At 45.7% G+C, this 115,343-nt stretch carries 103 protein-coding genes and 1 other RNA gene (2 of these 104 cut by a window edge); 92 read left to right on the top strand and 12 right to left on the bottom strand.

Translation table 11 applies throughout. The features are described 5' to 3' along the window. The 3 genes from ACFQ0C_RS38370 to ACFQ0C_RS38360 form a co-directional block, all read left to right on the top strand. Positions 1 to 66, top strand: the end of a protein-coding gene (locus ACFQ0C_RS38370) for a homocysteine synthase (RefSeq protein ID WP_379375118.1). 1,227 nt of this gene lie to the left of the window's left edge; the window shows 66 of its 1,293 coding nt (coding positions 1,228–1,293); the start codon falls outside the window, past its left edge; the stop codon is at positions 64 to 66. A 16-nt stretch (positions 67 to 82) separates the two neighbouring features. Beyond that, the gene (locus ACFQ0C_RS38365) at positions 83 to 595 is read left to right on the top strand and encodes a deoxycytidylate deaminase (protein ID WP_258213073.1); all 513 of its coding nucleotides are present in this window, start codon (positions 83 to 85) and stop codon (positions 593 to 595) included. 150 nt (positions 596 to 745) lie between these two features. Further along, complete coding sequence (locus ACFQ0C_RS38360) at positions 746 to 3,352, top strand: DNA internalization-related competence protein ComEC/Rec2 (RefSeq protein WP_379375116.1); 2,607 nt, start codon at positions 746 to 748, stop codon at positions 3,350 to 3,352. Positions 3,353 to 3,368: 16 nt separating this feature from the next. On the opposite strand, the gene ACFQ0C_RS38355 is transcribed toward ACFQ0C_RS38360, so the two are convergent. Further along, on the bottom strand, positions 3,369 to 3,812 hold the full coding sequence (locus ACFQ0C_RS38355) for a hypothetical protein (protein ID WP_379375114.1): 444 nt from the start codon (positions 3,810 to 3,812) through the stop codon (positions 3,369 to 3,371). Positions 3,813 to 4,049: 237 nt separating this feature from the next. On the opposite strand from ACFQ0C_RS38355, the gene ACFQ0C_RS38350 reads away from it, so the two are divergent. Genes ACFQ0C_RS38350 through ACFQ0C_RS38340 form a run of 3 tightly spaced genes read left to right on the top strand, consistent with a single transcriptional unit; the run spans position 4,050 to position 5,689 of the window. Next, entirely contained in the window at positions 4,050 to 4,967 is a 918-nt protein-coding gene (locus ACFQ0C_RS38350; protein ID WP_379375112.1) for an EamA family transporter, read from the top strand. Between the two features lie 27 nt (positions 4,968 to 4,994). Continuing rightward, the gene (locus ACFQ0C_RS38345; RefSeq protein WP_379375110.1) at positions 4,995 to 5,282 is read left to right on the top strand and encodes an S-layer homology domain-containing protein; all 288 of its coding nucleotides are present in this window, start codon (positions 4,995 to 4,997) and stop codon (positions 5,280 to 5,282) included. Next, positions 5,279 to 5,689: an S-layer homology domain-containing protein gene (locus tag ACFQ0C_RS38340; RefSeq protein ID WP_379375108.1), complete on the top strand. Its 411-nt coding sequence runs from the start codon at positions 5,279 to 5,281 to the stop codon at positions 5,687 to 5,689. Before ACFQ0C_RS38345 ends, ACFQ0C_RS38340 begins: the two co-directional genes overlap by 4 nt. An 899-nt stretch (positions 5,690 to 6,588) precedes the next feature. On the opposite strand, the gene ACFQ0C_RS38335 is transcribed toward ACFQ0C_RS38340, so the two are convergent. Beyond that, positions 6,589 to 7,731 (bottom strand): DUF2264 domain-containing protein, encoded by a 1,143-nt coding sequence (locus ACFQ0C_RS38335; protein ID WP_379375106.1) that lies wholly within the window; start codon positions 7,729 to 7,731, stop codon positions 6,589 to 6,591. Between the two features lie 293 nt (positions 7,732 to 8,024). On the opposite strand from ACFQ0C_RS38335, the gene ACFQ0C_RS38330 reads away from it, so the two are divergent. The 3 genes from ACFQ0C_RS38330 (at position 8,025) to holA (ending at position 11,594) form a co-directional block, all read left to right on the top strand. Then, positions 8,025 to 8,582: an RNA polymerase sigma factor gene (locus ACFQ0C_RS38330; RefSeq protein ID WP_258213067.1), complete on the top strand. Its 558-nt coding sequence runs from the start codon at positions 8,025 to 8,027 to the stop codon at positions 8,580 to 8,582. 112 nt (positions 8,583 to 8,694) lie between these two features. After that, positions 8,695 to 10,074 (top strand): anti-sigma factor family protein, encoded by a 1,380-nt coding sequence (locus tag ACFQ0C_RS38325; RefSeq protein WP_379375103.1) that lies wholly within the window; start codon positions 8,695 to 8,697, stop codon positions 10,072 to 10,074. A 500-nt stretch (positions 10,075 to 10,574) separates the two neighbouring features. Continuing rightward, positions 10,575 to 11,594, top strand: coding sequence for a DNA polymerase III subunit delta (holA, locus tag ACFQ0C_RS38320; protein ID WP_258213065.1), 1,020 nt, complete (start codon positions 10,575 to 10,577; stop codon positions 11,592 to 11,594). A gap of 71 nt (positions 11,595 to 11,665) precedes the next feature. On the opposite strand, the gene rpsT is transcribed toward holA, so the two are convergent. Next, positions 11,666 to 11,938, bottom strand: a complete 273-nt coding sequence (gene rpsT / locus ACFQ0C_RS38315; protein WP_258213064.1) for a 30S ribosomal protein S20 — start codon at positions 11,936 to 11,938, stop codon at positions 11,666 to 11,668. Between the two features lie 192 nt (positions 11,939 to 12,130). Here rpsT and gpr point away from each other — a divergent pair, with 192 nt between their 5' ends. Then, complete coding sequence (gene gpr, locus ACFQ0C_RS38310; RefSeq protein WP_379375100.1) at positions 12,131 to 13,123, top strand: GPR endopeptidase; 993 nt, start codon at positions 12,131 to 12,133, stop codon at positions 13,121 to 13,123. 77 nt (positions 13,124 to 13,200) lie between these two features. Here gpr and ACFQ0C_RS38305 read toward each other — a convergent pair whose 3' ends face one another. Beyond that, positions 13,201 to 14,907 (bottom strand): methyl-accepting chemotaxis protein, encoded by a 1,707-nt coding sequence (locus ACFQ0C_RS38305; protein WP_379375098.1) that lies wholly within the window; start codon positions 14,905 to 14,907, stop codon positions 13,201 to 13,203. 219 nt (positions 14,908 to 15,126) lie between these two features. Here ACFQ0C_RS38305 and ACFQ0C_RS38300 point away from each other — a divergent pair, with 219 nt between their 5' ends. From ACFQ0C_RS38300 to ACFQ0C_RS38245, 12 genes are all read left to right on the top strand, one after another. Continuing rightward, positions 15,127 to 16,377: a stage II sporulation protein P gene (locus tag ACFQ0C_RS38300; RefSeq protein WP_379375096.1), complete on the top strand. Its 1,251-nt coding sequence runs from the start codon at positions 15,127 to 15,129 to the stop codon at positions 16,375 to 16,377. Positions 16,378 to 16,428: 51 nt separating this feature from the next. Beyond that, the gene (locus ACFQ0C_RS38295) at positions 16,429 to 16,848 is read left to right on the top strand and encodes a hypothetical protein (RefSeq protein ID WP_379375094.1); all 420 of its coding nucleotides are present in this window, start codon (positions 16,429 to 16,431) and stop codon (positions 16,846 to 16,848) included. Between the two features lie 78 nt (positions 16,849 to 16,926). Next, the gene (gene lepA / locus ACFQ0C_RS38290) at positions 16,927 to 18,738 is read left to right on the top strand and encodes a translation elongation factor 4 (RefSeq protein WP_379375092.1); all 1,812 of its coding nucleotides are present in this window, start codon (positions 16,927 to 16,929) and stop codon (positions 18,736 to 18,738) included. Positions 18,739 to 18,823: 85 nt separating this feature from the next. Then, positions 18,824 to 19,987, top strand: coding sequence for a radical SAM family heme chaperone HemW (gene hemW / locus ACFQ0C_RS38285; protein WP_379375090.1), 1,164 nt, complete (start codon positions 18,824 to 18,826; stop codon positions 19,985 to 19,987). An 82-nt stretch (positions 19,988 to 20,069) separates the two neighbouring features. Beyond that, on the top strand, positions 20,070 to 20,558 hold the full coding sequence (locus tag ACFQ0C_RS38280) for an N-acetyltransferase (protein WP_379375088.1): 489 nt from the start codon (positions 20,070 to 20,072) through the stop codon (positions 20,556 to 20,558). A 255-nt stretch (positions 20,559 to 20,813) separates the two neighbouring features. After that, on the top strand, positions 20,814 to 21,839 hold the full coding sequence (gene hrcA, locus ACFQ0C_RS38275; RefSeq protein WP_258213056.1) for a heat-inducible transcriptional repressor HrcA: 1,026 nt from the start codon (positions 20,814 to 20,816) through the stop codon (positions 21,837 to 21,839). Beyond that, positions 21,836 to 23,377 (top strand): TCP-1/cpn60 chaperonin family protein, encoded by a 1,542-nt coding sequence (locus ACFQ0C_RS38270; RefSeq protein ID WP_258213055.1) that lies wholly within the window; start codon positions 21,836 to 21,838, stop codon positions 23,375 to 23,377. Before hrcA ends, ACFQ0C_RS38270 begins: the two co-directional genes overlap by 4 nt. Before the next feature lie 62 nt (positions 23,378 to 23,439). Beyond that, positions 23,440 to 24,027, top strand: a complete 588-nt coding sequence (gene grpE / locus ACFQ0C_RS38265) for a nucleotide exchange factor GrpE (protein WP_379375085.1) — start codon at positions 23,440 to 23,442, stop codon at positions 24,025 to 24,027. 108 nt (positions 24,028 to 24,135) lie between these two features. Then, the gene (gene dnaK / locus ACFQ0C_RS38260; protein WP_379375083.1) at positions 24,136 to 25,980 is read left to right on the top strand and encodes a molecular chaperone DnaK; all 1,845 of its coding nucleotides are present in this window, start codon (positions 24,136 to 24,138) and stop codon (positions 25,978 to 25,980) included. 146 nt (positions 25,981 to 26,126) lie between these two features. Beyond that, complete coding sequence (gene dnaJ / locus ACFQ0C_RS38255; protein WP_258213052.1) at positions 26,127 to 27,251, top strand: molecular chaperone DnaJ; 1,125 nt, start codon at positions 26,127 to 26,129, stop codon at positions 27,249 to 27,251. Positions 27,252 to 27,337: 86 nt separating this feature from the next. Beyond that, positions 27,338 to 27,532 (top strand): YfhD family protein, encoded by a 195-nt coding sequence (locus ACFQ0C_RS38250; protein WP_379375080.1) that lies wholly within the window; start codon positions 27,338 to 27,340, stop codon positions 27,530 to 27,532. A gap of 35 nt (positions 27,533 to 27,567) precedes the next feature. Further along, positions 27,568 to 27,963, top strand: coding sequence for a hypothetical protein (locus tag ACFQ0C_RS38245; protein WP_379375078.1), 396 nt, complete (start codon positions 27,568 to 27,570; stop codon positions 27,961 to 27,963). Positions 27,964 to 28,301: 338 nt separating this feature from the next. Here the strand turns inward: ACFQ0C_RS38245 and ACFQ0C_RS38240 are convergent, their stop codons facing one another. Further along, the gene (locus ACFQ0C_RS38240) at positions 28,302 to 28,436 is read right to left on the bottom strand and encodes a hypothetical protein (RefSeq protein ID WP_379375076.1); all 135 of its coding nucleotides are present in this window, start codon (positions 28,434 to 28,436) and stop codon (positions 28,302 to 28,304) included. Between the two features lie 405 nt (positions 28,437 to 28,841). Between ACFQ0C_RS38240 and ACFQ0C_RS38235 the strand changes: the two genes are divergently transcribed. The 14 genes from ACFQ0C_RS38235 to ACFQ0C_RS38170 all read left to right on the top strand — a co-directional run bounded on the left by ACFQ0C_RS38235 (position 28,842) and on the right by ACFQ0C_RS38170 (position 52,898). After that, the gene (locus tag ACFQ0C_RS38235; protein ID WP_379375074.1) at positions 28,842 to 29,888 is read left to right on the top strand and encodes a hypothetical protein; all 1,047 of its coding nucleotides are present in this window, start codon (positions 28,842 to 28,844) and stop codon (positions 29,886 to 29,888) included. 292 nt (positions 29,889 to 30,180) lie between these two features. Further along, positions 30,181 to 31,170 carry a 50S ribosomal protein L11 methyltransferase gene (prmA, locus tag ACFQ0C_RS38230; protein WP_379375072.1) on the top strand — a complete coding sequence of 330 codons (990 nt, stop codon included), beginning with the start codon at positions 30,181 to 30,183 and terminating at the stop codon, positions 31,168 to 31,170. 9 nt (positions 31,171 to 31,179) lie between these two features. Then, positions 31,180 to 31,863 carry a site-2 protease family protein gene (locus ACFQ0C_RS38225; RefSeq protein WP_258213047.1) on the top strand — a complete coding sequence of 228 codons (684 nt, stop codon included), beginning with the start codon at positions 31,180 to 31,182 and terminating at the stop codon, positions 31,861 to 31,863. Positions 31,864 to 31,994: 131 nt separating this feature from the next. Further along, positions 31,995 to 32,840: a 16S rRNA (uracil(1498)-N(3))-methyltransferase gene (locus tag ACFQ0C_RS38220; RefSeq protein WP_379375070.1), complete on the top strand. Its 846-nt coding sequence runs from the start codon at positions 31,995 to 31,997 to the stop codon at positions 32,838 to 32,840. Positions 32,841 to 32,845: 5 nt separating this feature from the next. Then, complete coding sequence (gene mtaB, locus ACFQ0C_RS38215; RefSeq protein ID WP_379375068.1) at positions 32,846 to 34,192, top strand: tRNA (N(6)-L-threonylcarbamoyladenosine(37)-C(2))-methylthiotransferase MtaB; 1,347 nt, start codon at positions 32,846 to 32,848, stop codon at positions 34,190 to 34,192. A 75-nt stretch (positions 34,193 to 34,267) separates the two neighbouring features. Further along, the gene (locus ACFQ0C_RS38210; protein ID WP_258213044.1) at positions 34,268 to 34,696 is read left to right on the top strand and encodes an NUDIX hydrolase; all 429 of its coding nucleotides are present in this window, start codon (positions 34,268 to 34,270) and stop codon (positions 34,694 to 34,696) included. Beyond that, positions 34,697 to 35,398 (top strand): deoxyribose-phosphate aldolase, encoded by a 702-nt coding sequence (deoC, locus tag ACFQ0C_RS38205; protein ID WP_379375065.1) that lies wholly within the window; start codon positions 34,697 to 34,699, stop codon positions 35,396 to 35,398. It abuts the gene before it with no gap. A gap of 211 nt (positions 35,399 to 35,609) precedes the next feature. Next, positions 35,610 to 36,983, top strand: coding sequence for a class I SAM-dependent rRNA methyltransferase (locus tag ACFQ0C_RS38200; RefSeq protein ID WP_379375063.1), 1,374 nt, complete (start codon positions 35,610 to 35,612; stop codon positions 36,981 to 36,983). 367 nt (positions 36,984 to 37,350) lie between these two features. Beyond that, positions 37,351 to 37,947 carry a nitroreductase family protein gene (locus tag ACFQ0C_RS38195; protein WP_379375061.1) on the top strand — a complete coding sequence of 199 codons (597 nt, stop codon included), beginning with the start codon at positions 37,351 to 37,353 and terminating at the stop codon, positions 37,945 to 37,947. A gap of 287 nt (positions 37,948 to 38,234) precedes the next feature. After that, a complete protein-coding gene (gene addB, locus ACFQ0C_RS38190; protein ID WP_379375059.1) occupies positions 38,235 to 41,960 on the top strand; it encodes a helicase-exonuclease AddAB subunit AddB in 3,726 nt (1,241 codons plus the stop codon). After that, a complete protein-coding gene (gene addA, locus ACFQ0C_RS38185; protein WP_379375057.1) occupies positions 41,941 to 45,828 on the top strand; it encodes a helicase-exonuclease AddAB subunit AddA in 3,888 nt (1,295 codons plus the stop codon). Before addB ends, addA begins: the two co-directional genes overlap by 20 nt. 99 nt (positions 45,829 to 45,927) lie before the next feature. Continuing rightward, positions 45,928 to 47,094, top strand: a complete 1,167-nt coding sequence (locus ACFQ0C_RS38180; protein ID WP_379375055.1) for a metallophosphoesterase family protein — start codon at positions 45,928 to 45,930, stop codon at positions 47,092 to 47,094. Between the two features lie 96 nt (positions 47,095 to 47,190). After that, positions 47,191 to 50,643: an AAA family ATPase gene (locus ACFQ0C_RS38175; RefSeq protein ID WP_379375377.1), complete on the top strand. Its 3,453-nt coding sequence runs from the start codon at positions 47,191 to 47,193 to the stop codon at positions 50,641 to 50,643. 32 nt (positions 50,644 to 50,675) lie between these two features. Further along, entirely contained in the window at positions 50,676 to 52,898 is a 2,223-nt protein-coding gene (locus ACFQ0C_RS38170; protein ID WP_379375053.1) for a stalk domain-containing protein, read from the top strand. On the opposite strand, the gene ACFQ0C_RS38165 is transcribed toward ACFQ0C_RS38170, so the two are convergent. Further along, positions 52,893 to 54,848: an FAD-dependent oxidoreductase gene (locus ACFQ0C_RS38165; protein WP_379375051.1), complete on the bottom strand. Its 1,956-nt coding sequence runs from the start codon at positions 54,846 to 54,848 to the stop codon at positions 52,893 to 52,895. The genes ACFQ0C_RS38170 and ACFQ0C_RS38165 overlap by 6 nt on opposite strands. Before the next feature lie 365 nt (positions 54,849 to 55,213). Between ACFQ0C_RS38165 and ACFQ0C_RS38160 the strand changes: the two genes are divergently transcribed. The 24 genes from ACFQ0C_RS38160 (at position 55,214) to rnpB (ending at position 76,135) form a co-directional block, all read left to right on the top strand. Further along, a complete protein-coding gene (locus ACFQ0C_RS38160; protein ID WP_258213034.1) occupies positions 55,214 to 55,558 on the top strand; it encodes a histidine triad nucleotide-binding protein in 345 nt (114 codons plus the stop codon). 113 nt (positions 55,559 to 55,671) lie between these two features. After that, entirely contained in the window at positions 55,672 to 55,845 is a 174-nt protein-coding gene (rpsU, locus tag ACFQ0C_RS38155; RefSeq protein ID WP_010491812.1) for a 30S ribosomal protein S21, read from the top strand. A gap of 12 nt (positions 55,846 to 55,857) precedes the next feature. After that, a complete protein-coding gene (locus ACFQ0C_RS38150; RefSeq protein ID WP_258213033.1) occupies positions 55,858 to 56,301 on the top strand; it encodes a GatB/YqeY domain-containing protein in 444 nt (147 codons plus the stop codon). A 194-nt stretch (positions 56,302 to 56,495) separates the two neighbouring features. After that, positions 56,496 to 57,893 (top strand): NfeD family protein, encoded by a 1,398-nt coding sequence (locus ACFQ0C_RS38145; protein WP_379375048.1) that lies wholly within the window; start codon positions 56,496 to 56,498, stop codon positions 57,891 to 57,893. A 36-nt stretch (positions 57,894 to 57,929) separates the two neighbouring features. Beyond that, positions 57,930 to 58,919, top strand: a complete 990-nt coding sequence (gene floA, locus ACFQ0C_RS38140; RefSeq protein ID WP_258213031.1) for a flotillin-like protein FloA — start codon at positions 57,930 to 57,932, stop codon at positions 58,917 to 58,919. Between the two features lie 20 nt (positions 58,920 to 58,939). Next, complete coding sequence (locus ACFQ0C_RS38135) at positions 58,940 to 59,431, top strand: hypothetical protein (protein ID WP_379375046.1); 492 nt, start codon at positions 58,940 to 58,942, stop codon at positions 59,429 to 59,431. Between the two features lie 156 nt (positions 59,432 to 59,587). Further along, positions 59,588 to 59,866: a sporulation protein YqfC gene (gene yqfC, locus ACFQ0C_RS38130; RefSeq protein WP_171653653.1), complete on the top strand. Its 279-nt coding sequence runs from the start codon at positions 59,588 to 59,590 to the stop codon at positions 59,864 to 59,866. 15 nt (positions 59,867 to 59,881) lie between these two features. Next, on the top strand, positions 59,882 to 61,069 hold the full coding sequence (gene yqfD, locus ACFQ0C_RS38125; protein ID WP_379375043.1) for a sporulation protein YqfD: 1,188 nt from the start codon (positions 59,882 to 59,884) through the stop codon (positions 61,067 to 61,069). 91 nt (positions 61,070 to 61,160) lie between these two features. Then, a complete protein-coding gene (locus ACFQ0C_RS38120) occupies positions 61,161 to 62,123 on the top strand; it encodes a PhoH family protein (RefSeq protein ID WP_379375375.1) in 963 nt (320 codons plus the stop codon). Between the two features lie 27 nt (positions 62,124 to 62,150). Further along, positions 62,151 to 64,397, top strand: coding sequence for an HD family phosphohydrolase (locus ACFQ0C_RS38115; RefSeq protein ID WP_379375041.1), 2,247 nt, complete (start codon positions 62,151 to 62,153; stop codon positions 64,395 to 64,397). A gap of 5 nt (positions 64,398 to 64,402) precedes the next feature. Continuing rightward, entirely contained in the window at positions 64,403 to 64,993 is a 591-nt protein-coding gene (ybeY, locus tag ACFQ0C_RS38110; RefSeq protein WP_379375039.1) for an rRNA maturation RNase YbeY, read from the top strand. After that, on the top strand, positions 64,990 to 65,691 hold the full coding sequence (locus ACFQ0C_RS38105; RefSeq protein ID WP_258213026.1) for a diacylglycerol kinase family protein: 702 nt from the start codon (positions 64,990 to 64,992) through the stop codon (positions 65,689 to 65,691). The genes ybeY and ACFQ0C_RS38105 overlap by 4 nt, the downstream gene beginning before the upstream one ends. 13 nt (positions 65,692 to 65,704) lie before the next feature. Then, positions 65,705 to 66,112: a cytidine deaminase gene (gene cdd, locus ACFQ0C_RS38100; protein WP_258213025.1), complete on the top strand. Its 408-nt coding sequence runs from the start codon at positions 65,705 to 65,707 to the stop codon at positions 66,110 to 66,112. 7 nt (positions 66,113 to 66,119) lie between these two features. Then, a complete protein-coding gene (gene era, locus ACFQ0C_RS38095) occupies positions 66,120 to 67,028 on the top strand; it encodes a GTPase Era (RefSeq protein ID WP_258213024.1) in 909 nt (302 codons plus the stop codon). Positions 67,029 to 67,218: 190 nt separating this feature from the next. Beyond that, complete coding sequence (locus ACFQ0C_RS38090) at positions 67,219 to 67,353, top strand: YqzL family protein (RefSeq protein ID WP_379375036.1); 135 nt, start codon at positions 67,219 to 67,221, stop codon at positions 67,351 to 67,353. A 27-nt stretch (positions 67,354 to 67,380) separates the two neighbouring features. Further along, positions 67,381 to 68,127, top strand: a complete 747-nt coding sequence (recO, locus tag ACFQ0C_RS38085) for a DNA repair protein RecO (protein WP_379375034.1) — start codon at positions 67,381 to 67,383, stop codon at positions 68,125 to 68,127. Between the two features lie 203 nt (positions 68,128 to 68,330). Then, the gene (locus tag ACFQ0C_RS38080) at positions 68,331 to 69,143 is read left to right on the top strand and encodes a pyruvate, water dikinase regulatory protein (RefSeq protein ID WP_258213021.1); all 813 of its coding nucleotides are present in this window, start codon (positions 68,331 to 68,333) and stop codon (positions 69,141 to 69,143) included. Between the two features lie 146 nt (positions 69,144 to 69,289). Beyond that, positions 69,290 to 69,745 carry a YaiI/YqxD family protein gene (locus ACFQ0C_RS38075; protein WP_258213020.1) on the top strand — a complete coding sequence of 152 codons (456 nt, stop codon included), beginning with the start codon at positions 69,290 to 69,292 and terminating at the stop codon, positions 69,743 to 69,745. Positions 69,746 to 69,791: 46 nt separating this feature from the next. Beyond that, the gene (dnaG, locus tag ACFQ0C_RS38070; RefSeq protein WP_379375031.1) at positions 69,792 to 71,624 is read left to right on the top strand and encodes a DNA primase; all 1,833 of its coding nucleotides are present in this window, start codon (positions 69,792 to 69,794) and stop codon (positions 71,622 to 71,624) included. Positions 71,625 to 71,672: 48 nt separating this feature from the next. Next, on the top strand, positions 71,673 to 72,791 hold the full coding sequence (rpoD, locus tag ACFQ0C_RS38065; protein WP_171653640.1) for an RNA polymerase sigma factor RpoD: 1,119 nt from the start codon (positions 71,673 to 71,675) through the stop codon (positions 72,789 to 72,791). Positions 72,792 to 72,928: 137 nt separating this feature from the next. Beyond that, a complete protein-coding gene (locus ACFQ0C_RS38060) occupies positions 72,929 to 73,765 on the top strand; it encodes a hypothetical protein (RefSeq protein WP_379375029.1) in 837 nt (278 codons plus the stop codon). 1 nt (position 73,766) lies between these two features. Next, on the top strand, positions 73,767 to 74,537 hold the full coding sequence (locus ACFQ0C_RS38055) for a tRNA (adenine(22)-N(1))-methyltransferase (protein ID WP_379375027.1): 771 nt from the start codon (positions 73,767 to 73,769) through the stop codon (positions 74,535 to 74,537). Continuing rightward, the gene (locus ACFQ0C_RS38050; RefSeq protein WP_379375025.1) at positions 74,504 to 75,619 is read left to right on the top strand and encodes a Nif3-like dinuclear metal center hexameric protein; all 1,116 of its coding nucleotides are present in this window, start codon (positions 74,504 to 74,506) and stop codon (positions 75,617 to 75,619) included. The genes ACFQ0C_RS38055 and ACFQ0C_RS38050 overlap by 34 nt, the downstream gene beginning before the upstream one ends. A gap of 107 nt (positions 75,620 to 75,726) precedes the next feature. Next, positions 75,727 to 76,135: RNase P RNA component class A (gene rnpB / locus ACFQ0C_RS38045), an RNA gene on the top strand. A 79-nt stretch (positions 76,136 to 76,214) separates the two neighbouring features. Here the strand turns inward: rnpB and ACFQ0C_RS38040 are convergent. After that, a complete protein-coding gene (locus ACFQ0C_RS38040) occupies positions 76,215 to 78,119 on the bottom strand; it encodes a S8 family peptidase (RefSeq protein WP_379375023.1) in 1,905 nt (634 codons plus the stop codon). Positions 78,120 to 78,321: 202 nt separating this feature from the next. On the opposite strand from ACFQ0C_RS38040, the gene ACFQ0C_RS38035 reads away from it, so the two are divergent. From ACFQ0C_RS38035 to ACFQ0C_RS37975, 13 genes are all read left to right on the top strand, one after another. Beyond that, positions 78,322 to 78,822, top strand: coding sequence for a YpuI family protein (locus tag ACFQ0C_RS38035; protein ID WP_258216551.1), 501 nt, complete (start codon positions 78,322 to 78,324; stop codon positions 78,820 to 78,822). Positions 78,823 to 78,926: 104 nt separating this feature from the next. Then, on the top strand, positions 78,927 to 80,063 hold the full coding sequence (locus ACFQ0C_RS38030) for a glycoside hydrolase family 15 protein (protein WP_379375020.1): 1,137 nt from the start codon (positions 78,927 to 78,929) through the stop codon (positions 80,061 to 80,063). Positions 80,064 to 80,109: 46 nt separating this feature from the next. Next, a complete protein-coding gene (locus ACFQ0C_RS38025) occupies positions 80,110 to 80,313 on the top strand; it encodes a DUF1540 domain-containing protein (RefSeq protein ID WP_258216549.1) in 204 nt (67 codons plus the stop codon). A 23-nt stretch (positions 80,314 to 80,336) separates the two neighbouring features. Next, positions 80,337 to 80,747: a hypothetical protein gene (locus ACFQ0C_RS38020; RefSeq protein WP_379375018.1), complete on the top strand. Its 411-nt coding sequence runs from the start codon at positions 80,337 to 80,339 to the stop codon at positions 80,745 to 80,747. Positions 80,748 to 80,879: 132 nt separating this feature from the next. Then, on the top strand, positions 80,880 to 81,581 hold the full coding sequence (locus tag ACFQ0C_RS38015) for a lytic transglycosylase domain-containing protein (protein WP_379375016.1): 702 nt from the start codon (positions 80,880 to 80,882) through the stop codon (positions 81,579 to 81,581). A gap of 81 nt (positions 81,582 to 81,662) precedes the next feature. Further along, positions 81,663 to 82,832, top strand: a complete 1,170-nt coding sequence (locus ACFQ0C_RS38010; RefSeq protein ID WP_379375014.1) for a cysteine desulfurase family protein — start codon at positions 81,663 to 81,665, stop codon at positions 82,830 to 82,832. A 3-nt stretch (positions 82,833 to 82,835) separates the two neighbouring features. Then, complete coding sequence (gene thiI, locus ACFQ0C_RS38005; protein WP_379375012.1) at positions 82,836 to 84,038, top strand: tRNA uracil 4-sulfurtransferase ThiI; 1,203 nt, start codon at positions 82,836 to 82,838, stop codon at positions 84,036 to 84,038. A gap of 71 nt (positions 84,039 to 84,109) precedes the next feature. After that, positions 84,110 to 84,778 (top strand): TerC family protein, encoded by a 669-nt coding sequence (locus ACFQ0C_RS38000; RefSeq protein WP_258216544.1) that lies wholly within the window; start codon positions 84,110 to 84,112, stop codon positions 84,776 to 84,778. A gap of 201 nt (positions 84,779 to 84,979) precedes the next feature. Beyond that, positions 84,980 to 86,827 (top strand): translational GTPase TypA, encoded by a 1,848-nt coding sequence (gene typA / locus ACFQ0C_RS37995; protein WP_258216543.1) that lies wholly within the window; start codon positions 84,980 to 84,982, stop codon positions 86,825 to 86,827. A 77-nt stretch (positions 86,828 to 86,904) separates the two neighbouring features. Beyond that, a complete protein-coding gene (locus ACFQ0C_RS37990; RefSeq protein WP_258216542.1) occupies positions 86,905 to 87,174 on the top strand; it encodes a YlaH-like family protein in 270 nt (89 codons plus the stop codon). Between the two features lie 19 nt (positions 87,175 to 87,193). Further along, positions 87,194 to 87,646, top strand: coding sequence for a hypothetical protein (locus ACFQ0C_RS37985; protein ID WP_379375008.1), 453 nt, complete (start codon positions 87,194 to 87,196; stop codon positions 87,644 to 87,646). A gap of 2 nt (positions 87,647 to 87,648) precedes the next feature. Then, positions 87,649 to 87,924: a hypothetical protein gene (locus tag ACFQ0C_RS37980; RefSeq protein ID WP_379375006.1), complete on the top strand. Its 276-nt coding sequence runs from the start codon at positions 87,649 to 87,651 to the stop codon at positions 87,922 to 87,924. Between the two features lie 186 nt (positions 87,925 to 88,110). Further along, a complete protein-coding gene (locus ACFQ0C_RS37975; protein WP_379375004.1) occupies positions 88,111 to 88,563 on the top strand; it encodes a pyridoxamine 5'-phosphate oxidase family protein in 453 nt (150 codons plus the stop codon). 49 nt (positions 88,564 to 88,612) lie between these two features. Here the strand turns inward: ACFQ0C_RS37975 and ACFQ0C_RS37970 are convergent, their stop codons facing one another. Next, entirely contained in the window at positions 88,613 to 89,152 is a 540-nt protein-coding gene (locus ACFQ0C_RS37970) for a YhcN/YlaJ family sporulation lipoprotein (protein ID WP_258216538.1), read from the bottom strand. Positions 89,153 to 89,257: 105 nt separating this feature from the next. Here ACFQ0C_RS37970 and ACFQ0C_RS37965 point away from each other — a divergent pair, with 105 nt between their 5' ends. Then, entirely contained in the window at positions 89,258 to 90,589 is a 1,332-nt protein-coding gene (locus ACFQ0C_RS37965; protein ID WP_258216537.1) for a PhoH family protein, read from the top strand. 128 nt (positions 90,590 to 90,717) lie between these two features. Here the strand turns inward: ACFQ0C_RS37965 and ACFQ0C_RS37960 are convergent, their stop codons facing one another. The 3 genes from ACFQ0C_RS37960 to ACFQ0C_RS37950 form a co-directional block, all read right to left on the bottom strand. After that, positions 90,718 to 91,218, bottom strand: coding sequence for a hypothetical protein (locus ACFQ0C_RS37960; RefSeq protein WP_379375001.1), 501 nt, complete (start codon positions 91,216 to 91,218; stop codon positions 90,718 to 90,720). Positions 91,219 to 91,269: 51 nt separating this feature from the next. Continuing rightward, entirely contained in the window at positions 91,270 to 92,367 is a 1,098-nt protein-coding gene (locus tag ACFQ0C_RS37955) for a hypothetical protein (protein ID WP_379374999.1), read from the bottom strand. Positions 92,368 to 92,510: 143 nt separating this feature from the next. Next, positions 92,511 to 93,491 carry a hypothetical protein gene (locus ACFQ0C_RS37950; protein ID WP_379374997.1) on the bottom strand — a complete coding sequence of 327 codons (981 nt, stop codon included), beginning with the start codon at positions 93,489 to 93,491 and terminating at the stop codon, positions 92,511 to 92,513. A gap of 179 nt (positions 93,492 to 93,670) precedes the next feature. Here ACFQ0C_RS37950 and ACFQ0C_RS37945 point away from each other — a divergent pair, with 179 nt between their 5' ends. After that, positions 93,671 to 94,789, top strand: a complete 1,119-nt coding sequence (locus ACFQ0C_RS37945) for a class I SAM-dependent methyltransferase (protein WP_379374995.1) — start codon at positions 93,671 to 93,673, stop codon at positions 94,787 to 94,789. A 33-nt stretch (positions 94,790 to 94,822) separates the two neighbouring features. Here the strand turns inward: ACFQ0C_RS37945 and ACFQ0C_RS37940 are convergent, their stop codons facing one another. Continuing rightward, positions 94,823 to 95,053, bottom strand: coding sequence for a DUF2626 domain-containing protein (locus tag ACFQ0C_RS37940; protein ID WP_171653617.1), 231 nt, complete (start codon positions 95,051 to 95,053; stop codon positions 94,823 to 94,825). A 353-nt stretch (positions 95,054 to 95,406) separates the two neighbouring features. Here ACFQ0C_RS37940 and ACFQ0C_RS37935 point away from each other — a divergent pair, with 353 nt between their 5' ends. The 17 genes from ACFQ0C_RS37935 to ACFQ0C_RS37855 form a co-directional block, all read left to right on the top strand. Then, positions 95,407 to 96,054 carry an RsfA family transcriptional regulator gene (locus ACFQ0C_RS37935; protein WP_258216532.1) on the top strand — a complete coding sequence of 216 codons (648 nt, stop codon included), beginning with the start codon at positions 95,407 to 95,409 and terminating at the stop codon, positions 96,052 to 96,054. 1,036 nt (positions 96,055 to 97,090) lie between these two features. Then, positions 97,091 to 98,110: a ketopantoate reductase family protein gene (locus tag ACFQ0C_RS37930; protein WP_379374993.1), complete on the top strand. Its 1,020-nt coding sequence runs from the start codon at positions 97,091 to 97,093 to the stop codon at positions 98,108 to 98,110. A gap of 19 nt (positions 98,111 to 98,129) precedes the next feature. Continuing rightward, positions 98,130 to 98,525: a DUF3397 domain-containing protein gene (locus tag ACFQ0C_RS37925; protein ID WP_258216530.1), complete on the top strand. Its 396-nt coding sequence runs from the start codon at positions 98,130 to 98,132 to the stop codon at positions 98,523 to 98,525. Positions 98,526 to 98,544: 19 nt separating this feature from the next. Further along, entirely contained in the window at positions 98,545 to 98,823 is a 279-nt protein-coding gene (locus ACFQ0C_RS37920) for a late competence development ComFB family protein (protein WP_379374991.1), read from the top strand. A 251-nt stretch (positions 98,824 to 99,074) separates the two neighbouring features. Next, on the top strand, positions 99,075 to 100,733 hold the full coding sequence (locus tag ACFQ0C_RS37915; protein WP_379374989.1) for a peptide ABC transporter substrate-binding protein: 1,659 nt from the start codon (positions 99,075 to 99,077) through the stop codon (positions 100,731 to 100,733). A 102-nt stretch (positions 100,734 to 100,835) separates the two neighbouring features. Further along, a complete protein-coding gene (locus ACFQ0C_RS37910; RefSeq protein WP_258216527.1) occupies positions 100,836 to 101,771 on the top strand; it encodes an ABC transporter permease in 936 nt (311 codons plus the stop codon). Then, the gene (locus tag ACFQ0C_RS37905) at positions 101,771 to 102,685 is read left to right on the top strand and encodes an ABC transporter permease (protein ID WP_258216526.1); all 915 of its coding nucleotides are present in this window, start codon (positions 101,771 to 101,773) and stop codon (positions 102,683 to 102,685) included. Before ACFQ0C_RS37910 ends, ACFQ0C_RS37905 begins: the two co-directional genes overlap by 1 nt. 116 nt (positions 102,686 to 102,801) lie before the next feature. Further along, entirely contained in the window at positions 102,802 to 103,827 is a 1,026-nt protein-coding gene (locus tag ACFQ0C_RS37900) for an ABC transporter ATP-binding protein (protein ID WP_379374986.1), read from the top strand. Beyond that, positions 103,824 to 104,783: an ABC transporter ATP-binding protein gene (locus tag ACFQ0C_RS37895; protein WP_258216524.1), complete on the top strand. Its 960-nt coding sequence runs from the start codon at positions 103,824 to 103,826 to the stop codon at positions 104,781 to 104,783. The genes ACFQ0C_RS37900 and ACFQ0C_RS37895 overlap by 4 nt, the downstream gene beginning before the upstream one ends. 146 nt (positions 104,784 to 104,929) lie before the next feature. Next, positions 104,930 to 106,570: a bacillithiol biosynthesis cysteine-adding enzyme BshC gene (gene bshC, locus ACFQ0C_RS37890; protein WP_379374984.1), complete on the top strand. Its 1,641-nt coding sequence runs from the start codon at positions 104,930 to 104,932 to the stop codon at positions 106,568 to 106,570. A gap of 56 nt (positions 106,571 to 106,626) precedes the next feature. After that, on the top strand, positions 106,627 to 107,889 hold the full coding sequence (locus ACFQ0C_RS37885; RefSeq protein WP_258216522.1) for an adenosylhomocysteinase: 1,263 nt from the start codon (positions 106,627 to 106,629) through the stop codon (positions 107,887 to 107,889). A 178-nt stretch (positions 107,890 to 108,067) separates the two neighbouring features. Then, positions 108,068 to 109,174 carry a DUF4349 domain-containing protein gene (locus ACFQ0C_RS37880; protein ID WP_379374982.1) on the top strand — a complete coding sequence of 369 codons (1,107 nt, stop codon included), beginning with the start codon at positions 108,068 to 108,070 and terminating at the stop codon, positions 109,172 to 109,174. Positions 109,175 to 109,285: 111 nt separating this feature from the next. Next, the gene (gene mraZ, locus ACFQ0C_RS37875) at positions 109,286 to 109,723 is read left to right on the top strand and encodes a division/cell wall cluster transcriptional repressor MraZ (protein WP_258216558.1); all 438 of its coding nucleotides are present in this window, start codon (positions 109,286 to 109,288) and stop codon (positions 109,721 to 109,723) included. A 35-nt stretch (positions 109,724 to 109,758) separates the two neighbouring features. Next, positions 109,759 to 110,709 carry a 16S rRNA (cytosine(1402)-N(4))-methyltransferase RsmH gene (gene rsmH / locus ACFQ0C_RS37870; RefSeq protein ID WP_379374980.1) on the top strand — a complete coding sequence of 317 codons (951 nt, stop codon included), beginning with the start codon at positions 109,759 to 109,761 and terminating at the stop codon, positions 110,707 to 110,709. Positions 110,710 to 110,758: 49 nt separating this feature from the next. Further along, on the top strand, positions 110,759 to 111,199 hold the full coding sequence (ftsL, locus tag ACFQ0C_RS37865) for a cell division protein FtsL (protein WP_258216519.1): 441 nt from the start codon (positions 110,759 to 110,761) through the stop codon (positions 111,197 to 111,199). Positions 111,200 to 111,226: 27 nt separating this feature from the next. After that, entirely contained in the window at positions 111,227 to 113,560 is a 2,334-nt protein-coding gene (locus tag ACFQ0C_RS37860) for a penicillin-binding transpeptidase domain-containing protein (protein WP_379374978.1), read from the top strand. Positions 113,561 to 113,736: 176 nt separating this feature from the next. Beyond that, positions 113,737 to 115,343, top strand: partial view of a stage V sporulation protein D gene (locus tag ACFQ0C_RS37855; RefSeq protein ID WP_379374976.1) — the 5' portion only. The gene runs 328 nt beyond the window's last position; only the first 1,607 of its 1,935 coding nucleotides appear in the window; its start codon is at positions 113,737 to 113,739; the stop codon falls past the right edge of the window.

Here is a 115,343-nt window from a genome sequence, read left to right as displayed (position 1 = left end):
GGTACAGAATCAATTGATGATATTATTCATGACTTGAACCAAGCTATTCAAGCAAGCCAGAACTAAACGGAGTGTATACCTGATGACAACACGCAAAGACTGGGATACGTATTTTCTGGATATGGCCTATATGGCTTCGACAAGATCGCGCTGTGGCCGCAGACATGTAGGGGCCGTACTCGTTCAAGGGAAGAAGCTGCTCGGTGCAGCCTATAACGGAGCGCCAATGGGTGTGCCGGATTGCTCCGAAGCTGGCTGCATGCTGGTAGAGGAGTACGAATTGGCCGATAAGGACGGAGCTGAACAGGTTGTAAAGAAGCAGCGCTGCATCCGTACGATTCATGCTGAACAGAATCTTCTGCTGTTCACGGACCCGAAGGATCGTGAGCGTTCGGTTGTTTATGTGACAGATCAGCCCTGCTGGACCTGCGCTAATATGCTGGCTAACAGCGGTATTAGCGAAATCGTGTACCATAGGCCTTACCCGAAGGACGGCGAAAAGGTTAAATCCTTAATGCAACAAAAAGGGATTACCTTCCGTCGGCTGGAAACGTACGAGCCCCCGGTTGGAACGGTGACGGATGTACAGCATTAAAGTATAATTGCAGCGTGCTGACTGCTCCATAATCCGCGAACCATTTGTTCTAAATATATGAAAATTTATCCTTGAGGAAGAACCTCTTCACGCAATCGTAACGACTTGCGGGAGAGGTTCTTTTTGTTGTAGCTGGAAAGGGGGACACTTGTGAACCGTCGGCCTGTGGTTGCAGCGGCGCTGCTATGGGCAGCGGGTTATGTGCTTGCATACAACGTTCAATTGGATTGGCTGTCCATGTACGTCAGTCTATTTACGGGAATTGCTGCAATTGGGATTTGGTTTATGCGTATGCCAGGCAGGACTGCTATGTGCAGCTTACTTATAATTGTGATTGCTGCGGGTTATTATGAAGATTATGACCGTCATAATAAGACTAAATTGTCTATTTTCGTACAGGCAGCTGAGGAGCAAAAAGAGATTCCTTATGAGGTAGAAGGTCTGATAACTACAAAGGTTGATGTGGATGGAGATAAAGCTTCCTTTACCGTTCGCTCGGATCGTGATGAGGGTGAGCTGATTGCAGTATCCGTAAAGCTGCTAAGCAAGAAAGAACAGGACATCGCTCTCACTTGGCAGCGGGGGGATCAGATTGGCTTGAAGGGGGCCTTACAACTGCCGGGAGAGGCACGAAATTTCGGGGGCTTTGATTATCGCAGCTTTTTGCGGTTCAAGCATATTCATTGGCAGCTACTTGTGAAAGGAGCGGATCAGGTTAAATTGGCCCAATCCAATCGATGGACCTGGGACACTGTAATGAGGTGGAATGATCAATTTAGAGAAATGCTTGGGGAGGGAATTGGCAGGATTTTTCCAGGGAATCAAACGGGATTTATGAAGAGCATGCTGATTGGAGTGACGGATGATATGGATCCGCTGCAATTTCAGCAGTTTTCACAGCTCGGTTTGACTCATATTTTAGCGGTATCTGGTTTAAACGTAGCTATATTTTTGGCATGTTTATTATGGCTGATGCGTAGACTGCGGTTCACTAGAGAGACCTATTTGCTTACGGCTATCAGTTTGATGCCTTTTTATATTGCAGTAACGGGTGCGTCTCCGTCTATTATACGGGCAGGTTTAATGGCGATGATAGCGTTGTATGCTGCATATAGGCATACTCTCAGGGATGGACTGCACACAGTGCTGCTGGTAGGACTCGGGATGTTGATATGGGAGCCTTATTTTATGTTGGATGTAAGCTTTCAACTGTCCTTTTTAGTAACCATTGGGCTAATCATAGGTGTGCCGCCTGTTAACAGTCTTTTACCAATCCGCTCTACGGTCTGGAAAAATGCTGTTTCAATCACGCTTGTAGCGCAATGCATTTCATTTCCGGTTTCTATTTATTATTTCAATCAGTTTTCGTTGCTGTCATTCCTCGCTAACTTCTTCCTTGTGCCTGTGTTCAGTATGGTGACCATGCCGGGCGGAACAGCAGCTCTAATCCTAGGTTTCGCCTATGTGCCTGCTGGTAAAGTCGTTGCATGGCTAATAGCCTGGATAAACAGCCGGATATTTGATCTGGTTGACATGTCGAGTCGGTGGGATTGGTTTCAGACTATTTGGCCTACACCTGACATCGGATGGATTATTTGCTACTATGCAAGCTGGACAGCCATAGTTTGGTTTTTGCTCCAAATAAAGCGCAAAAAGAACGTGAAGCAAGGTCCAATGCTGTCGCTTGATCAATCCAGAAAGAGCAGCCATGAAATGCGAATACCAAATGGCGCTTCAATAGTTGGTTTGCCTATCTGTATTCTTTCGCTCTTGCTGCTGCTTGCCATCGCCTATAAGCCTGAGCTGTGGAACCGTGAAGGGAAGGTTGATTTTATCGATGTTGGGCAGGGGGACAGCATCATTATTACACCTCCTCATAGCCGTGAGGTTATATTAGTGGATGGAGGGGGCACAATTTCATTTCGCAAACCGGGAGATGAGTGGAAGCAGCGGAAAGATCCCTATGAGGTTGGCCGGAAGCTGCTGGTCCCATTGCTGAAGAAACGGGGCATTCAACGGATTGATTATTTGATCGTCACTCACCAAGATGCGGATCACATTGGAGGATTGCAAGCAGTAATAGAGCAAATACCGGTAAACAAGCTTATTTTCAATGGAACTTTCAAGCCGGGGCCTGGGGCGGAGAAGCTGTTCCAAACTGCTCTGAACAAGCAGGTCAAGCTGGTTAAGGCTTATGCAGGAGATAGGCTTCAGGCAAATTCCGAAACGATTCTGCATGTGCTGGTCCCCGTGGCCCGAGAAGGTGCTGGAGAGCTGCGGCTGGAAAAGGAGCAGAACGCGGAATCGGTTGTTTTTATGATGGAAATGTCGGGGACCAGGTGGCTATTTACCGGAGATATGGATCAGGCTTCAGAAGCAGCCGTATTACGTATGTTTGAGACAAATCGGAATCAAATAACAATCCCAAATTTTACAGCGCAAGCATACAGCACCTCCACTGCCCCGATTTCGCGGACCGCCGCTGCTGCAACTGCAAACATAGATGTGTTAAAGATTGCTCATCACGGCAGTAAAACTTCAACAGGCACAGCCTGGCTTGATTTCTGGAAGCCTCGTATGGCGGTTATTAGCGTAGGCTTATACAACTCGTATGGTCATCCAAACCCCCAAGTTCTTGGACGTTTGGAGGAGCGGGATATGAGCATTTTGCGGACGGATAGGAACGGTGAGGTCCAGATGAAAGTCAAAGACGGTAAGATTCAAATTCGTACAAAGTTGAAAAGGAACGATGATTAAGTTCTTAATTTAAGTCTCACATTCTATTTTGCCGCTGAAGCGAAGGACGAAATAATAAATGCCATAAATCCGCCCATGACTTCTTTTTGGGAGCTGGATGTCGTTGGGAACGGGTGACTCGAATGGACGGCTCATTTGCGGGATAAGCAGCTGTTTCTATACTATTACTCTTCATTGTATCGATTGGATTCGCCAGTTCTGCTGCTGCGGCAGCTTCAACTTGAACATGAGCAAGCTCTTCCAACTGGCGCTCTAATTCGGTCACACGGTGATAGAGCTTGGCATTCTCTTGTCGAAGCTCCTTAATAAGCTCGTGCAGTAGCTTCATTGTGAGCTTCGGAAGTTTAGTTTGATCGGGATGTTCTGAAAGTGTGGCATCTTGTTTTACATACTTATTTTGATTATGGGAATCCGGCGAGATCTGAAGCATTAATTCCTCATTAAGAATCACTTTTTGCATCGCGGGACTGGCCTCCTTTAATAATGAATTTGACGGTGAGATGTGAGTTTCATAGTATAGTTTCATAGTAAGGCAATGGTTCCAAGGATACTGTCGAAGCTCGCTGTCAAAATTGGCTAATTTATTGTACACGTATATTCCTTGAATAATCATAGGACATCTGTTATATTTCCTGATGTGAGTCTCCTAGGAGAACTCATGGGTGGGTGAGGGTTATAATTAAGAAGGATATGTGTTATGACATCAATGAAACGTTGGAAAGCTGTCTGGCTTGTATTGCTAGGCGCAGCTTCATACGGCATTCTATCAACATTGGTTAAGCTTGGTTATCAGAACGGGTTTACGCCAGCAGAGATTACAGGAAGTCAGAATTTGTTTGGATTTATCATGTTATGGTTGATTTGTTTGCCCCAGCTTCGCAAAATGAAAGGAATTACATTCGGAACGGTTCTGAAACTAATGTTTAGCGGAGCCTTTACAGGCTTGACAGGGTATTTTTATTATCTATCTTTACAGGTTCTGGATGCTTCGTTTGCGGTGCTGCTGTTATTTCAATTTACATGGATGGGAATGCTGCTAGGGTGGCTATTGGATAAAAAAGCACCTAACCGCTTTCAATGGTTGGCCATGATTTTTGTTTTAATTGGCACACTGCTATCCTCTGGCGTTCTTTCCGGGTCATGGGAGGGCGTTCATCTGGGTGGCGTTGCTCTTGGGTTATTAGCCGCGGTTTGCTACACGTTGTTTATTTGCTTCAGTGGCCGGGTTGCTACTCAATTTCCTCCATTGGTGCGCAGCACCTGGGTCGTGTCTGGAGCCATGACGATTGTACTTATTTTGATGCCCCCACAATTTTTATGGAACGGTTCGTTGGATAAGGGACTATGGTTTTGGGCTTTCCTGATGAGTTTGTTCGGTTTGATTTTGCCATCGTATTTTTTAGCTAAAGGAGCACCTTTTATTGAAACCGGATTAGCCTCTGTGCTTGGGGCGGTCGAACTGCCTGTTGTAATTGTATGCTCAGCACTGCTTCTCCAAGAAAGACAAGGCCCCTTGCAATGGATGGGAATCATTATTATAATAATTGGCATTTTTGTTTCCGAAAAAAAGACAGGCGGATCGCTTGCAAAAGTATCTGTAAACCCAAAAGGATAAACAATAATCAAAAAAAGAAGTGGCGGTATGTGGAGGCAAGCTATACTGGTGTTCCTATGCCTGGTATTCCTTTGTACTACTGGTTATAAGGCGACGTATGCTGCCGAATCGCAACCGAAGCCCAAAACATCAGCTGACTTCAGTGACCTCAAGGATATGGATGCTGCAATCAAGGTGAAAATAGACAGCTGGTTAGCTAAAGGATATATTGAGGGAATTTCGGAGGATCAGTTCGGAGTAAATGAGCCGATAAGTCGGGCCGAGTTTGCAAAGATTATTGCTCTTTCACTGAGATTAAAGATAGATCCTACTTGAATACGTCGAGTTTTAATGATGTATCGGTTAAGGATTCGGTATACGTGTATGCTATTCCTTATATAGAAGCTGCCAGAAGAGCGAACATTACCGATGGAATAGGTAATAAACTGTTCAATCCTGACGGAATACTGACTAGGGAACAGTTAGCGATATTTGTGATTCGCGGCTTAAATAAAGATGCGGATGCAGGGGAAACTATGGGAGTGGCCGATGAAACGGTTTCTCCATATGCCAAACAATATGTCGCTTTATTTATGAATTTGCTTCCTTTTCTACGTTCTGATGGGCCTTTTAATGGTACGTTACCTGCCAATCGTCGAATGCTACTGCTAAGTCTGGATTATCTCACAATAACGATTTGTGGCTGCGGTCCTTCGACCAAGCAAGTGGAGAGCAGCATGTAACAGTTTTGATTTTAAAAAACGGAAGAGTTGTCCCAAAGGCCATCTTGGGACAGTCCAACCAACACTTTAACCTGTGGTCGACCGACGTCATGCACGTCAACAGCGCGAGGGAACTGCACGCGTGCCTTGAATATAGAGTTGCAAAAGAACCCTCAATTCCACTTTGATAGCTGGAGTGGATTTGAAGGTTCTTTTTGCACATTTATAGGACTCCATCACTAGGATGTACCCTTTTGAGGCAGCACCTACTTGAGTCTTCTCAGTGAAAGGCAGAGATGTGATCGCTTTCCAACACGTGCTAAGTTCGGGTTTGGGCGTTTGGAGTTTGGATTGGTTAGGTCATTGCATCGCTGCCTAGCGAACTTCACGGGAGCGTCGACCCGACGCAAATATCAGGAAAATGTCAGGTTAATTACTGCGAAAAATAACGTTCCTGGCCCTATAGCTGGAATTTCTCATGCTAATTCTAAGGATTTTGGCTGATATCATCAGAATCACCTATATTACATGGAGCTTTTCCAGTTAGATTGATTTCAAACGATATCCAGGCTGAATTAACATGAGGATTTCCATCTATCTCATTTCTTTCGTGACCCGGTTGATATCCTGTTCTCCTCTAGAATGAAAAAAGGATTGATCAAGTCCAATATTCTCCATAAAGAGAAAAAAGTGTGCTTGGAAAGAAGATATGAGTAAAATTTCGGACTTACGATGAAACGAGAGACTTGAACGTGCCCAAGGTACTGAAGCTGATTTTCCATCGAGATAGTAAAGGAATAATAGAAAGTGATATTAAAGTAAAGAGCTACCCTTAAGTTGCTTAGCAACTTAAGGGCAGCTCTTTCGTATAAACTCTAAATGATATCAAACATCCCGCTATAGTTAGCCGATTCACGGTACTAGTATAATGCTTTATCAATAGAGAAGCTTTGACCGCTCCATGCTTTCTGAGCTGTCCATGCAGCTTCTCCTTGCCAGAAAGGATCATCTGCAGGCAAGCCAAGAGGTAAAAATACCGCTGCGCACAAATATAAGCTGCCAGTCGATATATACGTTTCACCGACCTCAGGCTGGTGGCCGCAGAAGCCGATGGTCAGCCAGCCATTCTCATCGAAGGTGCCAGGCGCTTCAATCATTCGGCGTATGACCGCCGTCAAAGCACAGCGTACCTGAGCTGGCTCCAGGCTGGCTTCAAGCTGATGCTGAAGGGCTACCTGACTCAGCAGTTGAAAAGCTCCGAAGCGATAGGCTAGTGAACGGCCGACTGCCGGGAACGTGCCTTCAGGCGAGATCAGGCGTTCCTGCTGAGTCGCGTAGCGTTGTGCTCGCTTAGTTACATTCTCTTTCATTCCAGCCCAGAAGGAATCTTCATGGCCTAGTGTATTAATGATATCAACCAGCATAGGTTGAATTACGAAGCTGTTATAGTAATCCGCGTGGAAGTCAGGGCCATCGCCATATATGCCGTCGCCTTTATACCAAAGCTCATGCTGCCTGAGAGCATAATCAACACGCATACGGTCCCAGTCTGTTCCTGCGCGGTACAAAGCAGCCTCAATCATTGCTGAAAACAACAGCCAGTTATTGTACCCTGGCTTTCGTGTCCGCGTTGCCTTCAATGCGTTAACAACATTATGCTGAACCCGAGGGTCAAGCTTATCCCAAAGCTCTTGCGGAGCGCGTAGAATCGCATGGGCTAGAAAAGCCGCATCTACAATGGGCTGATACCCCTCTGAAAAATTCATAAAGTCCGGGGAGGATGGATCCGTTCCTGCATCGATAGACTGGCGCGCCCATTCCGCATAATGCTCGCGCAAACGGCCCTCTTCACCTTCACGGCTTCCTGTTTCAAGCCAAGGAGCCATTCCTGTCAGAAGTCTGCCCAGTGCTTCTAAATGAGTGAATAGGGGACGGTCATCCATTTTTCCCTCAATAGGCATGGAGTCTTTTAAATTGCGGTTTGATAAATGATGAAGTACAGGCTGGGCAATTCTGCTCAGTGTATCAATCCAATATATGCGGTCTTCATTAGCTTGCGGCATGCAAGTTCCCTCCCGAATGTTTCGACAATAAAAGCTTCTTTTGACCATTTTATAACAAAATCAGACAGGAATCACTAGTGAACTTAACAATTATATTTGTGTAAATCTCCTTAGTTCTACAACTAGCGACATTTAATAAGTATTTGCCAATATGCTCCGTATATGTACCTTCTACTAAAAATTTGATATTCTAATAGAATAGTTAATATTAAAATGATTATATGAGTTGAAAATAGAGTGCAACATTATTGAATGAAGCAACGTTTATAAGGTTGCAAGAGAGGGGGATCTCAGTGGTAGCGCCAGAACTGATAAAGGCTGCCCAGTCGGGCGATCGCGACGCTCTAATTACCCTACTGCGAGAAATTGAAAATCATGTGTACCGGACTGCTTATTACATTCTGGGAAATGAGCAGGACGCTATGGATGCGGCACAGGAAGCATTAATACGTATTTATTCCAAAATTAATTCCTACGAAGAGAAAGCTCAGTTTAAAACATGGGTACAGCGGATTGTTACCAATTTATGCATTGATAAGTTCCGACGGACTAAGCCCACCGTTTCTATAGAACAACATGAGCTGAATTTTACTGCAAATAAAACAGTTGAAGATGAGGTTATGTCTGCGTATATTGCCCAAGATATTAGAGAGGCAATTGATAAGCTGCCGGAACATCATCGATCGGTCGTTGTGCTGCGGTATTTGCAGGATTTTTCCTACAACGAAATTGCCGAATCATTAGATTTGCCCATCAACACAGTCAAGTCTTATTTATTTAGGGCAAGGCAGCAATTACAAACGTTATTGCAGGATTACAAAAAGACCCGAAGCGATGTCATTCGCGGCTGAGCGGGAAATACCATTTTTGAATAGCCGTTCATGAATAATGGGGATTCTTGTTACTATGCTTCGTTATTGTATATGTCAGTTGTTGAATCGATCAGAAAGGTAGTGTGCGGGGATGAAGTGTCAAGAGGTGATCGAACTCATGCAGAGATACCTCGATCAGGATCTCGATGAAATGGAATATAATCAGATGCTAGGACATATGCAGCAATGCTCGGAATGCACGGAGCTGTTCCAACGGCTGGTTGCATTGTCTCATGAATTAGAGCAGCTGCCTAAAGTCACTCCGGCTTATAGTTTAGTAGATGCGATTATGCCTAAGCTGCAGCTTATTGATATGGGGATGCCTGTAGATGACGTTCCGTTGTCGGGGCACGCAGCGGCTCCTATTGCAGCTGATGCGAAGCTCGAAGAGGATAACAAGTCGGGTACAGAACTAGTCAGTTGGCGTAAACGGATGCGTGGGCTGGTTTCCACACGAATTGTGGGCGGGGTAGTGGCCGCAGGTCTGGTTCTCGGATTTTTCGTCTTTGAACAGCAGCAGCAGAGCAGCAGTATGAAAAACGCTGATGGGCTACTCTCCACCTCTGGTACAGCGCAGCAAGATTCAGCGAATCAGCCTAAATCAGTGAATACAGATAAAAAGTCTGCAATCTCAGAATCCAAGTCCGATTCGCCGGCTGCAAGCTCGGCCAAGATTCCAGCGTCTCCAACTAACAAAGAAGTAAGCAAAGCGGATGATTCTGCTAAGAATGCCGCGAATACGGGATCAGATCCTAAGAAAGAAGCTTCTGTGCCGACGGAAGATAAGAGCAATAACGCGCAGCAGGGAATTCAGTCTCCGACCAAGGTTACGAGTGATGGAGGTAGTATTCAGAATAATACTGGAGCAGCTAAGGAGGTTCCGGTACAGTCAGGCAAGGCTGAACAGGAAGCAGCGGCTGCTCAGCCTCAAGAAAAACAAGTCACGGCCATTGATCAGTACTCCCGTGCTTCTGAGCCATTAGGTGGTGTTCCAGAAGCTAACAACTCGGCCCAACAGGCTGTGCCTCCAGTAGATGCAGCAGGTGGTTCAGACGCACACTCTTCAATGGCAATGGATTCGACTCCCAAGATATCACCAACTGTTCCTCCGGCGGCTTTAAAACAGGCTCCTGAGCAGCCTAAAGCAGGATTTGCCGGACCCAATCCACAGCCTAATGTAACGGGTCTAACGGATGATATGGGAACTTCCAACTTGAGAAGCTCCGTAGCCAATACATTCCCTTCTCCGGATGGGGTCTATACAGCTTTAGTTAATAGCGAACGACATGTTGTAATCGCAGATCAGCAGGGCAAAACAGTATTTACTACTAATCGTTCTGTTGCTGAGAAGGATGTTGTCACTTTAGTGAAGTGGGAATCAGGAAGTATGCTGACTTATCAGATTAGTAATGACTCAGGAAAGACAATTTATGTCGTTAATGTGACAGAAAAGACAGATGTGAAAAAATAACCTGCTGTTTTATCAAAAAGAATTCACGTTCGCAGTTATTACTGCGTATGATAAACTACATTTCTTAAACGAGCTTCGTCGTATGACCATGTGAAGGCAGGTTTCTAGAGCCTATCTTCATGTGTTTATATAGATGGGTACCGTGCAAAGAGGTTACGTTGAAACCGTACGGTTTTGACGTAATCTCTTTGTTGTTGTTATAATATCAGAAAGCTAAGAACCGAAGGTTCGTTTTCTGATATTGCAACAAAAATTACCGCTAAAACACGAATGTATCTACGTCGAATAATCTTCGATCATAAATTTTTGTTATAATGTCAGAAAGTAAGGTCGATTCGGAGAATCGCTTTCTGACATTGCAACAAAACCAACCTTTAAAGCGCGGTCGCACATCCTTGAATTGCATCGTTTGAGGTTTTGTTATAATGTCAGAAAGTAAGGTCGATTCGTAGAATCGCTTTTTTTGATGAAATCGCAGTTGGGAAGAGGCTGAGCCTAAAATGGATTACAAATCAACATTAAAGCAAATTCAAAAGGGTATATTTGCCCCTATCTACATATGTTACGGCGCTGAAAGCTATTTGATTCAAGAGCTGATCCATAAGCTGACGAACCAACTCATCGACCCAGAACACAGAGCTTTTGCAGTTTCCAAGTATGATTTGACGGAAACCTCCGTGGATACCGTTATAGAAGAAGCGGAGACGCTTCCATTTATGGTTCCCAGCAAGCTGGTTATAGCGTCGAATGCACTATTTCTGACGGGTGCCAAAGAGAGCACCAAGGTGGAGCATAGGCTGGAGAGGTTAACCGATTATATGAAGTCGCCAGCCGATTTTACGGTTCTGGTGTTAACGGTAAGCGCGGATAAGCTTGATGAACGTAAAAAACTGGTGAAGTCGCTCAAGGAATCCGATTATCTGGTACCGTGCGCAACGCTGTCTGCCGATGAGTTGACCCAATGGGTTAAGCAGGGGGCGGAGAAGGCGGGGTTTACCTTTGCGCCGGGAGTGGAAGAGCAGTTTATTTTGTACACTGGTACAAGCCTGAATGCATTGTCCAGTGAGCTGGAGAAATGCGCGCTGTTTGCAGGGCGGGGGGGCGTTATTACAGCAGACGCTTTGGATCAGCTGGTGACGCGAAGCATTGAGCAAAATATATTTATACTGATTGAGCATATCGTGCAGCTGCAGCTCGAAAAAGCCTTTACTATGCTATCGGAGCTGCTGAGACGGAAGGAAGAACCGATCAAGATTATGGCGCTGATTGCCAGACAATTCCGCATCATGTTTCAAGTGAAGGATTTGCAGCAGCAGGGTTATTCTCAGCAGCAAATGGCATCGCAGCTGGGACTGCATCCTTATGCTGTTAAGATTGCCTCGGGGCAATCGAATCGATTCGAGTTAAAGCGATTGGCTGATATTTTGGGACAGCTGGCTGACCTGGACTATCAGATGAAGAGCGGGAAGATCGATAAAGCGCTGGGTTTGGAAATGTTTTTGCTGCGGTTGATTGCTTAAACTTAGACAGGACAGCTGAACAACAAAAAAAGGACCGTTTCCCCAAGAGGAAATCGATCCTTTTTTTCGCATTACGCCTGAGCAGAAATCAGGTTCAGCTTTTTCGCTAAGCGAGATTTTTTGCGGGCAGCGGCATTTTTATGGATTAAACCTTTGGTCGCTGCTTTATCCAGCTTTTTGCTGGCAGTGACTAGGGCTGCTTTTGCAGTGTCCACATTGCTGCTGGCTGCAGCAGTTTCAAAACTTTTTACTGCAGTGCGAAGAGCGGATTTGTGAGATGCATTGATCATACGACGCTTTTCATTTACTTTTACTCTTTTAATTGCGGATTTAATGTTCGGCATTGACGTTCACCTCCTACTACAACTTACATTAAAGCATATAGTTTTCATTTTGTTGACAACTCTAGATATTCTAACACGCCATATATCAAAATGCAATAGAGTCGCTAAGACGGTTCTAACAATACTTTGCATAAGCCGCTTTGCTTTATCACACACTAAATAAGCATGCTTATGCTGAAAGGAGATGGCACGATGGATTTAAGCAATTATTCCGTTCGGACCGACCTGGCTTTAGAGGCTCATAATCTGGCCTCCCCAGCCGGTGAAGTAATTCCCGGCGTACTTACGTCATCGGAAAATATAGATGGCATTCGGATCAGTAAAACCGACATAACCTCCCAGGAGGGAGCCCTTGCTATAGGCAAGCTCCCTGGTCATTATATCACAATAGAGGTACCGGAATTACGGAAGAAGGACAGTAATCTGCAGGACAGGGTTGCTACGGTGTTTGCAAGGGAGTTCGAAGCTTTTTTAGCCAAGCTGAACATAAGCCCGATGGGGAAGGTACTTATAATAGGGTTAGGCAACTGGAATGTGACACCCGATGCATTAGGTCCGATAGTTGTAGAAAATGTAATGGTCACCCGTCATTATTTTGAACTGATGCCTGGTGAGGTGAGTCCTGGATATCGTCCGGTTAGTGCCGTTGCTCCCGGTGTATTGGGAACGACTGGAATCGAGACAGGAGAAATAGTACAAGGAATCGTGGAGAAGTCAAAACCGGATTTAGTTATTGCTATCGATGCGCTCGCTTCGAGATCACTTGAAAGGGTTAATACAACCATTCAAATTGCGGATACAGGAATTCATCCGGGATCCGGTATTGGAAACAAGCGGAAAGGCCTAACAGTTGATACATTAGGAGTACCTGTCATTGCAATTGGCGTACCGACGGTAGTGTATGCCTCTACTATCGTCAATAACACGATTGATATGATGCGGACGCACTTTCAACAGCAAACCGCCAATACGGCACAAATTCTTGGGCTTCTGGATGATATGGAGGAGCAGGAGAGGCTTGAGCTGGTAAGGGAAGTGCTAAGCCCCATTGGTCATGACCTGCTTGTTACACCAAAGGAAATTGACGAGTTCATCGAAGATGTCGCTAATATCATCGCGAGCGGTCTGAATGCAGCCTTACATGAGGCAGTGGATGTAGATAATGTATCGGCCTACACCCATTAATTACAGCTTGTACAAAAAAAGCATTAATCCGACTGTATGTGCAGCCGTGATTAATGCCTTTTTATTTGTATGCAGCTTCAGGTTTGAAAACGTCTAATCAATTGGGTCAAGTCCTCGGCCATGTGAGAAAGATGTGAAGAGGATGTAGCGACTTCCTCCATGGAGGCAAGCTGTTGTTGCGTTGCTGCGGAAACATTTTGCGCACCAGCTGCAGTGCCTTCTGTTATCGCTACGATTTCTCCGATTGCGGTTACTATCTGCTCGCTATTTTGCGAAATCAGCTGCAGTGACCCGTAAACGTTATTGATGCGCACATTTACTTCGCCAACCGCTGAAGAAATTTCCTCGAACGAACTTCCGGCAAATTGAACGGCTTCCAATCCTGCAGTTATTCCTGCAGCTACTTCGGTCATGCTTTTCGCCGCGGCTGCTGTTTCCTCCTGCACGGTTAAAATAATTTGCTCAACCTGTTGAGAAGAATGTGAGCTCTGTTCAGCCAGCTTACGGACCTCAGTAGCAACTACAGCGAAGCCTTTGCCGTTTTCACCGGCTCTTGCAGCTTCTATGCCAGCATTTAGCGCCAAAAGGTTGGTCTGGACGGCTATCGTAGTTATGACCTTGTTCATTTCTCCGATTTCATTGGATCGCTGAACTAAACGTTGAATGACCGCACTCATTTTATCGATCGTTTTATGGATAGAATCCATTTGTTGAATGGCGGATTGAACGGTCTTGCTCCCAGCAGTCGCTGTTTGTGAAGCTTTCATAGACGCTCCAACTACATGATTGGTGTGCTCGGAAATTTGATTAACGCTCTCACTCATTGTATTTACGGCTTCAGCTGTTTCATTTACACTGCGGACTTGCTTTTCGCTGTCTGAGGCCATGATCTGAATGGTTTCGGCAATATGCTGTGTCGCTTGACTTGTTTGCTCTGCGCTGGCTGTTAGCTGCTCTGTTGAAGCAGACACTTGAATGGCATGATCTCCAACCTCATGGATAATTTGTTGTAAACTTTTGATCATTTCACCGAAGCTTGCGCTTAATCTGCCGATCTCATCTCTAGAATCAATACGGATGTTTACAGTTAAATCGCCTTGGGCAACTTTTTCTGTAGCTTCTACCAGCCTTGAGATTGGTTTGGTAAGCATACGCGTTATCACGAAGACGGACAATGAACCGATCAGGACAGCAAGAGGCAAAACAAAGATCAGGATACGGATATCTTTAGCTATCGTGTCCTGTAGTAAATCACTTAGTACAGCCATCTCGCGCCTGTTAGATTCATTTATCGAGTCGATGGTGCTGAATAGTAATTTTTTATGCTGATCGCTTTCGTCATCGAGCTTTTTATAGGTGGTTTTGAGCTCAGCGAAGGATAGGGCATTACGTTTATTAAATACCGCTTCGATTTTGTCGAAAACAGCCAGGTACGCATCGGTCGATGTTTTCAATTGAGCGGCCCACTTTTTCTCCTCATCCGTATTCACACTTTCTGTCAGCGCTTTCAATTGTTTTTTGATACTTTCTGTTTCTTCGCGGTAATTTTGGATCGATTCCTGATTCTCATTAATGATTAGATCGGCTTGGTGGCTGTATAGAATTCCAATTGTGCTCTCAAACCGTAATGCCAGCTTCTCGTCCTCTGAGCTTGCAAGCTGTTTTTTGGACATCTCGTTTATCGTGTTCAATTCGGTGTAGTTATACGCGACGATCCCCCCAAAGAGCAAGATTAACAGGCCAAAGCTCAAAAGTAATTTCCATTTCAAAGACAAGTTTTTCATAGAGGTCCCCCCGGATTTTTAATGATTATAGTCTTTAAGAAAACTATCGGAATATAGCAAATAAAGTATTAGATGAGTTTGGTTCTATCTTCTAGTAAATACTCATAGATTTGATACTAGCGGTCGGTGGTCAATTATTTCGGTAGATAGTCTGATAGATGGCTCAGCCTTATGCTTACGAAGTAAGTTTTCTAACGAAAACTCTCAGGAGGAATGCGCATGAAATGGACAGCAGTGACTATTAATGTGAACAAATATCGTAAAGCTGGACAGGATTTGGGTATTTATTTTCGGGTAATAACGGCTCTTGTGACAGGTTGTTTGCTGTTTTTTATAGCACTTGGATTGCTTGGGTATGCTCAAACGAAAATGAATAATTCCGCACCTGTCTCATCTATGAAGGGGTTAGCTTCGTCGGTATCGAGTCGTTTTTTTATGGATATGATGGGAATGGAAGTGCCTTATATGCAGACAGACCGTCAGACGTTTACGTTTTCACAGTCCAATGTATCTGGATTTCTATTTTCTTTGCTCACAGACTTGAATTGGAAGGACCCGAAAACTTTCATAGCCAGAGAAATGCCGGGTTTGGCTCAAGACCGCTCGGTAGTATTGCGAAGCAGCTCAGCTACAGGTGAGGATGGGCCGGAGGATTATGGTCCGAAGGGGGATGTCATTCCGAAGAATGGCGAAGGCGGTGAAGGCTCTATAACAGCGAATCCGACGGCTCCACCTGAAACGAACGATACGACGCATGGGCCTCAAATCCCGACTGCACAGCCTCCGAGGATGGCGGGACGTAATGTGGCCTTCATCTATCAATCCCATAATCAGGAGTCCTATTTACCGGAGCTTGATGGGGTGAAGGATCCCGATAAAGCTTATGATCCGAAAAAAAATGTAACGTTAGTGGGTCTGAGACTGGCGCAAATGCTGGAGAAGGAAGGTATAGGAGCCGTTCATTCGGATAAAAACTATCCGGCTATCGAGAAAAGCTTCAATTACTATTATTCTTATAAATACTCTCTCAAAACATTGCAAGAAGCCAGTGCCTCCCATCCGGATCTGAAATTTTATTTTGATATTCATAGAGATTCACAGCGGAGGAGCAAGACGACCGTTGAGATAAACGGCAAAGATTATGCGCAAGTCTACTTTGTTATTGGCGGTAAAAATGCGAATTGGAAAGAAAACGAACAATTTGCTTCAGATATCCATCACGCACTGGAAAGCAAATATCCGGGTATTTCTAAAGGCTCCTTTGCTAAAGCGGCAGAAGGGAACGGGGTGTATAATCAAAATTTTTCGCCCAATAGTGTGCTGATAGAGGTTGGAGGCGTGGACAATTCCTTGGAGGAATGCTACAGAACCGTTGACCTGTTGGCTGAGGCTATTTCAGAAGTGGTGCTTAATGTGCAAAAAGTGGATGGAACACCTGCCGGAGCCAAAGACGGTAAAAAGCAAAATTAAAGAAGACTATTTGGAAAAAAAGAACGAATTCGTTCTGGGGGCGCTTAAGGGATGAGAAATAATTTTTATATCAAGCTGCTGCTGATAGTGCTGGGAATGGGATTTTGTATCTTTTTCGGGGTTGACTTAGCTACTCGCGGTGTTGAGCGCATTCAGGGACCGATTGTAAAAGCCGCTCCTGAGTCAGGCGGCGTCCGTTTATGGCCGCAAGCGGAGAAGCCTCAGGATTCGAAAGCGGGTGGCGGAACAGTGGGACCGAACGGAAGCAAGGCTGCCGGTACAGCTGGAACGACACAGGCAGCAGAAGGAAAAGGAAAAAAAGAGCCCAAGGAGGAAACGGAGCCAAAAGCTGAAATAAACGAAACCTCGGGCATTGCCAGGCTTGGGAATAAAGTCGGGGAGCTGCTGCAAATTATTGCCTACCATGGGATCCGCCTCGTCGTTTCCTTGTTCGAAATGGTTACCGGATAACCTTGCATTGATGCCTTCACTCACAACTGCTATAATTAGAGGTATTGTAAATTTGTAGGTTAGTGAGGGTCAGCGCAAATGGATATTCTAGCCAGACAGAAAAAGATTAGGAACTTTTCAATTATTGCTCACATCGACCATGGAAAATCGACGCTGGCAGACCGAATACTTGAATATACGGGAGCACTCTCCTCGCGCGAAATGCAAGAGCAGGTGTTGGATCAAATGGATCTGGAACGCGAGCGGGGCATTACCATCAAGCTGCAGGCCGTTCGCTTAAGTTACCGTGCGGATGACGGAGAAGATTATATTTTGAATTTAATCGATACGCCTGGGCATGTCGATTTCACGTATGAGGTATCCCGCAGCCTTGCAGCCTGTGAAGGCGCACTGCTTGTGGTTGATGCGGCGCAAGGAATCGAGGCACAAACGTTAGCTAACGTATACCTTGCACTCGACAACAACCTGGAAATATTGCCGGTCATTAATAAAATCGATCTGCCTAGTGCAGACCCTGAGCGGGTTAAGCAGGAGATTGAGGATGTAATTGGGCTCGACACGAGCCAGGCGGTATTAGCTTCCGCCAAGGCAGGGATTGGGATCAAGGAAATCATAGAGCAGGTGGTCAAGCTTGTTCCGGCTCCAACGGGAGATCCAAGCAAGCCGCTTAAAGCGCTAATATTCGATTCTCATTATGATCCCTACAAAGGTGTAATCGTCTACGTGCGTGTTATTGACGGCTCCATCAAGTCGGGTTCCAAAATCAAGTTCATGGCTACGGAAAAAGTGTTCGATGTTATTGAGGTCGGTGCTTTTAAACCACGGATGTCAACCGTAGACTCGCTTGAAATTGGAGATGTTGGCTTCATCGTTGCCGGAATAAAAAACGTTGGCGATACGCGTGTCGGGGATACCGTTACCGATGCCAAAAATCCGGCGCCTGAAGCGCTGCCGGGTTACCGTAAAATCAACCCTATGGTGTTCTGCGGACTTTATCCGATTGAAACTAGCGACTATAACGACCTGCGTGAAGCTTTGGAAAAGCTGCAGTTGAACGATGCTTCACTTAGCTTCGAACCAGAGACTTCTACTGCGTTAGGCTTTGGTTTCCGCTGCGGATTCCTCGGTCTGCTGCATATGGATGTTATTCAGGAACGGATAGAACGTGAGTTCAACATCGATCTGATTACTACCGCACCAAGCGTTGTGTTTAAAGTAACGCAAACAAATGGCGAGGTATTGAGCATCGAGAATCCGTCGCTATTTCCGGAGCCTGGTAAAATCGACTTCGTAGAGGAGCCTTACGTAAAGGCTGCTGTTATTGTCCCTAATGATTTTGTTGGAGCCATCATGGAGCTTTGCCAAGGCAAGCGCGGCGAATTTATCAATATGGAATATTTGGATACAACACGTGTAACCTTGACTTATGATATTCCGCTGTCCGAAATCGTTTACGATTTCTTTGATCAACTAAAGTCAAGTACCAAAGGTTATGCTTCATTCGATTATGAGCTGTCAGGCTATAAGAAATCCAATCTTGTCAAAATGGATATTATGCTGAACAGCGAGCAGGTCGATGCTCTTTCGTTTATCGTTCACCGTGATCGGGCTTACCATCGCGGAAAAATTATTTGCGAGAAGCTGAAGGATCTAATTCCGCGCCAAATGTTCGAGGTGCCGATCCAAGCGGCGATTGGCCAAAAAATCGTATCGAGGGAAACCGTTAAAGCGATGCGCAAAAATGTATTAGCCAAATGCTACGGCGGCGATATTTCGAGAAAAAGGAAACTGTTGGATAAGCAAAAGGAAGGCAAGAAGCGAATGAAGCAGGTCGGCAGTGTTGAAGTGCCTCAGGAAGCGTTCATGGCCGTATTGAAGCTTGACGATTAGAAAAATAAATCATGAGCAGGTGCGTGCAACTGACGCACCTGCTTTTATGTCACGTTAAGAAAGATAACAGGGAGGAATGTTAACGATGATCCACAGAAATGAAACACCCGCTGCGGTATATATCCACATTCCGTTTTGTACAAACAAATGCCATTACTGTGACTTTAACTCCTATGTATTAAAAGGCCAACCAGTCATGGATTATTTGGATGCGTTGGAGCGGGAGATGGAAAGGACCGTTCAGCTCGTACCGCCGCAGCAGATCGAAACTATTTTTGTTGGCGGTGGAACACCTACCGTACTTCTGCCGGATCAGATGGAAAGCTTCTTGAAGCGAGTACGCACCTACTTTCCGAATCCATCGGCTGAACTCGAGTTTTCGATGGAAGCTAATCCGGGGACAACCGATAAGGAGAAGCTTCAGGCCATGAAGGAAGGCGGCGTCAATCGGATCAGCTTCGGGGTACAGTCGTTTGACAATGCTTTATTGGAAGGGATAGGCCGGATCCACAATACGGATGACGTGTACAGGAGTATCGAAAATGCACGAAGCGTTGGTTTTACGAATATGTCCATCGATTTGATGTTTGGACTTCCGAATCAGACGGTTGAAGTAATGAACGATACCCTTGATAAAGCGCTGGCGCTTGACTTGAAGCATTACTCCATTTATGGCTTGAAGGTGGAAGAGCATACGTTGTTTCATTCGCTTTATCAAAAAAATCAACTGCCTCTTCCGGACGAAGATGAAGAAGTGGAAATGTTCCTTTTAATTATGAAGCGTTTGAGGCAGGCCGGGTACGAACAGTACGAGATCAGCAACTTCGCTAAGCCAGGCTATGAGAGCCGGCATAACAGCATGTATTGGTTGAATCGGAGTTACTACGGTTTAGGGGCCGGTGCTCACGGGTATATGTATGGAAAGAGACATGTCAATATTAAAGGCGTACAGCCTTATATCGATGCGACCCTCCATGGACTGCCGCTGCTGGAGCAATATGAAATCAGCGAGCAGGATGCAATGGAGGACTTCATGATGGTCGGCTTGCGGATGCTGTGTGGAGTGAAGCGAGCTGATTTCAGCAAACAATTCGGCAGGGAGCTGGAAGCTGTCTTTGGCAATCCTCTGAGCAAACTTTTGGAACGAAAGCTGCTGGAGGTAACAGAGGAAGGCTACAAGCTGTCGGAGAATGGGCTGCTGCTTGGTAACGAAGTGTTTGGAGAGTTTGTAAGCCTGACAGCCGAATAAATTTTATATTGAATTATTTATACGTTTTGTTGTATATTTATTCATATAAATTGAATTTACGACATGAAATGGTGGGTTTTCTATGACAGTAACGTGCAGAAAAGCAAATGAGCAGGATATCGAGACGCTGTATACTATTATTCAAGGCTATGCAGAGCAAGGGATCATGCTGCCCCGAACGAGGGAAACATTAGCCGAGCAAATCGATACTTTTGTTGTCGCTGTTATAGATGACCAATTCGTTGGCTGCGGTTCCTTAACGCGGCTCGGCCAAGATCTGGTTGAAATTCGCTCTCTTGGAGTAACTGAAGGACATAAAGGATTGGGCATCGGCAATGCAATCGTAGATTTTCTTGTAGAGGAAGCTAGACAACAGGGAATTCCAAAGGTAATGGCATTAACCTATGCGGTTAATTTCTTTGAAAGAAATGGTTTTTCTGTTGTTCAGAAAGAAATTTTCCCCGAGAAGGTATGGAAGGATTGTATTCATTGCAAAAAGAGAGATTGCTGTGATGAGATAGCGGTATTAAAAATGGTAGATCCAATCGGTGTTGCAGCTTCGGGCAGCTAGCCGTCAGAAGTATAAATGAATCGGTCTCTTGATTAAATATCAGGGAGACCGATTTTTGCTTTTCTTGATGATGGGGTGAACAAGGGCAGCCGCTCGAAAATTGCAGTATTGTAGCGGTAGTTTAACTTGACACAGACCGTTGGGTCTGTTATTTTTGTAATATGAATTAGCACTCGTCAGATTGGAGTGCTAACGACAAACAAACAGAAGCTTTTAATTCAACATAATGAATGACTGTGGATGGGGGGTATGTTCATGTTGACAGAACGCCAACGCCATATTTTAAGTGCCATTGTAGACGATTATATTCGCTCCGCCGAGCCGGTTGGCTCGCGCAGCATATCCAAACGGGGCAATGTAGGGTTCAGCCCGGCAACCATTCGTAATGAAATGTCCGACTTGGAGGAAATGGGCTTCCTGGAGCAGCCGCATACTTCTGCAGGCCGAATTCCGTCCCATAAGGGATATCGGTATTATGTGGACCACCTGGTTACTTTCGGGGGTCTTGGACAGCATGAGATTGACGTGCTTAAATTATTTTTTGCTGAGAAAATGCAAGAGATGGAGCAGGTCATCCAGCAGGTTGCGATGATTTTGTCGAATCTTACTAATTATACATCTATTGTAATGGGACCTGAAATGTTCGGCACTACACTGCGTCACCTGCAGCTCGTTCCTCTGAATGAGCGAACCGCAGTTGCCATTGTAGTTACTAATAGCGGCCAGGTAGAGAACAAGACTGTGTCGATTCCCGAAGGTATACCTATGTCGGAAATTGAGAAAGTTGTAAACCTGCTTAACGCCCGACTCAAGAATGTACCGCTGCTTCAATTCAAATCAAAGCTGTTTACAGAGATTGGCGAGGAAATGCGCAGCTGTATATCCGGGTATGAGGAAATTCTCACCATGCTCAACGGCGTTATTGATCAAGGCGAAGAGGACCGGATTTTCTTGGGTGGAACGACGAATATGCTGACACAGCCGGAATTTCAGGATATGGAGAAGGTCAAGAATATACTTGATTTACTCGCAGAGACACCGACGCTTGCCAAGCTTTTCACGGGCGCTTCCACAGGTATACAGGTGCGAATAGGCAGTGAGAACACGATGGCCGCCATCAATGATTGCAGCTTGATAACCGCATCTTATACTTTTGAAGGCAAGCATCTGGGAACGATTGGTATTCTGGGTCCGACCCGTATGGATTATGGCAAGGTTATCCATTTGTTGGATCATTTGTCCAAGGATATGACGCTGGTGCTGGAGCGATGGTATAAATGAATTCAATGAAGCCAGTGTCGCATGAAGGTGATGACACGTATGCCACATTGCTCAATAATGCAGGTGCAATTCGTGCGATCTGCTCCGCAGTCGAAGGTACGCTTGGACCCAAAGGTTTGGATACGATGCTTGTCGGCGGACAGGGTGAAGTCATCATTACTAATGATGGCGTGACCATTCTTGAGAAGATGGATGTCACTCATCCGGCTGCACGCCTGCTTATACAGGTCGCGCGTTCTCAACAGCAGCAGGTAGGCGACGGTACAACGACAGCCACCGTGCTGGCTGGGGCTATTGTTGCTGAAGGGGTTGCACAGGTGACGCGCGGAGTGCCGGTAGCGAAGGTCGTCAAGGGCATTCAAGAAGGGGTGGCGACGGCGCTGGCTTCATTAGCCAAACGCAGCCGCAGGATCGAAGGATTTAAGGATCCTCTGCTGTACAGGGTCGGCTACATTGCCGGTCGTGAGCATGCAGATTTGGCTGAGCTGATATTGGAAGGCGCGAAGCGCCTAGGTATTCACAAGCTGCAGGAGGAAAGCTTCCGATTTGCGGATGTTGTGATTTCACACAGTCGCGCAATCAGCGAAGTATGGCCGGGGCTTCTGATTCAGAAGAAGCCGGTTAACGCACAGCTGGACTTTCCACCGGATTCAGCTTCGGTGCTTGTCTTTCAGGATGCTTTCGAGCCGGAGACGATCGATGAGGAAGCGCTCATGACGGAAGCCGGCTTTCAGAAGCAGATGCAGCTGAAGGAGCAGTTCCGACAGTGGCTCGACAAGCTGGTCGAGCTGCGAGTAGGGCTTGTAATCGCCGACCGGGGCGTTAACGCGGAGGCGGAGCAGTTCTGCACCGACCATGGTATCATGGTCGTACAGCGGGTCCCTCGCCACGATCTGCGACTCGTGTGCGAATACACGGGCGCGCGGCCGATCCGCCGCAGCGGGCTGCGCAAGCCTGCCGCCGAGCTGGCAGGCTATCTCGGCTTCGCTGGGCGCGTATCGTATGACGAGCGTCTCGAATGCGTCCGCATGGCCGAAGGCAAGGGCCGGACGCAGGTGACGATCGTCGTCGGCGCCAGCACGAGCGAGGTCGTTGGCGAGCGACTGCGCATCGCCAAGGATGCGGCTTCCGCCGTGCAGGCTGCGCTGCGCGGCGGGTGCTTGCCCGGCGGCGGCGCAGCCGAGATGGCCGCCGCATACGATCTGGATCGTCACCGCGAGACGATCCAGGGCATGGAGGGCTTCGGCGTTGCAGCCGTAGCCCAAGCGCTGCGCAAGCCGCTCGCACAGATTGTAGTCAATGCCGGCTACAATCCGCTCGAGAAGGTCGAGGAAGTGAAGGCTGCGCAAATTGCAGCCGGCTCGGATTCTCTCGGCATTGATTGCGACACCGGCTATTTGGTTGATATGCTGGAGCACGGCGTGGTTGACCCTGCCCAGGTGAAGCTGCATGCGCTGCAGGCTGCCGGGGAAGTTGCCGCGGCGGTGCTGCGGATTCATACAGTAATTAAGATGAAGCAGCCTCGTACGGAAGAATAACGGGGTTGTGGTTAGAATAGTAGAGAGAGTATTGTGGATTCGGATCAAGGAGGTGACAGAAATTGAGTGCAAATCAAAAAAATCAGACAGAAGTTACTGCGGACACCGAACAAAATGTGGATGCTACATATCCCGGTGACGTAGAAAATGCCAATGACATGTCCACAGAAGCTGAAGAGGCCGCTCAAGAGCAAGCTTCCGAGCAGGAGCTTGAGCAGCTGCGCAAGGAATCTGAGGAGAACTATCAACGTTATTTGCGGGCACAAGCGGATTTTGACAATTTTAGAAGAAGAACCCGCCTGGAAAAGGAAGAGTTTGCTAAATATGCTTCTATGAAAGTTATTGAGCAGCTTTTACCTGTATTGGACAACTTGGAACGCGCTTTGAACGCAGGCCAAGAGGGTAAGGATTATGAAGCGCTGCATAAAGGTGTAGACATGATCTCCCGCCAATTGGACCAAACTCTTGCGAACGAAGGCTTGCAAGCTATGGAATCCGTAGGACAACCGTTCAATCCGGAATTCCACCAAGCCATTATGCAGGTTGAGTCCGAAGAGCATGAAGAGGGTATTGTAGTAGAAGAAATACAAAAGGGCTATTTATTGAAAGATAAAGTTCTTCGCCCTGCGATGGTAAAAGTGAGCTCTTAATTAATTATGACTTAATTAGCGAGTTGTTTACTTGGATTATCAGACATTTTTCGTTCTTCCACATAGATTAGTGAATATGGCTTCAAAATTAAAGGAGGATTATCTGACATGAGTAAAGTAATTGGTATCGACTTAGGAACAACCAACTCCTGCGTTGCTGTTATGGAAGGCGGCGAGGCCGTTGTTATTCCAAACGCGGAAGGCAATCGTACAACACCTTCTGTTGTAGGCTTCAAGAAGGATGGCGAACGCGTTGTAGGCGAAACGGCCAAACGTCAAGCTATTACAAATCCGGATCGTACTGTAATCTCGATCAAACGCCATATGGGTACTAACCATAAGGAAACGATTGAGGGTACAACCTATACACCTCAAGAGATTTCCGCTATCATCCTTCAAAAGCTGAAGGCCGATGCAGAAGCTTATTTGGGAACTACGGTAACACAAGCCGTAATTACGGTTCCTGCTTATTTCAACGACAGCCAACGTCAAGCAACTAAGGATGCAGGTAAAATTGCCGGTCTTGAAGTGCTTCGTATTGTCAACGAGCCGACAGCATCCGCTTTGGCTTATGGTATGGAGAAATCCGAAGACCATACAATTCTTGTATATGACTTGGGCGGCGGTACATTTGACGTATCGATCCTTGAGCTTGGCGAAGGTATTTTCGAAGTAAAAGCAACCAGCGGCGACAACCGTTTGGGTGGAGATGATTTTGACCAAGTTGTTATCGACTATTTGGTAGCAGAATTCAAAAAAGAGCACAGCATTGATCTAAGCAAAGATAAAGCAGCTGTTCAACGTCTTAAGGATGCTGCGGAAAAAGCAAAGAAAGAGCTTTCCGGCGTATTGACTACAACCGTTTCCTTGCCATTTATCACTGTGGTTGATGGAGTGCCTCAGCATTTGGAAATCAACCTGACTCGTGCTAAATTTGATGAAATTACAGCTGCTTTGGTAGAAAGAACGATGGGACCTACTCGTCAAGCCTTGAGTGATGCTGGGCTATCCCCTAACCAAATCGATAAAGTTGTTCTTGTCGGCGGTTCCACACGGATTCCTGCTGTACAGGAAGCTGTTAAGAAACTTATCGGAAAAGAGCCTCACAAAGGTGTAAATCCGGATGAAGTTGTTGCTTTGGGCGCAGCTGTGCAAGCAGGCGTACTAACGGGTGATGTGAAAGACGTTGTACTTCTTGATGTAACTCCGTTATCCTTGGGTATCGAAACTGCGGGTGGCGTATTTACTAAAATGATCGACCGCAACACTACTATTCCTACAACTAAATCCCAAGTTTACACTACCTATGCCGATAACCAACCAAGCGTGGAAATCCATGTTCTGCAAGGCGAGCGCGCTATGGCTAATGATAATAAAACATTGGGCCGCTTCATGCTGGGTGATATTCCTCCGGCACCGCGCGGTATTCCACAAATTGAAGTTACTTTTGACATTGACTCCAATGGTATTGTTAATGTTAATGCAACGGATAAAGGAACAGGCAAAAGCCATAAAATTACGATCACTTCCTCCAGCGGCTTGTCCGATGAGGAAATCGACCGCATGATGAAGGATGCTGAATCCAATGCGGAAGAAGACCGTAAGCGTAAAGAGCTTGTTGAAGCCCGCAACAACGCGGATCAACTTGTATACTCTGTTGATAAAACGATCAAGGATCTTGGCGACAAAGTAGATCAAGCTGAAATCGACAAGGCAAATGAAGCCAAAGAAAAAGTGAAAAAAGCTCTTGAAGGCGACAACCTGGATGAAATTAAAGCATCTACTGAGGCATTGACCGAAATCGTACAGCAGCTTTCCGTGAAGCTGTATGAGCAAGCGGCGCAGCAAGCTCAAGCGGGTGAAGCTGGTGCAGCAGGTCCGGAAGGCGCAGCGAAGAAAGATAACGTCGTAGACGCTGACTTCGAAGTTGTTGACGAGAAGAAAAACAACTAATAAGAGCCAAAAAAAGCATAGGTTGAATGAAAGGTCAAAGCCGTTTTTCGGCTTTGACTTTCCCTTTGTTGCTTAAGAAATTATGCGGAGCGAATTTCTGTGGATGGCGGGGGATTTTCTATGGTCTTATGAATGGGAGTGGGATAATGAGTAAACGCGATTACTACGAAGTGCTTGGGGTTAGCAAGAATGCATCGCAGGACGATCTTAAGAAAGCATACCGGCAAATGGCCCGTCAGTACCACCCGGATGTGAACAAGGCCGCTGATGCGGAAACAAAGTTCAAAGAAGCAAAGGAAGCCTACGATGTATTGAGTGATGATCAGAAAAAAGCTCAGTATGATCGATTTGGCCATGTTGACCCGAACCAAGGCATGGGTGGCGGCGGAAATGCTGATTTCGGCGGCGGCTTTGGCGACTTGTTCGATATGTTTTTTGGCGGCGGAGGCGGCGGGCAACGACGCAATCCGAATGCACCTCAGCGGGGTAATGATCTTCAGTATACAATGACCATTGAGTTTAAAGAGGCGGTTTTCGGCAAGGAAACGGATATTCATATTCCACGCACCGAGTCATGTGATACTTGTCATGGCAATGGAGCGAAGCCTGGGACGAAACCGGAAACCTGCTCGATTTGTCATGGCAGCGGGCAGCAGGAAGTGGTGCAGAATACGGCATTTGGTCGGATTGTTAACCGCCGCGTATGCTCAGGCTGCGGTGGTCAAGGTGTAACGATTAAAGATAAATGCGGAACATGCCACGGTACTGGTAAGGTGAAAAAACAGCGCACCATACACTTGAATATTCCAGCAGGTGTTGATGACGGGGCGCAGCTTCGTGTTACTGGTGAAGGAGAAGCAGGAACTAAAGGCGGTCCTTCCGGTGATTTGTACGTTGTTATTCGAGTTAAAGCCCATGACTTCTTTGAACGAGAAGGCGATGATATTTATTGTGAAATCCCGCTTACCTTCGCACAAGCTGCATTGGGTGACGAGATCGAGATTCCAACCTTAACTGAAAAAATTAAGCTGAAAATTCCTGCGGGTACACAGACGGATACTTATTTCCGACTGAAATCCAAAGGGGTGCCTCGCTTACGGGGATATGGTCAAGGCGATCAGCATGTTAAAGTCGTCGTTGTTACTCCAACTACTATGAACGAAGAACAAAAGGAGTTGCTGCGGGAATTTGCACGTCAAAGCGGCGAGCACACCCACGAGCAGAATCAATCTATTTTTGAACGAATGAAAAAGGCTTTTCTTGGAGATTAATTTATATACGTAAACACAGCAGAAGGATTATTCGTCTGCTGTGTTTTTTTTGTGTTGAATAGATTTTACTTTATTGCGGAGAATAGGTGGAGCGTTTAAAAAGATATATAAAGCGAGGGATTTTTTCAATGACACATAAGGAAAAACAACAATTCCAACTGAAACAGCAAAATGTGGCTGACGGAAAAAATGAAGATGTAGATTTCAATGCAGAAGTTGCTGATGAGGATGATTTGAGAGCAGTGGAAAGAGCTAAAGAAGCTGACGCAAGACAAGAATAGCGTTACTCCACTTAGTTACGAAGAGAGGTATTAGGATGACTGAAAAAGGCATACTGGCATATTTCCGTTCACCGGCTGAAGCAGAAAGTGTTATGCCTAAGCTAAAAGCTCTGAGGGTGATTGATATGTCTATTGATAAGATAGGACAGTTCTCTGGCGATGGAGTAAGTGAATCTATTAATCCGGTTAGCGGAAATTTCCCTGGTTTAGCTTACTTGGATCTTGGGGCGGAAGGATTAGATATCGATTCAAGCATATTGGCTGCGGCTAATACGGATGCAAGTGGTCTAAGCGCACCAAGAGCATCGGACGGCTCTATCGAGGATTATGGAGGTATTAACGGCTTGGATACATTGCTTACCGTTGTTGTTGACGATCGAAGCTATGACCAAGCTCTGCGCGTTATACGTGATGCTGGAGGACAAGTATGAAATAAGAAAAACAGCTGCATATACCTATTAAGTGACTGTCCCAAAAGACATTTTGAGACAACCCCTCCACCATTTTATCCTGAATAGATGGTAGCAAAAGAGCCCTCAATTCCACTTTAATAGTTGAAGGCTCTTTTGCACATTCTTGTGTATTCTTAGAATGAATAAGATGAGGTCGCTTTCCAGCGCGTGCTCATCGCGGGTAACGGGTTCGGGTTTCGGTTACGGCATTGCATAGCAGTTTGGCGCACTACGTGCAAAGTTATCAGGAAAATGTCAAGTTAGTTACTCCGAAAATAGTGTTCCAAGCCTTATAGCTGGAATTCCTCCTGCTAATTCTACGTATTTTGGCTGATATCGACCATTTCACCTATATTAGAGTTAGTTATTCCAGTTAGATTGATTTCAGGCGGTATCCACGCTGGATTAGCCTGACAATTTCCATCTATTTTCTTTCGCAGCGGCTCCGACAAATCATGATCTCCTCTAGATTGAAAGCACCCTTTGAACATCGCTTCTCGCCCTATCACTTAAGTAACATCCAAAAAGCGGCCGAACTCATTTTTCGATTTTCGAACCCCCACTCTGACGGGAATTTCCCTATAAAAAAGACGCTTCCATTTCCGCTTACATGGTGGTTTTGGAGGTGTTTTTGTACATCCTTTGGGACTGATTCATTCACTGATACCCTTTTGGGACAGCCTCTTTTTCTTTACAAAAAGTTCATATTATGTTCAAACATTTCAAAAAAAAGACCCACACAAAAAACAATCTCTATGATATATTTCGTATAGAAACATTTCGTATGAGAAATATAAAGTGAGCATACATTTCCTGTGCGAAATGAAATACATATAGAGACAGGATGGAGAAAAACAATGAAAAGAAGAAAAACACAATTTATGGTAGGTATGCTTTCCGCAGCATTATTATTTAATGGAACAATGGCTTTGACGCCATCTGCATATGCAGATGACGATGATGCAGTTGTCATTGTCAAAGCTCCTTTGGATAGCAATAAAATATTAACAGACTGGATGAGATTGATGGTTGTTAATACGTCCGGGGTTGCAAACAAGGATTTGAGTGATATTTTGGATGCTTTGGCCTCAGGACAAACATTAAGCCAAGCTTCAGGTTTGAATGGGAACTTATCCAGTGAGCTGTTCAAGTTAGCTGACCAAACCGTTGCCAATGCAGCAAATAATTTTGCCGCCAGTGTTGATGAATTGGATAGCTTAAGCAAAGAAATGAAAAGTAAGACGTTGGAAGTGTTATCGATTCCGGGTTACAAGGGAGGCAATTTGAAGGCATTCGATTTTAAAGCGGTTCTTCAAAGTCGCATGTCGTCGCTCAATTCGGCTGCTATTACATTATCCGAGGATGACAACATAGATGTTCAGGATCGTTTGCAGAATGGTGCAACGCTGGTACAGGCAACCCGGTTAGATTCAGCGCAGCTGGTAAAGGGATTGCAGCAGCCGATCTATCAACAGCTTGAGCAAGCTGAAGCGGAGGGTACTATTTCATCTGAGCAAGCTACGAAATACAAGGAAGAGGCATTGCAGGCAATCCGAACAGGAATTGAAACACCTGGCGGTATTACTGTAACGGTCCAGCAAGTTCAATCGAATTTTGATGGTGCAGCATTGTTAAAAAAACGTGAAAAATCAATCATTCAGGATATTTCCTTATTCACTGCAGAATATGATGCTAACGAGCTTAACGAAGCACTTAGCAGCGGCTTGAAGCTATCTCAAATTTCCGGGATTTCCACCTATGAGTTAATGGTTAACCTGAAAGGGTTGTGGGGAAAAGATATCGAGGAGGCTTATCTTAACGGACTAATCTCCGATAAGGAGAAAGAAGAGCTGTTGAATCAAGCCAGTATTGACATCCAAGCCGCAATAAATGCGTTAAATTAGGTTTTTTATGTATTGAACAATATCCAATGGCTCCTGCAAAGGTAACTCTTTTGCAGGGGCCATTTTTGTTGTCCACTTCTATCTAAAAAATAGAGCTTGTAAACTGTATTATTGGAAGCTTTCCAAGTCAGCTATTTTACCGGTGCGGTCAAGTATAGTATACTGGTAATCATGTGCAATTTTATGAGCTGAAGCTCAGCATATGCATATGAGACAGTTTTTGCTGGTGTTATAACTCAGCTTAAGCTTAAAATACAGGTTTTCTAATGAAAACTCCAAGGAGGATACAAAAGTGCGCTGGCATGAAGTGACGGTACATACAACTGAGGAAGCAATTGAAATGATTTCGAATTTTATACATGAGTTAGGTGCCGGTGGTGTTTCTATTGAGGAATCCGGTACGTTGAACAAGAAGAGAGACACCTCGTTAGGCCAATGGTATGAACTGCCTTTTAATGATATTCCAGAGGGAAGAGCGGTTATAAAAGGCTACTTTTCTGAAGGAACTGACATGGAAGTAGTGATGGAGGAATTGAAGCAGTCCGTTGTTCAACTGGCTGAGTACGATATCGATACAGGCAGCCCTGAATTTGAGCTTAAGGAAGTGGATGATGAGGATTGGGCTAATGCGTGGAAACAGTATTTCAAGCCGATTCGCATTTCGGAACGCTTAACGATCAAGCCTACATGGGAGGACTACACCCCCGGACCGGAGGAATTAATTATTGAATTGGATCCGGGAATGGCTTTTGGTACTGGAACGCATGCAACAACCTCATTATGCTTGCGGACTTTGGAGAAAGTTGTCCAAAGCGGCGATGATGTGATTGATGTAGGCACTGGCTCCGGTGTGCTTGCCATAGCAGCGGCTAAGCTTGGAGCGAAGCATGTTCTAGCGCTGGACTTGGATCCTGTGGCCGTATCTAGTGCCAACGAGAATAGTCGATTGAATGGACTCGAAAGTCACATTACGATAAAACAAAGCGATTTGCTGCAGGTACTGCGGGAAAGTACTTTGGAAGGCTCCTCAGATGCTCCTGTTTCTGCATTGGGTGTAAAAATTCCTGTACAGGTAGTCGTAGCGAACATACTGGCCGAAATCATTCTGATGTTCGTACAGGATGTCTATGATGTGCTGGCCCAAGGCGGAACTTATGTTGTATCAGGTGTCATCAAGAGCAAGCAGGACGATGTGGAAAAAGGGTTGACGGCTGTAGGGTTTACTATTGCCGAGCACTATGAGGATCAAGATTGGGTTGTTATTATCGCCCGGAAACTATAGGAGGAAACTATGGATTTCAGCTCATTTCTTCCTTTTCCTTTAGAGGAAATGCCGTTTGTTTTCGTTGTTCTGTTGATTTCTTTTGCTATACATGAGTTTTCACACGCTTTTTTTGCAGACCGCTTTGGAGATCCGACGCCCCGTTCTATGGGGCGTCTGACGCTTAATCCCCGCGTTCACATTGATTGGCTGGGGATGATCTTTTTTCTAATCATCGGCATTGGCTGGGCTAAGCCCGTGTTGGTAAATCGTGCAAAATTCAAGAGTCCCCGGGTAATGGGAATTATCGTCTCTTTAGCAGGACCGCTCAGCAATCTGGTGCTTGCTTTCCTCAGTTTGATTATCTATTATTCATTGCTTCAGCTTCATGTGTTTGATGGATTTTCAGAGGGTGGAATTAAAGCAATCAAATTATTTTTTAATCTTATGGTTATCCAAAATATCTTTTTATTCATTCTCAATCTGATTCCATTCCCACCTTTGGATGGTTACCGTATTTTGGAGGATGTGCTGCCGCGATCCATGGCAATGAAGCTTAAGGCTTATGAGCAGTGGCTTTTTTTCGCGATATTGCTGATGGTTTTCATCCCGCCGATTCGCAGTGTAACCATTGGTCCAGTGTTTGCGCTGCAATGGCCGATTCTAGGTGCGTTTAATCAGGCTGCGGGGCTCATTTTCGGCGCATTTAAGTGAGTGGTGAATGGCTGGGAGAGACCTTGGGGAATGCTGTAAATGATAGCTTTTTCATAAAAAACATAGTATGATGTAGGTTGATATTTTATTAAACGATGTTCATTTAAGCTAGACAGAAAGTAGAGAAGAGCATGCAGCGTTATTTTATTGCACCTGAACTTTTTGCCGACAGCTCTGTAACGATTACAGGGGATGATGCTCACCATTTAATCCGTGTTATGCGGGCCAAAGTCGGGGAGAAAATTATTGTCAGCAATGGTGTGAACCGTGAAGCGATAGTCCAAATTAACGAATTGGGTAAGGAGCAGGTGCTTGCCGATATTGTGGAGCATCTCGAAATGAACCATGAGCCTGCTGTCGAGGTTTGGATTGCGCAGAGCCTGCCTAAAGGCGACAAGATGGAGCTTGTAATCCAAAAAGGGACAGAAATCGGTGCCGGAAGGTTTATTCCTTTTGTATCCGAACGAACCGTAGTACAGCTTGATGCCAAAAAAGAAGGCAAACGTGTGGAGCGCTGGCAGAAGATCGCCAAAGAGGCAGCTGAACAAGCGCATCGTAACAAGATACCTGCTGTAGATGCTCCGCTATCGTGGAAACAACTGCTCCAGTGTGCAGCACAAGTTGATGCAGCATGGATATGTTATGAAAAGCAAGATGGTTTACAGTTGCGCCAAGAGATTCAAGCCGCTTTATCCGCGATGAAGGATAGATTGGCTCCAATAGATTCCGGGTTGAAATCGATTGATGGCATATCCATGCCTGTCTCTACTCTGACGCAAGCTGGGAGCGAGAGGTCATCGCTTAAGCTGATGCTGATTGTTGGTCCCGAAGGGGGCTTCAGCGAGCAGGAGATCGAAGCCGCAGAGGCGGCAGGATGCAGGTCAATCAGCCTAGGGCGGCGAATTTTGCGGACGGAGACAGCCGCAATGGTGGGACTAACCTGTATTTTGTACGAATCCGGAGAGATGGGAGGATAATAACAATGGCTTCAGTAGCATTTCATACATTAGGTTGCAAAGTGAATTTTTACGATACGGAAGCTATTTGGCAGCTGTTCAAGCATGAAGGCTATGAGCAGGTCGATTTTGAATCGACAGCTGACATTTATGTCATTAATACATGTACCGTAACCAATACAGGAGATAAAAAGAGCCGCCAGATGATTCGCCGAGCGATACGCCGTAATCCGGAAGCGATTGTCGCAGTCACTGGCTGTTACGCGCAAACATCGCCTGCAGAAATTTTGGCGATCCCTGGAGTCGATCTGGTTATTGGGACACAGGACCGTGATAAAATCATTCCTTATGTTCAACAGCTGCATCAAGAGCGCCAGCCGATCAATGCAGTCCGCAATATAATGAAAACCCGCCAGTTCGAAGAATTGGATGTTCCTGATTTTGCAGACCGTACACGAGCATTTTTAAAAATTCAGGAGGGCTGCAACAATTTTTGTACCTTCTGTATTATTCCTTGGTCCCGTGGCTTGATGCGCAGCCGTGAACCGGTTAGCGTTATTAAACAAGCTCAGATGCTGGTTGAAGCGGGATACCAGGAAATCGTGTTGACAGGGATTCACACCGGTGGCTACGGTGAGGACATAGAAAATTACAGCTTGGCTAAGCTGCTGTGGGATTTGGATAAAGTTGAAGGCTTGAAGCGAATCCGAATCAGCTCAATTGAAGCGAGTCAAATTACCGAGGAAGTGCTGGATGTTCTTAAAAACTCGGATAAAATGTGCCGACATTTACACATCCCGCTTCAAGCCGGCGATGACCGCGTATTGGCAAGAATGCGCCGTAAATATACGACGGCTGAGTTTGCAAGCAAAATTGAGCAAATTCATAAGATTATGCCAGGTGTCGCGATAACTACCGACGTAATTGTCGGATTCCCGGGTGAAACTGAGGAAATGTTCCGCAACGGGTACGAGTTTATGAAGCAAATGCAATTCTCTGAAATGCATGTGTTCCCTTATTCCAAGCGGACAGGCACTCCTGCGGCTCGAATGGAGGATCAGGTTGACGAGGAATTGAAAAATGCTCGCGTTCATGAGCTGATCGACTTATCCGAACGTATGCAGCTGGCATATGCACAGAAATATGTTGGTCAGGTGCTTGAGGTAATACCGGAACGCGCCCATAAAGGCGAGCCGGAAAGCGGTCTGATAATGGGGTATTCAGATAATTATTTACAGGTTGTTTTTGAAGGCAGTGAAGATTGGGTAGGCAGTGTATGCAAGGTAAAAGTTTTGGAGGCGGGCGTTAACGAGAGCCGCGGCCAATTGGTGCGTACTCTGGATTTATCTCATGCCCAAGCAGTGAATGTGTAGTGACTAGCAAGGATTTCATTCCGAATTAAGTGGATGAAGTCCTTATTCTTTCTCCTAAAGGAAAGGGTGGTTGGTATGAGAGAAATTTCCGCAGGCGGTGTCGTATATCGAAAAAAACAAAATGAATTGAAAATTCAAATGATTCAAGACCGTTACGGCAAAATTACACTTCCCAAAGGTAAAATGGAACCTGGGGAAACGGTGGAGCAGACCGCGCTGCGGGAAATTTTAGAAGAAACAGGTATTGTAGGAACAATTACGAAACCGCTTGAAGTTATTACCTATCAATTTACTTTAACTGGGGTTGGCCTGGTTGATAAAGAGGTTCATTACTTTTTAGTGGAAGCGAAGAGTGGCGAACTGCAGGCGCAGGTTGAAGAAATTCGGGGTGTGGAATGGCTTGATCCTATGAATGCCTGGTATCAGCAGAAGCATTCCGGGTATGGGAATAACGATTCGGTTATGAAAAAGGCATTACATTCCTTAGGATATGAGGTGAATTGAATGAGCGAAGCTCAAAAAGGGTTGTCCATCGACCCTAAACAAATTCCAGCTTATATAGATCACACTTTACTTAAAGCTGATTCCAATGAACAGGCTGTTCTGAAGCTGTGTGATGAGGCGGTAAAATACGGATTCTACAGCGTGTGCGTTAATGGAGTATGGGTGCCATTCTGCAAGAAAGCTCTAACAGGCAGCGAGGTCAAGATCAGTGTTGTTTGCGGTTTTCCTTTGGGTGCCAATGACAGCGCGGTCAAGGCGTTTGAAGCTGCTAAAGCGGCTGAAGCCGGTGCTGATGAAATTGACATGGTGCTGCAGGTTGGACAGCTGATGGAAGGGAATTATGACGCAGTTCGTGAAGATATCCGGGCAGTCGTTCAAGCAGTTCAAGGACAGGCTATAGTTAAAGTAATTTTTGAAACGGGTTTCTTAAATGAAGAGCAGAAAATCGCTGCTTGCCGGTTGTCCGAGGAGGCTGGCGCTCATTATGTGAAGACCTCAACGGGCTTTGGTCCAGGCGGTGCAACTATCGAAGATATTCGTTTAATGCGCGGTAATGTATCTGCTTCGATCGGCGTTAAAGCCTCCGGTGGAGTGCGTGATCTAGAAACCGCTCTGAAGATGATTGAAGCCGGTGCAACACGTCTTGGTACCAGCTCAGGTGTTGCTATTGTGAATGGTCTTAAAGACAATAGTTCGTACTAGTTTACGGTATATTGAACTTCAGATGTAAGGAAAACAACCATAAAGCGTGTCCCAAAGGGACGAAAGCGATAGTTCACTTCAGTAACAAGGGAGTGGCTACTGAATGCCCCCTCCAAACTTTCGGGTGTCCAGAGGGCGTAGCCCTTGGGGCCCTCCCTTCTAGGGAGGGTTTGGGAGGGTAGGAAAACATATTAGAGATGGGGAACAGAATGTGCCCGCAGTTTATTTAGATAAAAAGAGAAAGAAACGACTGGAAGCCGGACATCCCTGGATTTACAAATCCGAGCTGGAGCGCACTGAGGGAGAGCCCGTTCCAGGACAATTGGTAGCTGTACAGTCCCATCTGGGACAGTATCTTGCAACCGGTTATTGGAATCCTTTATCACAAATCACGGTGCGTATTGTTGCTTATGAACCGATTGAGGAGATGACGCACGCTTTTTTTGTGGAGCGTTTTATTCGCTGCATGGAACAGAGGGAGCGGTTTGTGCCGGGCGCTCTTTCGTACCGACTGGTATATGGGGAAGCGGATTTTTTGCCAGGATTAATCGTAGACCGGTTTGAAGATGTACTTGTTGTGCAGGTGCTGACCCTCGGAATGGAACGGGTGAGGGGTGCTATCGTTTCGGCTCTGGTTGAGGTTGTGCAACCCAAAGGGATTTATGAGCGCAGTGATGTGAGCGTACGTGAGCTGGAAGGCTTGGAGCTGCGTAAAGGGCTTCTGTATGGTGAATGTCCGCGTCATGTACAGATTACCGAAAATGGTCTTCTGCTGGAAATCGATATTATGGAAGGCCAAAAGACGGGCTATTTCTTTGACCAAAGAGAAAATCGTGCCGCTATTGCCCCATTAATGACAGGCTGGGGAAAACGAAGCGGCATCGAGCTGCAAGAGCTGCCGGCCGAGGATGGTTCTGGCGGAACCGTTAAGGTTCCAGTAAATGCTAATGGCAAAAAGGTTACATTTCCTTTATGGGATGGCGCTACTGTGCTGGAATGCTTTTCTCATACCGGCAGCTTCACATTGAATGCATGCAAGTATGGTGCGAAGAAGGTGACCTGCCTTGACATCTCGGAGCATGCAGTGGAAAGTGCACGGACCAATGTTAAGCTTAACGGCTTCGAGGATCGTGTAGAGTTCGTTGTTGCCGATGCTTTTGAATATTTGCGCCAGCAGGTGAAGGGGCTCGATCAGCGTCAGGAAAGAAGTATGGCTGATGTTAAAAAAGTCGACACATCGAAACCTCTGGATTCTAAAAGTCGAACCTGGGATGTAGTCATATTGGATCCGCCTGCGTTTGCAAAAACAAAGAGCGCGGTCGAAGGGGCATGCAGAGGCTACAAGGATATTAATCTTCAAGGGATGAAGCTGGTTAATGAAGGCGGCTATTTGGTTACGGCCAGCTGTTCCTATCATATGAGGCCGGATTTATTTCTTGAGACGATTCATGCGGCGGCGGCGGATGCGAAGAAAATTTTGCGGCTCATTGAGTTTCGAGGGGCAGGCAAGGATCATCCGCGAATTTTGGGTGTGGACGAAGGCCATTACTTGAAATTTGCTATATTTGAAGTGCGCAGTAAGTAATGCTTCGGAGATTTCCCAAAGGATAGTGCGAACAGCATAAGCCTCAAATTCATCCAAACAAGCTTCCAATCCGCGGTCAATGTGGTGGGGGCTTGTTTTTTTAATATTATCAGACGTTATAAGTTTTCAGCGGGGCTGAAGAAGAGCGTTTCTTATGGATTTAAGCCTCTAAGTGGTCGGGATAACCCGAATATGAACTACGCCATACAATGATTTAACCTGGTTTTTAAAAGAACGTCATTTAGCCAGTTGAAAAATATTGGTCTTACTTATATAATCATAATGATAATTATTCTCAAGTAGAGGGATAATCTGAGCTGAAAGATCTGAAATATAAACTGCGATTTGAGCGAAGGTGGTATATCATATGAACCAGGAAACGATTCATACAATAGGCTTGTGGGAAGCGATCCGTAATAGACGAAGCGTAGGTAAAGTAAAACAAGACCCGTTGGATCGCAATGATATTGAGAAACTTCTAGAAGCCGCCGCATGGGCTCCAAGTCATCACACAACGGAGCCATGGCGTTTCTTCGTCATGACAGGTCCGGGCAGGCAAGTGCTGGGAGATGCTTACGCGGATATTGCCATGGAGCTGGATCGGAAGAAGACGGACGACGAGCTGGAAATTTTGCGTAAAAAGCAGGCTGACAAAGCATTCCGCGCCCCAGTCGTTATTGCGGTTGCGGTATCTCCGTCCTCGGCTGCAGGCGTTAACCGAATGGAGGAATTTGCAGCTGTTCATTCAGCGGTGCAAAATTTACTGCTAGCCGCTCATGGTATGGGTTTTGGAGCCGTTTGGCGTACTGGTGAGCCCGCTTATCATCCGCGAATGAAGCAAGCGTTCGGTCTATCGGAAGCCGAACAGATTGTCGGCCTAATCTATATCGGATACCCTGTTAATCCGCAGCAGCCGGGCAAAAGAGAGCCTGTTGCCGCGAAAACAGTATGGATCACTGAGTAATCCTCTTACTTTTATTAATATCAGAGCCCGCTTGCTTCCTTTATGGATGATAAGTGGGCTCTTTTCTTGCTGTTTGCAAACATATGTTCCTAGGTTGTGATATAATAATCCCATAACATCCCTTACCATCAAGCACATATATTTGGTAGAATAATATAATTGCTAGAGATGGCTGAGAGGGAAGTTTTTTCTGGAGGAATAACTTGGCAGAGCATGGATGTAAGTTTTGCTATGCATACGATACAATAAAGGTTTCCTGAAGGAAGCTTAGTTTGGGGGGATACATAATGGCTCTGCGTTTTGTGCTGGGAAGAACCGGCAGCGGAAAAAGCGACTATTGCCTGAGCAGTATAAAGGACAAGCTGTTGGAGGCGCCCAACGGACGTCCATTGATTTTATTAGTACCCGAACAGGCCACATCCCTTGCCGAATATGCTCTCGTCTCATCACCAGAGCTGGGAGGGACATTGCGGGCACAGGTACTGAGCTTTCGCAGACTGGCATGGCGGGTTATGCAGGAAGTGGGGGGCACAGCCCGTCTACCGATTGATGGAACCGGAAAAACGCTGCTTATACATAAAATTTTGCATAAACACCGCGACAACTTGCAATTATTTCATACATCAACAGATCAAATGGGCTTTATCGAAAAGATTGGTGAACTGTTTACGGAATTTAAAAGATATTGTATTACGGCTGACGGACTTGCGGATTTTGTTGCGAATACGCAATTAAGATCCAATAATTCAATACTGCTGTCAGACAAGCTGCAGGACTTGCAGCTGCTTTATAGAGAATTTGAGTCGGAGCTATCCAAGGCTTATTTGGACGGAGAAGATTATTTAACTCTGCTCGCCTCCCAATTGCCTCACTCTGAGTACGTTCAGGGGGCTGAATGCTGGATTGATGGATTTCATGGATTTACTCCTCAGGAGCTTGCAGTCGTCGAGGGATTAGCAAGCTTATGCAGCAGTGTAACTATGACGCTTACCTTAGACAAGGAATACCGTTTGGGACAAAAGCTGAATGATTTGGACCTCTTTCATCCGCCTGCCCGTACAATGCTGCAATTGCAGGAACGAATGGATCGCCTGCAGTTACCCTTACAAGAAACGCTGATACTGCCTTCGCAGCCTCCGGTCCGTTTCAAGGACAGCCCGATGCTTGCTTATATGGAGGGAGCTTTTGAGCAGCGCTTGAAGAAACCATATCCAGCCGGAGAGCCTGCTGGCGGAAAGACCGGAGTTCGTTTGTCTGCAGCTGTCAGCCGTAGAGCGGAAGTGGAAGGGACTGCGAGAGATATTTTGCGGTTGGTTCGGGATGAAGGCCTCCGATATCGGGATATTGCGGTTACAGTAAGAAATGCTGAGGGGTATGGCGATTTGCTTGGCATGACCTTTACTGATTTCGGAATCCCTCATTTTTTCGATCAAAAAAGGACGGTAATGGATCATCCGTTGGTTGAGCTGATTCGTTCTGCAATGGAAGTTATATTGCGCTACTGGAAATACGAAGCTATTTTTCGTTGTACGAAAACGGGATTTTTTCTGCCGCTTAGCTCGGACGAGAATCCGAATAATCTCGATCGCCATGCGCTGGATCAGCTTGAAAATTATGTGCTTGCATTCGGTATTCAAGGCGCTAGATGGTTTGATGGCAAACCGTGGACATACTCACTGCGTTCCAGCTTGGAGCAGCCGGACATAGAGGTCAATGAAGCAGAGGCAGCTTACTTACATAAGATTAATGCAAGCCGTAAACAGATTGCTCAGCCACTGCATCAATTTCAAGAGGAAATGAAGAAATCCAAGACAGTCAGGTCCAAGGTGGAGACGCTGTACCGTATGTTGACTTATCTGAAGGTGCCTGAGAGGCTTGAAAGCTGGAGCCAGGCTGCTGTTCATGCCGGAAATACAGAAAAGGCGAGAGAGCATTCGCAGGTATGGGACCGTATAATCGATATGCTTGATCAGCTTGTTGAATTAATGGATGCGGAGGAAGTTTCGGCTGAAACATTTGCGGGACTGCTTGAGGCTGGAATGGAAAGTATCAAGCTCGGTCTTGTGCCGCCTTCCTTGGATCAGGTGCTGATTGGAAGTATGGACCGTACTCGTATGGGAAGCGTAAAGCATGTGTTTGTGTTAGGTGTCAATGAAGGAGTGATTCCTTCCAAAATGAATGAGGAAAGCGTTCTGTCCGAGCAAGAAAGAGAGACGCTCACTAATTTCGGTCTTCCGATGGCGGAAGGCAGCACAAGAAAGCTGCTGGATGAACAGTTCTTAATTTATTGCGCCTTCTGTACTCCTTCCATTTGTCTCTGGTTGAGTTATCCGCTAGCAGATGAGGAGGGGAAATCGCTTCTTCCATCCGATGTGATAAGGCATATGAAACGGATGTTTCCTTTCGTTAAGGAACGGCTTTTATTAAATGAGCCGACGTCGGCTATGAGCATAAGCGAGCAGATCGATTATGTGGAGCATCCGGGCAAAGCAATGTCGTTCCTGATTGTTCAGCTTAAGCAATCGATGCGAGGTGAGCCGATCTCAGGAGTTTGGTGGGCCGTTTACAACTGGTTTATCCAACAGCCTGGCTGGCAAAAGCGGCTGCGGTTAATGATGCAGTCCCTGCTGTATACGAATGAAGCCAAATCCTTAAGCAGCACGGTAAGCCGCCGATTATACGGAGACCATGTGCTTACAAGCGTGTCGCGGATGGAACGTTTCGTCTCTTGTCCGTTTTCGCAATATGCCTCTCATGGCCTGCGTCTTCAGGAACGGCGGATTTACCGTCTGGAAGCTCCTGATATCGGACAGCTATTCCATGCTGCTCTCAGCATGTTCGCAGGGCAAGTGGCAAGCCTCGGCGGACATTGGAGCCGATTAACGGCTGAAGAGTGCTTATCGATTGCCGGTGATGTGGTGGATTTGCTTGCTCCAAGATTGCAAAGCGAAATACTGTTCAGCTCGAAGCGGCATCATTATATAACACGCAAGCTGAAGCAGGTAGTGGGTCGAGCCGCCATGATGCTTGGTGAGCATGCACGGCGTGGTCAATTTGAGCCCATCGGCCTGGAGATTGGGTTCGGAGAGGGACAGGCGATTCCCCCGTTATCCTACATTCTGGAGAATGGCGTACGAATGGACGTAAGAGGCAGAATTGATCGGGTCGATCGAGCGGACACGGATCAAGGTACTTTGCTTCGCGTCATTGACTATAAATCAAGTCCTACCGCCCTCCATCTTGCTGAGGTTTTCTATGGATTATCACTGCAAATGCTGACGTATCTGGACGTTATTTTAACACATTCCAAAGAATGGCTAGGAACCGAAGCCAAACCTGCGGGAGTGCTCTATTTCCACGTTCACAACCCGCTGCTTCAGCTCAAAAATCGGATTTCTGCGGATAAAGCCGATGAAGAGCTGCGCAAACGCTTCAAGATGAGAGGGCTTGTTAGCGCGGATGCCCAAACCGCCCTATTGATGGACAGCGCATTGGCTGGCTCCAGCGGTCATTCCCAATTAATTCCGGTAGCTATGAAGGCGGACGGCAGTTTTTATAAATCATCCTCAGTAGTCGATGACGGGCAGTGGAATGTGCTGCGGAGTTATGTGCGTGGTGCTATTAAAGGAATCGGTTCGTCGATGACTGGAGGCAATGTAGATATCGAGCCTTACCGAATGGGAACGGAAGCGGCCTGTACATTCTGCTCCTACAAGCCGGTTTGCCAGTTTGACTCTCAGTTCGAAGCTAATCAATTCAAGGTCCTTAAGCCGTTAGGCAAGGACCGCGCGATGGAGCTGATGAAGGAAGGGCTGGAGAACCGAGGTGCAGATCATGTGGTTGCGTTACGTGCATCCAAAGCAGGTGGCTGGAACCGGAAGGCCTCGGTTATCGAGGTTGAGCCCGAGCGGGAAAACGAGCAGTCAATTTTGGAGTTAGATGATAATTACGAAGCCGGCTTCACTAAATTGAAGCGTTCAGGAGGTACGTCGGATGATCAACAAGATAGCTAAGCCTGAAGGCACCTCATGGACGGATGATCAATGGGACGCTATTTCTATACATGGACATGATATGTTGGTTGCAGCAGCAGCAGGCTCAGGGAAAACTGCTGTACTTGTAGAGCGGATAATTAGCAGGGTATCCGATGAGTTGAATCCCGTGGACGTAGACCGACTGCTGGTAGCCACTTTTACGAAAGCTGCAGCAGCGGAGATGAGACACCGGATTAGCGAAGCTCTGGAAAAGGCGTTGGAGCGGAATTCCAGTTCGGATCATCTTCGTCGTCAGCTCGCACTGATTGGAAGAGCGCCTATTACAACGCTGCATTCCTTTTGCCTGGAAGTTATTCAGACGCATTACCAAAGAATTGGGTTGGATCCTGGATTTCGCATAGCCAATGAGACGGAGAGCGAGCTTATGCGTCAGGATCTGATAGAGGAGCTGTTCGAGGAGCAGTATGGCTTATCGACCGAGGGAAGCGACTTCTGGCGTTTGGTGGATTGGTTTAGCGGAGAAAGAAGCGATGATGCGTTATTCCGGTTGGTGCAGCGTTTGTATGATGAATCCCGCAGCCATCCGCAGCCGTCCAAGTGGCTGCGGGAGACGGCAGCGATGTTCGAGATAACACCGGATGCTCCGAATCCGTGGCTGCCCAGCTTGCTGTCAGCTGTACAGCTGGATCTGAAGGGAATAGCTTCGATTTTAGGAGAGGCCGTGTTAATCGCGGAGCAGCCGGGAGGTCCAGAGCCTTATTTGCACAATTTACGCGAGGATTTGGAGGCCGTGGCCTATTTACAGGAAGTGGCGGCGTATTCGTGGGAGCATCTGTATGATTCGTTCCAAGGCACTTCCTTTGGGAAATTAAAGCCGTGTAGAGGCGATCAATATAATAAAGCATTGCAGGAGCAGGTTAAGGATTTAAGAAATAAGGCCAAGGAACAGCTGTCGAGTATGGCTGAAGAATTGTTTTCGCGGACCGTAGAGCAGTATGATGAAGAGCTACAGATCATGGCGCCTTTGATGAAAGCGCTGGTGGAGCTGGTCATCGAATTTGGCAGCCGCTATCAGGAAGCGAAGAAGACAAAAGGGCTTGTTGATTTTGGGGATTTGGAGCATTTTTGCCTGCAAATATTGAGCGTCGAGGATCCGAGTACAGGCGGCATGATCCCATCAGAAGTTGCTTCCGGGTACCGGGAGCGATTTGTTGAGGTGCTGCTTGATGAATATCAAGATACGAACAGAGTTCAAGAAGCCATAGTTTCCTTTATTTCCCGTGAAGCACCAGGCAACCGGTTTATGGTTGGAGACGTTAAACAGAGCATCTATCGCTTTCGACTGGCGGAGCCTGGATTGTTTTTGGAGAAATATAAAAGATACAAAACCGAAGAAAGTGAACCGGGACAAAGAATTGATCTGGCGAAAAATTTCCGCAGCCGCCCTAAGGTAGTTGATGGAGTCAATTATATTTTTCATCAAATTATGGGCGAAACGGTCGGAGAAATAGAATATGATGAGCGTGCGGATCTAGTATTCGGAGCCAGTTACTATCCGGAATGGAATCGGATATCCAATGGCTCCGATTCGGTTGAGCTGCTATTGATTGATCGTTCAGACAATAGCTTGGGTGAACCTGACGAACAAAGTGAGTTTTCCAGGCAGCAGGATTCTGAAAAGGATGGAAATGATTTTTCCGAGGCAGACGCTACGGACAGTTCAGATCCAGCGAGTGAAGCTCGTGAGCTGGAAACGGTTCAGCTTGAAGCCCGGATGATAGCATCACAAATTCATAAGCTGTTGGGTATGAATGGAGAGCGCGTGTTTCAAGTGCTTGATAAGTCGAGTGGTGGAACAAGGGATATTACATTCCGTGATATGGTTATTTTGCTAAGAGCGACACAGCAGTGGTCTCCTGTTTTGATTGAGGAGCTGAGGCAGCAGGGAATACCTGCTTATGCCGAGTTGAATACAGGATATTTCTCAGCAACAGAGGTGGAAGTTCTGCTCTCTTTGTTGAAAATAATAGACAACCCGTTTCAAGATATTCCTCTGGCAGCAGTGCTGCGTTCGCCTATCGTGCAATTAAGTACGGAGGAACTGGCGCAAATCCGGATTTATGGTAAATACAGCAGCTTTTATGAAGCTGTTTGTGCCTATTCAAGGAGAGACGTTGCGAACGGCGACGAATCTGAGGTTGATGTGGTTCTGCAAGGGAAGCTTAGCCGCTTTCTTAAGCAGCTTGAAGCATGGAGACAAGAAGCGCAGCAAGGTGCTCTGGCGGATTTGATATGGAATATTTACCGTGTCACCGGCTTTTATGATATGGCCGGAGGGCTTCCTGGCGGACTGCAAAGGCAGGCTAATCTAAGAGCGCTGTACGATCGTGCTAGGCAATACGAATCGACTTCGTTTCGCGGATTATTCCGTTTTCTACGCTTCGTTGAACGAATGAAGGACAGTGGCGGCGATTTGGGGACAGCCCGCGCTCTTGGAGAACAGGAGGATGTCGTCCGCATCATGTCTATCCATAAAAGCAAAGGGTTGGAATTCCCGATAGTTTTTGTGGCGGGTATGGCGAAGCGGTTTAATCAGCGGGACTTAACAGATTCTTTTATGGTCCATAAGGATTTAGGCTTCGGACCGAAATTTATGGATGCAGAAGCTAGAATCAGCTATCCGACTTTACCTTGGCTTGCCATCCGGCGCAAAATGCGTATGGAAATGCTGGCTGAGGAAATGCGTGTATTATATGTAGCATTGACCCGCGCAAGAGAAAAGTTGTTTTTGCTGGCAACGGTGAAGGAAGCGGATAAGCTTTTGCAAAACTGGGCGCGTTACATAGAGCATGATAAGCTGCTGCTGCCCGATGATGCTTTGGCGAAAGCTCGCAGTTATTTGGACTGGATTGGTCCCGCGATTATACGGCATCCCGATGGGAGCGTATTGCGTGAACAAGCAGGAGCTGCTCATTTATCCCCGACTTTTTTTGCGAATGAAGCTTCCCGTTGGAAGGTTCAATCGGTTCGTCCTGAGGTGTTCGCAGCAATGGCTGAGGCTGCGGGGACTAATGAAATATCCAATGAATGGAAGCAAGCGGTTCTGGCTATGGAGCCGATAGAAGAAGGAAGCAATTTTGAAGCTCAAGTAGAGAGCAAGCTTTCTTGGCGTTATGAGAATGCACAAGCCTCATCGCTGCTCTCCAAGACTTCCGTAACCGAGCTAAAGCGCATGTCCGAGCATCATAAGCTGCTGGAGCTTGTCTCAGATGAGCCGGTATATCCGGAAGCTTCTCAAGATAAAACTTACAGGCCTGCAATTGTCCGAAGACCCCGATTTATGGAGCAGACTCAATTAAATGCAGCTGAGAGAGGGACGGTATTTCATTCTGTCATGCAGCATATGAGGCTCAGTGCTCAGCCTTCTGAACTGGATATAAAGGAAACGTTAGCCGATATGGTTCGTAGAGAATTGTTGACCGAAGCTCAAAGTACAGTTGTGGAGCCGAGCGTAATCTTGTCTTTTATTCAAAGCGAGCTCGGAATGAGGCTGCTTCGATCTCCGCAAATACATCGTGAGCTGCCATTCAGCTACGGCTTGCCGGCAAGCGAGGTATATGGAGTGACTGATGAAGCGACAGCAAATGAAACAGTCATGCTGCAAGGGGTCATCGATTGTATTTTTGAAGAGGAACAAGGCTTGGTGCTGCTCGATTACAAAACGGATCATCTGAAAGGCGGCGGACCTGCAGCACTGGATGGAATGCGTGAGCGATATCGTTTGCAGCTTGAATTGTATGCTAAAGCAGTGGAGCGGATATGGAAGCGCCCTGTTATTGGGAAATATATCTTTTTATTTGATGGAGCTCATGTGTTGGAGCTGTAAGAGTCTGCCCGAAGATTTGATCTTCGTAAGTAAATATTCATGGATTTGCTTTCGGCGGACAGACATCTGGAAGAAGGTTGAAAAGAGAGGAGGTTTTTCATGAGGATTTTACATACGGCGGATTGGCATTTTGGCCGAACTTTGGAAGGAAGAAGCAGATTGGCGGAGCAAGAGGCATTTGTGGAGGAGCTAGCGCATATAGTTCGTGATCAGCAAATTGATCTCGTGCTTTTGGCAGGAGACGTCTATGATTCTGTAAACCCTCCTGCCGCGGCGGAACAGTTGTTTTATGATGCATTGGCAAGGCTGGCAGATAACGGGACAAGGCCTGTTGCCGTAATAGCGGGGAATCACGATCACCCTGATCGGTTGGCTGCGGCTGCACCGCTTGCTCAGAAGCTTGGGGTATTGCTAATGGGCCTTCCGGAGGATCGCCATGAGCTTATACCTATTGCGCGAACAGGGGAAAGTGCATGCTTATTTGGACTGCCATATCCATCTGAATCCCGGTTGAAAGAGCTGTTATCGGATGATGCTGAGGAGGAGCTGCTGCGAGCCGCTTATTCCGATCGAGTCAAGCATATTGCCATGGGACAAGCCAAGCATTTTCGTGCGGATACGGTTAATCTGATCATGAGCCATATTTATGTATTGGGCGGAGCGGAAAGTGAGTCGGAGCGGCCTATTCAAGTGGGGGGCGCCTATACGGTAGATACATCTGCTCTGGCGGTAAGCGGTGCGCAGTATGTTGCTTTGGGTCATCTGCATAGGCCGCAAAACATTAAGGCTGCATCACTTATGCGTTACAGCGGATCGCCGTTAGCGTACAGCTTTTCCGAGCATGGGCAAGCCAAGTCAGTTACTATATTGGATGTGAAGCCCGGTGGTGAGGTTAAGCTTGAAGAACTTTTCTTGAGCTGTGGTAGACCCTTGGCACTTTGGAAAGCAGATTCCGGCTTATCTCAGGTACATAAGTGGCTTGATGAGGGCCGGGACGCGAAAGCTTGGATAGATCTTGAAATTAATATGACCGAAGCCATGTCAATGGAACAAATACATACTTTACGGAAAGCTCGGGAAGGAATTGTTAACATTCGTCCTATTTACCCTGAGATGGAGGCTGCTGCTGCGGGTGAGGCTTCAATGAGAAGCATGCCGATGGACGAGCTTTTTCGCCGATATTATATTCGTCAGACGGGCGGGGCTGAACCGGAAGCGGAGCTGGTACAGCTGTTTATGGAGCTTCTGGAGGCACAGCAAGCGTGAATGAAATCGAAAAGACTTTTCTTTGAATTAAATTCCGCTTAGCTTGTTGAAGAAGAGTAAATGAAATTAGGAAAGGAGTGATTGGATTTGAGACCGATGTATCTGCAAATCGCCGGTTTGCAGAGCTACCGTGAACTGCAGGAGATTGATTTCACTCAGCTATGCGATGCTGGAGTGTTCGGGATTTTCGGACCGACGGGCAGTGGGAAATCCACAATTCTTGATGCAATGACATTGGCATTATTCGGTAAAGTGGAGCGTGCGGCCAATGGCACACAAGGGATCATGAATCACGCAGAGAACGCTCTGTCCGTCTCCTTCACGTTTGAGCTGGGACATGCTCAAGGTTCAATTCGTTACCGTGTAGACCGGCAGTTTAAGCGGGGCGGGGATGTAACGGTTAATAATACGATCAGTCGGCTTATCCGTTATCAGGATGGGGAAACGATTGTTTTGGCTGATAAATCGGGTGAAGTGAATCAACAGGTACAGGATATATTGGGCTTGTCCATGCAGGACTTCACCCGAGCTGTAGTCCTCCCGCAAGGGAAGTTTGCCGAGTTTCTAGCATTAAAGGGGAGTGAACGGCGGCAAATGCTCCAGCGGTTGTTCCACCTAGAGCCATATGGAGATCAACTAAATGCGAAGACATCGGCACGTTTTAAAGAGGCCGATGTGGCTATCAAGGAGCTGCACGCCGAGCAGCAGGGTCTCGGCGACGCCTCGCAGCAAGCGCTGGACGCAGCTGCGGAAGCGCTGCAGGCTGCTGCCCAGGCGGCACAGCAGCTGCGGGCACAGCTCGCCGCGTGCGAGGCCCGCGCCGCCGAGCAGCGCCGCGTACGCGAGCTGCAGCACGTGCTCGCGCAGGCGCAGCAGCAGCTCGCGCAGCACGCGGCCCGCGCGCCGCAGGTGCACGCGCTGCAAGCTCGGCTCGCGCGCGCTGCGCAAGCCGAGCTTGCGCAGCCTTACGCGCGCCAGCGCGAGCTCACAGCGGCGCGGCTGACGCGCGAGCGCGACGCTGCAGCAAGCGCCGCGGCCGCGCAGAAGCGAGCGCAAGCTGCGCTCGAACGCGCCAGCGCAGCGCATGCGGCTGCGCGCGAGGCGCTGGCCGCGCAGGAGACGCCGCTGCTGCTGCGGCTCGACAAGCTGCAGCAGGCGCTCGCGCTGACTGCGGAGCTGGCGCAGCAGCGGGCCGTGCTGAGCGGGCTTGCTGCGCAGGAGGCGCAGACGGCTGGCGCGCAGCGGACCGCGAAGGAGCAGCTGCTGCGGGAGCAGGAGCTGCGCCATAAAGCGGTGAAGCGGCAAGCTGAGCTCAAGGAAGAGCTGAAGCTGGCAGAGGTGCGCAGCGAGGATCGTGAGCTGCTGCGGGCAGCTCTCCAGGACAAGCGCTCCATTGAGCAGCAGCAGCGCCAATTGGAGGAGCAGCGGGTTGAGCTGCAGCGTCATCAGAAGGAGCTCGTAGAGCTGCATCAAGAACGCATGGCAGCTGAGCAGCAAGAGCTGCAATGGGGGCGGCGATTGGCAGGCTGGCTTACAGAAGTGTCAGACGTCTACTCCGTATCATTGTCGCGTGAAGCTGAGTTGCAGCAGGTGCACGATATGATTCCGATGCTTCTTGATGAACGCAAGAAGTTAAATCGGCAAGCCGAGCTTCATGCTATGGCTGCTGAATTGGCGGGACAGCTGACAGCCGGAGACGGTTGTCTGGTGTGCGGGTCAATCCATCATCCCAAGCCGTTTGTTCTCGATGAAACAGGAACAGCCGGCGGGCTTGACGAGAGCTCGCATTTTGCGTCAAGCTTGGATAAAATGCAAGCACAAGCAAGGCAGCAGCTGATGGATAATAACCGGCAGCAGGTTATGCTGAATGGCTTTGTTCAGCAATGGCAGCCGATGCTTCCTCAGCTGCAAGCCAACGAATATATATCGGAAGCAGCCGCAGCTTTATATTCGTGGAATCAAGCGGCCGAAACCAAGCAGCCTGCAACAGCTGCTTCTGCGCTGCTGACTGAGCAGGAGCTGCTATCCCGGTTTAATAACGCCGAGAGTAGCTTGAAGCAGGCCCGGCTGCATGAGCAGCAGCTGCAGCAAGAGCTTCAGAGTCTATTGCAGGAGCGTGGACAGCTCGACCGAATGTTAAGTGACAGGAAGTCCAGGCAGCAAAGTTTGGGTCACCTTATTCATGCAGCGCAACAAAAAGAATTACAGCTCATGCAGTTAACCCAAGAGCAAATCGCAGCTTGGAGAACGAAATTTGCTGCCTTTTCCTTTGAGGCTCTTGAATCCGCTGTAGAACAACAACAGCTGCAAGAAAAAACGGCGGAAGAGCTGCGTCAAAGACTTGATAAAAGCATAAGCTTTATCGAAGAAAAGCTCAGCCTGATTGCGGAGCTTCAGGAACAGACTAATGCTTTGGACCGGACTTTAATCCAACTGCAAACCGAGCTGAAAAATGTGCAGGAGCAGGAAGCGGAGAAAACAATCCGGCTGCGTGAATGGGCAGGGGAAGAGCCGGTAGAAGAGCAGGTAGCACAAGCCAATTTGCAGCTAAGTCAGCTGAGAGGCGCTTCAGAGCAAGCCAAACAAGGTTTTGAGGAAGCTCTAGCCGCCTCACAGCAGGCATCCCAGGTTTATGCAGGTGCAGGACAGGCTGCAGAGACTGCTGCCGAGCAAGCAGCAGCAGCCGAAACGGAATGGCAGAAGCAAGCTGAACGGTTTAGCTTTGCCGATCCTCTGGAGGTACAGGCTGCTGTAATCTCTGATGCGCAGAAGTTATCGTGGACTTCGGAAGTGGAAGCATTCGGTAAACTGGAGCATCAGCTTAAGACGCAGCAGCAGCAGCTGTCTGAGCAGTTGGAGGGGCGTTCTATTTCAGAGGAGGCTTGGTCAGCTCTGGAGGCGGAGCTTGCGGAAAGCAAGAGGCTGGATGAAGCGGCTCTGCAAGCTCAAGCAAGGGCTGAGCGGGATTTGGAGTCATTGCAAGCAAAACATCAGCGCTGGAGCGAGCTTGAAGCGAAACGTGCTGCAAAGCAAGGTGAGCTGACATTGCTCAGCAAGCTGCAAACGGTTCTTCGAGGGAATGCTTTCGTAGAGTTTTTAGCTGAAGAACAATTGGTCCAGGTTAGCCGTTCCGCATCGGAAAGATTAGGGCAATTAACTCGCCAGAAATATGCCATAGAGGTGGATTCTACGGGGGGCTTCGTTATTCGCGATGATTCCAACGGAGGTGTCAGACGTCCGGTGTCGAGCTTGTCCGGCGGAGAAACTTTTCTGACCTCACTTTCGTTGGCACTCGCTTTGTCCGCACAAATTCAGCTTAAGGGCCAGTATCCTCTGGAATTTTTCTTCTTGGATGAAGGCTTCGGTACATTGGATCAGGATCTTCTGGAAACTGTAATCATCGCCTTGGAGAAGCTGCATTTTGACAGGTTAACTGTAGGCGTGATCAGCCATGTGCCTGAGCTGCGTGCAAGATTACCGCGTAGACTCGTAGTTCAGTCGCCTGAGGCAGGCGGAAGCGGAAGTGTTGTTCATTTGGAGACACTTTAAGTTGCCCATATGTATGTAGGAGGAGAACTATTATGGCTTTTTTTAAACGGCTTACATCCAACTGCATGAAAGGCTTGCTGGTGGTTACAGTAGCCGCCGGATTGCTTGCAGGAGCTCCGGCTGTGCAGGCCGACGCGATATGGGATCAATGGAAAGCAGCAGAATCTGCGGTTAAGAGAGGGAAGCCGGAAGAAGCGGTGCCGCATTGGAAGTTTCTTGTTGAACATTATGTTTCCATAGGAGATTGGCAGAGTGCAGCTCTTTTTTGCGGATCGCTCGATGAGTATTATGACAGTATTCAGGATTATGAGAATGCCATCCACTATTATGAACTGGAAAATGAGTACTGGCTTAAATTCGGTAAGGATTGGGGGGCCGTTGATATCCAGCGTGCCGAGCAAATCCGAACGATTGCAGATGTATATATGTCCTCACCCGATGAGGATACGGTAAGACGTCAGGCAGCTCCCAAGAATGGCAAACTGGCCAAGTTTGAGCCGGAGTACGGGATGTACATTGGACTGTACTCTGAACAGGATCCCGCGATGCAAAATAACTTCACGAAGTCCGAAGCTCTATACGGAAAGAAGCATGCTTTATATTTGGCTTATTCTCCCTATGACACTGCATTTCCGAAGCAATATGCGACAAGAGCCAAAGAAGCCGGGTCTGCATTGCAAATCGCTTGGGAACCGAGCAAAGGACTGGATTCTGTTCAGGATAACGCTCATTTGCGGGAGTGGGCGCGAGCTGCGAAAGCCTCCGGTATTCCAATCTTCCTTCGCTATGCAAGCGAGATGAATGGGAACTGGGTAGTGTGGCATGGAGATCCGCAAAAATATATAGAAAAATTCCGCTTGGTTCATGATGTTATGGCTCAAGAGGCGCCGAATGTAGCGATGGTTTGGAGTCCGGGTGATGTGCCTGCCTATTCGATGGATGTGTATTATCCTGGAGATGAGTATGTAGATTGGGTTGGGGTCAGTCTGTATACCGAGCCTTATGAGAACGGAGACCCTGCACAAAGTAATATGCAAGCTACGAGCCCGATTGAAAGGCTTGATTCCTTGTACAAAACCTATGCGGACCGCAAACCTCTTATGATCAGTGAAACAGCGGTGTCCCATTATGCGCATATTCCACAGGAGTCGTTTACGGATTATGGTTTGTTAAATCTGCAGCGTTTGTACGAAATTATGCCATTAAAATATCCGCGTTTAAAGTCAATCACCTATTTTAATGTTGATTTGAAAAACCGTGAATCCAGAAATAACTATTTACTTGGGGCTAACGATGCTATGAAAGCTTTGTACTCCAAAATGATTGCCGCACCTTATTATTTAACCAAAGTCGAGCAAGGAGCTAAACCGTCAGACCGTACGGGCCATGTGAAATTGTCAGTAAGTGGTGAAAACATATTTGCGCGTAAAACGAAAATAACTCCTTGGGTTAAAATACCGGATATTTACATTGGAAAAATAGACTATTCCATTAACGGGGAGATTATTAGAACCGAGACGGGTCCACCCTTCGGTTTTGAGCTGGATGCAGGCGATGTGCCGGATGGAGCATCATTAAAGCTTGAAGTTTATAATCGCAGCGGCAGCAAGGCAGCTTCACGGACCTTTTCGTTATCCTCGCAAGTGAGTGTAGCTATTGACGGAAAGCTGCAAAGCTACGAGCAGCCGCCCATAATTAAGGAGGGCAGCACTTTAGCTCCTCTACGAGCTATTTTTGAGTCGGTGGGTGCTGCAGTTTCTTGGGATGCCTCAACGCAAACAGCTACAGGACGAAAAGGGAATACAACTGTTTCTCTGAAGATCGGTGACCGCAAAGCCGTTAAAAACGGACAAACCATTGAACTGGAAGTTCCAGCCCAATTAATTAACGGCTTTACGTTAGCTCCGGCCCGATTCGTTGGTGAAGCATTTGGCGGAGAGCTTCAGTGGGACGGCAAGTCCAGAACCGTACAGATCCAAACTACGGATAAAGGCAAAGCCGCAAGCCAAATAAATTCTATCCCATCCAATTTATCGGAATTGCCTGGAACCATAAGTTCAGTAGAAGAGACTGCCCGCCAAAAACTTAACGATTCACCATCCTCTGGAAATTCAATGCTGACGCAAGAGCAAAAACCCGATTCCTTGGAATCGGGTTGGCTCATTCAGCTAAAGTTATCCTTCAATATGGCTCAGAGAAGCTTCAAAGCGGTCGCTTCCTTCATCTACCGACTGCTCCCAAACTCCTTGTTATGACAACACACCCACTTTTACCTCTTCCAGTATGGATTTCGCAGCTTGGCGTGCGCTTGAGAAAGCACGTTCCGCCAACTCACCCTTACCTACACACCCGTCTCCGCAGAAGTAAAATGGAACATGATCCAATCGCGTTGGCAGCAGATGATTCGTTATTACGTTTTTCACGCTGGAAACCATTGCTTTCTTGGAAACTCGCTTGACAGCCGTTTCATCCCGCCAGCCTGGATAATAATGATCGAACAGAGCTTCCATTTGCTTCGTTTTACTATCCAGATAAGCTTTGCGTTCCTCCTCGTCAGCGAAGCGGTCGCTTAAGTAGGCAATACCCTGGAGCAGCTGTCCGCCTTCCGGCACAAGAGTGTGGTCGGTGGCAGAGACGTCACTGATGAACATTTTGTTATCCATATCACTGATGTAGCTGAATGGGCGTGCGACTACACGCTTCAAGCCAATGTCATAGACCATTACCTCTGTAGCTGTATTGTTCTCATAAGGTGCCAAGAAGGGCTCCCAAGGCGATCCCTTTAGCAGCTTGCCAATTTGCTGGACAGGCATGGCAAAAATAATTTTGTCAAAAGCCAGCTCACGGGTTTTGGTCTTCAATACAAACTTGCGGTCGGCATAGCTTACACTTTCAACGCCCTCCTGAAGAGCCATCTCCCAGCGGCTGGAAATGTCAATTTTTTGCCGAAGCTGATTGGTTATAACAGCCCAGCTGCCTAGAACATAGTTAACAGGGCGGCCGGATAAAAATAAATTGTGATAGTAATCGCTAATAACCGGACCGGGAACTTTACGTGCTTCCTCCGGGGTAATGAAGAAATTAGAGCAAACCAGATGCTCCCACAGCTCTTTAACATCCTCGTCAGCATCGGATTGGGCTAAATAGTCTCCGAGCGTTTTATAATGTTTAACATTGTGAATTTGCGCGATGATTGCTGTAATTTCCCCAACAAACCGTACCTTTTGCAGCGGGTTCAACAGCTCCGTTCTCATAAGATTAACAAAATCCAACGGAGCGGGAGTTAATTGACCGTTTTTCGCATACATTACCTTGCGTTTATCAACCTGTTTGGAGCTGAACGATAGTCCCAGCTCGCGTTCCATAGTAGTTATTTCATGCCGATCAATGCCGTATATAGCATGTGCGCCATAATTTAGTGTAAATCCAGCTTTTTCATAAGTAAAAGCTCTTCCACCCCATTGAGGACTCCGTTCAAACAGCACACCTTCTATGCCTGGTTCCTCCGATAAATAGGCCGCTGCAGTCAAGCCAGCTAAGCCGCCGCCGATAATGGCAACTTTCATTTTACTCGCCTCCTTATTATTATGTGCAAGCCATTGTATGTCAGAAGAGGGTTTTCCTGAATTTGTGGAAACAAGCTCCGAAGACTGCTCTGATCTTAAGCCTGACCAAATCCATGCAAGATTTCTTCGCATTAAATCATTAAGATTATGATTACCTTGTGAACACCATGTCAACAAGGTTCCTCTATAAGCTGCTACCAGAAGTGTCACCTTATTCGGGTCTGGGAGCCAGCGGAGCAGCCGGTCAAACAGTAATTGATACTGCTCCTCCTCAATGTTTTTTAACGCTTCGTTTTGTAAAGATAATGCAATCAAGCTTTGCACCAGCTTGGGGTAAGCCTCAATATTAGAAGCCAAGTCTAATAACAAACGGTTTATATGACCTTCTAACGATTGCACTTGTGAAGGAGTCCGCTCTGACCAATCATTAATGGTTTTGATCTGTTTGCGTGATACTTCACGTAAAATTTCATCTTTCCCTTTAAAATAATGATAAAAAGTTCCTTTAGATGTATTAGTAGCGGAAATTATGTCGTCAACGGAAACCTGCTCATAGCCCCGAGCCATAAATAATTGCAAGGCCACCTCTATCATGTACTCCCGCTTTTTTCGTGTAGCCGCACGCATAAACCTGTTCATGAGACCAACCACCCCATTGTAGAACCAACTTCTAACTATCATTATAGTTAAAATTAGACTGTAAGTCTATAAATGAATGCTGACATCGTCTAAACGATAAAAGTCATGTTTATGTATGAAATATTGCTTATTCACCAAGCTATACAAGGAAATTAAATTTAGATGCTTTTGCTTCATCATTTAAGCTTTCCCTCCCAAGAAACAATGCATCCTGAATCCTGGATATCGGCTATTTTCAATTGGTGGATGGAAATATAATAAATTGTAATATTTCGTGAGCGTATTGGACTGGATTTTTGTGCCCAAATTCGTTATGATACAAGTATCGTTTTTTTATACATGTTATTGAAGGAGGACAGCCTGCAGTGGATTGTATCTTTTGTAAAATTGTAGAGGGTTCTATTCCTTCGAAAAAAGTATATGAAAACGAGCATGTACTGGCATTTCATGATATCCAGCCTGCTGCTCCGGTACATCTTTTAATCATCCCAAAGAAGCATATCGCAACTATGAATGATGTCGATGCGGGTGATTGGGGCTTGATTGGTGAAATTCATCGTGCCGCGCAAGAAATTGCTAAGCAAGAAGGCGTGGCGGAAAGTGGTTACAGGCTCATTAATAATTGTGGCAAAGATGGCGGACAGGTGGTCTATCATATTCATTACCATCTGCTGGCGGGAGTAAAGTTGGGTCCACTCCATGTGAACTGATTTATTTATTCTCTGGGTTGACACCTGCTTTATGTTTGCCATATAATGAAGTTTGATGAATTGCTTTTGCTTTTTTTCGTCTTGGACGGTCTGTTCGGAGGGAGGGAAAACTGGTGTCAGAAACTCGAGTTCGCAAAAATGAAACTATAGATGCAGCCCTTCGTCGCTTTAAGCGCTCCATCGCAAAAGATGGTGTACTTGCGGAGGTTAAGAAACGCAAGCATTATGAGAAGCCTAGCGTTAAGCGTAAGAAGAAGTCAGAGGCTGCTCGTAAGAGAAAGTTCTAGGAGGCTTAATCGATGAGCTTAAGCGAGAGATTAAACGAAGATATGAAGCTCGCGATGAAGAGCCAGGCCAAGTTTAAACTGTCTGTGATTCGTATGGTTCGTGCTGCTATTAAGAATATTGAGATAGATCAGCGTAAAACCTTGGATGATCAAGAAGTGCTTGACGTGCTAAGTCGTGAGATCAAACAGCGCAGAGATTCCCTCCAAGAATTTGAAAAGGCCGGTCGTGAAGATTTGGCCGAAACCGTTAAGGCGGAAATTGATATTCTGATCGAGTACTTACCGCAACAGTTGACTGAAGAAGAAGTAAAAGCCATTGTACAGCAGACCATCCATGAAGTGGGAGCTTCTTCTAAAGCGGATATGGGAAAAGTTATGGGTGCATTGATGCCTAAGGTTAAGGGACGTGCTGATGGCAAGATTGTCAATCAAGCCGTTCAACAATTATTAGTATAGTAAGTTATGAAGAGCACTCCTGTATCAGGGGTGTTCTTTTTTTAAAACATTGAATCGATAGGCTGTGTATTACGTAAGAATGTATGAAGCACAGAATAATGGCTTTAGTCGCACATAAAAAGCCATTTTTCTAACAAAGACTAAGATTACGATATCGGATTCGTTAAAGCGAAATCCGGGGGAGGTGGGTTACAATGTTGTTAATGAAACATGGTTCCCTGTTTCTAAGATCGTGCTTGCTGGTGCTCTTCTCGGTAATGCTTCTCCTACTGCCGGGAATTGCGGCTTTTGCAGATGTTAATGCTCCTCAACAACCAGCGTCATCGGTTCCAGCAGCGGCTCCGGTAGTTGTGGTGCCTGTTCATCAAAGTATTGAGAACGGGCTGCAGAAATTTCTGGAAAGGGCTCTAAAGGAAGCTGAGGAAGCAAGCGCCATGTACATCATTCTGGATATCGATACACTGGGTGGACGTGTGGATGCAGCAGAAGAAATTGGGGAGATGATTCGCAGCAGCAAGGTGCCGACACTTGCTTATGTGCATGGAAAGGCGGTTTCTGCTGGAAGCTATATCGCGCTTAACGCAACTAAAATTGCAATGGAGCCCGGCAGCTCTATCGGAGCAGCCGCTGTTGTAGACATCGCAGGCAATGAAATTGAGAGCGTTAAGGTTATTGCTCACTGGTCGAGTGAAATGCGGGCAGCAGCAGAGCTAAGGGGACGCAATCCGCTAATAGCGGAGGCAATGGTTGATAAAAACGTCGGAGTCTCGATGCCTCAACTAACTCGCAATGTTCCAAAAGGTCAGTTGGTATCACTAACTGCTGAAGAAGCAATTAAGGTGGGCTATGCCGAAGTAATTGCCAAGGATGTAAACGATGCCATCCGCTTTGTCGGTGGAGCTGATCATCCGGTGCTGCATATCGATCCTACCCCAGCTGAAAAATTTGCACGGTTCATTACTCAGCCGTGGGTATCCATGCTGCTTCTTTTCATTGGTATTGCCGGAGTACTGATTGAATTGTTTGTTCCCGGCTTTGGGGTTCCAGGTATTGTTGGTTTAATTGGCTTTGGATTGTATTTTTTTGGTAATTATATATCCGGTTTTGCGGGGGTGGAGGATATAGCGCTCTTTGTGATTGGTGTTGTATTGCTGATTATTGAAATCTTTGTTTCCAGCTTCGGAATAATAGGGATTCTTGGTATCGCATGTTTGTTCAGCAGTGTCATAATGGCTGCCAATAATACGAAGCAAGCTGCTTTGAATTTGTCGATTGCCGTTGTGTTAGCCATTATTGTTGTTGCCATCATCATTAGATATTTTAAACATCGCGGGGTTTGGAATCGGTTTATTTTACGGGAAAAGCTCACGACGGAACAAGGCTTTACATCATCAAGAATCCGCACAGATCTTCTGGGCAAGTCTGGCCTATCCGTAACTCCATTGCGCCCGGCAGGAACTATTCTCGTTGCTGACGAGAGAGTGGATGTGGTAACTACAGGCGAGTTCATCCCGGTAAATAAGCAAGTTGTAGTGGTGCAAGTGGAAGGCTCGCGGATTGTTGTTCGTGAGGCGCATGAATTGGTACAATAAGTTTTATCTAAATTAAATATTGGGAGGACGTCAAACATGGATTCTATTGTTTACATTTTTTTATTGGCAGTCATTATTATTATTGCACTTTCGGTATTTCTAAGTTTTGTACCGATTATGCTATGGGTTTCAGCACTGGCTTCAGGCGTACGCATTGGTATTATTACACTTGTTGCTATGCGTCTGCGTCGTGTAACGCCTAGTCGTATCGTTAATCCGATGATCAAAGCTACCAAGGCTGGCATAGATATTTCTATTAACCAGCTGGAAAGCCATTTTCTCGCAGGCGGTAATGTCGACCGTGTTGTTAATGCGCTAATTGCTGCCCATCGTGCGGATATTCCTTTGCCGTTTGAACGCGCCGCGGCAATTGATTTGGCGGGACGTGACGTTCTTCAGGCTGTACAGATGAGCGTAAATCCGCGTGTTATTGAAACACCAACCGTTTCGGCTGTTGCAAAGAATGGTATTGAAGTTAAAGTAATTGCCCGCGTTACTGTTCGAGCTAATATTGAGCGTCTTGTCGGTGGTGCCGGTGAAGAAACGATTATCGCGCGTGTCGGCGAGGGGATTGTTACTACAGTAGGTTCGTCCGAGTCTCATAAGGATGTATTGGAAAATCCGGATATGATCTCCCGAACCGTTTTGAGTAAAGGGCTGGATGCTGGAACAGCTTTTGAAATCTTGTCGATAGATATTGCGGATGTGGATGTTGGTAAAAATATCGGAGCTTATTTGCAAACCGAGCAGGCGGAAGCGGACAAACGGATTGCTCAAGCGAAAGCTGAAGAACGCCGTGCAATGGCGGTAGCACAAGAGCAAGAGATGAAGGCATTAGTAGTGGAAATGAAGGCGAAGGTAGTAGAATCCGAGTCACAGGTGCCTTTGGCGATGGCAGAAGCGCTGCGCAACGGCAAGCTTGGTGTAATGGATTATATGAACTTGAAAAATATTGACGCGGATACCCAAATGCGTTCTTCCTTAGGCAAAATGAATGATGGCGGCAAAAATGGCGATCATGAGTAACTCGGAAGGGGTGTGCCGGATTGAAACTGATCGAATTTCTCCTGAATAACTGGTATATAGCGATTGTAGTTTTTTTTCTGGCTAGCAGCTTCCTGAAGCGTTTGAAGGGCGTTCCCGGCAGCCAGCCCCCCAAGCAAGCTATGCCCCCGTTTGGGGGCGGAGGCAATCCTATGCAAGGGTGGGGGCGTGATAAAGCGCCTGAGGTAACAACTGCTAATCAGCCGAATCAAAGAAAGAATCGTCCACAAACTGCAACCGAGAGTGCACAGCGTCGCCCTGATTCATACGTGCATCCCGAGCACGTTCATCATAGCTCAGAGAAACGACCTGAAGCTGACTTTTGGGGAGATAGCGATTTATCAAGCGCTCGTCAGGATGAACGTACGAAGCAAAAGCGGTCTGAGGAGCAGAAATACCGTGAGGATGCAGTAGACGCCCATAAGCTCGCTCAGGGGGTCATATGGGCCGAAATTCTTGGTCCACCTAGGGCTAAGAAGCCATTTCGAAAATAAATCATTAACTAATGAGCACCGGATCCTAATGAAAATTGGGATTGCCGGTGCTTTTTGCTTTGCTTTCATAATCTGTGAATTTCTAGCATATGGTGTAAATAGCCCATACTTACGCAAAACCGGACTTTCCTACAGAAAGTTTTTAGGAGGGAAAAAATGCGCAGTCTGACTAAAAGGCTTAATCAATTCACGGCAAAGCTGCTGGACCTTCCACAAGATGTTGCTTTGGACCTGCCACGAATGACTATGATAGGCAATTTGCAGCTTTATATTGAAAATCATCGCGGGGTGCTGCATTTTTCGAGTGAGCGGCTGCTGCTGGCGTTACCCAAAGGTAAGCTGGAGGTTCAAGGCACACAGCTTGTCATAAGAGCAATTTTAACGGAAGAAGTGTTTATTGAAGGCATTATCGGGGAGATCAAATTTTATTCGTAAAGAGGGTGCTCAAGCTTGAAAACATCGATGCTTACGTCGCTGCGCGGGTATGTTTTGATTGAAATTAAAGGGCAGCAGCTGGAACGCTTGATTAATAGGCTGACAGAAAAGCGGATGTCCGTTTGGGACATTCGATTTCGAGATGAAGCTAAGGTGGAGCTATATATTTCACTCAAGGATTTCTTTCGGCTTCGTCCGCTTTTAAAAGAGACAGGCTGTCGGTCTCGCGTTCGCAAGAGGTTCGGCTTTCCTTTTGTGATGGACAAACTGGAGAAGAGAAAGGTTTTTGCAGCGGGAATCCTATGCTTTATTATCGGTTTATACCTGTTGTCTTCAATTGTGTGGCAGGTACGGGTTGAAGGGAATGAACTGATAAAAACAGCGGATATTTTGCAAGTGGCGAAGCAAGAAGGCGTTTATAAGCTCCAATGGAAGTTCCGCCTTAAGGATGCCGATGCGCTATCCAAAAGCTTGCAGAGCAAGATGCCGGAAGCTGCCTGGGTAGGGGTTGAGTTTCGGGGTACCCATGTTGTCATTAAAGTGGTGGAAGCCGTAATACCGGAGAAGCCTCCACTGCTTAATCCGCGTCATTTGGTTGCTTCTAAAAGTGCAATGGTGACTTCTATTTTTGCAGAAAAGGGAAGGCCGGTTGTCAAGACGAATACCTATGTGAAAAAAGGGGATATTCTAATTTCCGGCGTTTTGGGGGACGAGCTTAATCAGAAAACGGTTGTAGCCGCGGGAGAGGTCAAAGGTTTGGTATGGTATGCTCCCAAGGTTGAGGTGCCGCTCGTACAGCAATATAAAATATACACGGGAGAAACCCTGAAACGATTTTACCTGGTAGTGGGTAATCGCGGCTTGCAATTGACAGGCTTTGGGGCGGTTCCTTATCAAACTTATGAAACGATTCCGGAACGTAAAACATTCATGTGGAGAGACTTTGTATTGCCCATAGGCTGGCTTAAAGAGCGTGTGATGGAGACAGGCATTGTCGAGCAGTCCGTCGAGCTTCAAGAGGCAAAAACGCGAGGTTTGGAGCAGACCAAATCGGATATATTGGAAGCCGCTGGAAAAGGTTCGAGGGTTGTAAGTGAAAAAATTTTGCATGAAAAGACGGAGAATGGTAAAGTTTATATGGAAGTGCATTTGGAAGTGGAAGAATCTATTACCCAAGAACTACCTATTGTCGCTGTACCGTAATGCTTGGCAATAAAACTTATTAAGCAAAACTCAGATGGAAATTACGATGGAAGTCTTGCCAAAGCAAACTCGAAGGAGAAGAGGCCTGTTGATTGATAATGCCAGCTTTGTGAAAGTAGCTTTAAAAAATACGTCCGAGGCACTGTCTTTGTTTGGACCTCAGGACAAGTTCCTGCATTTGATTGAGCAGCACACCACTGCCAGGATTCAATCGCGTGAGGAAGAGATCGTTATCCAAGGCGAACCGGGAGAATTGCAATCCCTTAAGCAGCTTTTTGAGGTGCTTCTGGAGCTGGTGCGCAACAATTATATTCTAAGCGAGCGGGACGTAAAGTATGCGTTGGAGCTAGCCAAGCAAATGAAAGCGGATCAACTGCTGGATTTATTCAAGGGCGATATCGCCGTTACTCACAAGGGCAAGCCTATTCGTGTTAAAACAATCGGTCAAAAGCAATATGTCTCAACGATCAAGAAGCTCGATATTGTATTCGGGATCGGTCCTGCCGGTACAGGTAAAACCTACCTTGCAGTCGTGCTTGCGGTTGCAGCGCTTAAGGAAGGGAAGGTCAAACGTATCGTTCTGACACGGCCTGCTGTTGAAGCTGGAGAGAGTCTGGGCTTTCTGCCTGGAGATTTACAGGAAAAGGTTGACCCTTACTTACGTCCATTGTATGATGCTCTTAACGATGTGCTGGGACCCGAACAGGTGGTCAAATCATTGGAACGGGGATTGATCGAAATCGCTCCGCTTGCCTATATGCGGGGGAGAACTTTGGACGATTCCTTTATTATATTAGATGAAGCTCAGAACACGACCCCAGAACAAATGAAGATGTTTCTAACTCGCCTCGGTTTTGGCTCCAAGATGGTTATTACCGGAGATGTAACGCAAATTGACTTGCCTCGCGGCAAAAATTCGGGACTTGTTGAAGCCAGACGTATTTTATTAGGCATTGAAGAGATAGGATTTATTGAGTTTTCCGATGCAGACGTTGTCAGACACTCCTTGGTTCAAAAAATCATCGTTGCTTATCATAATGAACAAGAAAAGTAGCGCGGAGAAAGGGATGACCTTTCGATTATGAAAAACCAGGCTTCGATTCAAGGGAAATTTCAATACCGGCTATCCGGTTGGAAATATAGCGCACTTGTGCGCTTTCTTCTGTTTTTACTGCTTACAGCGGTGTTTTATTTGGCGCTTACAAACAAGATCATTCCTCAAACCTATGATATCCAAAAAGGATCGCATGCAGAGAAGGATATTATAGCTCCACGTGCGATAGAAAATGCAATTGCAACGGAACAAGCGAAAGAGGATGCGGCTCAGCGCGTCCAGCCCGTATACAAAATCGTATCGTTGAAAAATGATGTGCTCGTAGAGTCGATTTTCGAAAAGCTGCAGCAAATCAACGCTGATGCTGAAGTGACACTTGGCGATAAGGTCAATATTTATAAAACGGTCATACCTAACATCATAGAGCTTCATACCGACAAACAAGTGAAAATGTATACCGGAAGCGGTCAATATAACGAAGTTATGCTTGAAGAAATGAAGAAGAAGATTATTGAGCAGCAATATCGGATACCGGAAGAAACATTTTATAAATTGCCACGCCTATTGAAGGAAGATTTAATCGCTATGGAGCCGGTTGCCAAGGATATTGTAAACCGCTTGATGAGCGATCAAATTCTGGATGCTCAAACGGTAAGGGCCAAGGTAGCGGAGCTGGTGAACAGCTCGACCTTAAGCAAAAGCACGGCGAGAGAAATTGTGCAGGAGCTTGTGAGAACTGCAATTACGCCGAATAAGTTTTTTGATCAAAAGGGAACCGATGAGGCGAAAGGCCATGCACGCGATAATGTGAAGCCGATTTTCATTAACAAGAATGAAGTGTTGGTGAAGAAGGGCGATCAGATAACCGACGAGATGTATCTGCGTTTAAGCAGTCTGGAAATGCTGAAAGATGAGTCGAGCAACTGGCCCAAAATTGGATTAGTGATGCTGGTGTCGATGTTCAGCCTTGTTATATTCATGTTTATACGGCAAAGCTCCCAATCGATCAAAAATAATAATGCGCAGCTGTTGATGCTGGTTTTCATACTACTGATTACATTATTCGGGATGAAGCTGTTTTCACTTGTACAAAATTTAGATTATCCGTATATTGGATTTTTAGCGCCTTCGGCAATGGGGGCTATGCTGATAACCATTTTACTGGATTCGAGTATGGCTTTTGTTGCCACCGTTCTTTTTGCTGTCATGTCGAGCATTATTTTTAATACGGACCATTTACAACCATTTGACTTTCGATATGCATTGCTGACGCTGGTAACCTCATTTGCGGCGATCTTCTCGATTCAACGAGCCAGTCAAAGGTCTTCAATTTTAAAGGCCGGGATGATCGTCTCTTTACTTGGGATGGTTCTTGTTGCCTCACTGCTGCTTATTGAAGGCCATGAAACAAGCAAGAACGCTTTGGTCGCTCTATCCTTCACAATTGGGAGCGGATTGCTGACAGCTGTTTTTGTTATCGGACTTCTACCCTTCTTTGAGGTTGCATTCGGAATCTTATCTCCGTTGAAATTGGTGGAGCTGTCCAATCCGAATCACCCTCTGCTGCGCAAGCTGCTGACAGAAACGCCAGGCACCTACCATCATAGTATAATGGTTGGCAATTTGGCGGAGGCCGCTGCAGAAGCGATTGGAGCCAACGGGCTGCTATGCAGAGTGGGTGCTTATTATCACGACATTGGGAAGACCAAACGTCCCGTTTATTTTATCGAAAATCAAACGAATATCGAAAACCCGCATGATAAAATGGATCCCGAATTAAGCAAATCAATCATTGTTGCTCATGCCCGCGATGGTGTTGAGATGCTGAAGGAGTACCAGATTCCTAAGCCGATCCGTGATATTGCAGAGCAGCATCATGGCACGACGCTGCTGCAATTTTTTTACCATAAAGCTAAGAAAATTGCCGAGGCCGAGGGACAAACAAAGCCGGTGGAGGAAGCGGATTTCCGATATCCGGGTCCTAAGGCGCAGTCTAAGGAAGCAGCTATTGTCGGGATTGCCGATTGTGTTGAAGCGGCAGTGAGGTCACTGAGAAGCCCTACGTTGGAGCAGATTGATACCATGGTGCGGAGAATCAGCAAAGGCCGATTGGATGATGGACAATTTAACGAATGCGATTTAACCATTAAAGAGCTGGATCAAATCGCCAAAACATTGAATGAAACATTACTCGGTATTTTTCATTCTAGAATCGAATACCCTAACGATCTGCCGGCGCAATCAGACGCCCCAAAGCAGACAAAAAGGAGTTAAACCTCATGAGCCTACGCTTGGAATGGAATAGTGAACAAAATGAATTTGAGATCTCTCCGGAATTTGTAGCTAAGCTGGAGCTGCTTCTGCGGCTTGCAGGTGAAGCGGAGCAGGTGGATGAAGGCGAAGTAGCGTTAACCTTTGTCGATGATGCCGAAATTCACCGCCTGAACAAGGAATATCGGGGAATAGATAAGCCTACGGATGTGCTTTCTTTTGCGATGCAAGAGGTTGGTGATGATGAGCTGGAGATTATCTTCGATGAGGATGATTTCGTGCAAAATGATGACCTGAGCGATGCGGAGAAGCTGGACAAATCAGGCGAAGCTGACGGGGAGCTTGAGGAGGATAGCGACGAGCTCGATGAGGACGAAGAAGCGATGTTTGAGGAGCCTCTCGGTGACATCATCATCTCAGTGCCTCGAGCAATTGCCCAAAGTGAAGATTACGGACATTCAGTGGAGCGGGAGCTAGGCTTTCTGTTCGTTCATGGTTTTCTCCATTTGATCGGATACGATCATCAGGACGAGGAATCGGAAAAAGAGATGTTTGCCAAGCAGGAGCAAATTTTACAGCAGGCAGGTCTGCTAAGATGAGACAGCAGGTGAAGTGGCACAGAAGCTTCCGGTTCGCATATGAAGGAGTGAAGTACGCCTTATCTACGCAGCGCAACATGAAGTTCCATTTTTTTGCCGCTTTTGTTGTATTATTGTTGGCTTTATATTTAGGCTTGCCGAAGCTGGAAATTTTATTTATTTTACTAGCAGTTACATTAATGATTGTTACTGAATTAATTAATACGGCTGTTGAAAAGGCTGTAGACCTAGCCATGCCGGATCTCCATCCGCTGGCCAAAATAGCCAAGGATGTCGCCGCAGCCTCCGTACTGGTGTCTGCGGCTTTTGCCGCGATAGTCGGGATGATTGTATTTTACGACCCTATCGACAGGCTGTTTATAAATGTCCGTTCTGCTGAAGGGCATTCCTTTTCCGCAGGAATGGTCTGGGTATTATTGAGCTTGGTTATGCTTACCGTTATTGTGGTAGAAACGCGGTTTTCCTCGAAAGGCAATCATGTGCGGCCAAGTCTGCTGGCCGCTGTTGCTTTTGCGATTTCGACGTTTATTGCTAGCTATGTTACTATTACTTTAATAGCTTTATTGGCTTATTTATTAGCTTTTATGGTCATGCTGGTGCTATACGACAAGCGCAGTCGATCGATGCCAGCGCTTGTGCTGGGGGCTTTGATCGGCTGTTTTATAACGGTTTTAGCCTATTATCTAATGAATGTGTAAAGGGGCGATGAGGATGGAGCGGCAACAACTTATTTCTTTTGCTAAAGAAGCAAGGGAGAGGGCATATGTTCCTTATTCGCAATTTAAAGTAGGCAGTGCGCTTCTGGGGAGTAATGGTACCGTCTATATGGGCTGCAATGTGGAGAATGCCGCTTATGGACCTACCAACTGCGCCGAACGTACGGCTCTATTTTCAGCTATTGCTGATGGGGCACAGCCACGATCGTTCAAAGCAATCGCAGTAATTGGCGACACATCACAGCCGATCACACCTTGCGGAGTATGCCGTCAAGTATTGATTGAGCTATGTGCGCCGAATATGCCAGTTTATATGGCAAATATTAATGGAGACATAACGGAAACGACTGTTGCCGAGCTGCTGCCGGGGGCTTTCACCAGCAATGATCTCAATGGAGGATAATTAAAAGATGACAGCATCAGCTAAGAAAGTATTTAAATCCGGCTTTGTGGCCATTATCGGCCGTCCTAACGTCGGAAAATCGACATTAATGAATCAAGTAATCGGGCAAAAAATCGCCATTATGTCCGACAAGCCACAAACAACCCGCAACAAAATTCATGGAGTCTACACAACGACTGATTCTCAAATCGTATTCCTGGATACTCCGGGTATTCATAAGCCTCAATCCAAGCTGGGCGAGCACATGATGAAAATTGCAGAGAGCTCTTTGAGTGAAGTGGATGCGGTTCTGTTTCTGATTGATGTGGTAGAAGGTCTGGGTGGTGGCGACCGGTTTATTATCGAGAACTTGAAAAAAGTAAAAACTCCCGTTATTTTGGTTATGAATAAAATCGACCAAGTACAGCCGGAAGCTATATTGCCAGTAATTACAGCCTACAAGGATTTGTATGACTTTGCGGAAATTGTGCCTATTTCTGCTATTAAAGGAAACAATGTTAACACGTTGCTGGAGCAGGTTACGAAATATTTATCTGAAGGGCCGCAGTATTATCCGGCTGATCAAATAACCGACCATCCAGAGCAATTTGTGTGTGCCGAGCTGATCCGGGAAAAAATTCTTCATATGACACGCGAAGAAATTCCGCATTCCATCGCTGTATCGATAGAGGATATGAAGGTTGAACCGAATGGCGTCGTCCACATTTCCGCTGTTATTTTTGTCGAGCGTGACTCGCAAAAAGGCATTATTATAGGGAAAAAAGGAGCGCTCTTAAAAGAAGTCGGGCAAAAAGCGCGCCAAGATATCGAAGCTCTTCTAGGTTCTAAAACGTTCCTTGAGCTGTGGGTGAAAGTGAAAAAGGATTGGCGTAATCAAGAGCGGGTATTGAAGGATCTCGGCTTCCGCAACGACTAATAAGTGCAGTGCCAGTTATTGCTTAGGATACTTTCACGCCTTTAGTATCATCCTATTTCTATCAACAGGCATCATTCCGTCTTGCTGAAGCAGAAGCCTTTGTTCGGAAGTCCCTTTACTTCTTAAGCTTTAAGTCTTTGCTTACGAGGCAGCTTCCTTCAGAAGCTTGTAGGAGAGGAGATTGATACACATGAGAGATTTTTCGTGGAAGTATTTTTCAATAACCGGTGATGTGGATGCCTACCTGCTTTATAAAGAAATTTCTGATCCGACTTCTGATGACGATGCAGAGGAGGAGACCGATCAGGAAGATTTGTTACAATAGCTTTATTAGGCTTGGGGGAAACTGACGATGCAGTACCGAGTGCAAGGAATCGTCATCCGCAGTATGGATTACGGAGAGAATAACAAGATTATTACGTTGTTCACTCGAGAGATAGGTAAAGTCGCCGTTATTGTTAGAGGCGCCAAAAAAGTGAAGAGCCGTTACTCATCGGTTGCCCAGTTATTTACCTGCGGCGACTATTTGTTTTTTAAATCCGGTCAGTTAGGTACGTTAAATCACGCGGATATTATTGAATCGAATCATCACCTGAGAGAAGAGCTGTACAAAACATCTTATGCCTCCTATATAGCGGAGCTAACGGACCGAATGCTTGGGGACCAGGAAGCAAATGTTTTTTTGTATGAGCAATTGCTGGCCGCCTACCAAGGACTTGATAGCGACAAGGATATGCAGATCATTGTACACATTTATGAAATGAAGATTTGGATGCAGTCAGGTTATCAGCCGGAGCTTGATGAATGTGTTTCCTGCAGGAGCAGCAGTGGAGAAATGCGATTTAGCGCCGGCATGGGAGGCATTTTATGCGAAAGATGCCGAACCAAGGATCCCAAAGCTTTACCGCTGTCCGCTGGAACTCTTAAACTGATCCGGCTGTTTGCCCGCATGGATATCCGACGGCTTGGACAAATAGATGTGAAGCCGGAAACCAAAGAGAGCCTCAAAAAGCTGATGAGGAGCTATTTTGACACTCATATAGGTCTTGTTCTAAAGTCGAGAAATTTCTTGGATCAAATGGACAAGTATGGCATATAAATTTAAAAGCATCTTAGAAAAATTGTTTTGACATTTTTATTTACCTTTGGTAATATATTTTATTAACATAAAAGATGGACTCTCGTCTTTAGTCTAACTCGGGCTTGGGGACGAGATGTTTTTTTGAGCGAAGTTGTTAGGCTTTGCTTCGCTGGCAGCCGCTTATCCTTGAGGGATGGTCAATTCAAGAAAGAGGTGAGTTCATGGCAGAGAGGAAGAATCCGGTCATATACATAGCCTCTGATTCGGCAGGGGAGACTGGTGAGTCTGTTGTACGCGCAGCCGCGGTTCAATTTTATCCGCAGCAGGTTGATGTAAGGGTCGTACCGTTTTTGGAAAATCACGAGGGCATAGATAAATTGATTCAAACTGCCAAGGAACGGGATGGAATCATCGTTTTTACACTTGTCATTCCGGAGCTTAGGGATTATTTGGTTGAGCAGTCCATACGGAATCAGCTTATGTATATTGATTTGCTCGGACCCATTCTGGGCTCGCTTGAAAAAAAGCTGCAGCAGGAATCCCGCCATCAGCCGGGTATGATACATCCTCTGGATGAAGATTATTTCAAGAAGGTCGAAGCCGTAGAGTTCGCTGTCAAATATGACGATGGAAGAGATTTTACGGGAGTACTGCAGGCCGATATCGTACTTGTGGGAGTGTCAAGAACGTCGAAAACACCACTATCCATGTACCTTGCACACAAGAAATTTAAAGTGGCCAACGTTCCGCTTGTTCCGGAAATTCAGCCGCCTGAGCAGCTGTTTACCGTATCTAATAAGAAAGTTATCGGTCTTCGCATCACTCCTGAGAAGCTGAATATGATTCGTTCAGAAAGGCTAAAGACTTTGGGGTTGCCGCAGACAGCGATGTATGCCAATGTTGAAAGAATTAATCTGGAGCTTGAATATGCAGATAAGATAATGAAAAGGATAGGCTGCACAGTCATTGATGTTTCTAACAAGGCTGTGGAGGAAACGGCTAGCTTAATCATCGATTGGTATCACGGAAGATAGCTGATGCTTTTTTACATAACCTCAGCAGGATTTTTTATTTCTTCATCGTATATAATATTAGTGCATGTTTTAAAAGTACGTTTATAAGCAGTCTTTATAAACCAGTTATTACTTTAGTACTTAAAAAGGATTCCGGTGGACTTACGATGCCATTCAAAATTATGGTCGATGCTGATGCTTGTCCGGTTAAGCCTGAAATCGTTAAAGCTGCAGCACAGTTTAAGGTTGAAGTTATGATGGTAGCTTCATATGATCATCGGCTTGCTCCAATGGAGGGAGTCCAGATCATTCAAGTGGATCGGTCGGATCAGTCAGCAGATTTGTATATAGCGAATCGAATTGCTCCCGGCGACGTATTAATAACACAGGACTTTGGCTTGGCCGCACTTGCTCTTGGCAAGAAAGCGATAGCACTATCCAATCGCGGCCAAAATTACAATGATCGCACCATTGATTTTTTACTCGATCGCAGGCATGAACAGGCAAAGCAGCGACGCGGAGGCAAGCATTCCAAAGGACCTAAACCGTTTACCGACGAGGATCGACAGTTTTTTCTACAAACTTTGACAAAAGTTTTACTTCGCTTGCAGGATAATTCATAGCTATAGCGAATATTATTACGTGTTAATTTGATTGAAGGTGGATAGGATGAGTAACGGACGTATTCCTGAAGAAATTATTGAGGCGGTCCTTAAGCATCATGATATTGTCGATGTGGTTGGCCGTTACGTCCATTTAAGCAAGCAGGGGCATTATATGAAGGGGCTTTGTCCCTTTCATTCGGAGAAATCGCCGTCCTTTACTGTAACGCCTGAAAAGCAAATCTATCATTGCTTTGGTTGCGGAGCTGGTGGAGGCGTGATTCAGTTCATAATGGCCATGGAAGGCTACTCTTTCGCAGAAGCCATTAGCCAAATGGCTCAAGAAGCTAATTTGGATATTGGTATTGATCCTGCAGCAGATAGCCGTTCACAGCAAAACCCGGATAAATCAAAGCTGTATGAAGCCTACGAACTGACCGGTAAGCTATATCAGTATATACTGAAGAATACCGAGCAAGGGAAACAGGCTATGCAATATTTACGCTCACGCGGGTTGAACGACAAGCTGATCGAAACCTTTGGCATTGGTTATGCCCCAGCCCCTTGGGATACCTTAACCCAGCTATTAGAAAGACGTCAATTTCCATTGCCTTTAATGGAAAAAGGCGGCCTGCTTTCTGTCAGGCAGGACGGACAAGGTTACTTCGATAAGTTTCGGGACAGAATTATTTTTCCGATTCATGATTGGAAGGGACGGCTTATCGCATTTGGCGGAAGAGCTATGGGGGATGCACAGCCCAAGTATTTGAATAGTCCGGAGTCAATGCTTTTTCATAAAAGCAGAAGCTTGTACAATATTCATCTGGCCCGGCCACAAATACGCAAGAAACAGCAGATTGTGTTGTTCGAAGGGTATATGGATGTTATTAAAGCTTGGGAAACTGGGGTAATAAATGGTGTAGCGACTATGGGTACTGCTTTAACTGAGGAGCATGCCGAAGTGATCCGTAAGCAGGCCGATCAAGTAATAGTTGCTTATGATGGTGATTCTGCTGGACAAAATGCGGCTTACAAGAGCATCCCGATTTTGGAAAAAGCAGGATGCCTCGTCAAGATTGCGCTACTTCCAAATTCTCAGGATCCCGATGAGTATATTACAACTAACGGTTCTGAACGATTTGTACGGGATGTGATTGAAGCTGCCGTACCGTCGATCAAATATAAATTAATTCACTTTCGCAAAAATTTTAAACTGCAGGAGGATGGGGATAAGCTTCGCTACATTCAGCAAGCTCTCAAAGTTATTGCGGACATTCCATCACCCGTTGAAAGAGAACACTATGTGAGGGAATTGTCGACCGAATTTCGGCTAACATTTGAAGCCGCTTTGCAGGACCTGAACGAAATCAGACTTCAATCGGAAAAAAACAACAAATTCGGGGATAATAAAGACAAAGCGTGGAATAATGTTATGAATGATGGGAGACCGCGGGAACGTGCGCCTTCCTTGCTTAAAGCATATCATAATGCTGAGCGTCAGTTATTGGCTATCATGATGTTTGACCGTGATACTACGAAATATGTAGAGCGGCAGCTGGGTGATCAATTCAATGTGGATGCACACGCTGCGCTAGCTGCTTATTTATACGCTTATTTTGCACAGGGGTATGAGCCGAATGCAAGCAGTTTTATTGCCATGCTTCAAGAAAAAGAGCTCGAGGGTTTGGCAAGTTCGATTGCTATGATGGGTAATTCTCATGGGGTCAATGGTCAAGTTATTGATGATTACATCCGGGAAATAAAGAAATATCCTCAACAGCAGCTAATTGAGCTAAAAAGAGAAGAAATGCTTAAGGCCGCAAGTTTAGGCGATTTGACATTGGCTGGACAAATAGGTAATGAGATTATGTCTCTGGAGAAGCAGTTAAAATCCTCTTAAGCAGCTATAGCTATAAGAGGATGTATCCAGGGAGGAGGGAGTTGGCATATGGCGAACGATCAACGTTCCGAGATAGAGACCGAGTTGACGTTAGATCAAGTAAAGGAACAACTGATTGAGCAAGGTAAAAAACGTTCTTCTTTAACCTACAAAGATATTATGGAGAAGCTGGCTCCTTTTGATCAGGATCCTGAACAAATTGACGAATTTTTTGAACAGCTTTCAGAGGTAGGCATCGACGTAGGCAATGAATCCGATGAAGATAACGAGCATAGACCTAGCGATCAGGAGCATGATGATTTTAATTTTGACGACGATCTGTCGCTTCCTCCGGGAATTAAAATTAATGATCCGGTTCGGATGTATTTGAAGGAGATTGGCCGAGTTCCGCTGTTATCGGCAGAGGATGAAGTGGGGCTGGCGAAACGAATTGAATTGGGTGACGAAGAGGCAAAACGCCGTTTGGCTGAAGCCAATCTTCGCTTGGTAGTTAGTATCGCCAAACGTTATGTTGGCCGCGGTATGCTGTTTTTGGATTTGATCCAGGAAGGCAATATGGGCTTGATAAAAGCTGTTGAAAAGTTCGACCATGATAAGGGCTTTAAGTTCAGTACCTATGCGACATGGTGGATTCGCCAAGCGATAACCCGTGCTATTGCTGACCAAGCCAGAACGATCCGTATTCCGGTTCATATGGTAGAAACTATCAATAAGCTGATCAGAGTGTCTCGTCAATTACTTCAAGAGCTTGGTCGCGAACCGACGCCTGAGGAAATTGCAAAAGAGATGGACTTAAGCACAGACAAAGTGCGCGAAATTATGAAAATTGCGCAAGAGCCGGTTTCTTTGGAAACACCGATCGGGGAAGAAGATGACTCCCATCTGGGTGATTTTATCGAGGATCAGGAAGCGTTGGCTCCTGCTGATGCCGCAGCTTACGAGCTGTTGAAGGAACAACTGGAGGATGTGCTGGATACACTCACCGAACGCGAGGAGAACGTGCTTCGACTTCGTTTTGGCCTGGACGATGGTCGTACTCGTACGCTTGAGGAAGTGGGTAAAGTATTCGGCGTTACCCGGGAGCGGATTCGCCAGATTGAAGCTAAGGCGCTTCGGAAGCTAAGACATCCAAGCCGCAGTAAACGTTTGAAAGATTTCCTTGAATAAAGCTGTGAAATTAGACCCATTGACCTTGCTGCGCAACTGCGGTGAGGTCTAATTTTTTGTTTCACCTCAACCGATAAAAAGATAAGATGGACCAAAATGGAAGCTGATGCCAAAGTTGATGAGGTGATTCGAAAAGTATGGACGAAAAAAGAAAAATTTTAATACGTGAAATTGAGCACTGGCGTAAAAGTAAGCTGCTGCCGGAACATTACTGTGACTTTTTATTAAATATATATTTAGAGAATTCGGCGGAGAAGCCTTCCTCCTCAGGTGGATTTCTCGGTGTATCCCCTGCGTCTATAAAAAACAGTAACTGGAAAATATGGATTGTCTTCTTCGGCGTTATTGCCCTTATTTCTTTTGCTGCTCTTAATTTTACTGCTTTTGAATTACCAATGCAAATGGGCATAGCATGCGTCTTTTTATTTGGCTGTTATACCATAGGAAGTCTGCAAAATAAAAAAGAGCCGGTTCGCGCACAAATCTTATTCGGAATGGCGTCCTTATTTTTACTTTTTATAGGCGTCATCTTGATGAGGCTACATAATGTTCATGCACCTGTTCTAGTGGTTGGATATGTGGTATTCTGCAGTCTTGTATGGATATTGACAGGACTGCTGGCGCGGCTTCTGCTGTTCCAGCTGTGCGGCTGGGTAGTACTTGTGTTTTGTTACGGCTGGCTGCTCCATTACCAGCTCGATTCAATTAATTGGCTTACGCTTGAGTTAAGCTGGGTGCCGTTATGTATTTTATTCGGATGGGTCGGCTGGATGATTCATGAGAAAAGCAAACAAATAGGTACAGTGTTCCTGATGCTTAGCTGTATCGTTTGGTTTATGCCCGAGTTGTATGGTATGCTTTATGCCGAACAGTATGGTGAAGATGCGGTACAAATAGCTTTTTTAGGTAAATTGCTAGTCGAAGCCAGTTTATTATTTGTTTTACGAAAAAAATGGACAGAGTGGGTTGCTTAACATGTTGCGATTGTCAAAAAGACTCGAAATGATAGCTAAACAAGTTCCCGAAGGAAGCCGAATGGCGGACATTGGCTCCGATCATGCGCTGCTGCCTTCTTATTTGGCTGAGCGGGGGAAGATTAGCAAGGCCGTGGCAGGGGAAGTTAATCTTGGTCCGTATCAGGCAGCTGCCAAGCAGGTGCGTGATGCAGTGTTGGGATCAATAATAGATGTTAGGCTCGGGGATGGGCTGGCTGTAATTCAACCGGGAGAAGTCGATGTTATAACCATAGCTGGCATGGGTGGTGCATTAATTGCTGCCATCTTGGAAGCGGGTCAAGATAAGCTTGCAGGAGTAAGTATGCTGATCCTTCAGCCCAATGTGGGCGAAAGCTTCGTGCGCACATGGTTATTGGAGCATAGCTGGGTTCTCATCAGAGAGCAAATCCTCGAAGAGGATGGTAAAATATATGAGATATTAACCGCTGTACCGGCTCAGCTTACCGAAATGACTAATGGCCAGCTGTATGAGAGCCGGATACTTGGTGTAGGGATTATTGCAAATGAGGAGCTGCAGCTGAAGCTTGGACCTTATTTTCTTCAAGAGCCTTCAGCCGTTTGGTTCCATAAATGGAAGCTTGAGCTTGATAAGCTCGAAATGATTCGTGGTCAATTGGCCCGTTCTTCCCAACAGGAATCGCGCAGTAAAGAGCAATTAATTGAATCGGAAATAAAGCAAATCAAGGAGGTTTGGGCTTGCTTGCAAAAGGACAAAGCATCATTCAACTAATGGAGGAGCTGGCTCCTAAACATTACGCGGTACCTGATGATAAAATTGGCTTGCAGCTAGGAAGTCTGCATAAGGAAATAAGCGGCGTGCTGGTCGCGCTGGATGTAAATGATGAAGTCATTGACGAAGCTATCCGGTTAGGTGCTAATTTGATCATTGCCCATCATGCTATTATTTATAGACCTCTGGCTCATCTTCAAACAGACTCCCCTGCAGGGAGGCTCTACGAAAAGCTGATTAAACATGATATTGCCGTATATATCGCCCATACCAATCTCGATGTGGCGGAGGGCGGTGTCAACGATATGATGGCACAGGCATTAGGATTAACCGGCTTATCGCCTTTGGAGGATGTACATACGGATAAGCTTAAAAAGCTGGTCGTGTTTGTACCGGTAGACCACGTAGAGCGTGTTCGCGAGGCGCTGTTTCAAGCAGGTGCAGGCTGGATCGGGAAGTACAGCCACTGCAGCTTCAATAACGAAGGGACGGGAACATTTGTCCCTGAGGAGGGCAGTGAGCCCTTTATTGGACAGCAGGGCAAGCTGGAGAAGGTTCAAGAGATACGATTGGAGACGATCGTGCCTCAAAGTGTCGAAAAAAGAGTAGTTCAAGCCATGCTTAAGGCACATCCTTACGAGGAAGTTGCCTACGACTTGTACCAACTTGATCTTAAAGGCCGTTCTTTTGGTCTAGGAAGGGTTGGGAAGCTTCCTGCGCCTGTTACTCTGGAACAGTTATGCGAGCAAGTGAAGACCGCTTACAGCGTGCCTGCGTTGAGGGTAGTGGGGGACCCCCAGTATTCGATACGCAAGGTAGCTGTTCTGGGCGGATCAGGAAGCCGATATGTGCGCCATGCTTTGTTTGCAGGAGCAGATGTATTGATTACAGGCGACATCGACTATCATACGGCGCAGGATGCAGCCGCGGCTGGAATCGCGTTGATTGACCCGGGGCATAATGTTGAAAAAATTATGAAGCAGGGTGTTGCCGATTATTTGAATAGCAAGCTGCTTCAAAAAAAATCGACTACTCCGGTATTTGCATCCCAAATTGACACGGAGCCGTTCCGTTTTGCATGAGATTGAGAGGTCTCGATAAAGGCTATTTTATAAAATTGGGAGTAATGGCATACGTATTACAGTTGTTTTTTATTCCGTTTCGCTGTATACTAGCAAATGCACTCAGGAAAGCTTGACAGACAATCGCTGGTGAGAAATCACGAGAGGAAAGTCCGGGCTCCACAGGGCAATGATGCTGGATAACGTCCAGTCAGCGCGAGCTGAAGGCTAGTGCCACAGAAATGGACCGCCGATGGCGTGGGGTTAAACTCACGCACAGGTAAGGGTGGAACCGTGGTGTAAGAGACCACGAGGAGATATGGTGACATATGTCCTGGTAAACCCCATTTGGTGCAAGACCTAATGGAACGCACGTCTCCTTGGAGACAGTCTCTGCCCGGGACGCGTTCGGGTTGGTCGCTGGAGCCAAACGGCAACGTTTGGCCTAGATAGATGATTGTCGCTTCAATGGTGGGAGGGTGGTACCCGTTACGACCACTGGAAGTACAGAACCCGGCTTATGCGCAAGCTTTCCTAACCAATGAAAAACCGCCCCTCAAAGGCGGTTTTTTTGCTGCGCGGATGTGTTATTAATTAAGCTGTTTGACCTTGCTGCTTATTTTGAATATTTGTCATGAAATAAATCCAAAAACCTCTGGGTCCAAGAGGGATTATCCAGACTGACGTTTTCATGAGCTTTTGTTGTTTCAGTCACTCCCTTGGCGCTTTTTAAAGCGGCCGCCACATCAATCAATCCGTAGCCGAAATAATTGTCTTTTCCTTTTGGGCCAACATCCTGAGCGGTGTCGCGCATGATTTGCATCACTTCTTGGTTTTTCAGCGCCGGATTGACAGAACGGATTAAAGCCGCTAAGGCAGTGACATGTGGACTGGCCATAGAAGTGCCTGACAAAGCTGCATACTGATTATTAGGGTAGGTGCTAGCAATACTTACACCTGGCGCTGCAACATCAATATAATCGCCATAATTGGAAAATGAGGCTTTGTTTTTATTTGCGTCTGCAGCGGCTACTGCGAACACCTCAGGATAAGCTGCCGGAAAACCGGGGCGATCTGTATTATCGTTGCCGCTGGCAGCAATCAATACTACATCATGATCATAAGCATAGCGGATAGCATCATGCAGGAAATTGGCATCTGCATAGTTACCCAAGCTCATGTTGATTACTTTGGCCCCGTGATCTGTTGCCCATATAATTCCTTGCGCTACGGCGTATGTGCTTCCCGCGCCGGTTTGATCCAGCACCTTTATCGGCATCACCCTGTTATACCAGCTCATCCCGGCAACGCCCAGGTTATTATTGACGATTGCACCGATAACACCGGCTACGTGAGTCCCATGTCCGACATCATCCAGCGGAAGAGCTCCCGTGTTTACAACGTTGATTCCTTCTATGAGCTGATTTTTTAAGTCCGGATGATTCATATCAACCCCGGTATCAACTACAGCAACGATAACGTCCTTTGAGCCCTTGCTTATATCCCACCCTAATTCGGTTTCGATTAGCGGCAAATTCCATTGATAACGGCGGTACAATGAATCATTGGGTGTGATGGCTGAAGTATCTTGAACAGGTGTTACAGGTGACTCTGCAGAACCTGAAGGCACGGTTGTATTAGTTAAATATAAAAAATGCGGCTCTGCGTATTCGACATTCCATTTTTGAAAATAATTCATCAGTTGTTTGGCTTCCATATGCTCGGACTCAAAAACATAAGTATACCCAAGCTTATGATGCGGTCGTGTCGTTCTGATTTCCGACTGGATCTGGGCAAGCTCAGCTGGCGTAGGCTCTTTTTTAAAGCGCACAACGACCTGATTGACCGTATAGTGGCTTGTGCCTTCGTTTTGCTCGGGGTGATCGACTTTTACATCCTCCAAAGTTCTCGAGTCTACGGACTCGACTTTATATTTGCCTTCATTAGGGTAGGTAACGATACGCAAATTTTTTAATTGGTGATCTTCAACATGTTTGACTATACTTTGCTTAACAACACCAAGAAGTCCGGAGCCAGCTTGAGTCGATGGAACCCCAAGTACAAAATAGGTTTCTCCGTTACTAGATAGAGCAGGGGATTGATAACTGCTTCCGCGGTCGGTGGCTGCCTTCGCTTTTCTCAATTCAGGAACGGCTATAGCGCGGGTTTCATCGTTAAGCCCTCCTACACTGATTCCATGATCTACAGGCTGCTCGGGAGTTACCCAGATTAGCTGCTCCATATGAGGATGCTCTTTTTGCAGCTCCTGCAAGCCTTTCAGCTTTTCAGCGGCAGACTCCCCATTTTTTTGCAGCAGCATTCTTTGGAGCTCCAGACTGCATTGGCTCCGGCATAAATCGGCGGTCAGCAGCATGTCTTGTTTAAGTGTGGCGTGCTTCATTTGCATTTCAGCTGTGGGTGATAAGGATAAACCTTCATATTGCGGTTCATTCCCGCCTCGGGGGAACAGAAGTGTGCCTAAAGCAATAACGAAAACAAAGGTTAAAACATATTTCCACATTGAGCAAGCTCCTCTACTTTAAAAAATGAATAATGTTAGGGTCCCCGCGCCCTTTTTTTTTATAAAATCAGAATTTGTAAATTTTCAACGAATCTTTTCGTTATATATTGCGTATTACTTTTAGCGGCGTTTTGTGGTAGGATGGTAAGAGATTTGTATTTCCATAAAAATAGGCGTTGTTGATTATAGGAGGTCCTTAGACATGGCAGTGTTTAATGTGAAAAATGTATGTGAAACGACTAAAATTAAACTAAACGAAGCAATTGTGAAAATGGAAAAGTTTTTGAACGAGCATTCATTGCAACAGCTTAATTCTGAAGTTGATGCTGCAATGGAGGATTTCTACAAAGGTTATTTGTCCGATACGAGACACCTTCTGGTTTTCTCTGAGGTTGCATATGAAAAGCTTGGTGTTAGCCTTCGTCGTCCGACTTTTAATGTGGAATATGCGGAAAAGGTATTGTACGAGGTATATCATAGTTGCGTTAACAACTTCTTCTATCCGAAGAACGAGTGTTATTCAGAAGATGGCCGTTATGCTTACACAGGTCAAGATGCCATTCGTTTTCGTAAAAAGCCGGTGCGCGAAGCACGTGATTTGACTATTGAGCTTTCCAAAATTTTTGAAAATCTTCGTGAAGAGCTTGCTTATTATGAAACAGACTACATTACGCAAAAGCGTATGCAGGGCGAGCGTGTGTAATTCCCTATAAGTTATTGGCAAAAAAGAGATGCTTTGCGGCATCTCTTTTTGTTTAAATGGAGCTTGCGACGGAAGTTTTCTATGAAAAATCTAGGGGGCTGCGGATGAAGGGGAACTGCTCTTTTACAAGTCGGCAATTGGCATTGACAAGCAAGCAAATCATCAGGTTGAACCAGCATCCAAGCGGAGGTTACGCAGCGAGTCCATTATTTAGCCATTATACGTTCAGTTGGCTTCGTGACGGCAGCTTTATTGCTTATGCTATGGATGTAGCGGGAGAAACTGAAAGTGCGGAGCTTTATTATCAATGGGTGAATCAAGTTTTATCCCGACAACAAGGGCATGTGGACTATCTTCTGCAAAAACATGAGCGTGGTGAATCGATAGAGCAGCATGAATTTCTAAATACAAGATATCATTTGGACGGCCGTGATGATGATCATTCAGAATGGGGTCATTTTCAGCTGGATGGCTATGGAGCATGGTTGTGGGGGTTGGCGGAGCACTGCACAAGATTGGGGCTAACTGTTATACCTGAGCGTTATCAGCAAAGTGTTGAATTAACGGTGCGGTATTTATGCGCTTTTTGGAGACAGCCTAATTTTGATTGCTGGGAAGAACGAAATGATCAGCTTCATCCTTCTACTCTTGCGTGTATCCATGGAGGTCTGTCGGCTATTCGGAACTTTACCGGGGATGCTGAGCTTGATGGGATTTGCGCGGATATTCGTCGTTTTATACTTGATCACGCGGTACATCTGGAAGCTGGTCATTTTGTTAAAAGTATACGGCCCACCTCAGACAATGACCGTTACGATCTTAGTTACGATGGGGTAGATGCAAGTCTGCTATGGTTATGTGAGCCATTTCGTGTATTTGCTCCCGACCATCCAATCATGGCTGCAACTATCGCAAAAATCGAAGCTGACTTAAAAACGACTCACGGAGGCATTCGACGTTATAGTACAGATGAGTATTATGGGGGCGGAGAATGGATTCTGTTAACTGCATGGTATGGTTGGGTTTGCCATCATGCGGGCAAGGACATGGAGGCAGGACAAGCACTACAGTGGATTATCGATCAATCGGATGAGCTCGGAAGGCTGCCTGAGCAGGTGCCTCATGCTCTGACTGAGCTGCACACTTACGAACAATGGGTAGACAGATGGGGGACTCCTGCAATGCCATTATTATGGTCTCATGCCATGTACCTTGTCCTTAATTCCCAGCTGAACGGATAGCATAGTGAGCTTCATTACCGCGCAAATTAAGTTAGGGGTGATGAAGATGCCAGACGTAAAATGTAGTGTAGCCAATTGCGAATATTGGTCAAAGGGAAATAACTGTTCGGCCACATCTATTGCAATTGATGTGGATCAACACGCAAATGCTGATTTTGGTTCAGAATTTGCAGAGGATTTTAACGGCCATAAGGATGCGGCGTCAAGTGCAGGCAATACATGCTGTCATACGTTTAAACTTAAGAAGTAACTTTGTAGCGGGAGGCTTTACCCATGAATGAACAGAATCGCATACAGCCAGGGGAGCATCCAAAGGATTCATATCATTTTTCAAAAGAGCAGCTTTCTAAAGAAACAGGACTTGACAGTACAGAAGAATATGCTGCCGAGCTAGCCGTGCCTTATGCTGAGCCTATGCAAGCTCCGATTGAAAACAGAAGACCTGTTCAATTGTCGGCAGCAGAGGATGGGCGTACGCAATCACATGGCAAATGGCTCGGGTATACAGCTTTAGTACTTGGAATCTTGTCCATGTTTGTTTTCCCGACACTGCTTGGATCTATTGCTGCGCTGTCAGGTGTTATCACCTATGTTCAAGGTAATCGCGCATTGGGCATATGGTCGGTTATTCTTGGACTTATTTCATTAGTAGGGTATTTTCTTCTTGTTCCCTTATATGCTTAATTTGCATGCAAAAGCAAGCCCTTGGGCTTGCTTTTTGCCATGTCAGGAAAACACTGCTAAAAAAAACTGGCTGACAAACCCAAAACAGTGTACAATAATGGTGAAACTGTGAACAGGGAGAGTCTGTATTCCATGAACATTGATCCAAGAACCATTAAGGAATTGCTGCAGCTGCAAATGTTAAATAAGATGGATTCTATTCTTGGAGGATCATCCGCAGGCAGTGAGTCAAACAAATCAGATTTTTCGGACCTATTTAATAATATATTGGGACAAGCTGCAGGTGGTAAATCAACGTTGGACGACACTTTACAGAAGTCCATCGGGAAAGCCTCATTGAAGCCATTGAGTATGAATACGGCATTTTCTTTTTCCTCGCCTAATCGTTTAAACAGTGAATTGAATAGATCCATGAGGGCATCCGAGCTCGATCCACTTATTGTGGATGCCAGCCGGCGCAATGGCGTAGAGCCAAGTCTTGTGAAAGCCGTTATCCACGCGGAATCATCCTTTAACTCTCAAGCGGTTTCGAAGGCTGGAGCCAAGGGGCTGATGCAGCTGATGGATGAAACAGGCCAAGGGCTGGGTGTTACCAATCCGTTCGATCCGACACAAAATGTTCGCGGTGGAACGAAGTATTTATCCAGTTTACTTCAGAGATACAAGGGAAATGAAGGGGTTGCATTAGCAGCTTACAATGCAGGCTCTGGAAGAATGGCTCGTTTGGGCATTACTAACGATAATGAATTAATGGAAAAGATGCATCTGTTGCCGAAGGAAACTCAGGATTATGTAAGTAAAGTTTTGAGGCTTCAGCGTGAATACCAAGCTTAAGCACATTTAAATAAACAAGACCTGCAATGAGCCTCTGAACTATGGAGCTTAGCCGGGTCTTGTTTTTGTGAGGAGAATGTTATGTTATATTTGGATTACGCAGCTACAACACCCCCCTATGAGGAAGTAGTGGATACGATGGCCGAAGTGATGAAGAAACATTTTGGAAACCCATCCTCCCTTCATAAGTTGGGTGTTGAGGGCGAACAGCTTGTTAGTCAATCAAGAGCTGTCATTGCCAAATGTATGCAGTGCCGTCCAGATGAAATTATATTTACATCCGGTGGGACAGAAAGCAATAATCTGGCTATTCAGGGAACCGTTCACCGGTTTCGTCATAGAGGGAATCATATTATTACTACAGCTGTAGAACATGCTTCTGTTTATGATACCTTTAAAGCTTTGGAGAGCCAGGGATACCGGGTCACCTACTTGCCGGTGGACGCTACCGGCGCAGTAAAGCTCGATGAATTGGAGCTAGCATTGGCGGAGGATACGATTCTGATTAGCGTTATGGCGGTTAATAATGAAACAGGCCGTATTCAGCCTATCGAACAGATCGCGGGCATGCTGAAGCGGCTTCAATCCAAGGCTTTGTTTCATGTAGATGCTGTACAAGCAGCCTGCAAGCTGCCTCTAAATCTTGCCGAGCAAAGGATCGATCTGATGTCCTTCTCCGCACATAAGGTGCGCGGGCCGAAGGGGATCGGATTTCTGTATTGCAGGCAGGGGCTGGAACTGCAGCCCCTTCTGTGGGGCGGCGGGCAGGAAAATGGTGTCCGTTCAGGAACGGAGAACGTTCCGGCAATCGTCGGCATGGCCAAGGCGATACGAATGGCTACAAACCTTCAGGGGCGGTTTCAAGAACATACAGCGCACCTGCGTCAACGTTTTATTGCAGGGATTAAGGAAATCCCGGAGCTGCTTCTGAATGCGTCCGTTCATTCTTCGGATATGGCACCGTATATTATGAACTTTTCGTTTCCAGGCTTGAGGCCTGAAGTACTGCTTCATTCTTTGGAGCAGCACGGCATTTATGTATCCACCGGGTCTGCATGTTCTTCGGGGGCTGCCAAGCCGAGCCGAGTGTTAAAAGCTATGGGCTACGATGATGCCCGAGCAACTGCCGGAATCCGTATAAGCTATTCTCTTGAGCATACCTTGGAGGAAGCGGATTATTTTTGCCGAATATTAAAACAAGTTGTGGATCAATTGAAACAAACATCGACATCGCAGCGTAGACGGAGGTAACGAATGAAACCAGATTTGGTTGTTCTCCGATTAGGAGAACTTGTATTGAAAGGTAAAAACCGTCACAGGTTTGAAAAAGCCGTGTACGACCAAGTCAGAAGGGTTCTGCAGCCCTTCCCCGGGCTAACCTTTAACCGTGAGTTCGGCAGAGTTTACATACACATGAACGGAGAGTCCTTCCCATTACTTGCCGCGAGGTTAGAGAAAGTACTTGGGCTAGGATCGTTCAGTCCAGTATATACGACTTCGTTACAGCTGGAAGCGGTTCAGGCGACGGCCTTGGTCGCTATGCAAGCAATTGGTACGGTACCGGCAACGTTCAAAGTGACCGTTCGCAGGGTTAATAAAAGCTTTCCTTATGACTCTCAAGAGATGAACAAGCTCGTTGGAGGCTATGTCCTTCATGCTACTCCCGGGTTGAAGGTAGATGTAAACAAGCCAGAGGTTGAGCTGAAGGTCGAGCTTCGCGAAGAACAAGCGTTGATCTATTCTCAAGTTTTTGAAGGGGCTGGAGGCTTCCCATTAGGAACCAATGGGAAGGCGATGCTCATGCTGTCAGGCGGCATCGACAGTCCGGTTGCCGGCTTCCTGGCGCTTCGCCAAGGGCTTAAGCTTGATGCAGTGCATTTTCACAGCTATCCCTATACCAGCGAGAAATCACAGCAAAAGGTGAAGGATCTCGTTAGCAAGCTGACTGAATATGCAGGGGACATTAGGCTTCACCTGGTTCCCTTTACGAGTGTGCAGACCAAGGTGCATTCAGCCTACAATCAAAATTTGCTGATCACCATCTTGCGCCGCGCCATGTTTCGAATTACTGAGAAGCTTGCTGATAATTATAGTGCTTCCGCTATCGTTACCGGTGAAAGCTTAGGACAGGTGGCGAGCCAAACACTTGGAAGCATGAATGTCATTGGGCGGGCTATCGGGCTTCCGGTTATTCAACCGCTTATTTGTATGGAAAAGCAGCAAATTATAACGATTGCTGAGAAGATCGATACATTTGCCATATCCATCCTGCCGCATGAGGACTGCTGTACGTTGTTTCTGCCTCCTTCTCCAAGCACGAATCCTAATCTGCGTGTTGTTGAGAGCATTGAAAGAAAGATGGACTGGCTTGAAACGGAATTGGATGAAGCGGTTAAACAAACGGAAACGATTTGGATTCAAGCAGAGGGGAAATCATCATTCGCTTCATTCTTTTAGAATAAAAATTCATAACCTTCTGTTAAGTCGGAAAAGCTTAATGAGAAGATAAAAGTGGGGGTTTATAAAAGATGTGGGATTGGTTTCTATTGTTTTTGCAGATTATGCTAATTAATATTGTGCTCAGTGGAGACAATGCCGTAGTTATTGCGCTTGCAAGTAAAAATCTGCCTATCGAGCAGCGTAAGAAAGCTATATGGTGGGGAGCTTTCGGTGCAATAGCTTTACGTCTAATATTGACGGTGATCGCTGTCTATATTTTAACCGTTCCTTATATTCAAGCTGCCGGCTCCATATTGTTGATCTGGATTGCTATCAAATTATTGATTGACGATGATGGACATGCTAATGTCAAGGAAGCCACTACTTTAGGCAAGGCGGTCTGGACGATTATTGTTGCAGATTTTGTAATGAGTCTGGATAATGTCCTGGCCATCGCCGCCAAAGCCGAAAATGACTTGACTGTAATTATTTTGGGTATTGGTTTGAGTGTTCCGATTATTGTTTGGGGAAGTACATTGGTTATGAATCTTCTTACAAAATATCCTATTCTTGTGTTTTTAGGAGCAGGTATCCTTGGTTATACTGCCGGCGAAATGTTCGTAAAGGACGAAACGGTATCTCATCTCATCCTGGGTAACACACCGCATTGGATCGTACCGGTAGTTTGTACAATTGTCGTTATTGGTGCTGGATTATTGAAAAAAATGGCAGGCGGACCGAAGCCAAAGCATTCCTGAATTGTCAACTGCTTGTTAAAAGGATGTAAATGGATCGTTAAACTTGTTGTATTATCTTGCGTTTTCTGCAAAATTCGCGTATACTAAGCGTAAATGTCAAGCGTCGGCGCTTATGTCCGGCGCTTGTTTTATGAACGGACCCCGGATTTCTCCCTGACTGGAGTATGCCGGAGAGTCTAATAAGGAGAGGTAAGGGAAAACATGCATTCAAGAGATAAGATACGTAACATTGCAATTATTGCTCACGTCGATCACGGAAAAACAACATTGGTGGATAAATTGCTTCAACAGTCTGGAACATTTCGCGAGCACGAAGCTGTACAAGAACGCGCAATGGACTCCAACGATTTGGAACGGGAACGCGGTATTACCATTCTGGCTAAAAATACGGCGATCAATTATAAAGACTACTTGATCAACATTGTGGATACTCCTGGACATGCCGATTTTGGTGGAGAAGTAGAACGTATTATGAAAATGGTTGACGGCGTTCTATTGGTCGTTGACGCATTTGAAGGCACAATGCCGCAAACGAAGTTTGTATTGCGTAAAGCATTGGAGCAGAACTTGACCCCAATCGTCGTTGTTAATAAAATTGACCGTCCTAATGCACGTCCATCCGAGGTTGTGGATGAAGTGCTTGATCTCTTTATCGAGTTAGGCGCCAATGATGAGCAGCTTGAATTCCCTGTTGTTTATGCTTCTGCTTTGATGGGCACATCCAGCATGGAATCTGAGCCTGAGAAACAGGATCCTAACATGCAGGCGATTTATGAAACGGTTGTATCACATATTCCTAGTCCTACAGAAAGCATCACAGAGCCGCTTCAATTCCTGGTAACTTTGATGGACTACAATGAATACTTGGGCCGTATTGCGATTGGACGCGTGAACCGTGGCGTTGTTAAGCAAGGTCAACCGATTGCTGTTATTAACCGCGATGGCGTTGTCAAACAAGCTCGTATTGAGAAGCTGTTCGGCTTCGTAGGCTTGAAACGTATCGAAATCGAAGAAGCCGGCGCTGGCGACATCGTAGCTATCTCAGGAATTAAAGATATCAACATTGGTGAAACCATGGCTGATCCTGCAAATCCTGAAGCATTACCGGTATTGAAAATTGACGAGCCTACCTTGCAAATGACTTTCGTTGTCAATAACAGTCCTTTCGCAGGACGCGAAGGAAAATGGGTTACATCTCGTAAGCTTCGCGAGCGTCTGTTCAAAGAGCTGGAGACGGATGTAAGCTTGCGTGTTGATGAGACTGACAGCCCGGATGCATTCATCGTTTCAGGACGTGGTGAGCTTCACCTAGGTATTCTAATCGAGAATATGCGTCGTGAAGGCTTTGAGCTTCAGGTTTCCAAACCGGAGGTTATCATTAAGCTGATTGACGGTCAAAAAATGGAGCCATTAGAGCGCCTGATTATTGACTTGCCTGAAGAGAGTATGGGATCCGTTATGGAGAGCCTTGGAACTCGTAAAGCGGAAATGGTTAACATGATCAATAACGGCAGCGGTAACGTTCGTCTGGAGTTCCTGATTCCAGCCCGCGGCTTGATTGGTTACAGAACTTACTTCTTGACTTTGACACGCGGTTATGGAGTAATGAACCATGCGTTTGACAGCTACGGAGCTTATTATGGCGCTGGGGTTGGCGGACGTCATGAAGGCGTACTGGTTTCAAGCGAAACAGGTACCTCTACTCTATACGGAATTTTGTCTGTTGAGGATCGTGGAATTTTGTTCCTTGAGCCAGGCGCAGAGGTTTACGAAGGAATGATCGTTGGAGAGCATACTCGCGATAACGACATCATCGTTAACATCTGTAAAGAAAAGCAGTTGAATAACATCCGTTCAGCAGGTAAAGACGATACAGTCAAAATGAAAACTCCTCGCTTGTATTCTTTGGAGCAGGCGCTTGAGTATTTGAATGATGATGAGTATTGTGAAATTACGCCGAAGTCGATTCGTTTGCGTAAAAAGATTCTTAACAAAAGCGAGCGCGAGCGTGCGGAAAAAAATCGCAAAATGGCAGCGTCGAACGTATAATGATATTTACCGGAAAGCTCTGATGATTCAGAGCTTTCTTTTTAAAATTATTATGTAATCGCAGGAGGTTCCTTATTATGACCGAATGGTTTCGCGCCCATCCGTATATTGCTTATTTAATCATATTCGTATTAATTACATATGTTTATAATAAGGTTTTTAAAATGCGCAAGCTTCCTATATTGAAGGAAGCAGTCGTTTATTTGCTGCTTGGAGTAGGCGCATTTATGCTTCTTCTGTTTCAATTAGGAGCGTTGCCCATTATCCCGAGCTTGGCCGTAGCGGTTGCTCTGATGTTAATGGTAAGAATCCGATACTTCTTTCAGGAGCGGACCAATAGAAAGTAAAGAAGGTTGAGGTGAACCTGTGAGCAGTCTTTGGCTAACACCTATCGTTATTGATGAAAAGGAACAAATGGTTACTTTATTAAAGGATCGATTGGAGCTGCGGCCTGCGGAGATAGCAGACCGTTTTCTTGCATTGCTCAGGACGGTTCACCCTCGGCTGCTAATGACCTTCAAAGCAAACTTAATGCTCAGCGAAGAGTTTGAATTAGCCTGTGGAGTTGATGAATTGCCATTCGAACTGGCGAGCGAGGGGCCGGTTGTCTTTGAACAAGGGGGACTGGAGCTATCTCACTGTGCACAAGCTTATTTGGACAGACTCCCAGCTGTTAAAGAAATGGATGAATGGCTCAATATTGCCGCGGCTAAGATTGCTGATAACAGAGAAGACGATATTATTCATCAATGGGTTCATACGATGGTTAGGTGGCATAAGCAAGGATATGCCGTCACTCTGCTTAAGGAGGAGAATTAATAGTGAGACTTGAAGATGCCCTTTTTAACTGGTTGCAAATCAAGATAGTAGCTGAGGCTAGACAAGATGATCATGCCGCAGAAGAAACCAGACTTTTTTTTGAAGAGATTATACGTGATGATCATGGGGTGACAAGTTTTGAAACAACCGAGGATGAGACCATGGTTCATATTCATTATGAAGTTGAGGGCAAGCGAAAAAGGCTTATGTTTGATAAAGAATCTGTAGAGCAGCTGCTTCATGATATTAATTCTAATCCTAAGTACAACAATCAATGACAATTGACATAACTAGCTGAATAATCAATAAAATATAGTATCAGCAATGGAAGGGAGTGGCTTAAGTCATACATATGTCTATAGGATGGACATCCACAACTGTCTGTGGTTGCAGAAACATACCTGTGTTATAATATAGTCATCGACACAGTACTATTCAAAGAAAATAACGCAGGAGGGGTAGCCATGGCAGAAACGATCACACTACTGCCGGAGCCATTATTTGCAGCATTGCAAAAGGATTCATTTGCGCTATTAAGCACAATTGATTTCGAATCCGGGGCACCAAGCATGAATGCCATCTCCTGGCTCTACGCCAAGGAATCGGGCACAATTCGCTTTGCTGTGGACCAGCGTTCACGCATTGTGAGCAATATTAAACAAAACCCGCAATTGAATCTTACCTTTGTTGGAGAAGGGTCGGTTCATGCCATTTATGGCAATGGTCGACTTGTTACGGATGCGCTTGAAGGCGTGCCGTTTAAACTGGCTTGTTTTGATATTGATATCTCAGTAGTGAGAGATGCGATGTTCTATGGAGCGCGTATTTCCTCTGCCCCAGAATATGAGAAAACTTATGACAAGCGTGCAGCTGAAAAGCTGGATACGCAAGTTTTTGAAGCCATGAAGAAAGCCTAGAATGTTTTTGGATTCTAGGCTTTTTCTCCATATCGAAAATTGTCAATCGCTATAGGTTAGCATTAGGCATTTGTGGCTCTTTAGCGGAGGGGGCTGGTTCAACATCTCGCGGCATTTGAGGAATGATTCGGCCTATAATTTCCGACATTTCCTCTGCAAAACCTCTAAACGGTCTGCCATTACGTATATTATCTCTTACTTTACCAATTCTTGCTGCAAGATCAATATCCGCCGTCACAATAGCGTCAACGCCGTAAGGATCTTTCTTCAACGCTTCCGCTACTGAGAGCTTAATAGTCCCTACTTTGGCACGGTCCATTTCTGGAGGCAAATTGATCCCAACTACCGCTGTGTTACCGAAAACGACGCATTTGGCGCTTTCAACCTGTGGTATGCTGGTGGCTATTTGCTCCAAACGTTCAGAGACGGCCCGAGAATCGATAATTTCTTTTTTCTGAGGTGCCGTTTGTTGTACCTTAATTTGTCGATTTGCATCATTTGTCGGAGAGGGGGAAGCTCCATTCTTTGGTGATTGGGTACAACCTACCAAGACGAACAACAGCAGGAAACAGTAGACAAATATTCTCATAATTGATCGTTCCTTTCTATCCCTTAATTGCTTTGGTTAGTTTGTCCTTGACTGTGTATTCCTATGTATAGCGACAGCCAAACACCAAACCTGGGAGGGACTCATATGAAAAAAATCTTTGTACTGGATACTAACGTGCTCTTACAGGACCCGAATGCGATTTATGCTTTTGAGGATAATGAGGTGGTCATACCTGCCATTGTGCTGGAGGAAATTGACAATAAAAAGCGCAATGCGGATGAACTCGGTCGCAACGCCAGACAAATCTCACGGATGATGGATGGTTTGCGAAACCAAGGCAGATTGTTTGAGGGAATTGATCTGCCGAATGGTGGCAGGCTCAAGGTTGAATTGAATCACCGAAGCTTTGCGAAGCTTCAAGAAACGTTTGCTGAGGGAACTAATGATAACCGTATTTTGGCGGTAGCACTTAATTATCATATGGAAGAACAGGAAAATCCGAATCCAAGACCTGTTGTGATGGTAAGTAAAGATACGCTTGTCAGAATCAAGGCGGATGTGCTTGGTTTGACAGCTCAGGATTATTTAACCGACCGGATTGTCAATATGCCGGATATGTATATGGGTTATTTAACCATTCACGCCCATCCTTCCGTAATTGACGAATTTTACACTTACCGGTATTTAAACGTTAACTCGCTTCATCTGGCTTACCCGCTAAATCCTCATGAGTTTGTAATTCTCAAGGATGAGATGGGGACGTCCAAATCGGCATTGCTTAAGGTAAATGCGGATGGCAAGAAGCTTGAGCCTTTATTCCTGAGCAATGATCCTATATGGGGAATCGGGGCCCGGAATGCACAGCAGCGAATGGCGCTGGAGCTGCTGCTGAATGATGAAATTCCCATCGTGACTTTGACAGGGAAAGCGGGTACAGGGAAAACTCTGCTAACCTTGGCAGCCGGTTTATTGAAGGTGGAAGACGAGCGGAAATATAAAAAGCTGTTGATTGCCCGGCCTGTTGTACCAATGGGGAAAGATATTGGCTACTTACCGGGGGAAAAAGAAGAGAAGCTGCGTCCTTGGATGCAGCCAATCTATGATAATCTTGAATATTTATTTGATACAAAGAAGGCCGGAGATATTGAAAAAATATTGGCAGGTCTAGGCAGTATTCAGGTTGAGGCTCTCACCTATATAAGAGGCCGCTCCATACCGGGGCAATTTATCATTATTGATGAGGCTCAAAACTTATCGAAGCATGAAGTTAAAACGATCGTATCAAGGGTTGGCGAGGGAAGTAAAATTGTGCTGCTGGGCGATCCGGAACAGATTGATCACCCTTATCTGGATGCTTCCAGCAATGGTTTGACCTATGTTGTAGAGCGATTCAAGGCTCAAAACATCAGTGGGCACATTACGTTGGAGCGTGGTGAACGCTCACATCTGGCACAGCTCGCGGCAGATTTGTTGTAGTTTTTATAAAAAGCGCAGCAGTAAGGGGATGAACCCTTTCTGCTGCGCTTTTTTTGACCATGCTGATTGCGTAACGTGGTTATTACATAAAAGGACTTGTCGGATGATATATAGGGGCTTAGAAAGGCTTACAGGGGCTTAGGAAAGGGGCGAAGCTCACAATTATAAGCTTGAGCAATGCGTTTCATTAGTTCTTCATATTGCAGGTCAACAATATAAATGACTTCTGCTTGTGGAATGGAAGCAAGTAAATGCTCCTCGAATTGCTGAAGCGCTTGAATAGGCTCAGCCGCGGGCTCAATATGATGAAGAGTAAATAAGTAGACCGACTCGGCGTAAACATAGCTGAGTCCGGAACGGCTGACGAAACCGTAATCTGTGAAATCAGGCCGCGCATATACTGTTGCAGGAAGGAGGAGTAAATCCATGTTTTCATAAGGTATTTTATATTGATGCATTATAGGGTAAGCCATTTCTCGCTCGCCAAGGGAATCGAAAATAAGCAATTCTTTGTCACGATCGAATAAGGGGGCCTTTGCTGCTAATGCCTTTACAATTTGAGCATAAAAGCCGGGCAGCTTGCCATCCGGCATGTCCATTAACAGGGCTGGTTTAAGAGCAATAGTCATTTTTCAATTCTCCATTGTCTGATATTTTTTACTAGAATGGATACTGCGATATTATAAAGCCAGCTTCAGCATTAGGCTGAGCTTGCCTTCTTCGAGCTTAACGCCAGTTACGATTAAAAAAGAAGCTATCGATTGCGGATAAATCCCCAAATCGATTTCCTTTTCCATAGCATCTATAGTAGTTGCCGGTAGATCAAAGCCATTAAATTGAAGCTGTTCGATACGAAAACGCACGAAGGTTTTTCCCTTAGGTTCGTCTTTTACGGCTAATTCATACTTGCCTTTAATGAGGACCTGCATCCCGTCTTGTGTACCCGTTGTTATGACTTGAGAGTCAGTGAATCGAAAGGTCATATTTCGAAACAGCTCATTTTTGCTTCGTAAGAAGCTGTTTAGCTCTTGATCGGTAATTTGAAATGTATATTGAAATCCATTAACAATTAAATGGTTGTTCTTACCGTCTTTAGAATCGGAAATAATTTCGGGAAGCTGCTTCATAGCTTGCGCCAATGCCTGAAAATACATTTTAAAAAGCGGTATACCTTTATTTTGCCATTGTGCGGTCAGATTCGTCATCTGCTGCAATATCTCGGCTGCCTCGGAATGTTTGGCCACATCTTCATCAAGCTGCTTCTGAAGAAGAATTAATTTCTCTCGTTGGGCTATATAACGATCCTTAGTTTGAAGCAGAGCAGTCTTGGAAGTGGTGAGCGATTTATAAAGCTCCTGAAGCTGCTTTTGATTATCCGTATACCGCTTCAACGATTCACGATCATTACGGACGATCATTTGTAAATAATCAAAAGTTGTAAGAGCGTCCTTGAAGGAAGAAATAGAAAACAAGAGCATCCATAATGAATCTCGATCACCCATATAGTAAGCCCTCAGCACCTTTGCTGCATGGCGCTTTGTATCTGCTGAGAGGGCTTGTTGAGCTTTGAGCTCCTGTTCGGCAGAAGTAAGCTGAAGAATAAGGCTTTTCTCCTGCTTCTCAATTCGTGCCAGCTCTTGATCCACTTCGAATACAGTAAGACTCTTTTGCAGCAGCAGCTTAGTTTCTTCCGTACTGGCAGCGTAAGAAGGCTGGTAGTGGTACAGTCCAATGGCAAGACAAAGGATGAGACAAATAGCTTGTTGAAAAGGTCTCATCAGAATAGGTTCCTCCTAAGTGAGCGGCTATAACAGATATAAGATAACATTATCACAATTTTATGATAATAATGAAAAAAAATACTTCTTCACAAGAAGAAGTATTTTTTAATTCAAGAACAGAGTCTCTTACAGCCCGAGGTTTAGTTGGCTTTCTTCACAGCAGGTGCCTGCTTGGTAAGCTTCAGCAGCTCATCGAGTGATTTCTGCTTAGCGGGGATGTCTTTTGTGAATGCCGGATTTTTATTGATCTCGGTTAGGGATTGGGTCCAGATGATACGATTCACGTTGGTGCTTCCGTTAGCTGTGAAACTTAAGCTCCATTTCTGCTCATGAATATACCCGTCATTATCAATTAGCATGTCTATGGTAGTTGGAGCTTTAAATTTCAATTGCTTCAATGCAGATTGCCATGAATCCAGCGAAGCGCCGGAAGCCAAGCCATTAGTCTTCAATAGCTCTAACAGCCCTGGGAGTGATTGATCCCAATAATCAGCAAACGCTTTTTCATTCTTGGAGTTGATATCAAGCGTAATACGTTTGGCTGCTGTACCATCGGATAATGTGACGGGTTCCTTGGCAGACTGCAGCCAATTCGCATCAACACCATTTAATAGCTGTTGATTAAGAGTGGCGGACAAATGTCCTGTGTTTTTTAAAGGCTCCGGATTACTGGAAGATGAAGCTGGATTCTGCTTCGCCTGGATGGGCAGCATCATATATTCGTCATCTTTATTTAAAGCTGGCATATGGAAAAACAATTTGCTATCTTTAATGAGGACAGGAATGTCAATGACGCTTCCTCCGGCAGGTGTCACTTTAAGATTGGTTTCCAACTGGGAGGTCGGTTCAAGAGAGCTTATACCTGTATATTCGATTTTACTGTCCTTTAGTATAGCGAATAGAGCGGCGGCAAAGGGATTGGCTTGTCCAAGCAATGCTGCGTCTGCTTTCAGCTCAAATGATCCGGTAAAACGATAGTTTTTGATTTCCTCTTGCTTGTTGACAGCTTGAAGTAGGTCCGCTTTGATTTGCTTATAATCGGTACAGCCTGTTACAAACAATACCAAGGCAGCGGATAATAGTGACGCTCGTGCGGTAAATTTCCATTTGCTTACTGCCACAGCTTTGTTCGGCTCCTTCCAAATTTACAGTATAACTATGTTTATTGAGTTGGTCGTTCCAACACTCCATCTATTATAACGAGAACATACGGCTTTGTCTTTAGTGAAAAGGAAGCATCTTAAACACATACGGTGATTAAACTATCAATACGCATACATAAGGAAGGCGGGTAGACAGAGTGCAGGAGGATACAGCTTTAGTCGGAATAATACGTCGTTATATTGAAAATAGCCCCGGGCTTGCCATTCCATTTCGGGATTACATGGAGCTCTGCCTGTACCATTCTGAGAACGGCTATTATATGAATAATAAAGATAAGATAGGCCGTAACGGCGATTTTTACACCAGCTCAGCTATCGGGGGCTTGTTTGGAGAAGTGCTGGCTAATTATATGGCTAGTCAGGCAGGGCAATCGCTCCCGGAACAACCGCTAATAATAGTGGAATATGGGGGCGGTACCGGTCAGCTGGCCAGACAGCTGCTGGACGAGCTAAAGGCAAGTGCTGCGACGGTCTATAAGCGATTAACTTACATTTCCGTGGAAGCAAGCCCTCATCATCGTACCATACAGGCGGATAGGCTTGCTGAACATGCGGAAAAGGTTCAATGGTTGACAGAGCAGGAATGGTTGGGCTTGGGTCCTTGGGAACATGTTATTGTATTCTCCAATGAACTTTTGGATGCATTCCCGGTGCATAGGGTGCAGAGTTTGCAAGGAAAGCCCTATGAACTATACGTTGAATGGGATGAGGGAGAGGGCTGCTTCCGTGATAAACTGCTGCCGCTGTCAGAAGGGCCTGTGCTGGATTATATAAGTAATCAGGGAGTAGAACTGGAGGAAGGGCAGCAGCTTGAAGTGAATTTGGAGGCCATAGCATGGATTCAGCGGATCGGTCAATCGATTGGACAAGGGCAATTGGTAACAATAGATTATGGGGACCGCTCAGATGAAATCTATGCTCCACATCGAATGAATGGAACATTGATGTCTTACCGCAAACATATGGCTCAGGATAATCCTTATTTGTATCCAGGGGAACAAGATATTACATCACATGTTAATTTCAGCAGCTTAATTAATGCAGGAGCTGCAGCAGGGCTTAAGCAAGTGCAGTTTATAACACAAAAGCAGTTTCTGGTAGAAAACGGATTGCTGCAAAAGCTTCAGGACACCGCTTCACTCGATCCTTTCAGTCCGGAAGCTAGACGGAATCGAGCGGTTAGGCAACTGCTGCTGAGTGATCAGATGAGCGAGCTGTTTAAGGTGCTGATACAAAAAAAAGGTGAACTGCCCTAGGCAGCTCACCTTTTTTGCAAACCATTTTGAATATTATACGGACATTTTGAAGAAAGACCAGTATGTAAAACCGGTGAACGAGAGAAACATGTACCCCCAAAAAAGCAATATGTAGGTACGCTCGGTTAATTTCAAATATCCTAATAGTACGAAGATAGCTGTTTGGGCAAAAAAGAGCATAGCCATCGGTATCATTTCACCGGCCAATGCCATTAACCCTATAACTAGCGTCCAAAAGCCAAGAACGCGAAACATGCGATCCATTTCCGAACCCCCTCTCTGCCTGCACTACTTTACTATTGACCATTATACCTGTTGCAACATGCACTGTAAATGTCAAATCCGTGACGAAATTCATACATTTTGCGACTGTTTTCAAATGACTTATTACAAACTAATAAAATTAACCTTCAACGCTTTCTTTTGTAGGTTGCCCTATTGTCTAATAAAGCATGTATGAGTCAATTGAAAAATGGCAATACAAAATAGTAGAAAACGATTCTATGAACTCTACTATGGGCATAATGATTAAGTAACGCAACATTCCATGCCTTACTTTCGATAGATGAATGGATGAGGACAACTGATTACCCAGGGGTTAGGAGGACTGCTATTGTATGACAGCCATAAGACAAGATGCTTGGAGCGATGAGGACGATTTAATTTTAGCGGAGGTGACCCTACGGCATATTCGTGAAGGCAGTACACAGTTATCTGCTTTTGAAGAGGTAGGCGAAAAAATAGGTAGAACTGCAGCTGCTTGCGGGTTTCGATGGAATAGCTTTGTGCGTAAAAAATATGACACTGCGATTCAAATAGCAAAGGCACAGCGTCAGAAACGGAATCAACAAAAAAAGCATTCCGCATTTGCAGCCGTATCGGGTAACGTCTCGGTGCTTGAGAGTGTGGAGACTAGCAAGTTGAATGATTCGTTCTCTGAGGAGTCTATCTCCATCGATGCTGTCATTCGTTTTCTTCGCCAATGGAAAGGCAATTATCACGAGATGTCCCGCCATGTCCGTCACTTGGAGAAGGAATTAAATGAAAAGCAAGAGGAGCTAGACCGCCTGCGAGGTGAAAATGATGTATTAAACAAGCAGGTCAATGAAGTGGAAACAGATTATCGTGTTGTTAATGATGATTATAAAGCGCTTATTCAAATTATGGATCGAGCACGTAAGCTTGCTTTTCTCGTTGAGGAAGAGGATGAAAACAAGCCGAGATTTAAAATGGATGCGAATGGCAACTTAGAAAGAATAGATTAAGAGAAGCTCTGCAGGCTTAGCTTGCAGAGCTTTTTATTTTTCGAAGGAGTTCTTTATGCACTAAGTATGAAGCAGAGGTACCCTTTCTAAACTTTCAACATATTTGAATTATTAAAATCTTTATGTAACCAATGATCGGATGAGTTCCATTATATATTCGGGAAGCGGGAAGCAGCTAGGTGCCTTTAAAGGTCCTGAACGGAACAGAAAATTCCGTTATTTAATCTGCCGCTTCCAATTTTAGGCCATAGCGGAAGTCGGATTTCCGCTATGTGGAGCGAATGATGAATACTATGCACAAATGCGAGAGATAACGGAATTAGTTCTTCCGCTATCTCTGTGTTTTTTGTGCTTTCCATATTATAGCGGAACGATTACGTCCGCTAATGCTTCGACTCATTCATAATAAGTCGCCATTAAAGAAAAGCGCTTGATATGTTCACTTAAATAACCGGTTCTAGGAGTTGCAGGTTTCGTTAATATCGGCGCACAGACGTTCACTTTCAGATGTGATATCAGCCCCATCCTTAATCGCTTCCTATGTGGTTATAGGGATGGGAGGATCCTGAGGTGTCGCGGCAGTTTTAGTTGCAAAGCATGTGATGGAGAGATGTAGCCGGAGTATACTACCAAGGGGTACATGGCTATGAATACCGCCTAAGCGATAGGTTAGGAGCAGCAAAGAAAGAGGTAGCAGAAGGCAGCAAAGTAGAACCGTAAGAGGGAACGGGTGTGGGATGGAGGGGTGATAGCGTCCGCCCTGGTCGTCACCTCCAGTGACTGCTCGGGTATGCAACCTACCTTTGAAGCTCGTGTTCCAACCGCTGCAAGCCATAAATTCAAAGGGAACACGACTTCAACAGCGGCCGGAATCCCATACCCGATTCCCTCCCAACGCAGAAACGTAAATCGTACACCGAGGACCTGGCCATCGGCCAGGTTATCCCGAAGGAATAAGTTTCAGCAGGGCTGAACCATAAGGAATAAAGCTTTCTAATGTGTCCACCTGTTTTGTATACTAGGAGAAAGAACAGTTGTGAAATGGAGAGACCAAATGAAAATAAGAGTTATTGGAGCTGGGGCAATGGGGATGCTGGTTGCGTCCAGGTTGATTAGGTCCAGCGCCGAGGTTGAACTTGTTACCAGAACAAGCGAACAGGCTCAGCTTATCCGTGAGCAGGGACTTCTTCTAACGGCAGGAATAGGGACAAACCCTTCGAATAACAATGAGAGGGATACCTTCAAGATATCGCCGAGAGTGTTTTCCTTTGAGGAAGCAACGGCTTCCGCAATAACTGATATAGAGACGACCGAGCTGCCGGATATAGTTCTGCTTATGATGAAGCAAACGTCAATTACCGGGGAGTTGGCTTCTGCAATCAAATTGCAGCTAAGGAAGCCTGCTTCGCGGCTCGTTTGCTTTCAGAACGGAATAGGTCATATAGAGCTGCTGCAGCGGTATATTCCCCAAGAACAGCTGCTTATAGCTGTGACAACAGAAGGTGCATTGAAGCATTCGGCGCATCATGTGGAGCATACAGGAAGAGGAATGACCTGGATTGGTGATGATTCTAATGGAATACGTACGAAAAATGACAAAGGTTTAGTCAAAAACTTTAAAAACCTTTTGAATAATGCAGGATTCACGGTGAATTTGTCGAACAACATCACTAGTAAAGTTTGGAATAAGCTTCTGATCAATTCAGTAATCAATCCTATTACCTCGATTCTGCAAATCCGCAACGGTCAGCTGCCGGATCTTCCTGCATCTTATGCACTTATGCGCTCACTATTTGATGAAGGAGTCGTGTTAGCGGACAAGCTTGGTATTGAGCTCGCTAACGATCTGTGGGAGCAGCTGCTGGAAGTTTGCAGAAAAACCGCTAATAACCAATCTTCGATGCTGCAGGATGTACTGTATCAAAGACGGACTGAAAACGAGGCGATCACGGGTGGCTTGCTAGCTAAAGCGCGGGAAACAGAGGTAGAAATGCCTACTCACAACACCATGTATCTTTTACTCCAATCCATTGAGCAACAATGGGAAACAATATAAGATAAAGCAGGTGGTCTGCTTGAATGGTTTTATATCCGTACTAAATACGATTTATACATTTTTAGCGCTAGTGCCGTTTGTGTCTTTTTTTGCTGCGTGGGGTATTGTTTATTGGGTTACTGGAGATAAGAAGCGGGCTACTCATTTTGCTATTGATATAACAACCTTGTTTTTAATCGGCTCTGTTTCACTGATGACCCGTCAGTTGTTCGGCACTGGATTTGGGTTGTGGTTTGTTTTGCTACTCTTTTTAATCGCGGGTGGTCTTATCGGCAATATGCAGAACCGTATGAAGGGAAAGATCAATTTTTATAAAATCATTAAAAGCCTGCTAAGGCTGGGATTCGTTGTTTTATCCGCGTGCTATGTTTTGCTGCTCTTCATTGGCATAGGCAAATATATTATTTCAAGCTAAGGGGGATTATTGAATTAGTATGAATGTACATAATTTAATGGAAGATATTGTGAAAAGCTGTTTGAAGGATTTGTTGCAGCACCAGGCTCATCTAAAAGAATTGGATGAGAAGTTGCAAGGCGATATTATTGCGATTGCCTTAAACCAACTCCCACCCAAATATGTATCTACAGACCGAGGTGAGGTGTTTGCAAAAACGCAGCTTCGTTCCCAGGTTGAAACGGATGTATACAGGGAGCTGGCTAATGCTATTGAAAAAGTTTTGAACTCCAACCGTCCTTCTGAATTGGATAAATGAACGAATAATATTTTGAAATTATGGGAGCCTATGTATAGGCTCTTTTTTTTGTATGTCCATGTAGAGGGATTGTCAAATAATAACACTAGAAATAATTGACCAATGGTTGTATAGTACTTCTTTGGAAAGCGATTTCACATTGGTTTCTATTTTTCGACCTAATAATAGCAAGATGTTATCTTCACATACTCATTAATAGAGAATGTTGAATTTACCATATAATTACATATCGATCTGGGAGGGTACATTTAATGAAGCTTAACAAATTGCTAGTTCTGACTGCAGTAACAGCGATGCTAGGTACCGCTGTTGTTGGTTGTTCAAGCAACAGTCAAAATAATGCAGGGGGCACCGATGGCAATAAAGCTCCTGCGCAGGAGATCAGAATTAATCTTAAGGCGGAGCCGCCTGCATTGGATAGCTCGATTGCAACAACAAATCCGACTTTTACCATTATCAATGCTATCAATGAAGGGCTATTTCGTTTGGATGCCGAAGGTAAGCCACAGCCTGCTCTTGCTAAAGCATTGCCAACGATATCTGCAGATGGTTTGGTTTATACGATTGCACTACGTGACGGTTTAACTTGGGCTGACGGCACACCTTTGACGGCGGGTGATTTCGAGTTTGCTTACAAGCGTACGTTAGATCCGGCAACAAAAGCGAAATACGCTTCTATGCTGGCCTGGATTAAAGGTGGTGCCGATATGATCAAAGCCAAGCCGGAAGAGCTTGAAGCAAAGAAGGCAGCCCTTGGTGTTAAAGCAAAGGACGATAAGACGTTAGAAATTACTTTGGAAACGCCAAAAGCTTTTTTTACTGACCAGCTTTCGATGCCGATCTTTTTCCCGCAAAAGCCTGATTTCGTAAAAGCCCAAGGCGATAAGTACGGTGCAGATGCCGATAAGGTCATTGGAGCAGGTCCCTTTAAGTTGGAAAAATGGGATCACGAGCAGCAGCTTGTTATGGTCAAAAATGATAAATATTGGGATGCAGCGAATGTGAAGCTGACGAAAGTTACCGTAAATGTTGTGAAAGAGACAAGCACATCCTTAAATATGTACGAAACGAATCAGGTGGACCTGACGGAGCTGGTAGGCGATCAATTCAAAATGTACCAAGGGAAGCCCGATCTTGCTCTGAAAAAAGAGTTCGTATCCTCCTATGTGATGTTCCAGGTTAAAAAGGTACCGGCTTTTGCGAATGCGAAGGTTCGTCAAGCTCTAGGTATGGCTATTGATCGAAATGCTTTGAATGAAGTTGTGCTTGGAGGATCTTCAATCCCTTCTACGGGGCTGGTTCCAGGAACGGTATTGGATGGTAATAAGCAGGAATTCCGCAAGGTAGCCGGCGATACACAGCCTAAGTTTGATGCTGCGAAAGCAAAATCGTTGTTAGCTGAAGGCTTGGCAGAGTTGAAATTGACAGCACTGCCTCCATTTAAGCTGACTTCCGATGATACGGATACCTCCAAGAAGACAATCGAATTTATTCAAGCTCAATGGAAACAAAATTTAGGTGTAAATGTAACAGGCGAACCGCTGCCATTTGCACTGCGAGTGAAAAATATGCAAGAGGGTAACTTTGATACGCTTATTGGTCTGTGGGGCGCAGATTATAACGATCCAATGACGTTTCTTGATATGTGGCTCTCTGACAACAAATCTTTCAACTATATGCAATACGAGAGCAAGGCTTATGATGATTTAGTTAGAGGTGCGGACAAAGAACTCGATCTAGCCAAACGTTCCAAAATGCTGGTTGATGCTGAGAAGTTACTAATGAGTGATGCACCATTGTCTCCGCTTTACTTCCGTACCAGACCTTATGCAAAGCGGACAAATGTTGAAGGCTTACTCTTACCGGCTATGTCCAAGGAATGGGAACTGAAGTGGGTTTCGCTTAAGTAATAGAGCAGCAGTGAGTTTGTTAAACTAAGTAGATCAGGCCGTTCTTTATTTAATGGAACGGCCCTCCTTTTCTAATTCAATTCAATTATTGGGAGGTGTGCGATGCTTCGCTATATTTTGCGCCGTCTTATCTATATGGTTATAACCTTGTGGCTGATTGTCAGCTTTACGTTTGTTTTGATGAAAAATTTGCCGGGTGATCCGTTCGGTGAGGAATCGCTTAAGCTTACCGTTGAGCAAAAAAAGCTGCTATATGCACAATATGGTTTGGACAAGCCGGTTTGGGAGCAATATTTGAAATATATGAACAATGTGATTCACGGGGATCTGGGTGTTTCTTATGCATTTCCTACCCGCAAAGTCACCGATATTATTGCACAGGGATTTCCAGCATCACTTGAATTGGGGCTCTGGGCTCTTGTTATCGCCATTATTGTCGGTCTTATTTTAGGGATCATAGCTTCCTTAAACCACAATAAAGGGTGGGACATCGCGGCTATGTTTACTGCAATTGCAGGAATTTCTATCCCCTCATTTGTTCTGGGACCTCTGCTCTCTTATTACATTGGCGTAAAACTGGGTTGGCTGCCCGCCGGAATGTGGACGGGTGCTTCGAGCAGGGTGTTGCCTTCTATTGCGTTATCGTTAGGAACGATAGCCATCTTAGCCCGTTTAATGCGTACTTCAATGCTGGATGTTTTGAATCTGGATTACATTAAAACCGCCAAATCGAAGGGATTGTCGCAAAGGGCCATTGTTGTGAGACATACTCTTCGCAATGCCATTCTGCCGGTTGTTACAGTGCTTGGTCCTGTATTTGTTAATTTAATTACGGGTACGCTTGTAGTAGAGCAAATCTTTGTTGTGCCTGGGCTTGGGAAGCATTTTGTGCAATCGATTTACTCCAATGACTATACGATGATTACGGGATTAACTATCTTTTACTCGTTTCTCCTTGTTGTCGTCTTGTTTTTAACGGATATTTTGTACGGTTTAGTGGATCCTCGTATCCGGTTGGCTAAAGGGGGCAGTAAATAATGCACGTCTCAAAAGAGCAATTCCAGCCTATCTCCAAAGAGGGAGTTGGTCATGAGGTTATTGTCCGCCCTTCGATGACCTATTGGCAGGATGCATGGAGAAGACTAAAGAAAAATAAGCTGGCGATGTTCGGTTTGATTGTAATGATTGTTCTGGCTGTGCTAGCGATCTTCGGGCCAATAGTTACCCAGCATGATTATGCGACTCAAAATTATGATATCAAAAATCAGCCTCCTTCTTCGCTGCATTGGTTTGGAACCGATGATTTTGGACGAGATTTGTGGGTGCGCGTATGGTGGGGGACTCGGATATCATTGGCTATTGGGCTAACGGCCGCATTGCTTGATCTGGTCTTTGGCGTATTGTACGGGGGGATCTCTGCTTACTATGGAGGCCGGATTGATGACATTATGCAGAGATTTATCGAAATCATCTACTCGATTCCTTTTTTATTAATTTCCATTCTGTTGATCATAGTGATTGGGCCTGGTTTTATGACAATTATTATCGCATATGCGATTACAGGATGGGTGCCCATGGCCCGGCTTGTTCGAGGACAAATTTTGACGCTTAAGGAACAGGAGTATGTGCTCGCGGCGAGAACGCTTGGCGCTGGGGGGTCGCGAATTATTCTAAAACATCTTGTGCCTAATGCGCTTGGTTTGATTATCGTGCAAATAACGTTTATTGTACCATCGGCTATTTTCACAGAAGCTTTTCTAAGCTTTATTGGATTAGGGATCAGGGTGCCGCTGGCCTCACTTGGCGCACTGCTGTCAGATGGAGCAAGCGCCATACGCTATTACCCTTACCGCGTTATTTTTCCGACTGTTGTATTTAGTTTTATATTGATGAGCTTTAACCTGCTTGGGGATGGATTGCGCGATGCTCTTGATCCGAAAATGCGGAAGTAACACTATGAATAACTCAGCTAATGCTTGCGAGGTTAGATTTTGCTAAAACAAAAGCTCGGCTAATGCATACGATGTAAGCTTTTATTAGCGTAAAAGCTCTTAGGAGGTGCCAAATCATGAGTAAACATATATTGCAGGTCAAAGATCTGCGTGTGTCTTTCAACACCTATGCCGGAGAGGTTCAAGCGGTGCGTGGCGTTTCCTTTGATCTTAAGAAAGGGGAAGTGCTCGCGATCGTAGGTGAATCAGGCTGCGGGAAGTCCGTTACTGCACAGACTATCATGAGGCTTATCCCAACTCCGCCCAGCGTAATCAAAGGCGGTTCCATTAAATTTGATGAAAAGACGGAAATTACCCGTTGCTCTAATAAAGAAATGGAGTCCATACGCGGCTCGGAGATGGGAATGATCTTTCAAGATCCAATGACATCGCTCAATCCTACGATGACCGTAGGCAAGCAAATCACGGAAGGCTTAATGAAACATGAGAAGATCAGCACTTCCGAGGCTAGAAAACGTGCTGTCGAAATTTTGAAGCAGGTGGGCATGTCCAATCCTGAGGGCCGAATGAATCAATATCCGCATGAATTTTCGGGCGGGATGCGTCAGCGTGTGATGATCGCCATTGCACTAGCTTGCAGTCCTAAGCTGCTAATCGCGGATGAACCAACGACGGCACTTGATGTGACCATTCAAGCGCAGATTATTGATTTAATGAAGAAGCTGTCCGAAGAAACGGATGCTTCTATCATTGTCATCACTCACGATCTGGGCGTCGTGGCGGAAATGGCGCAGCAAGTTATCGTTATGTATGCGGGAAAAGTGGCGGAGCGGGGGACGGTCAACGAGCTGTTCTACAGACCTCAGCATCCTTATACTTGGGGGCTGCTCCGTTCTGTACCAAGGCTGGATCAGGATACGGACAGCGAGTTGGTTCCGATTCCGGGAAGTCCGCCTGATTTATTCGCTCCTCCCAAGGGCTGCGCATTTGCTGCCCGTTGTCCATATGCGATGCAGGTTTGCCTGGACATTGATCCGGAGCACTTCGTCGTTTCGGAGACTCATTCAGCTGCCTGTTGGCTGCTGCATCACGATGCTCCGGAAGTCGAAAGGCCTATAGAAGCGGGAGGTGTTTCCCGATGAGTAAACAACCGATATTGGAAGTGCGGAATTTGCAAAAGCATTTCAATTTGGGTGGAGGAAAAATATTAAAAGCCGTTGACGATTTGAATTTTACAATCGACCGCGGCGAAACCTTTGGCTTGGTAGGGGAATCAGGCTGTGGGAAATCGACAGCAGGCCGAACCATTATACGGTTATATGAAGCAACCTCCGGCGAGGTGCTGTTCAACGGCGAGAATGTCCATGAGCTTCGCGGACGAAAGCTTCAAGAGTTTCGTCGTCATATGCAAATGGTATTCCAGGATCCTTATGCATCGTTAAACCCGCGAATGACTGTTGGCAATATCATTGCTGAAGGTATCGATATTCATAATCTACTCAGCAGCAGTAAACGTAAGGAAAGAGTGTATGAGCTGCTTAGGGATGTAGGATTAAATGAGGAGCATGCAAGCCGCTTCCCCCATGAATTTTCCGGCGGTCAACGTCAACGGATTGGAATTGCCCGCGCATTAGCTATCGAGCCGCAATTCATTATTGCTGATGAGCCGATATCCGCTTTGGATGTCTCAGTACAGGCACAGGTTGTTAATTTATTCAAGAAGCTGCAAAAAGATCGCGGACTCACTTATCTGTTTATTGCACATGATTTGGCGATGGTGAAACATATATCCGACCGGATTGGCGTTATGTATTTGGGCAAGCTTGTTGAGGTAACAACCTCGCAAGAGCTTTATGCGGAGCCGCTCCATCCATACACGCAATCGTTGTTATCGGCTATTCCGATCCCAGATCCTGAGCTTGAACGGACTCGTGAACGTATTATTCTCGAAGGCGAAATCCCGAGCCCATTGAACCCGCCAAGCGGCTGTCCGTTTCGAACGCGCTGTCCGAAGGTTATGCCGCAATGTGCAGAATCAATGCCGCCATTTATTGAAGCACAACCCAATCATTATGTAGCCTGCCATTTATATAACTGATTAAGAGCTATAATAGAGAGTACAGGCATTTTACACAGCTGTACTCTTTTTTTATATGAAAATCAGGGAATGCCTTTTGACGATTTCCTCTAACATGTGTACAATCATAAGGGTAGTTATTTTACTAAAAAAGCGAGGCGGCTTCCATGTTGAAAGTAGAATCGATTCATTGGAAATCCAGCCAGCCTTTGACAGAGGATTATATTCGTCATTATGAATTGGTTGAAGCCTTGTTTGATTATAATCCATGGGATGCATCCTCTTGGGAAGAGCGTGCGGGATGGTTGGACAACGAGCGTCAATTGAGTGCCGACCGAGGAGAACTGGCAGCGGCTTTATCTCTGTACAATAAGGAGATAGGCAATGCTCCGGAGGCTTTACAATCTATCAGCCTGCTTAATAATGAGCGGACGCTTTGTATCGTAGGCGGCCAGCAGGCCGGATTGTTTACGGGACAGGCACTGGTTATTTATAAAGCCGTTACACTCATCCACACTGCAAAAGATGCTTCCGCCAGGTTGGGGCGTCCTGTCGTGCCTGTTTTCTGGATTGCTGGCGAGGACCATGATTTTGATGAAGTTAATCATATGTATTACTTGTCACAGGATGCGCAGGTCAATAAAATTAAGTTAGAGCATCCTAGCGGTGTTCGAAGCTCTGTAAGCCAGCTATTGATATCCGGGAAGCAGTGGGAAGAAGCTTTGGAGCAGCTGGACGCTTCATTGATTCCAACTGAATTCAAGGCAGAGTGGATGAGCTCTCTTCGGACCATTGCTTCTGAATCCCGAAGCCTGGTTGACTTTTTTGCCAGGATGATGGCGAAGCTGTTCGGTTCACATGGACTTGTCGTAATGAACTCCGATGATCCGAACCTGCGGCACTTGGAATCCTCCATGTTCCGCAAGCTGTTGGAGGAGCATGAGGCTATACAGGCTGCTGTACATAAGGGGAAAGAAAAAGTTGAATCACAGGGGTATTCATCCCAAGTTGAATTACAGGAGCGCAATGCCAATTTGTTCGTCATTGACGGCGGTGAGCGAATTCTGCTGTATGCCGATGAAGCCTCAGATGGCTTTACCGACCGCAAGCGGGAACGAAGCTATTCGCGTAAGCAATTGCTAGATTGGGCAGAGTCAGCGCCTGAACGTTTAAGCAATAATGTAATGACGCGTCCGCTGATGCAGGATTTTTTATTTCCTGTGCTTGGGACTGTGCTTGGGCCGGGTGAGGTGGCTTATTGGGCTTTGACACGTGAAGCCTTCCGCCATATAGGGATGAAGATGCCTGTCGTTGTACCCCGAATGGAGTTTACTCTACTCGAAGGCATAGTTCAGAAGAACATGGTCAAATACGGCCTGTCATTGGAGGATGTCCTGTATCGCTTGGAGGAAAAGCAGCAGGAATGGCTTCGGGAGCAGGACGCTCTGAAGCTCGATGAAAAGTTTGGTCTTGTCAAGGAGCAATTTAAAGACAGCTACCAGCCCTTGGTGGAGCTGATCTCAGGTATCAATGCCGGGCTTGGCAAGCTGGGCGAGACGAATATGGGGAAAATTCTTGAGCAGATTGATTTTCTTGAGAATAAGGCTGCGGATGCCGTGCGCACTCAGTTTGACTCATCGCTTCGCCAGTTCCAGCGAATTGGGTTGTCCGTATTGCCTTTGGACAAGCCTCAGGAGAGAGTGTATAATATACTAGCCTATTTAAACAAATATGGAACAGGTTGGTTATACGAGCTTTTGGAGAGCGAGCTAGAACCGGATGGGATGCATAAGGTCATTTATTTGTGATTCAACGGGCGGGAACGTCCATTCATTTAAATACATATCTATAGGAGGATTTTTACATGAATACAAAAGAACGCAGCATTGTCGCTGACTTGTCATTGGCGCCAGAAGGTCACTTGAAAATTGAATGGGTTAATGCCCATATGCCGGTTTTGAACCGTATTCGTGAGCAATTCGAAAAAGAACAGCCTTTCAAAGGGCTAAAAGTAGCTATCTCGCTCCATTTGGAAGCGAAGACAGCTTACTTGGCCAAAGTAATTAAGGCTGGAGGAGCAGAGGTTGCTATCTGCGGAAGTAATCCTTTGTCCACACAAGACGATGTTTGTGCCGCATTGGTAGAGGATGGAATCACGGTGTTTGCTAAATATAACCCTGATCCGCAAGAGTATAAGGAATTGCTTATTAAAACATTGGAAACCGAGCCGGATTTGATTATTGACGATGGCGGCGATCTGGTTTCTGCCTTGCATTCGGAACGTAAAGATTTGCTTAAAAATGTACGTGGCGGAGCTGAAGAAACGACAACAGGCATTTTGCGCTTGAAGGCTATGGAAAAAGACGGCTCCCTGCAGTTCCCGATGGTTGCTGTAAATGATGCATTTTGCAAATATTTGTTCGATAACCGTTATGGTACTGGGCAATCGGTTTGGGATGGCATTAACCGTACAACGAATCTTGTTGTTGCTGGTAAAACGGTCGTTGTTGTCGGCTACGGCTGGTGCGGTAAAGGTGTGGCCATGCGTGCGAAGGGCCTTGGTGCCAATGTTATCGTAACTGAAATCGACGCTATTAAAGGCGTTGAGGCTTACATGGACGGTTTCGCAGTAATGTCGATGAAGGAAGCTGCAAAGGTTGGCGATTTCTTCGTAACCGTAACGGGTAACCGTGATGTCATTCGTGGTGAGCATTATGAAGTAATGAAAGATGGAGCTATTCTATCTAATGCAGGTCACTTTGACGTGGAAGTTAATAAACCGGAGCTTGATGCGCTATCCGTCTCGAAACGTACAGTTCGTCGTAATATTGAAGAATACCAGCTCAAAGACGGACGTAAATTTTATTTGATCGCAGAAGGTCGTCTTGTTAATTTGGCGGCAGGAGATGGACATCCGGCTGAAATTATGGATATGACCTTTGCCTTGCAGGCGATGTCTTTGAAATATGTCAATGACAATTACAATGAAATTGGCAAAAAAGTTGTAAACGTGCCTTACTCATTAGATGAGCAGGTAGCTCGCTTTAAGCTGGAATCCCTCGGTACTTCAATCGATTCCTTAAGCGATGAGCAAAAATCTTATTTGGACAGCTGGACTGAACATTAATAATCGGTAAATGGAGAACCTTTCCCTGATATGACAGGGGAGGGTTCTTTTTTTGTTAATTGTTAATATCATGCAACATCCCCATATTTTCACTCGTTTAGATAGTAGTGCAATGACAAAATTGTCTATGTGCTTGCTGCACGAGTATGATTCCAAAATTTAAATTGGGGGAATCCGAATGAAACATGTGGGGGTCGTAGCAGGAAAAACGACAAAAAGAGAGAGACAGAGGCTGCAAAGAAATCTGAATGGCCTGGCTATGCTTGCATTGTTGGCAGTGGTTTTATCCGGTTGTGGAGCTATATCGTCATCCAACAAGGATGCGGCTGCAACGAGTTCAGCTCCTATGGCAGAAACGGATATGATGGATCAGAAGAATAGCATAAGTAATGAGGCTGTGCAGGGAAACTCGGCTTCACAAGCAGCGGGTTCCCTGGCCAAATCGGAAAGCCTGTCGACCGGATCCAAGCCTGCTGACAGCTTTAATGGCGGGATATCGGCAGAGCCAAGCGCGGTTGACCGTAAAATTATTTACAAAGCCAATCTAACCATGCAGGTGGAGAAGTATGCGGAGGCACAAGCGAAGATCGAAGAGGCGGTAAGCCGGTCGGGCGGTTATATTTTGCAGTTTAGCGAGAACGAGACCTCCTACGAAAAAAGTGGGAGCTTTAGTATTAAGGTTCCCGCAAGCGGTTTCGGTTCTTTGTTAAGTCAAATCGAGAAAATAAGCCCGTCCGTTAAGAAAAATATGCAGGGGCAGGACGTTTCTGAGGAGTTTGTAGACTTGACCTCGAGACTTAAGGCGAAGCAGGTTGTGGAAAGCCGGTTGATCGTATTTATGGAAAAGGCTGTGAAAACTGATGAGCTGCTGGCCTTTTCCAATGAGCTGGGCAAGGTTCAAGAGGAGATTGAACGGATCAAAGGACGTATGAGGTATTTGGAGCAAAATGTAGCCTATTCAACGATTGAAGTCAGAATGGCACAAAAGCTGGGCACAGCCGCAGTTATACAGGCGAATGACCGCGGGCCATTGTTCCAACGCGCGGCAGAAGCGCTTAATGGCAGTGCAACCGTGCTTTCTGTCATTTTTCAATGGCTAGTTGTAATAGTTGCCGCTGTACTGCCTATTGCTCTCGTTCTGAGCATAATTGGAATCCCCATTTGGCTGCTTCGGCGGTCGAAAAAGAAAAAGCTGGTCGAACTTCGTAAAAAGCTGACAGCGGAAAATAGCGAATCGTTAACTATAATGTCAGATAACACTTCTTCAAACGATAGAGCTGAATAATTATTTTTCGGAAATCCTGCTAAAAAGCAGGATTTTTCTGTTTTGTGGAGAATTTATTCTATACAAGTGGTGGGAAGTGGGGTAAAGTGGTGAAAAGGGGTGAAGATTCTTATGTTCATGGGCGAATACCAGCACAGCATCGACGATAAAGGACGTATGATTGTGCCGGCTAAGTTTCGTGAATCTCTAGGAACATCCTTCATCGTGACCCGCGGTTTAGATCAATGTTTGTTTGTTTACCCCATGGAAGAATGGGCAGTATTGGAGCAGAAGCTGAAGGCTCTGCCCCTGATGAAATCGGACGCTCGGGCGTTTACACGCTTCTTTTTCTCCGGTGCAACAGAGTGTGAACTAGATAAGCAGGGCAGGATGAATTTGCCGAACAACCTCATTGAGCACGCTAAGTTGGAAAAGGACTGCATTGTTATTGGTGTTTCTAATCGGGTTGAGATTTGGAGCAAGCAAATGTGGGAATCCTATTCCCTACAATCGGAAGAATCGTTTAACGAAATTGCCGAAAAGCTTGTTGATTTTAACTTTGATCTATAGAGAAACAGCCTAACAAACACAGGAGGACAAGCAGCATGTTTCATCACGTTACGGTATTAATGGAAGAAGCAATAGAAGGATTGAATATTAATCCAGATGGTGTTTATGTGGATTGTACACTAGGAGGAGCGGGACATAGCTCCGTAATCGCTTCAAGGTTAAGCGAGAAAGGCTTGTTAATCGCCTTCGATCAGGATGATGCGGCACTTGCCAATGCAGAGATCAGGCTTGCTCCCTACATGGATAGGGTGAAGCTGGTGCGGAGCAACTTCCGCTATCTTGAGCAGCAGCTGCGCTTGGAACCAAGAGCAATGAAGAATGGTCTGCCTCAGGTGGACGGTATTTTGTTTGATTTAGGGGTTTCATCTCCTCAGTTAGATGAGGCAGAACGAGGCTTCAGTTATAACCATGATGCAGAATTGGATATGCGGATGGACCGGAATTCGGAGCTTACGGCCAAAGAAATTGTCAACCATTGGACTGAACAGGAAATTGCCAAAATCCTTTTTGAATATGGAGAGGAGAAGTTTTCAAGACGAATTGCCGGGAAAATTGTGGCAGCCCGTGAGAACGGTCCTATCGAGTCAACAGTTCAACTGGTTGAACTGATCAAGGAAGGTATTCCTGCCGCGGCAAGGCGTACTGGACCCCATCCCGCTAAACGAAGCTTTCAGGCATTGCGGATAGCTGTTAATGATGAATTGGGCGTATTTGAGGAAGCGTTAGAGCAAACCATTCGTTGCTTGGCGCCTGGAGGCAGAGCGGCTGTTATTACATTTCATTCCCTGGAGGACAGAATTTGTAAGCAAACGTTCGCTAAATATGTAGAGCGGTGCACATGCCCGCCAGGATTCCCTATGTGTGTTTGTGGAACAAAAGGCATTGTGAAGCTAATTAATCGCAAACCGATAGAATCAGGACCTGAAGAGCTGGAAGCTAACCCTAGGGCGAGATCAGCTAAATTAAGAGTTGCACAGAAACTATAGAATCCAATTAATTAATAAATCAAACATCCCGAAGAGGAGGACATAAGGAATGCCTGCATACATACATGGAAGTCTGGCCGTCGAGCAAAGGACCAATCAGAAGGTCACCGTTAAGGAAACGAAGAAAATTGTTTACCGCAACAAATCGCTCCCCGTGCAAGAAAAGCTGCTGTATTTGTTCACCATGCTTATTTGTGTCATTGTAGCAAGCTTGATCATTTGGCGTTATGCGCAAATTTATGAAATGAACACTAAGATTATGAAGCTCGAAACCGATATTCAGATGCTGCAGGCGGATAACAGCGTGCTGAAGCACAAGGTTGAATCCTTATCGAATCCCGATCGTTTAAGACAGGAAGCGTTAAAGCTTGGAATGGTTCCGCCAGAAGACAAACAAATCAGCAAGGTGCCAATGAAGTCAACAGAAACACAATCAAAAACGACAGCATCGGCAGTCAACGAGAAAAAAGTGGAGACGACTACTCCGTAATCATAAGAACGGGAGAGAGGAATCGACATGTACAAGAAAGTAAAGTTGAGATCATTGCTAATAGGGGGGGTATTTACCCTCTTTTTTGTTGCTCTTGTAGGTAGACTGTATTGGGTTCAGGTAGTGCAGGGAGCCGGATTATTGACGGAAGCACAGGCCAGATGGGAGACTGAAGAGGTGCTACGTCCTGTTCGCGGCATGATAGTTGATCGCAATGATAAGGTAATGGCAGAGGATGCACCCGCTTTTACAATTGCATTAAACCCCAAGATCATTCAAAGCAAGCATATAGAGAACCAAGTGGTTAAAGGGCTGGCAGCTATAATAAAAACTTCGGAAGAACCTTCCGCAATAGCGGCTTTAGAAGATAAGATCCGTTCCCGATTAAACAAAACGCGTCAGGACGGTACCCTCTATCCTCAAGTGGAGATCCGTAATGAAGGCTGGAAAATAGACGCTGAGGTGGCCGATCAGGTACGCAAGCTGGTTGAGGAGCTTAAGGTTCAAACCTCTACCAAAAATGTAGGCATTTATTTGCAAAAGGAACAAAAACGTTTTTATCCTGGCGGGAAAATGGCTTCCCACTTACTCGGCTATAATGACAAGGAAGGCAAGCCGATAATGGGGCTGGAAACATTGTTTGATAAATATTTAAAGGGTATTCCAGGCAATCTTAGCTATGAAAAAGACCGTAATGGTGTTGAGCTTCCCGACGCCAAAGTTGATTACAAGCCCGCAGTAGACGGCAGTAATGTAAGGCTGACAATTGATAAAAACATCCAGTTTTACATAGAGAGCGCTCTGGAAAAGTATTACACCAAATATAAGCCGAAAAGCTTGACGGCAATCGCAGTTGATCCTAAAACAATGGAAATTCTAGGAATGTCCAGCTATCCGAACTTTAACCCTAACCACTACTGGGAAACTAGCAATCAATCCGATTTTATTAATCATACAGTTGCTTCACAATATGAACCTGGTTCCACCTTCAAACTGGTCACTTTGGCCGCTACAGTGGAGGAGAATCTCTTTGTTCCTACGGACTTTTACCAATCGGGCTCGATTCAAGTACCTGGACGAAGGCTGCATGACTGGAATATTTCTGGTTGGGGTCAGATTTCCTATCTCGACGGATTGAAACGTTCCAGTAATGTTGCTTTTGTAAAGCTGGGCGAGAAATTAGGTCAATCAAAATTGTCGGATTATATTGAAAGATTCGGTTTTGGAGCTAGGACGGGAGTTGATCTCCCTGGCGAGGTTCCGGGAATTGTGAGAATGAAATATCCGGCTGAGTTTGCTACGGCAACCTATGGCCAAGGTTTGACGGCTACAGCTATTCAACAAACAGCTGCTTATGCGGCGATTGCTAACGGTGGCAAGCTGATGTGGCCTCATGTGGTAAAGGAAATTTATGATCCCAAAACCAAGCAGCCTATACAAACCTTTGAGCCAAAAGTCGTCCGTGAGGTCGTTTCAGAAAAGACCGCCAAACAGGTGAGTGAATATTTAGAGATGGTTGTAAACGACAAAACAATAGGTACAGGTAAAAATGCTTATATTGAAGGATACCGTGTTGCTGGTAAAACAGGGACGGCTAATAAGGTTGATCCTGGGGGCAAAGGGTATGCGGAAGGCAAATGGGTTATTTCCTTTATTGGTTTTGCACCGGTAGAGGACCCGAAAATTCTTGTTACCGTTATTGCAGATGAGCCGGATCTAAACGGGGATTTCCATGGAGGCAGTGAGGTGGCTCCCCCTATATTCAAGGAAATCGTATCCCAAACGCTGCGCTATATGGGGGTTCCATCTTCCTCGCAGCAGATGAAAACAACCGATAAAGAAACGAAAATGACTGTGCCTGATTTAGAAGGCTTGACGGTTGAACAAGCGAAAAATACGATGAATAAGTACGGCGTCACCGTTGAGTCAGTTGGAAAAGGAGCCAAAATTATTGACCAAACTCCTTTGGCGGGTACTGAAATTGGATCGACGCAACGAATTTATGTAGTGATGCAGGAAAGTGAAGATATATCGATACCTGATATGACCGGCAAATCATTAAGAGATGCACTGGAAGTCTGTTCATTTATTAAATTGAAATGCCAATCTGTTGGGGAAGGTTATGTGGCCTCACAGTCCTTGTCTAATGAAGGGGACAATAAGCTGCTCATCCTCCAGTTAAAGCCATATCAAGAGCTGATTCAAGTGCCGACTCCAATGGGGCCTCCTGCGAAGTCCGATAAAACATCGGATAAGTCTGCGGATAAAGCACCAGAGAAGACATCAACCGGCAAAGCTGATAAAACGGATAAAAAAGACGCTGTCCCCCCGCCCAAAACAGCTGCCCAGCCGGCTAGATAAAATAATAGAGGCAGTCGATATTGAGAAATAGCTGTGGATTCTGCGAATTTACAGGACAGCTTGTTCTAACCCCTGTTTGTCCCGAATAATCTGGATATGAAACTATCTATGGGCTAGTCCGGCAGAAAGCTGCCGAAAGACTCTAGAGAATCCATTCGGGAGGGGATCGAACAGTAATGAGGGCATCGAATGTAACAGTTCGTCGTCGACTATTCATTGCATTGGTTGTGGGAACGTTTCTGTTCCTTGCATTGATCGTGCGGCTTGGCTATGTACAAATTTGGATGGGGCCCGAGCTTTCCGACAAAGCAGAAGATTCATGGAGGCGAAACATCCCTTTTGCAGCGAAAAGGGGAGAAATTGTTGATCGGAACGGCATACAGCTTGCCTACAATATTAGCTCGCCAACTGTAATGGCGATCCCTGCGCAAGTAAAGGACCCGCAGTCTACGGCTGCTCAATTGGCTTCCCGACTGCAGGTGCCGCCAGAAACGGTACTGAAGCAAATTACTCAAAGGCAATTAATTGTTCGTATTCAACCGGGTGGGCGTAAGATTACGCAGGAAAAGGCCCAGGAAATTCGTGCTTTGAACCTTCCTGGCATAGTAGTTGCTGAGGATAACAAGCGCAGCTACCCGTTAGGCAGCCTTGCAGCTCACATTCTTGGTTTTACTGGGATTGATAATCAAGGTTTGACGGGCATAGAATTAAAATATGATAAACAGCTTACTGGAATTAATGGAAGCATATCTTTCTTATCGGATGCTGCGGGACGCCAGATGCCGAATTCTTCGGACACTTATTCTCGGCCCCTGGATGGAATGAACCTGCAGCTGACCATTGATAGTCACCTCCAATCGGTTCTGGAACGAGAGCTCGATCAAACGATGGTGAAATATCAGGCCAAGCATGCTATTGCAATCATGATGGATCCTAACAACGGTGAGATACTAGCGATGGGGGCAAGACCCGGCTACGATCCGGGTAACTTCAGGGACTTCCCTAAAGAAAGCTATGACCGCAATCTTCCGATCTGGATGACTTATGAGCCGGGTTCTACATTTAAGATCATTACGTTAGCAGCGGCATTGGAAGAAAAGAAAATAAAGCTCACCGATCCTTTCTACGATCCAGGCTCAATAGAGGTCGCTGGTGCAAGGCTTAGGTGTTGGAAGCGCGGGGGACATGGCAGCGAGACTATGCAGCAGGTTGTAGAGAATTCGTGCAACCCGGGTTTTGTTGTTATGGGACAAAAGTTAGGCAAGGAAAAATTGTTTGAGTATATATCCAACTTTGGATTTGGCAAGAAAACAGGTATCGATCTTGGTGGCGAAGAGAATGGGATTATGTTTAAGCTCCCCAAGGTTGGGCCGGTTGAGCTGGCGACAACCTCGTTTGGTCAAGGTGTGTCTGTTACACCCATTCAGCAAATTACAGCTGTTTCAGCTGCAATTAATGGAGGGAAGCTTTATAAGCCTCACGTTGCCAGAGCTTGGTACAATCCGATAACTGGCGAGAATGTAGAAACGATAAAGCCGGAGCTGGTGAGGCAGGTTATCTCGGAGCAAACCTCCAAGCAGGTCAGGGAAACATTGGAAAGCGTCGTAGCTAATGGTACGGGCCGCAATGCGTTTATAGACGGCTATCGTGTAGGTGGTAAAACGGGTACAGCCCAAAAGGTAGTGAACGGTCGTTATTCGGCAGATGAGCATATTGTTTCTTTTATAGGATTTGCTCCTGCGGATGATCCGAAAATTGTTGTTTACGCAGCTGTGGACGATCC

It is taken from the genome of Paenibacillus sp. GCM10027630 (assembly GCF_042676305.1).
GTDB lineage: Bacteria > Bacillota > Bacilli > Paenibacillales > NBRC-103111 > Paenibacillus_S.
The sequence above is the reverse complement of the archived record's forward strand: the minus strand, read 5'-3'. Positions and strand labels throughout refer to the sequence as shown.

Bases quoted from the DNA above. Each gene is read 5' to 3' on its own strand.
- dnaJ (WP_258213052.1), top strand. From the start codon at position 26,127: ATGAGTAAACGCGATTACTACGAAGTGCTTGGGGTTAGCAAGAATGCA.
- ACFQ0C_RS37920 (WP_379374991.1), top strand. From the start codon at position 98,545: ATGAATGTACATAATTTAATGGAAGATATTGTGAAAAGCTGTTTGAAG.
- ACFQ0C_RS38040 (WP_379375023.1), bottom strand. From the start codon at position 78,119: ATGTGGAAATATGTTTTAACCTTTGTTTTCGTTATTGCTTTAGGCACA.
- ACFQ0C_RS37910 (WP_258216527.1), top strand. From the start codon at position 100,836: ATGCTTCGCTATATTTTGCGCCGTCTTATCTATATGGTTATAACCTTG.
- holA (WP_258213065.1), top strand. From the start codon at position 10,575: ATGGATTACAAATCAACATTAAAGCAAATTCAAAAGGGTATATTTGCC.
- hemW (WP_379375090.1), top strand. From the start codon at position 18,824: ATGATCCACAGAAATGAAACACCCGCTGCGGTATATATCCACATTCCG.
- ACFQ0C_RS38235 (WP_379375074.1), top strand. From the start codon at position 28,842: ATGAAAAGAAGAAAAACACAATTTATGGTAGGTATGCTTTCCGCAGCA.
- dnaK (WP_379375083.1), top strand. From the start codon at position 24,136: ATGAGTAAAGTAATTGGTATCGACTTAGGAACAACCAACTCCTGCGTT.
- ACFQ0C_RS38335 (WP_379375106.1), bottom strand. From the start codon at position 7,731: ATGCCGCAAGCTAATGAAGACCGCATATATTGGATTGATACACTGAGC.
- mraZ (WP_258216558.1), top strand. From the start codon at position 109,286: ATGTTCATGGGCGAATACCAGCACAGCATCGACGATAAAGGACGTATG.
- cdd (WP_258213025.1), top strand. From the start codon at position 65,705: ATGGAGCGGCAACAACTTATTTCTTTTGCTAAAGAAGCAAGGGAGAGG.
- rsmH (WP_379374980.1), top strand. From the start codon at position 109,759: ATGTTTCATCACGTTACGGTATTAATGGAAGAAGCAATAGAAGGATTG.
- ACFQ0C_RS38115 (WP_379375041.1), top strand. From the start codon at position 62,151: ATGAAAAACCAGGCTTCGATTCAAGGGAAATTTCAATACCGGCTATCC.
- ACFQ0C_RS38170 (WP_379375053.1), top strand. From the start codon at position 50,676: ATGGCTTTTTTTAAACGGCTTACATCCAACTGCATGAAAGGCTTGCTG.
- yqfC (WP_171653653.1), top strand. From the start codon at position 59,588: ATGCGCAGTCTGACTAAAAGGCTTAATCAATTCACGGCAAAGCTGCTG.
- rpsT (WP_258213064.1), bottom strand. From the start codon at position 11,938: ATGCCGAACATTAAATCCGCAATTAAAAGAGTAAAAGTAAATGAAAAG.
- ACFQ0C_RS38075 (WP_258213020.1), top strand. From the start codon at position 69,290: ATGCCATTCAAAATTATGGTCGATGCTGATGCTTGTCCGGTTAAGCCT.
- ACFQ0C_RS38305 (WP_379375098.1), bottom strand. From the start codon at position 14,907: ATGAAAAACTTGTCTTTGAAATGGAAATTACTTTTGAGCTTTGGCCTG.
- ACFQ0C_RS38365 (WP_258213073.1), top strand. From the start codon at position 83: ATGACAACACGCAAAGACTGGGATACGTATTTTCTGGATATGGCCTAT.
- ACFQ0C_RS37940 (WP_171653617.1), bottom strand. From the start codon at position 95,053: ATGGATCGCATGTTTCGCGTTCTTGGCTTTTGGACGCTAGTTATAGGG.
- gpr (WP_379375100.1), top strand. From the start codon at position 12,131: ATGGATTTAAGCAATTATTCCGTTCGGACCGACCTGGCTTTAGAGGCT.
- ACFQ0C_RS37990 (WP_258216542.1), top strand. From the start codon at position 86,905: ATGACCGAATGGTTTCGCGCCCATCCGTATATTGCTTATTTAATCATA.
- ACFQ0C_RS37955 (WP_379374999.1), bottom strand. From the start codon at position 92,367: ATGAGACCTTTTCAACAAGCTATTTGTCTCATCCTTTGTCTTGCCATT.
- ACFQ0C_RS38280 (WP_379375088.1), top strand. From the start codon at position 20,070: ATGACAGTAACGTGCAGAAAAGCAAATGAGCAGGATATCGAGACGCTG.
- ACFQ0C_RS37975 (WP_379375004.1), top strand. From the start codon at position 88,111: ATGGCAGAAACGATCACACTACTGCCGGAGCCATTATTTGCAGCATTG.
- ACFQ0C_RS38295 (WP_379375094.1), top strand. From the start codon at position 16,429: ATGAGAAATAATTTTTATATCAAGCTGCTGCTGATAGTGCTGGGAATG.
- thiI (WP_379375012.1), top strand. From the start codon at position 82,836: ATGAAACCAGATTTGGTTGTTCTCCGATTAGGAGAACTTGTATTGAAA.
- hrcA (WP_258213056.1), top strand. From the start codon at position 20,814: ATGTTGACAGAACGCCAACGCCATATTTTAAGTGCCATTGTAGACGAT.
- ACFQ0C_RS38225 (WP_258213047.1), top strand. From the start codon at position 31,180: ATGGATTTCAGCTCATTTCTTCCTTTTCCTTTAGAGGAAATGCCGTTT.
- ACFQ0C_RS38055 (WP_379375027.1), top strand. From the start codon at position 73,767: ATGTTGCGATTGTCAAAAAGACTCGAAATGATAGCTAAACAAGTTCCC.
- ACFQ0C_RS38350 (WP_379375112.1), top strand. From the start codon at position 4,050: ATGACATCAATGAAACGTTGGAAAGCTGTCTGGCTTGTATTGCTAGGC.
- lepA (WP_379375092.1), top strand. From the start codon at position 16,927: ATGGATATTCTAGCCAGACAGAAAAAGATTAGGAACTTTTCAATTATT.
- addA (WP_379375057.1), top strand. From the start codon at position 41,941: ATGATCAACAAGATAGCTAAGCCTGAAGGCACCTCATGGACGGATGAT.
- ACFQ0C_RS38175 (WP_379375377.1), top strand. From the start codon at position 47,191: ATGTATCTGCAAATCGCCGGTTTGCAGAGCTACCGTGAACTGCAGGAG.
- ACFQ0C_RS38245 (WP_379375078.1), top strand. From the start codon at position 27,568: ATGACTGAAAAAGGCATACTGGCATATTTCCGTTCACCGGCTGAAGCA.
- ACFQ0C_RS38180 (WP_379375055.1), top strand. From the start codon at position 45,928: ATGAGGATTTTACATACGGCGGATTGGCATTTTGGCCGAACTTTGGAA.
- ACFQ0C_RS38220 (WP_379375070.1), top strand. From the start codon at position 31,995: ATGCAGCGTTATTTTATTGCACCTGAACTTTTTGCCGACAGCTCTGTA.
- ACFQ0C_RS38035 (WP_258216551.1), top strand. From the start codon at position 78,322: ATGGCAGTGTTTAATGTGAAAAATGTATGTGAAACGACTAAAATTAAA.
- ACFQ0C_RS38300 (WP_379375096.1), top strand. From the start codon at position 15,127: ATGAAATGGACAGCAGTGACTATTAATGTGAACAAATATCGTAAAGCT.
- rpoD (WP_171653640.1), top strand. From the start codon at position 71,673: ATGGCGAACGATCAACGTTCCGAGATAGAGACCGAGTTGACGTTAGAT.
- ACFQ0C_RS38030 (WP_379375020.1), top strand. From the start codon at position 78,927: ATGAAGGGGAACTGCTCTTTTACAAGTCGGCAATTGGCATTGACAAGC.
- ACFQ0C_RS37860 (WP_379374978.1), top strand. From the start codon at position 111,227: ATGTACAAGAAAGTAAAGTTGAGATCATTGCTAATAGGGGGGGTATTT.
- floA (WP_258213031.1), top strand. From the start codon at position 57,930: ATGGATTCTATTGTTTACATTTTTTTATTGGCAGTCATTATTATTATT.
- mtaB (WP_379375068.1), top strand. From the start codon at position 32,846: ATGGCTTCAGTAGCATTTCATACATTAGGTTGCAAAGTGAATTTTTAC.
- ACFQ0C_RS38325 (WP_379375103.1), top strand. From the start codon at position 8,695: ATGAAGTGTCAAGAGGTGATCGAACTCATGCAGAGATACCTCGATCAG.
- ACFQ0C_RS38355 (WP_379375114.1), bottom strand. From the start codon at position 3,812: ATGCAAAAAGTGATTCTTAATGAGGAATTAATGCTTCAGATCTCGCCG.
- ACFQ0C_RS38195 (WP_379375061.1), top strand. From the start codon at position 37,351: ATGAACCAGGAAACGATTCATACAATAGGCTTGTGGGAAGCGATCCGT.
- era (WP_258213024.1), top strand. From the start codon at position 66,120: ATGACAGCATCAGCTAAGAAAGTATTTAAATCCGGCTTTGTGGCCATT.
- ACFQ0C_RS37935 (WP_258216532.1), top strand. From the start codon at position 95,407: ATGACAGCCATAAGACAAGATGCTTGGAGCGATGAGGACGATTTAATT.
- ACFQ0C_RS37960 (WP_379375001.1), bottom strand. From the start codon at position 91,218: ATGACTATTGCTCTTAAACCAGCCCTGTTAATGGACATGCCGGATGGC.
- typA (WP_258216543.1), top strand. From the start codon at position 84,980: ATGCATTCAAGAGATAAGATACGTAACATTGCAATTATTGCTCACGTC.
- ACFQ0C_RS38270 (WP_258213055.1), top strand. From the start codon at position 21,836: ATGAATTCAATGAAGCCAGTGTCGCATGAAGGTGATGACACGTATGCC.
- ACFQ0C_RS38020 (WP_379375018.1), top strand. From the start codon at position 80,337: ATGAATGAACAGAATCGCATACAGCCAGGGGAGCATCCAAAGGATTCA.
- ACFQ0C_RS38000 (WP_258216544.1), top strand. From the start codon at position 84,110: ATGTGGGATTGGTTTCTATTGTTTTTGCAGATTATGCTAATTAATATT.
- ACFQ0C_RS38010 (WP_379375014.1), top strand. From the start codon at position 81,663: ATGTTATATTTGGATTACGCAGCTACAACACCCCCCTATGAGGAAGTA.
- ACFQ0C_RS37880 (WP_379374982.1), top strand. From the start codon at position 108,068: ATGAAACATGTGGGGGTCGTAGCAGGAAAAACGACAAAAAGAGAGAGA.
- ACFQ0C_RS37905 (WP_258216526.1), top strand. From the start codon at position 101,771: ATGCACGTCTCAAAAGAGCAATTCCAGCCTATCTCCAAAGAGGGAGTT.
- ACFQ0C_RS37915 (WP_379374989.1), top strand. From the start codon at position 99,075: ATGAAGCTTAACAAATTGCTAGTTCTGACTGCAGTAACAGCGATGCTA.
- ACFQ0C_RS37895 (WP_258216524.1), top strand. From the start codon at position 103,824: ATGAGTAAACAACCGATATTGGAAGTGCGGAATTTGCAAAAGCATTTC.
- ftsL (WP_258216519.1), top strand. From the start codon at position 110,759: ATGCCTGCATACATACATGGAAGTCTGGCCGTCGAGCAAAGGACCAAT.
- ACFQ0C_RS38150 (WP_258213033.1), top strand. From the start codon at position 55,858: ATGAGCTTAAGCGAGAGATTAAACGAAGATATGAAGCTCGCGATGAAG.
- ACFQ0C_RS38210 (WP_258213044.1), top strand. From the start codon at position 34,268: ATGAGAGAAATTTCCGCAGGCGGTGTCGTATATCGAAAAAAACAAAAT.
- ACFQ0C_RS38105 (WP_258213026.1), top strand. From the start codon at position 64,990: ATGAGACAGCAGGTGAAGTGGCACAGAAGCTTCCGGTTCGCATATGAA.
- ybeY (WP_379375039.1), top strand. From the start codon at position 64,403: ATGAGCCTACGCTTGGAATGGAATAGTGAACAAAATGAATTTGAGATC.
- ACFQ0C_RS38015 (WP_379375016.1), top strand. From the start codon at position 80,880: ATGAACATTGATCCAAGAACCATTAAGGAATTGCTGCAGCTGCAAATG.
- ACFQ0C_RS37900 (WP_379374986.1), top strand. From the start codon at position 102,802: ATGAGTAAACATATATTGCAGGTCAAAGATCTGCGTGTGTCTTTCAAC.
- ACFQ0C_RS38165 (WP_379375051.1), bottom strand. From the start codon at position 54,848: ATGAACAGGTTTATGCGTGCGGCTACACGAAAAAAGCGGGAGTACATG.
- ACFQ0C_RS37885 (WP_258216522.1), top strand. From the start codon at position 106,627: ATGAATACAAAAGAACGCAGCATTGTCGCTGACTTGTCATTGGCGCCA.
- ACFQ0C_RS38025 (WP_258216549.1), top strand. From the start codon at position 80,110: ATGCCAGACGTAAAATGTAGTGTAGCCAATTGCGAATATTGGTCAAAG.
- recO (WP_379375034.1), top strand. From the start codon at position 67,381: ATGCAGTACCGAGTGCAAGGAATCGTCATCCGCAGTATGGATTACGGA.
- ACFQ0C_RS38080 (WP_258213021.1), top strand. From the start codon at position 68,331: ATGGCAGAGAGGAAGAATCCGGTCATATACATAGCCTCTGATTCGGCA.
- addB (WP_379375059.1), top strand. From the start codon at position 38,235: ATGGCTCTGCGTTTTGTGCTGGGAAGAACCGGCAGCGGAAAAAGCGAC.
- ACFQ0C_RS38060 (WP_379375029.1), top strand. From the start codon at position 72,929: ATGGACGAAAAAAGAAAAATTTTAATACGTGAAATTGAGCACTGGCGT.
- ACFQ0C_RS37965 (WP_258216537.1), top strand. From the start codon at position 89,258: ATGAAAAAAATCTTTGTACTGGATACTAACGTGCTCTTACAGGACCCG.
- ACFQ0C_RS38090 (WP_379375036.1), top strand. From the start codon at position 67,219: ATGAGAGATTTTTCGTGGAAGTATTTTTCAATAACCGGTGATGTGGAT.
- ACFQ0C_RS37970 (WP_258216538.1), bottom strand. From the start codon at position 89,152: ATGAGAATATTTGTCTACTGTTTCCTGCTGTTGTTCGTCTTGGTAGGT.
- dnaG (WP_379375031.1), top strand. From the start codon at position 69,792: ATGAGTAACGGACGTATTCCTGAAGAAATTATTGAGGCGGTCCTTAAG.
- ACFQ0C_RS38345 (WP_379375110.1), top strand. From the start codon at position 4,995: ATGTGGAGGCAAGCTATACTGGTGTTCCTATGCCTGGTATTCCTTTGT.
- deoC (WP_379375065.1), top strand. From the start codon at position 34,697: ATGAGCGAAGCTCAAAAAGGGTTGTCCATCGACCCTAAACAAATTCCA.
- bshC (WP_379374984.1), top strand. From the start codon at position 104,930: ATGTTGAAAGTAGAATCGATTCATTGGAAATCCAGCCAGCCTTTGACA.
- ACFQ0C_RS38145 (WP_379375048.1), top strand. From the start codon at position 56,496: ATGTTGTTAATGAAACATGGTTCCCTGTTTCTAAGATCGTGCTTGCTG.